The sequence below is a fragment of the Patescibacteria group bacterium genome (assembly GCA_028716665.1).
Lineage (GTDB): Bacteria > Patescibacteriota > Patescibacteriia > UBA2591 > JAQUPP01 > JAQUPP01.
Genome location: JAQUPP010000001.1, coordinates 346029 through 461371, shown reverse-complemented (window position 1 = coordinate 461371; position 115343 = coordinate 346029). Strand labels below are relative to the sequence as shown.

The 115343-nt window shown below is 34.1% G+C and carries 108 protein-coding genes and 3 tRNA genes (2 of these 111 cut by a window edge); 39 read left to right on the top strand and 72 right to left on the bottom strand.

Going from position 1 to position 115343, the window contains the following annotated elements; all coding sequences use genetic code 11:
- The 16 genes from PHF10_02350 to PHF10_02275 form a co-directional block, all read right to left on the bottom strand.
- A protein-coding gene (locus tag PHF10_02350; protein MDD5534570.1) for a GIY-YIG nuclease family protein crosses the window boundary here: on the bottom strand, window positions 1-119 show its 5' portion. The gene continues 136 nt to the left of window position 1, outside the view; the window shows 119 of its 255 coding nt (coding positions 1-119); it begins with the start codon at window positions 117-119; its stop codon lies off the left edge, out of view.
- Between the two features lie 115 nt (window positions 120-234).
- Window positions 235-1035 carry a glycosyltransferase family 2 protein gene (locus tag PHF10_02345; GenBank protein ID MDD5534569.1) on the bottom strand — a complete coding sequence of 267 codons (801 nt, stop codon included), beginning with the start codon at window positions 1033-1035 and terminating at the stop codon, window positions 235-237.
- A gap of 9 nt (window positions 1036-1044) precedes the next feature.
- Window positions 1045-2115 carry a glycosyltransferase family 2 protein gene (locus tag PHF10_02340; protein ID MDD5534568.1) on the bottom strand — a complete coding sequence of 357 codons (1071 nt, stop codon included), beginning with the start codon at window positions 2113-2115 and terminating at the stop codon, window positions 1045-1047.
- An 81-nt stretch (window positions 2116-2196) separates the two neighbouring features.
- Window positions 2197-3627 carry an O-antigen ligase family protein gene (locus PHF10_02335; GenBank protein MDD5534567.1) on the bottom strand — a complete coding sequence of 477 codons (1431 nt, stop codon included), beginning with the start codon at window positions 3625-3627 and terminating at the stop codon, window positions 2197-2199.
- Complete coding sequence (locus tag PHF10_02330) at window positions 3614-4486, bottom strand: glycosyltransferase family 2 protein (GenBank protein MDD5534566.1); 873 nt, start codon at window positions 4484-4486, stop codon at window positions 3614-3616. The genes PHF10_02335 and PHF10_02330 overlap by 14 nt, the downstream gene beginning before the upstream one ends.
- Before the next feature lie 23 nt (window positions 4487-4509).
- A complete protein-coding gene (locus PHF10_02325) occupies window positions 4510-5835 on the bottom strand; it encodes a glycosyltransferase (GenBank protein ID MDD5534565.1) in 1326 nt (441 codons plus the stop codon).
- Window positions 5836-5961: 126 nt separating this feature from the next.
- Window positions 5962-6342: a 30S ribosomal protein S9 gene (rpsI, locus tag PHF10_02320; protein MDD5534564.1), complete on the bottom strand. Its 381-nt coding sequence runs from the start codon at window positions 6340-6342 to the stop codon at window positions 5962-5964.
- A 339-nt stretch (window positions 6343-6681) separates the two neighbouring features.
- On the bottom strand, window positions 6682-7749 hold the full coding sequence (locus PHF10_02315) for a hypothetical protein (GenBank protein MDD5534563.1): 1068 nt from the start codon (window positions 7747-7749) through the stop codon (window positions 6682-6684).
- Between the two features lie 7 nt (window positions 7750-7756).
- Window positions 7757-8623, bottom strand: a complete 867-nt coding sequence (locus PHF10_02310; protein MDD5534562.1) for a hypothetical protein — start codon at window positions 8621-8623, stop codon at window positions 7757-7759.
- Between the two features lie 91 nt (window positions 8624-8714).
- A complete protein-coding gene (locus PHF10_02305; GenBank protein MDD5534561.1) occupies window positions 8715-8861 on the bottom strand; it encodes a hypothetical protein in 147 nt (48 codons plus the stop codon).
- 79 nt (window positions 8862-8940) lie between these two features.
- Window positions 8941-9618: a DNA alkylation repair protein gene (locus PHF10_02300; GenBank protein ID MDD5534560.1), complete on the bottom strand. Its 678-nt coding sequence runs from the start codon at window positions 9616-9618 to the stop codon at window positions 8941-8943.
- A gap of 594 nt (window positions 9619-10212) precedes the next feature.
- On the bottom strand, window positions 10213-10596 hold the full coding sequence (locus PHF10_02295; protein MDD5534559.1) for a hypothetical protein: 384 nt from the start codon (window positions 10594-10596) through the stop codon (window positions 10213-10215).
- A gap of 226 nt (window positions 10597-10822) precedes the next feature.
- Window positions 10823-11587, bottom strand: coding sequence for an SIMPL domain-containing protein (locus PHF10_02290; GenBank protein MDD5534558.1), 765 nt, complete (start codon window positions 11585-11587; stop codon window positions 10823-10825).
- Window positions 11588-11743: 156 nt separating this feature from the next.
- Window positions 11744-11917: a hypothetical protein gene (locus PHF10_02285; GenBank protein ID MDD5534557.1), complete on the bottom strand. Its 174-nt coding sequence runs from the start codon at window positions 11915-11917 to the stop codon at window positions 11744-11746.
- Window positions 11918-12010: 93 nt separating this feature from the next.
- Complete coding sequence (locus PHF10_02280) at window positions 12011-12499, bottom strand: hypothetical protein (protein ID MDD5534556.1); 489 nt, start codon at window positions 12497-12499, stop codon at window positions 12011-12013.
- A 35-nt stretch (window positions 12500-12534) separates the two neighbouring features.
- Window positions 12535-12870 (bottom strand): hypothetical protein, encoded by a 336-nt coding sequence (locus PHF10_02275; protein MDD5534555.1) that lies wholly within the window; start codon window positions 12868-12870, stop codon window positions 12535-12537.
- 95 nt (window positions 12871-12965) lie between these two features.
- On the opposite strand from PHF10_02275, the gene PHF10_02270 reads away from it, so the two are divergent.
- Window positions 12966-14183 (top strand): MFS transporter, encoded by a 1218-nt coding sequence (locus tag PHF10_02270; protein ID MDD5534554.1) that lies wholly within the window; start codon window positions 12966-12968, stop codon window positions 14181-14183.
- Between the two features lie 39 nt (window positions 14184-14222).
- Here PHF10_02270 and PHF10_02265 read toward each other — a convergent pair whose 3' ends face one another.
- The 21 genes from PHF10_02265 to PHF10_02165 all read right to left on the bottom strand — a co-directional run bounded on the left by PHF10_02265 (window position 14223) and on the right by PHF10_02165 (window position 29450).
- Window positions 14223-15023 (bottom strand): DUF1284 domain-containing protein, encoded by an 801-nt coding sequence (locus PHF10_02265; GenBank protein ID MDD5534553.1) that lies wholly within the window; start codon window positions 15021-15023, stop codon window positions 14223-14225.
- A 169-nt stretch (window positions 15024-15192) separates the two neighbouring features.
- The gene (locus tag PHF10_02260) at window positions 15193-16071 is read right to left on the bottom strand and encodes a hypothetical protein (GenBank protein MDD5534552.1); all 879 of its coding nucleotides are present in this window, start codon (window positions 16069-16071) and stop codon (window positions 15193-15195) included.
- A 293-nt stretch (window positions 16072-16364) separates the two neighbouring features.
- Complete coding sequence (locus tag PHF10_02255) at window positions 16365-16739, bottom strand: hypothetical protein (GenBank protein MDD5534551.1); 375 nt, start codon at window positions 16737-16739, stop codon at window positions 16365-16367.
- Window positions 16740-16861: 122 nt separating this feature from the next.
- A complete protein-coding gene (locus PHF10_02250) occupies window positions 16862-17218 on the bottom strand; it encodes a hypothetical protein (protein ID MDD5534550.1) in 357 nt (118 codons plus the stop codon).
- Between the two features lie 74 nt (window positions 17219-17292).
- Window positions 17293-17595, bottom strand: coding sequence for a helix-turn-helix transcriptional regulator (locus tag PHF10_02245; GenBank protein ID MDD5534549.1), 303 nt, complete (start codon window positions 17593-17595; stop codon window positions 17293-17295).
- The gene (locus PHF10_02240) at window positions 17588-17965 is read right to left on the bottom strand and encodes a type II toxin-antitoxin system RelE/ParE family toxin (protein MDD5534548.1); all 378 of its coding nucleotides are present in this window, start codon (window positions 17963-17965) and stop codon (window positions 17588-17590) included. The genes PHF10_02245 and PHF10_02240 overlap by 8 nt, the downstream gene beginning before the upstream one ends.
- Before the next feature lie 138 nt (window positions 17966-18103).
- Window positions 18104-18862, bottom strand: a complete 759-nt coding sequence (locus tag PHF10_02235; GenBank protein MDD5534547.1) for a nuclease-related domain-containing protein — start codon at window positions 18860-18862, stop codon at window positions 18104-18106.
- The gene (locus tag PHF10_02230) at window positions 18826-19446 is read right to left on the bottom strand and encodes a hypothetical protein (protein ID MDD5534546.1); all 621 of its coding nucleotides are present in this window, start codon (window positions 19444-19446) and stop codon (window positions 18826-18828) included. The genes PHF10_02235 and PHF10_02230 overlap by 37 nt, the downstream gene beginning before the upstream one ends.
- 71 nt (window positions 19447-19517) lie before the next feature.
- Complete coding sequence (dnaK, locus tag PHF10_02225) at window positions 19518-21458, bottom strand: molecular chaperone DnaK (protein MDD5534545.1); 1941 nt, start codon at window positions 21456-21458, stop codon at window positions 19518-19520.
- Window positions 21459-21489: 31 nt separating this feature from the next.
- Window positions 21490-22020 carry a nucleotide exchange factor GrpE gene (locus PHF10_02220; protein ID MDD5534544.1) on the bottom strand — a complete coding sequence of 177 codons (531 nt, stop codon included), beginning with the start codon at window positions 22018-22020 and terminating at the stop codon, window positions 21490-21492.
- Window positions 22021-22040: 20 nt separating this feature from the next.
- Window positions 22041-22334, bottom strand: coding sequence for a GIY-YIG nuclease family protein (locus tag PHF10_02215; GenBank protein MDD5534543.1), 294 nt, complete (start codon window positions 22332-22334; stop codon window positions 22041-22043).
- Window positions 22335-22351: 17 nt separating this feature from the next.
- Window positions 22352-23086 carry a hypothetical protein gene (locus PHF10_02210; protein ID MDD5534542.1) on the bottom strand — a complete coding sequence of 245 codons (735 nt, stop codon included), beginning with the start codon at window positions 23084-23086 and terminating at the stop codon, window positions 22352-22354.
- 218 nt (window positions 23087-23304) lie between these two features.
- Window positions 23305-24780, bottom strand: coding sequence for a UDP-N-acetylmuramate--L-alanine ligase (locus PHF10_02205; protein ID MDD5534541.1), 1476 nt, complete (start codon window positions 24778-24780; stop codon window positions 23305-23307).
- Window positions 24771-25040 carry a GIY-YIG nuclease family protein gene (locus PHF10_02200; GenBank protein ID MDD5534540.1) on the bottom strand — a complete coding sequence of 90 codons (270 nt, stop codon included), beginning with the start codon at window positions 25038-25040 and terminating at the stop codon, window positions 24771-24773. Before PHF10_02200 ends, PHF10_02205 begins: the two co-directional genes overlap by 10 nt.
- Window positions 25041-25116: 76 nt before the next feature.
- Window positions 25117-25773: a hypothetical protein gene (locus PHF10_02195; protein ID MDD5534539.1), complete on the bottom strand. Its 657-nt coding sequence runs from the start codon at window positions 25771-25773 to the stop codon at window positions 25117-25119.
- Window positions 25774-25935: 162 nt separating this feature from the next.
- Entirely contained in the window at window positions 25936-26574 is a 639-nt protein-coding gene (locus PHF10_02190; GenBank protein MDD5534538.1) for a hypothetical protein, read from the bottom strand.
- Window positions 26543-26716 (bottom strand): hypothetical protein, encoded by a 174-nt coding sequence (locus PHF10_02185; GenBank protein ID MDD5534537.1) that lies wholly within the window; start codon window positions 26714-26716, stop codon window positions 26543-26545. The genes PHF10_02190 and PHF10_02185 overlap by 32 nt, the downstream gene beginning before the upstream one ends.
- 67 nt (window positions 26717-26783) lie before the next feature.
- The gene (locus PHF10_02180; GenBank protein ID MDD5534536.1) at window positions 26784-27383 is read right to left on the bottom strand and encodes a hypothetical protein; all 600 of its coding nucleotides are present in this window, start codon (window positions 27381-27383) and stop codon (window positions 26784-26786) included.
- A gap of 74 nt (window positions 27384-27457) precedes the next feature.
- On the bottom strand, window positions 27458-28519 hold the full coding sequence (murG, locus tag PHF10_02175) for an undecaprenyldiphospho-muramoylpentapeptide beta-N-acetylglucosaminyltransferase (GenBank protein MDD5534535.1): 1062 nt from the start codon (window positions 28517-28519) through the stop codon (window positions 27458-27460).
- A 79-nt stretch (window positions 28520-28598) separates the two neighbouring features.
- A complete protein-coding gene (locus PHF10_02170) occupies window positions 28599-28925 on the bottom strand; it encodes a hypothetical protein (GenBank protein ID MDD5534534.1) in 327 nt (108 codons plus the stop codon).
- A 129-nt stretch (window positions 28926-29054) separates the two neighbouring features.
- On the bottom strand, window positions 29055-29450 hold the full coding sequence (locus PHF10_02165) for a hypothetical protein (protein MDD5534533.1): 396 nt from the start codon (window positions 29448-29450) through the stop codon (window positions 29055-29057).
- Between the two features lie 88 nt (window positions 29451-29538).
- Here PHF10_02165 and dprA point away from each other — a divergent pair, with 88 nt between their 5' ends.
- Together dprA and topA are read left to right on the top strand one after the other, a co-directional pair.
- Entirely contained in the window at window positions 29539-30402 is an 864-nt protein-coding gene (gene dprA, locus PHF10_02160) for a DNA-processing protein DprA (protein ID MDD5534532.1), read from the top strand.
- Entirely contained in the window at window positions 30389-32623 is a 2235-nt protein-coding gene (topA, locus tag PHF10_02155) for a type I DNA topoisomerase (protein MDD5534531.1), read from the top strand. Before dprA ends, topA begins: the two co-directional genes overlap by 14 nt.
- Before the next feature lie 132 nt (window positions 32624-32755).
- On the opposite strand, the gene PHF10_02150 is transcribed toward topA, so the two are convergent.
- The 3 genes from PHF10_02150 to PHF10_02140 all read right to left on the bottom strand — a co-directional run bounded on the left by PHF10_02150 (window position 32756) and on the right by PHF10_02140 (window position 35452).
- Window positions 32756-33649: a hypothetical protein gene (locus PHF10_02150; GenBank protein MDD5534530.1), complete on the bottom strand. Its 894-nt coding sequence runs from the start codon at window positions 33647-33649 to the stop codon at window positions 32756-32758.
- Between the two features lie 175 nt (window positions 33650-33824).
- Window positions 33825-34673, bottom strand: a complete 849-nt coding sequence (locus PHF10_02145) for a ParB/RepB/Spo0J family partition protein (protein ID MDD5534529.1) — start codon at window positions 34671-34673, stop codon at window positions 33825-33827.
- A gap of 20 nt (window positions 34674-34693) precedes the next feature.
- A complete protein-coding gene (locus tag PHF10_02140) occupies window positions 34694-35452 on the bottom strand; it encodes an AAA family ATPase (GenBank protein MDD5534528.1) in 759 nt (252 codons plus the stop codon).
- 64 nt (window positions 35453-35516) lie between these two features.
- On the opposite strand from PHF10_02140, the gene PHF10_02135 reads away from it, so the two are divergent.
- The 7 genes from PHF10_02135 to PHF10_02105 all read left to right on the top strand — a co-directional run bounded on the left by PHF10_02135 (window position 35517) and on the right by PHF10_02105 (window position 37434).
- Window positions 35517-35604 (top strand) — tRNA-Leu (locus tag PHF10_02135).
- An 11-nt stretch (window positions 35605-35615) separates the two neighbouring features.
- On the top strand, window positions 35616-36086 hold the full coding sequence (locus PHF10_02130; GenBank protein ID MDD5534527.1) for a nucleoside deaminase: 471 nt from the start codon (window positions 35616-35618) through the stop codon (window positions 36084-36086).
- Window positions 36087-36208: 122 nt separating this feature from the next.
- Entirely contained in the window at window positions 36209-36469 is a 261-nt protein-coding gene (locus tag PHF10_02125) for a GIY-YIG nuclease family protein (protein ID MDD5534526.1), read from the top strand.
- A gap of 62 nt (window positions 36470-36531) precedes the next feature.
- Entirely contained in the window at window positions 36532-36792 is a 261-nt protein-coding gene (locus tag PHF10_02120) for a GIY-YIG nuclease family protein (GenBank protein MDD5534525.1), read from the top strand.
- Window positions 36783-36854, top strand: a tRNA-Met gene (locus tag PHF10_02115). Before PHF10_02120 ends, PHF10_02115 begins: the two co-directional genes overlap by 10 nt.
- 32 nt (window positions 36855-36886) lie before the next feature.
- Window positions 36887-36958 (top strand) — tRNA-Met (locus PHF10_02110).
- A gap of 14 nt (window positions 36959-36972) precedes the next feature.
- A complete protein-coding gene (locus tag PHF10_02105) occupies window positions 36973-37434 on the top strand; it encodes a hypothetical protein (GenBank protein MDD5534524.1) in 462 nt (153 codons plus the stop codon).
- A 32-nt stretch (window positions 37435-37466) separates the two neighbouring features.
- On the opposite strand, the gene PHF10_02100 is transcribed toward PHF10_02105, so the two are convergent.
- The 3 genes from PHF10_02100 to PHF10_02090 all read right to left on the bottom strand — a co-directional run bounded on the left by PHF10_02100 (window position 37467) and on the right by PHF10_02090 (window position 40451).
- On the bottom strand, window positions 37467-38372 hold the full coding sequence (locus tag PHF10_02100; protein ID MDD5534523.1) for a thiamine pyrophosphate-dependent enzyme: 906 nt from the start codon (window positions 38370-38372) through the stop codon (window positions 37467-37469).
- Window positions 38360-38887: a phosphatase PAP2 family protein gene (locus tag PHF10_02095; GenBank protein ID MDD5534522.1), complete on the bottom strand. Its 528-nt coding sequence runs from the start codon at window positions 38885-38887 to the stop codon at window positions 38360-38362. The genes PHF10_02100 and PHF10_02095 overlap by 13 nt, the downstream gene beginning before the upstream one ends.
- Before the next feature lie 415 nt (window positions 38888-39302).
- Complete coding sequence (locus PHF10_02090; GenBank protein MDD5534521.1) at window positions 39303-40451, bottom strand: aminopeptidase; 1149 nt, start codon at window positions 40449-40451, stop codon at window positions 39303-39305.
- Window positions 40452-40735: 284 nt separating this feature from the next.
- On the opposite strand from PHF10_02090, the gene PHF10_02085 reads away from it, so the two are divergent.
- The gene (locus PHF10_02085; GenBank protein ID MDD5534520.1) at window positions 40736-42091 is read left to right on the top strand and encodes a phosphoribosylamine--glycine ligase; all 1356 of its coding nucleotides are present in this window, start codon (window positions 40736-40738) and stop codon (window positions 42089-42091) included.
- 211 nt (window positions 42092-42302) lie between these two features.
- On the opposite strand, the gene PHF10_02080 is transcribed toward PHF10_02085, so the two are convergent.
- The 6 genes from PHF10_02080 to secD are packed head-to-tail and all read right to left on the bottom strand — an operon-like array spanning window position 42303 to window position 49713.
- Window positions 42303-42707, bottom strand: coding sequence for a septum formation initiator family protein (locus PHF10_02080; protein MDD5534519.1), 405 nt, complete (start codon window positions 42705-42707; stop codon window positions 42303-42305).
- Window positions 42708-42711: 4 nt separating this feature from the next.
- Entirely contained in the window at window positions 42712-44529 is a 1818-nt protein-coding gene (gene lepA, locus PHF10_02075) for a translation elongation factor 4 (protein ID MDD5534518.1), read from the bottom strand.
- 1 nt (window position 44530) lies between these two features.
- Window positions 44531-46111: a murein biosynthesis integral membrane protein MurJ gene (murJ, locus tag PHF10_02070; GenBank protein ID MDD5534517.1), complete on the bottom strand. Its 1581-nt coding sequence runs from the start codon at window positions 46109-46111 to the stop codon at window positions 44531-44533.
- Complete coding sequence (locus tag PHF10_02065) at window positions 46104-47189, bottom strand: glycosyltransferase (GenBank protein ID MDD5534516.1); 1086 nt, start codon at window positions 47187-47189, stop codon at window positions 46104-46106. The genes murJ and PHF10_02065 overlap by 8 nt, the downstream gene beginning before the upstream one ends.
- 18 nt (window positions 47190-47207) lie before the next feature.
- Window positions 47208-48095, bottom strand: a complete 888-nt coding sequence (gene secF / locus PHF10_02060; GenBank protein MDD5534515.1) for a protein translocase subunit SecF — start codon at window positions 48093-48095, stop codon at window positions 47208-47210.
- A gap of 7 nt (window positions 48096-48102) precedes the next feature.
- A complete protein-coding gene (secD, locus tag PHF10_02055; protein MDD5534514.1) occupies window positions 48103-49713 on the bottom strand; it encodes a protein translocase subunit SecD in 1611 nt (536 codons plus the stop codon).
- A 194-nt stretch (window positions 49714-49907) separates the two neighbouring features.
- Here secD and PHF10_02050 point away from each other — a divergent pair, with 194 nt between their 5' ends.
- The gene (locus tag PHF10_02050; protein MDD5534513.1) at window positions 49908-50126 is read left to right on the top strand and encodes a hypothetical protein; all 219 of its coding nucleotides are present in this window, start codon (window positions 49908-49910) and stop codon (window positions 50124-50126) included.
- 72 nt (window positions 50127-50198) lie between these two features.
- On the opposite strand, the gene PHF10_02045 is transcribed toward PHF10_02050, so the two are convergent.
- The 13 genes from PHF10_02045 to PHF10_01985 all read right to left on the bottom strand — a co-directional run bounded on the left by PHF10_02045 (window position 50199) and on the right by PHF10_01985 (window position 65133).
- Window positions 50199-50672: an NUDIX domain-containing protein gene (locus tag PHF10_02045; protein ID MDD5534512.1), complete on the bottom strand. Its 474-nt coding sequence runs from the start codon at window positions 50670-50672 to the stop codon at window positions 50199-50201.
- A 3-nt stretch (window positions 50673-50675) separates the two neighbouring features.
- Window positions 50676-50897 carry a DUF1653 domain-containing protein gene (locus PHF10_02040; protein MDD5534511.1) on the bottom strand — a complete coding sequence of 74 codons (222 nt, stop codon included), beginning with the start codon at window positions 50895-50897 and terminating at the stop codon, window positions 50676-50678.
- Window positions 50894-51400 carry a hypothetical protein gene (locus PHF10_02035; GenBank protein ID MDD5534510.1) on the bottom strand — a complete coding sequence of 169 codons (507 nt, stop codon included), beginning with the start codon at window positions 51398-51400 and terminating at the stop codon, window positions 50894-50896. Before PHF10_02035 ends, PHF10_02040 begins: the two co-directional genes overlap by 4 nt.
- 25 nt (window positions 51401-51425) lie before the next feature.
- Complete coding sequence (locus PHF10_02030) at window positions 51426-51872, bottom strand: NUDIX domain-containing protein (protein ID MDD5534509.1); 447 nt, start codon at window positions 51870-51872, stop codon at window positions 51426-51428.
- 18 nt (window positions 51873-51890) lie between these two features.
- Window positions 51891-52193: a nucleoside triphosphate pyrophosphohydrolase gene (locus PHF10_02025; GenBank protein ID MDD5534508.1), complete on the bottom strand. Its 303-nt coding sequence runs from the start codon at window positions 52191-52193 to the stop codon at window positions 51891-51893.
- A gap of 78 nt (window positions 52194-52271) precedes the next feature.
- Window positions 52272-54992: a preprotein translocase subunit SecA gene (gene secA / locus PHF10_02020; protein MDD5534507.1), complete on the bottom strand. Its 2721-nt coding sequence runs from the start codon at window positions 54990-54992 to the stop codon at window positions 52272-52274.
- A 105-nt stretch (window positions 54993-55097) separates the two neighbouring features.
- Window positions 55098-55487, bottom strand: coding sequence for a ribosome-associated translation inhibitor RaiA (gene raiA / locus PHF10_02015; GenBank protein MDD5534506.1), 390 nt, complete (start codon window positions 55485-55487; stop codon window positions 55098-55100).
- 25 nt (window positions 55488-55512) lie between these two features.
- Window positions 55513-57093, bottom strand: a complete 1581-nt coding sequence (gene gpmI / locus PHF10_02010; protein ID MDD5534505.1) for a 2,3-bisphosphoglycerate-independent phosphoglycerate mutase — start codon at window positions 57091-57093, stop codon at window positions 55513-55515.
- Between the two features lie 23 nt (window positions 57094-57116).
- On the bottom strand, window positions 57117-58694 hold the full coding sequence (gpmI, locus tag PHF10_02005) for a 2,3-bisphosphoglycerate-independent phosphoglycerate mutase (GenBank protein MDD5534504.1): 1578 nt from the start codon (window positions 58692-58694) through the stop codon (window positions 57117-57119).
- A 106-nt stretch (window positions 58695-58800) separates the two neighbouring features.
- On the bottom strand, window positions 58801-60081 hold the full coding sequence (gene eno, locus PHF10_02000) for a phosphopyruvate hydratase (protein ID MDD5534503.1): 1281 nt from the start codon (window positions 60079-60081) through the stop codon (window positions 58801-58803).
- Between the two features lie 11 nt (window positions 60082-60092).
- A complete protein-coding gene (locus PHF10_01995) occupies window positions 60093-61280 on the bottom strand; it encodes a phosphoglycerate kinase (protein ID MDD5534502.1) in 1188 nt (395 codons plus the stop codon).
- A gap of 130 nt (window positions 61281-61410) precedes the next feature.
- Window positions 61411-63666 (bottom strand): O-antigen ligase family protein, encoded by a 2256-nt coding sequence (locus tag PHF10_01990; protein ID MDD5534501.1) that lies wholly within the window; start codon window positions 63664-63666, stop codon window positions 61411-61413.
- A 12-nt stretch (window positions 63667-63678) separates the two neighbouring features.
- Window positions 63679-65133 carry a flippase gene (locus PHF10_01985; protein MDD5534500.1) on the bottom strand — a complete coding sequence of 485 codons (1455 nt, stop codon included), beginning with the start codon at window positions 65131-65133 and terminating at the stop codon, window positions 63679-63681.
- A 137-nt stretch (window positions 65134-65270) separates the two neighbouring features.
- Between PHF10_01985 and PHF10_01980 the strand changes: the two genes are divergently transcribed.
- The 27 genes from PHF10_01980 (at window position 65271) to PHF10_01850 (ending at window position 99411) form a co-directional block, all read left to right on the top strand.
- On the top strand, window positions 65271-66569 hold the full coding sequence (locus PHF10_01980) for a nucleotide sugar dehydrogenase (GenBank protein MDD5534499.1): 1299 nt from the start codon (window positions 65271-65273) through the stop codon (window positions 66567-66569).
- Window positions 66560-67558: a Gfo/Idh/MocA family oxidoreductase gene (locus tag PHF10_01975; GenBank protein ID MDD5534498.1), complete on the top strand. Its 999-nt coding sequence runs from the start codon at window positions 66560-66562 to the stop codon at window positions 67556-67558. The genes PHF10_01980 and PHF10_01975 overlap by 10 nt, the downstream gene beginning before the upstream one ends.
- A 7-nt stretch (window positions 67559-67565) precedes the next feature.
- Window positions 67566-68153 carry an acyltransferase gene (locus PHF10_01970; protein MDD5534497.1) on the top strand — a complete coding sequence of 196 codons (588 nt, stop codon included), beginning with the start codon at window positions 67566-67568 and terminating at the stop codon, window positions 68151-68153.
- A 28-nt stretch (window positions 68154-68181) separates the two neighbouring features.
- Window positions 68182-69285: a DegT/DnrJ/EryC1/StrS family aminotransferase gene (locus PHF10_01965; protein ID MDD5534496.1), complete on the top strand. Its 1104-nt coding sequence runs from the start codon at window positions 68182-68184 to the stop codon at window positions 69283-69285.
- A gap of 4 nt (window positions 69286-69289) precedes the next feature.
- The gene (wecB, locus tag PHF10_01960; protein ID MDD5534495.1) at window positions 69290-70360 is read left to right on the top strand and encodes a UDP-N-acetylglucosamine 2-epimerase (non-hydrolyzing); all 1071 of its coding nucleotides are present in this window, start codon (window positions 69290-69292) and stop codon (window positions 70358-70360) included.
- Window positions 70361-71401, top strand: coding sequence for a methyltransferase domain-containing protein (locus tag PHF10_01955; protein MDD5534494.1), 1041 nt, complete (start codon window positions 70361-70363; stop codon window positions 71399-71401).
- On the top strand, window positions 71398-72726 hold the full coding sequence (locus PHF10_01950) for a flippase (protein MDD5534493.1): 1329 nt from the start codon (window positions 71398-71400) through the stop codon (window positions 72724-72726). The genes PHF10_01955 and PHF10_01950 overlap by 4 nt, the downstream gene beginning before the upstream one ends.
- Window positions 72727-73620: a DUF2334 domain-containing protein gene (locus PHF10_01945; GenBank protein ID MDD5534492.1), complete on the top strand. Its 894-nt coding sequence runs from the start codon at window positions 72727-72729 to the stop codon at window positions 73618-73620.
- A 7-nt stretch (window positions 73621-73627) separates the two neighbouring features.
- Window positions 73628-74485, top strand: coding sequence for a peptidoglycan bridge formation glycyltransferase FemA/FemB family protein (locus tag PHF10_01940; protein MDD5534491.1), 858 nt, complete (start codon window positions 73628-73630; stop codon window positions 74483-74485).
- A gap of 7 nt (window positions 74486-74492) precedes the next feature.
- Complete coding sequence (locus tag PHF10_01935) at window positions 74493-75581, top strand: glycosyltransferase family 4 protein (GenBank protein MDD5534490.1); 1089 nt, start codon at window positions 74493-74495, stop codon at window positions 75579-75581.
- Window positions 75582-75583: 2 nt separating this feature from the next.
- A complete protein-coding gene (locus PHF10_01930) occupies window positions 75584-76873 on the top strand; it encodes a hypothetical protein (protein ID MDD5534489.1) in 1290 nt (429 codons plus the stop codon).
- Window positions 76874-76881: 8 nt separating this feature from the next.
- The gene (locus tag PHF10_01925; protein ID MDD5534488.1) at window positions 76882-78057 is read left to right on the top strand and encodes a DUF2341 domain-containing protein; all 1176 of its coding nucleotides are present in this window, start codon (window positions 76882-76884) and stop codon (window positions 78055-78057) included.
- A 40-nt stretch (window positions 78058-78097) separates the two neighbouring features.
- Window positions 78098-79459, top strand: a complete 1362-nt coding sequence (locus tag PHF10_01920) for a hypothetical protein (GenBank protein MDD5534487.1) — start codon at window positions 78098-78100, stop codon at window positions 79457-79459.
- Window positions 79456-83640, top strand: coding sequence for a D-glucuronyl C5-epimerase family protein (locus PHF10_01915; protein ID MDD5534486.1), 4185 nt, complete (start codon window positions 79456-79458; stop codon window positions 83638-83640). Before PHF10_01920 ends, PHF10_01915 begins: the two co-directional genes overlap by 4 nt.
- Complete coding sequence (locus PHF10_01910; GenBank protein MDD5534485.1) at window positions 83637-84767, top strand: glycosyltransferase family 4 protein; 1131 nt, start codon at window positions 83637-83639, stop codon at window positions 84765-84767. The genes PHF10_01915 and PHF10_01910 overlap by 4 nt, the downstream gene beginning before the upstream one ends.
- Window positions 84757-86295, top strand: coding sequence for a hypothetical protein (locus PHF10_01905; protein MDD5534484.1), 1539 nt, complete (start codon window positions 84757-84759; stop codon window positions 86293-86295). The genes PHF10_01910 and PHF10_01905 overlap by 11 nt, the downstream gene beginning before the upstream one ends.
- A gap of 15 nt (window positions 86296-86310) precedes the next feature.
- Window positions 86311-88173, top strand: coding sequence for an asparagine synthase (glutamine-hydrolyzing) (gene asnB / locus PHF10_01900; protein MDD5534483.1), 1863 nt, complete (start codon window positions 86311-86313; stop codon window positions 88171-88173).
- Window positions 88170-89399: a glycosyltransferase family 4 protein gene (locus PHF10_01895; protein ID MDD5534482.1), complete on the top strand. Its 1230-nt coding sequence runs from the start codon at window positions 88170-88172 to the stop codon at window positions 89397-89399. Before asnB ends, PHF10_01895 begins: the two co-directional genes overlap by 4 nt.
- Window positions 89396-89986 carry a GNAT family N-acetyltransferase gene (locus PHF10_01890; GenBank protein MDD5534481.1) on the top strand — a complete coding sequence of 197 codons (591 nt, stop codon included), beginning with the start codon at window positions 89396-89398 and terminating at the stop codon, window positions 89984-89986. The genes PHF10_01895 and PHF10_01890 overlap by 4 nt, the downstream gene beginning before the upstream one ends.
- Window positions 89987-89998: 12 nt before the next feature.
- Complete coding sequence (locus tag PHF10_01885; protein ID MDD5534480.1) at window positions 89999-90928, top strand: MraY family glycosyltransferase; 930 nt, start codon at window positions 89999-90001, stop codon at window positions 90926-90928.
- A complete protein-coding gene (locus PHF10_01880; GenBank protein MDD5534479.1) occupies window positions 90925-92058 on the top strand; it encodes a DegT/DnrJ/EryC1/StrS family aminotransferase in 1134 nt (377 codons plus the stop codon). Before PHF10_01885 ends, PHF10_01880 begins: the two co-directional genes overlap by 4 nt.
- A 10-nt stretch (window positions 92059-92068) precedes the next feature.
- Window positions 92069-93331, top strand: a complete 1263-nt coding sequence (locus tag PHF10_01875) for a pyridoxal phosphate-dependent aminotransferase (GenBank protein ID MDD5534478.1) — start codon at window positions 92069-92071, stop codon at window positions 93329-93331.
- Between the two features lie 113 nt (window positions 93332-93444).
- Window positions 93445-94434: a thiamine pyrophosphate-dependent dehydrogenase E1 component subunit alpha gene (locus tag PHF10_01870; GenBank protein MDD5534477.1), complete on the top strand. Its 990-nt coding sequence runs from the start codon at window positions 93445-93447 to the stop codon at window positions 94432-94434.
- Entirely contained in the window at window positions 94418-95428 is a 1011-nt protein-coding gene (locus tag PHF10_01865) for a transketolase C-terminal domain-containing protein (protein MDD5534476.1), read from the top strand. Before PHF10_01870 ends, PHF10_01865 begins: the two co-directional genes overlap by 17 nt.
- Window positions 95421-96590, top strand: a complete 1170-nt coding sequence (locus tag PHF10_01860; GenBank protein ID MDD5534475.1) for a DegT/DnrJ/EryC1/StrS family aminotransferase — start codon at window positions 95421-95423, stop codon at window positions 96588-96590. The genes PHF10_01865 and PHF10_01860 overlap by 8 nt, the downstream gene beginning before the upstream one ends.
- A gap of 14 nt (window positions 96591-96604) precedes the next feature.
- The gene (locus tag PHF10_01855; protein ID MDD5534474.1) at window positions 96605-98464 is read left to right on the top strand and encodes a nucleoside-diphosphate sugar epimerase/dehydratase; all 1860 of its coding nucleotides are present in this window, start codon (window positions 96605-96607) and stop codon (window positions 98462-98464) included.
- A gap of 14 nt (window positions 98465-98478) precedes the next feature.
- On the top strand, window positions 98479-99411 hold the full coding sequence (locus tag PHF10_01850; GenBank protein MDD5534473.1) for a Wzz/FepE/Etk N-terminal domain-containing protein: 933 nt from the start codon (window positions 98479-98481) through the stop codon (window positions 99409-99411).
- Window positions 99412-99498: 87 nt separating this feature from the next.
- Here PHF10_01850 and recA read toward each other — a convergent pair whose 3' ends face one another.
- The 10 genes from recA to PHF10_01800 form a co-directional block, all read right to left on the bottom strand.
- Entirely contained in the window at window positions 99499-100524 is a 1026-nt protein-coding gene (gene recA, locus PHF10_01845; GenBank protein MDD5534472.1) for a recombinase RecA, read from the bottom strand.
- A 22-nt stretch (window positions 100525-100546) separates the two neighbouring features.
- The gene (gmd, locus tag PHF10_01840; GenBank protein MDD5534471.1) at window positions 100547-101545 is read right to left on the bottom strand and encodes a GDP-mannose 4,6-dehydratase; all 999 of its coding nucleotides are present in this window, start codon (window positions 101543-101545) and stop codon (window positions 100547-100549) included.
- Between the two features lie 5 nt (window positions 101546-101550).
- Complete coding sequence (locus PHF10_01835) at window positions 101551-102222, bottom strand: helix-turn-helix domain-containing protein (protein ID MDD5534470.1); 672 nt, start codon at window positions 102220-102222, stop codon at window positions 101551-101553.
- 57 nt (window positions 102223-102279) lie between these two features.
- Complete coding sequence (locus PHF10_01830; protein ID MDD5534469.1) at window positions 102280-102636, bottom strand: four helix bundle protein; 357 nt, start codon at window positions 102634-102636, stop codon at window positions 102280-102282.
- Between the two features lie 39 nt (window positions 102637-102675).
- Window positions 102676-104778, bottom strand: coding sequence for a DNA translocase FtsK (locus PHF10_01825; protein MDD5534468.1), 2103 nt, complete (start codon window positions 104776-104778; stop codon window positions 102676-102678).
- Window positions 104779-104856: 78 nt separating this feature from the next.
- Entirely contained in the window at window positions 104857-106368 is a 1512-nt protein-coding gene (locus PHF10_01820) for a glycosyltransferase family 39 protein (protein ID MDD5534467.1), read from the bottom strand.
- Between the two features lie 270 nt (window positions 106369-106638).
- The gene (locus tag PHF10_01815) at window positions 106639-112701 is read right to left on the bottom strand and encodes a DUF2341 domain-containing protein (GenBank protein MDD5534466.1); all 6063 of its coding nucleotides are present in this window, start codon (window positions 112699-112701) and stop codon (window positions 106639-106641) included.
- A gap of 44 nt (window positions 112702-112745) precedes the next feature.
- A complete protein-coding gene (locus PHF10_01810; protein MDD5534465.1) occupies window positions 112746-113525 on the bottom strand; it encodes a hypothetical protein in 780 nt (259 codons plus the stop codon).
- Window positions 113526-113813: 288 nt separating this feature from the next.
- The gene (locus tag PHF10_01805) at window positions 113814-114359 is read right to left on the bottom strand and encodes a hypothetical protein (GenBank protein MDD5534464.1); all 546 of its coding nucleotides are present in this window, start codon (window positions 114357-114359) and stop codon (window positions 113814-113816) included.
- 234 nt (window positions 114360-114593) lie between these two features.
- Window positions 114594-115343: the 3' portion of a glycosyltransferase family 1 protein gene (locus PHF10_01800; protein MDD5534463.1), read on the bottom strand. 345 nt of this gene lie beyond the right edge of the window; 750 of the gene's 1095 nt are visible here — the last part of the coding sequence; its start codon lies off the right edge, out of view — the gene reads right to left on this strand; its stop codon occupies window positions 114594-114596.

Genomic DNA, 115343 nt, shown 5'->3' with positions numbered 1-115343 from the left:
ACTTTTTTATTTCTATGTTCTCTTAATCTCTTCTGTAAATCAGAAGTACAGCCTATATATAAATTATCATCTTTCAGACTTCTTAAAACATAAATTGTATGCATTGTTTTATTTACCATTAGCCTCGCCCGTAGGCAGTAGCCTACTGGCTACGGCCGAGGGACGATCCCGCAATATTAAAATTATTATAACAAATTTTCAAAATTTGGCAAATTATTTTCTTCGCCCGTAAGGCTACAGCCGAGGGTTAAGCCATTTACAAAAATATTTGATTCCGCTGGCAATATGAATCCAGGTAATTCTGGACAATAAAGTCGGACTGGCGCTGCGTTCCGCCGAGAGCCGCTGATGAAAATGATACATTTGAGCTTCTGGCAAGTAATAAACTTTCTTGCCGAATTTCCAAATCCGTCTCGCTAAATCAGTGTCTTCGAAATAAAGAAAAAATCTTTCATCAAAATAATTGATTTTTTCCAAAACTTCTTTTTTAATCATCAAGGCCGCGCCCAAAAGCCAATCCACTTCTCTTGCTTCATTGTGTTTCCAATCTGACATTAAATATTTACCCAATTTATTTTTCAAAAAAGGAAGCTTCCCTAAAAAAGTTCGGCGGAGAATCGGCATATACCAGTAAGGAAATTTACAACAAGAATACTGAATCGTTCCGTTGGGATTTAAAAGCTTGGGACCAACCATTGCCGCTTCATTATTTTCTCCTAAAAATTTATAAAGTTTTTCCACTGAATCTTTTAAAACAATCACGTCCGGATTTAAAACTAAAACATATTTTCCTTGAGCCAATTTAATCCCCTGATTATTAGCCTTGGCAAAACCATAATTCTTATTATTTAAAATAACTCTGAATTTTAGAGACGGCATATTAAATTCTGACAAAAACTTTTTGCTTGTATCTTTTGAATTATTATCAATAATAATCACCTCAAAATCAAGATTGATATTGGCCTCAACAATATTTTTCAAACATTGCTTTAAATAATTTCGATGATTGTGATTAACAATGATTATGGATAACATATAATATAATTATTTTGTCCATTTTTTGATTTCTTCCGGCCCGACTTTCGCCATTTTAATAATATATTTTCTTTTTCTAAACATTTCCGATAATCCTCTAAAGAAAGACAGTTTGGATAAAAATAAATTCCTGGGTTGGCGAAAAAATAAATAAAATGTTTTTAAAAGCTGATACCACAAAATAAATAAAAATTGGGAGAAAAAATTTTTCCAATAAATATTTTTTAAAACCATCCACAAATGATTTCTGTATGAGAAAAAATTAACCGTTTGCGACTGGTAAAAACGCCTGTCTTTCGGCGCTCCTTGGCGAAAATGGTAAGCTTTTGCTTTTGGTTCGTAAATCGCCCCAAATCCGGCCAAGCGCAATCGCCAAGCCAGGTCCACATCTTCTTTATAAGCGAAAAATTGTTCGTCAAAATATTCATTTTCCGCCTTTGAAAAATCGGTTTTAATTTTAATTTCTTCCAAAGCGCTTTTTCTGTATAAAACACAAGCGCCGGAAATGCCAAAAACTTCTTCTTTTCTGTCATATTGTCCATTATCTTCTTCGTTTTCTCCCCTGTCAATTATACGGCTGTTTTTTAAAAATAAAAGTCCGGTGCTGTCTAAAATATTTGTTTTTATTTTTTCCGCCAGTTCCTCTTGATCAAATTTAATTTTAAGCATTTTTCCCCCGAAACTGGCCGTTGATTCATTTTCCTGAGCGGTTTTTATTATTTTTTCCAAAAAATCAGGTTCCAAAATTATATCCGGATTCATCACTAAAACAAAATCCGCTTGACCCAAAGTTAGTCCTAAATTATGAGCTCCGGAAAATCCCAAATTTTTAATATTTCTAAAAATAAAAATAGAAGGTCTGGAATTTAATATTTTTTTAGCTTTGGCCAATGAGCCGGTTGGGTTTGGATAATTTCTTTCCACAAATTCAACCGTGCTGTCGCAAGAAGCATTATCAATAATTAAAACGGAAAAATTCTTATAAGTTTGCGCCAGGACAGAATCAAGACATTCCTTGATATATCGCCTGCTGTTCCAAGTAACAATTTGAATGGAAATTTTAGGAATTTGTTCTTTCATCTTGATTTAAATTTATTGCCAAGCGAGCGAGGGAAAAGAAAATTTATTTTCTTTTCCGAGCGAGGGCAGGCAAAAAAGGGTTTAAATACCCTTTATTAAATAAGCGGCGGTAAAAGTAAAATAAAAAATACCCAAAGGATGAAAAATAAACGGACCGGTCAAACTGGCAACCATTAAAGCGGCCAGACCACCCATCAATCCTATGATAATCCTTTTTTTAAAAATATCTTGAGAAAAAATCTTTATCATTTTAAAACCCTGATAAAAAACAAATCCAAACAGTGATAAAAAAATCAAAAGTCCGATCAATCCAAGCTCAGACCAAATTTCCAAATATCCCCAATCCAGATGAAAAGTGCTTTGAATTTGTTTTGTAACCGGATCCAAATAAGAAACTACGCCGCCAAGTCCTGAACCGAAAATCGGATCAAGTTTTATTTTTTGAGTTAAAATCGGCAAAATCACCATTCGCGTCAGAGAGCTGGTTTCTTCTTCCGGTGAAATTATCGTGCCTAAACGATTTTTGAAAAAACCGAATCCATTCAACATCCCTTCGCCGCCAAAAAGAGTGTAAATGAAACAAAATTCAAAAATTAAAATTAAAATCATTGATAAAGAAAAAATCAGCCATTTTTTCTTGTTTAATTCTTTGGCCAAAAATATCAATCCGACAAAAAATCCCAACAAATAAGCGCGGGAGAAATTAATCAAAATCGCCAAACTGCTTAACGCCGCCAACCAGAAAAAAAAGAATTGTTTTTTTAATTTTAATTTTGTCTCAAACAACAAGCTTAAATAAACCAGGAATAAAGGCAAAATTATCAAATGGGCCGGCGTAACAATACGGAAAAAATTTCCACTCATAAAAGTCGCTTTGCCCACCACCACGTTCCGCCACCACCAATAAAAACTGTCATGGACTTGGACCAGTCCGGAACCGAATAAAATCAAAACAATAATGGTTGAAATCCCAATACCGATAGTCGCGCCTTGAGCCAAACTGAAAATTTTTTGATCGGATTTATCCTTTTTTAAAATATCTGTTAGAGGAAAAAATAAAAGAAAATAAGAATAATTGATAAAATCTTTAATGGCCAAGATACTGTCATTCCTGGCAATTCCCTGAATCAAGCCGAATAAAATTAAAATTATAAAAACTAAAAATAAAATACAAAATGGAGATTTTTTTTGAAAAAACAGATTTTCCCATTTTTCCGAAAAGAATTTTTTGATTACCCAAACGAGCATCACTACTATAAATAAGGCAAGCCGCAAAGAAATTCCTTTAAATTCAAATAAAAGTCCGCCATGGCCGGACAAAAATTCAAAAGCCAGAATAAAAAATCCGTATTCTATTTTATATACGGACAGAAAAATTGCCGACAAAACAATCAATAAAAAAATAATATTTGCCAAAATAGGCCATAAATAACCCAAAAATGACAAAATTTGAAAAAGAAAAAAACCCAAAACAACAAATAAAATTTTTTTATCTAAATTAACGACTTTCATGGCGAAAAGAAAAAATTTGAACTAAACAAGCTAAAAATAAGCTGATTGGATTTAAAATCAAAAGCGGCCAATATAAAACAAAGTGAGAATGTTTTTTAAAATAATAAATAGTGCTTCGATTATAAGTGCTCTGCTTTGGACAAGACAACATTTGGCGGAAACTTTGCGCGCCGTAATGGAATATCGCGGCATTGGGATAATAAATTATTTTATAACCCTCCTCTTTCACTCTTTTGCAAAAATCAACTTCCTCAAACCATAACCAAAATTTTTCGTCCAATAAACCGACTTTTTCCAAAACTTCTCTTTTAGTCATTAAAAAAGCACCCATTACCTGATCAACTTCGCTTATTTTTTCGTAATTGAAATCAGCTTGAAAATAATCTTTTAAAATTTTCGTTCCGGGGAAAAGACGATGAAGTTTTAAAAAAATCATTGCCTGCGAAATAATTGTCGGGAAACTTCTGACGGAATTTTGTATTTTATCGTCCGGACCGATTATTTTACTGCCCAAAATGCCGCACTCCTGATTATATTGCATGAATTGAATCGTTTTTTGCAAAGTATCACCGATAATTTCCGTATCCGGATTTAAAAGTAAAATAAATTCTCCACTAGCTTCTTTGAGAGCTTGATTATTTGCTTTGGCAAAACCGATATTTTGCTCATTGAAAATCACTTTTAAGTTTTGATTTTGACCGATCAAGCTTTTTAAATATTCCCTTGAACCGTCTGCCGAATTATTATCAATCACCCAAACTTCATAATCCAAACCGTCAACATTTTTAAAAATGGAATTCAAACATTTCTCCAATAATTTTTTAACATTCCAACTGACGATAATAATAGAAAGTATCATAAGCGCTTCACTAAAATTAAAAATTAAATCTTAGTTTTTAAAATATTCATCATTTCTAAAAGTTTATTGTCCCAATCCTCTTCTTTTATTCTTATTAATCTTTTCTCTTTTAATTCCGGCTGATTTTCGGCAAGAGCTGTCTCAATATTTTTATTAAAATCTTGGTAATCTGCGGCAATATAAAGAAGGTGAGAAAATTTTTCCACGCCCGAGGGCGGCGTAGTTACCACTGGCATACCGCAAGCCAAATATTCCAAAACCTTTAAAGAATCTGTGTATTTTATAAATTCATCGAGTTTATGAGGATTAATCGCCACGTCAAAAAATTTAATATAAGCCGGTGTCAAATCATATGGTCGGCGGCCCAATAAATGAATATTTTTGTATTTTTTCAATTTTTTTATTTCCGTAGTCGGTCGGCGCAATTTTCTCAAAAAGACCGGCCAAAGCGGACCAATCAAGACAAAAGATTTATCAGGATTTTGCTGAGCCAAATATTCCAAAAGATTAAAATCAACCCTGTTTTGAATTGTCCCGACATAACCGATAATCGGACGAGAAATCATTAAAATGGGATCATTTTTAAGCACAGACTGTTCCTTGGCAAAATGCTTGGGTTCAACGCCGTTGGCGATCCAATAGACATCTTTGTTCCTGCCTAAATTTTTAAAAAATTCCACCAAATTTTCCGCTACGGTGAAAATTAAATCGCTTTTTTGGGAAATTATTTTATAATTTTTCTCTAATAATTTTTTATAGCGCGCGAAAGAAGGATGTTCAATCCAATTGTCCACTGCGTCGAAAACCGTCAAATCAGCGGGTATGCCATTTCCGCCCGAGGCGGATCGGCCTTGGGCCGAGAAATAGTCAACAAACATCGGAAAATATGACCAAATAACTCTCTTGGTTTTTTCCGGCTGATTCTTGTTGATTTTAATCAATATCTTGTTTAATTTTTTTAAAACTATTTGATGAGAAGAAAAACCGCCTAAATTTTTCTTCAAAAAATTTGGGCGGGTAAATATTGAATCAATGGTTGAAAAAACATAAATTTCAGCCGGCGCCAATCCAACAATTTTCACGCATTTAGTGGTAAAATCCCGATAAATATTTGTAACTTTTATGTCTGCATTAGATTTGTAATTTGTGGTTTTCAAAATATTTTCCAAATAATTTCTCAAAGCTCTTCTGAAAGTAAAAGGCAAAAAATCAACGGCAATTATCCGTTTTACTTTTTCATCTTGCGATAATTTATTGAAAATATGATAATTGCGATTCACAATGCCGCCTTCCCATTCTGAAAAGCTCGACATATTGAACATTACAATTTCCAATGATTTTTTATCCATATTTTAATTCTTTAAAACAAATATGCCAGAACAAAACATACCGAAAAATTTATATTTTTCTCAAGGATAAGCTTTGCTCTGGCATATTTTTCGGACAAAATGAACTGTTATTTTTTTAATCAGAAACTATCTCTTGTTCCATTGTGGAGCGCGACGAGCTCTTTTCAAACCAGGTTTCTTTCTTTCTTTTACTCTGGAATCGCGAGTTAAAAATTTAACTGTTTTTAAAGCTTTACGGCATTCAGGGTCCAATTCAACCAAGGCCTGAGAAATTCCGAGTCTGACCGCTTCGGCTTGACTCTTGAATCCGCCTCCTTTGATCATTATTCTGAAATTAAAACTTTTTTCCTGATTCGTTAGACAGAGCGGAGACAAAACTATATTTTGCAATTCAAAATATGGGAAATAATCTTTAAATGTTTTGTTATTAACGGTTATTTCTCCATTACCATTTTTGAAAAGCTGTATTCTGGCAATAGCTGTTTTGCGTTTTCCGGTTGACCAAATACCTGCGTCTTTAACAGGTTTATGCTCTATTGCTTTGTGAATTTTAACCGGTTCTTTGATAATTTCAGGAGTTACTTCTTGAACTTCTTCTTTTTTATGAGATGGAGCGGTTTTTTTAATAACTTTCTTTTTTGGTTTTTCACCGATAACTTTTTCTTTTTTTGGCGTTGTTTTTGTTTTAGTTGGCATAAAAAAATTGATAAACACCCTCGATAGGAAGTAATATCTCTATCTCAGGGCTGAAATATAAAATTAATTAAGTAATGATTATTTTAACAAGTTTAAAAAATTTGTCAATCCGCCTAAATTTTTCTGCAAAAAACTTGGGCGGACAAATCCCTAAAACGCAACCTCTTGCCCTTCTTTCATCACCTTCTCAATACTGACAACTTTGCAAAGTTTGAGGATAAGAAAAATAATTTGAGACAAAATTACCGCCATAAAAGCAAGGATATATTCTATAAACCATAAAAAGAAAAATAAACTCGCAGCAATCGCGATGGAAATTTGTTCGACATAAGGACCGATAAATTGACTAAGCTTGGAATTTATTAATTTAACAAAAATTGTATCTAAGGTTTCGTCTCCTTTTAATTCAACCCCTCCGAATGTTTTAGCCATTGCCGTTCTTTGTTGAACAAGTAATTTCTGGTCAATTTTCTGACTGTTAAATATCTCTTTCATCAGAGAACTTGCATCTGGATCTTTAATTAAGGTGTTAATATCGGTTTTCCCATTTTTATCAATTTTTATTTTTGATTTTAAATTTGCCATTAAATCCTGCGGTAAATTTAATGATTTTAAAGACGGATCAGAAATCATTACTTGAACGGTTATAATTTGATCAATTGTCATCTCCGGACTGTAAAAAGGTATTGATTGAGCAAAAATGCCGGTTAATGGTTTTATTAAAGATTTGATTATTCCGGGGTCTATAATTGTTTCATTCTGACCGAATTTAAGCCACGGATTAAAATAATAAGTTATTGAGGTTATTAAAGCTATGCCAATGACGATAAAACACAAACCTCTGGATAAAATCATCCTGAGTGAAAGCTTGAGTCGATCTTCTTTTTCTCTCCGTATTCTTTCATAAGCGGAAATTAAGAATAAAATAAAAATTAAAATCCCGAATAAATAAATATAATTAAATTTGGGAAAGATAAAGAAAAATCCGGACGAAATAATTATTGTTAAATAAATAATTTTGCGATCTTTAATCAAAATGAAAAATAATAAAATAAAAGAAATGAAAATAACAGAAAATATTCCCAAACTGAGAAAATGACGGGGCTTAATATCATTATTGGAAAACAACGAAAATAATTGCTGCCAAAAAAGAATAGCGGTAATAAACACTAAAAAAGCGGAAGCCAAGATTTTGATCTGTTTTTTGTCAATTTTCATATAATAATTAATTTTTTGTTAATGAATTATTTTTAAACAAAAGTCCTGCCTCTTTGATTAAAGCTGAAATTTGATTTGGTTTTACGCCCGTGCATTCGGTAAATTTCGCTAAATCTAAATTTAAAATATCTTCCACCAGCATTAAACCTTTCGAAACAAAAATTTGCAGCAAATAATCTTTCATGGACGGCAAAATGGTGATGGGATATAATTTTTGATTTTCAATAAAATACTCGAGTCCTTTTTTTACCGGATAATGCCAACCCAATAAATCAACCCCGACGCATTCGGAATATTGAATGGCTTGGCTGGTAAATTTCGTGTTAGTCACTAAAATACTTTGAAGTTTAAAATTTTGATATTCTTTCTTCTTAAAAAAACTGCCGGCTGATAAATCCAAGAATCTGGCATAATTCGCCAAAGCCACTTTTAAATCAAGTGTCGTGCCCGGCAAATGATGATATTTGCATTCGCCGATAAAAACCGTTCCGTTTCTTTTTGCCAAAAAATCAATTTCGTAGTTTACGCATCGCCCGCCGACAATTTGATTAATTTTCACTTCGTAGCCGTTTCTCGTTAAAATGGAAGCAATATATTTTTCAAACGGAAAACCGCTTGGCCCTAATTTTCTTAAAGCTTCTTTTAAACTGAATTTTAAAGCAGCTTGCGGGTCATCTTGTTTAAGTAAAGTTTTGATCCGGCTGAAAATACGCTTGGTCGGCATATCAGGATAAACTTCCTTGGTGATAATTTTGGCTATTTTCTCGGCTAAAAGATTTGAAGCGCCTGATCGCTGGGCGCTGCGAAAAACTTTTTTAGGAGAGAATAACTCTTTCTCTCCGGTTAAATTAATGATATACAACGGTTCTGACATATATAGTAATTATAGACAATTTCCAATTAAAAGACAATATGGAAATAAACAGCTCCGGAAGACTTTGTCTCCCGGAGCTTAAAATTAAATCTTAAATAGACCAAACAGAAATTACTGCAAGAACCAGGCCCAAAAACATTAAAGAATCACCAATTTCTCTTTTTTTATTACAATGATAATAAAATCCTATCCACATTACTATTAGGCCAACCCCTATGCCCGGCCAAAATATTTCCATTTTTTCCTCCTTGTTTATAAAGATCTGATCTTATATAAAAATATATCGTATTTTCAATTTTTGTCAATAATCAGAAAAATTATTTCAATAATCTTTTTTGAATCTTTTTATCGGTTAATTCCCTGATTGCGTCAATCGCGATCCAATGCGCGACAGGAGAATTTATTTTTTTAATTTCTTTGGCAATGATAATCGCCTTTTTATTCAAATTCAAATTTCTTTTTCCAATTTGCCTTAACGCCCAATTAACCGCTTTTCTGACAAAATTTCTTTTATCAGTGGAATATTTTTTGATAAGCGGAAAAAATTTTTCAAAATCTTTGTTTTTGGCTTTTTTATCGTGGCAGGCCAAATACGCCATTAAAGCAAACCCTGCTCTTCTCACGAATTCTTCTTTTTTATCGGCCCACTTTTCTGCTTTTTTCCAAGCAACGGGTATTCTGCAAAATAAATTGGAACAGCACTGGTCGCACAAATCCCACGAATTAAATCCTCTCACCCATTGTTCCATTTGTTTCTCGGTTAATTTTTGCGGCTCGTCAATCATGGTGGCAAAGATTCTCGCTTCGTGAATCTTGGTTTTCCACAAATCAATGGCCAGTTTATGATTTTTACCGATTTTTCTCGCCAAACTTCTTAAAACCGGAATTCTCACTCCCAGAGCATATTGCGGATTAATGCCAAATCTCGCCATTCCCTCTTTATCGCGAAGGCAAGAATGTTTTTTAAAATAAGCGATGATTTCTTTAACAGTCATAAAATAAAAATTAAATTATAATTTATCATATCATATTATTTCAAATTTATAAATCTGTCCATGGGCGAATAAAATAAAAAGCCGAGAGATTTTTCTCTCGGCTGATTTTTAATTATTCTCTTCAAACTTTAATGCAACGAACAATGAAAAGAAAAAACTTATAATAAAACTGAATATGCCTATCGCTACCAGAAAGTTTTTAAAATTACTTTGATACAGAATCGTCAGATAATGATGTGTGGTAAAAAATTGATACCAGTGAAAAAGTACTCCTTTTAACCATGGGTTAAAAAATAAATCCAATTTGACACTACCCCAAATTAAAAAGAACCAAATTACCCACATTACTATCCATATGACAGAAAACTTTACCCAAAAACTTTTACCCATTTTTCCTCCTTTAAGGCAAAATCTTTCTTTAACTTATCATTTTTATAATCCCTACGAGGATGACAAATAGGCCAATCTTAATCAATCCTTTGCCGATTTTCTTGTGTGAGTGTGGCGGCCACCATATACACATTAGTCCGGAACAAATAATTACAGCGCCAACTACCCAAATTTTCCAAATTAAATCAGGAATCATTTTTCCCCCTAGGACGAAACAACATCCTTATCTTTTAGACAAAAAGTAAATTCTCCTTCAAGCGCCAGATCCAAATCCTTATCATTAATACGGCCCTCTATTGTAACTTTGCCATGAGTAAAACCTTTATTCATTTTTACAATGGCAATAAGAAAAATAGAATTGAACTGAGAAACAACTTTTCTGATTTTAAATTGAGAAGCCATGACAAGGAATTTTTTATCTACTGTTTCCGGAATGCTTCGACACATAAATTCTCCTAATTCATAACTGGCTTGTTGTAGCCAACTGGCCTTCACAATTTGTTTTTCCGGAAAATGAGTTGGATCTGTTGGGAAAATTGCTATACCTCTTCCGCCATAACCGGGTTTAAAACCAAGAATCTCAAACAAAAAATTCAACAAATGGAATAATTTCTATAAAATCCTCTCTCTCCAATGGAAATTTATCTTTTAATGGTAATTTCATTTTTCCTCCCTGCCTGCCAATGGACAGACTTTTTAACGAACTTTTATTATCTTTATAATATCAAATTTTTGATGAAATGTCAAGGGATGACAAAGAGGAGTATCTTTCAAAAAAAACACTCCTCTTTTGATGATTCAACTTTAATAATTTTTATCTGATTCTGAAAACCAAAGAAACTGTGGTTTGAATTTCTTGACTGCCGCTTTCAATAGCCGGAGCTGAAATCATAGCAGAATCCCCTGCGCCTAAACTTTTTTCCGCATACATTGGTTGCGGATAATATCTGTCTGTGCCTGATTCTGAAAAAGAAACAACTTTGCCGAGCTTAAAACCGGATGCCTTGGCGATTGCCGCGGCCTTGTCCTTGGCTTGTTGAATAGCCTTGTCTCTCGCTTCGGCTTGCAATATCTCAGGTTTATCAACTACAAATTGGATATCGCCGGCCTGATTTGCTCCTTGCATAATCGCGCCATCAATAATATCGCTGATTTTATCAAAATCTCTGATTTTAACAGATAAGGTAGAAGTCAATTCATAACCTTTAAAAATTCTTTGACCTCTTGGCCAATCATAAAGCGGAGCCAAATTATAGCCTGTTGTTTTTAAATCTTTACTTGCAACGCCTAAATCTTTAATAGATTTGATAACCGCGTTCATTTTTTGCGAATTGTCGCTCATTGCTTCTTTGGCAGTCATTTTATCGGAAATGACTGAAAAACTAATAGAAGCTACATCAGGAATACTAATGACCTTTCCTTCACCGCTGACAGTAATAGTATTTACCTCTAACCCATTTTTAATATCCACAATTTTATCGACTGACAAAACGACCCAAAAAAGAGCTAAAACGCCACACAATATAATGGCGAATTTAGGCGGCTGAGGAATAAATTTTACATTTGTTGTTGTTTCCATAAAAATAATATTTAAATTAATTATAAATAATTAAACCATTAAATTTTTTTGTCAGATTCTTAACTTGAATCATCATATGATTTATATAATTATACTCCGTCCCTCAATAAACGTCAATCAAATAAAAAAAGGGCGGCTTTAAAAGCCGCCCTTAAATTATTGACTATTTTTTTCTTCCAATTCTGCCTGCTTTTTATTAAACTCTCTGACTTTTTCCATCGCCTTCATCAGTACAGGCACCAAATACTTTTCCGAAACGTTTGTTTCTATTGTAATTCCGGAACGAATCAGCGGATGTTTTATTTTTATCTTATACTGATTGTTAAACATTTTCACCTCCTTTTCAATTATTTATAATTTATCACAAACTGAAATTTTGTCAAATAAAAAAAAGGGGCAATATTTTTTGCCCCTTTTATTTTTTTAAAATTTTTGAAGTTCTTGATAAACCTTTACTTCCTTTAGCCAAATCATCACGTTATCATAATCTCTGAATAAACTGTGCCCTCGACAATTAAACATGGTAATGGAAAATCTTGTCGGTCCTTCTCCTTGGTCATGTTCTCCGTGTTGGTGAATAAAGATGCAGGCGTTTTCGCTGCCGTCCAACAACGTTTGAGCGTTATTGTCAGACGCATCCGGAAGATGAAGATCTTTTCTCTGTTTGCGAATTTCTTCCCATGTAGCTTTTTTGTAAATCTTCCCGTCCTTTATCGTGTAAATCCAACCGGTATAATTGAACCCCTGCGCGCAAATCGTGCTTTCTTTAACTACTTCTTCACCCGGTTCAATCCAAATAAGATGGATTCGTTGACGAGAAATTTTAATCTCATCAACAATTTCTTTCATAAATGGAAAAATGTTCAAAACTGCGCCTATTTCATGCTGATCTTTAAATTCTTTTCTGCTCATGACATGCCCCCTTTTATTTTAAATATATCAAATTTTTACCAACAGTGATCGTCTATAGTACCATCCAAGAGCGCACAGAAAAAACCGAGAAAACAAATAAATGCAAATAACATCGTTACAGCTAAAATTACGGTTAATCCGCCGCAAACAAAATAGGCGGAAAAAGCGCAATAAAAATGTTTTTGACTCACCAGCTGATTAACGTCAATAAGGCCGAAATAATTTTCCAACCAGCCAACTCCCCAAAGAATAAAAAGAGCTATAAAAGACACTATTGCATTTCTCATTTCTCCTCCCTGTCTGCCGATAAGCAGGCTTTTTAAAAGAACTTTAATTATTTTAAATGTATCAAAAAAAATTATTTTTGTCAACCTTGCAAAAAAACTTAAAATAATCCTCTGCACTTCTTTCTATTTTTCTTCTGTGTTATAATTAATTCACTAACTGCCTTAAATTTTGCTTCGATATGTTTAAGAAAAATGAAATAAAATTACTTTTTCCGTTTTACGCCCATTCTCTGATTTTCAATTTATCTAAAGTCATAATGCCGTTTTATGTCTTGTATTTTTTGCATATCGGATTTAATTTTTTCCAAATCGCGTTAATAAGCAGTATCCGAAGCGTTGTTACGCTTATTTTTGAAATACCAACCGGAGTTATAGCCGACAAGTATGGACGAAAAAATAGCGTAATCCTGGGATATTTGTTAACCGCTATTTCTTTAGCGCTTATCCCTGTTTGGGATAAATTTTATATTGTGGCGATAATTTTTGCTTTTGACGCGCTCTTTGAAACACTTGTTAGTGGCGCTGATCGCGCTTGGGCAGTGGATCTCATGGAAAACACGGACAAGTCATTGGTTGATAAATATTTTTTAAAAACCAGAATGTTCAGAAATATCGGGATGGTCGCAGCTCCGTTAATTGGCGGCTATATCGTCGCGACCTCAAATATGAGAAATCTTTGGTTCGTTTTTGCCGCCGGAATTTTTGTTTCAACCTTAATTCTCTTTTTTGGAAAAGAAATAAGAAAACATGAGCAAGATAAACCAATTGCGCAAAAAAAATTCTGTAATATTTTTCAAGATTCAAAAACAGCCATAAAAACCGCCCTAAGCCACAAAATCATCATCTTGTTATTTTCAGGAATATTTGTTTTCTTTTTTGTTGATGAAATCACCTCTTTAATTTGGACGCCTCATCTTGAAAAAATAGGTTTAAGCCTTCCAATGATCGGCTATCTTTTTTCAATAATCGCGGGACTTGGAATAATTTTGCCTCTTGTCGCGGAATTTTTTCTTAAGAAAAAAAGTAAATTATTTATTTTATTTTTCTTGGCGCTCGGCTATGCAATTTTATTATTCGCGGCCGCAAAAACAAGTTTAATATTATTTACCGTTATATTATTCACTTTATTCAGTTCAATAGACGAAATATTTTTACCACTTGAAGAAGCCCTGACGAACGAATTTGTTAAAAGCGAAAATCGAGCTGCGATTTTATCAATCAAATCAATGTTTGAATCTCTTGCGTCAATAATCGGCGCGCCTGTTGCCGGTTTTATGCTTGGTTTTATAACGGCAAGGCAAGGTTTTCTGCTTGCCGGATTTTTAATTTTAGCCCTACCGTTAATTTATTTTTCGGTAAGATATAAAAGAAAAAAATTAGAAATAAAAATGGGGTAGGTTTTTGCCAATAACAAAAATTAAAAATTGAGGGGTTATTTAACCCCTCAATTTATTTTTATATTCCTTTAATTTTTCGACAATTTTATCAGCCGGATAAAATTTATTTCTCTTTAAACCCAACAATTGAGTCACATTTGAATCATCCGGTGGCTGGTAAGAAGAATATTCTAATAAAAAATTTTGATACCAGCAAACTCTCCAACCATCAATACAATCCGCATTCCTGTTAAAATTTACCCTTTCTTTACAATTTCGACAAATATCATCTATTTCCCAAATAATCTGAATGTAAACACCCTTCTTTTTAGCCATCTCTAAAATCTTAAGAGTCTCTTCAATATGTTTCTTGCCGAACTCTTTAAGAGTTTTAATTGTTTCAACTGCAGTTTTGGGATGGCGAATAAAAAAATCCAACAGTCTTAAATGAGTTCCTCTCAAGCGAATACCATTTCGAGCCATTGCTAAAGCATTTATAATTTCAGCAGCTGGATAAATTTTATCCATTTCTAATCCATAACGTCCAACTATTCGTCTATCCTCCGCGCTTCCCGCATAACAACAACTGCATTCCTTTGTTCTTTTTCTCTTGCATTTCTGACAGATATCATCTATTCCGTCGATGAGCTTAACCCTTGTTTGTCCTCGAAGAATTTCCTTTAGAACTTGAATTATTCTTTCGGCCAACACTATTCTTTGCTGTTTAAAACCATAATCTTTTTCAGATATAATGGCGTTTTTGATCATGCCTGCTCCGATTTTAGGTCGCTTAAATAAAGTCATTAAAAGATCTAAATGATGACCCCGTAAACGAATAATTTCTTTATTCTTTTTCGGCATCTTACCTCCTTGTTTGTTAATAAACAAGCTTTTTAAACGAACTCTAATTGTCTTTAAAATAGCATATTTTTGCCAAAATGTCAACCCCTAATGGTAAATTATGAAAGTGGGCCAAGAGTAAAAAAACTGGCGGGAAGATATTTATCTAACCGCCAGTATATTTATTTTACTAAGTTGTCGCCGCATTCAGGTGAAGAATTCTTTTTGAGATTATCTCGTAACTTATAATGCCGAATACTCCTCCCAAAAGTCCTCCAAAAATAATGAACATTATTTTGCTTCCAAATGGCATTGGCATGGAAATAAAATAAAAATAACTGATAAGTCCGCCAAGTGTTCCGTCAATTGCGCAAAGCACCCTCTTGTTTGAATGAATCAACCGAAAGAGATGCCAGGCAAAACGGCCCAAGAAACAAAGTATTGTCCAAACTATTTTAAGACAAAATTTGCATGGTGTCCAAATAAAAAATCCAGCACCTAATACCATCCAACGCAGAACGTTTAAATAAGTCAGCGGTTTTTGTTTAAGTTTGTATCTCCATATATCCGGATTATTCGCTTCCTTTAAATATGCATCTTCCCCTTTTGATATCCAATAACATTTATCAACAAATCTTGCGCCCCAAAAAGAAAAAAGGAATGGCGCGCCAAAAACAGCCAACGCCTGTATCGAAAAATACGTAATTAAAGCTCGCATATAGTGTGATATGTTCGGATATGTATCTGCGATAATCCAATCATAAGGAATAAGATAAAGACCGAATATCACAGCCAAAATTATATTGAGATAAGCAAATGGGTGGTTCTTAGAAAACCACTCTTTTGTTCTGACAATTTCACTTTGATAAATTTTACGGCTTTCTTTTGTGGCAATCCTCAAAGCAACTGGTGCTGCTTTGCAAACTCCGCGAAACTCATAACTGAGATAACCGCCGGCAAATCCCGCCAGAAGACCCAACCACCAATACATTGGTGCGGCAAATAACGCAACTGCGCAGCAAAGCGCTCCGCCGATAAAACAAGCAAGAGCAATTTTCCTCGTTTCCATATGAAACCCCCTTCCCTTTTAGGGACAACTTTATTTATGCGGCAATTTTACCGCATATATTTAAAGAACTATTTCTAAAATATTGCTATTATTTAAGCATATTTTTCGTGTTTTGTCAACCCCCTCACCTATAACGCTGATGAAAATAATTAATATCTGTATTTTTTAATTTTTACATAATAAAATAAATTTTAATAAAGACGGACTTATTATTAATAAATATCAACGTTTTGGTGAGGGGGTCAAGAGAAAAAAAATAGGGGTTAAATATTTTTTATTTAACCCCTATAAACTTAAATTTCTAAAATACAATTGCCCTTTTTATTGATTGTTAGGGTCTGATCTTTTGTATTGACAAATCGGACACTCTCTCCAATTCCCGCTACGTTAATATACGCAACGTACCAGATATCCCTGAAAAGAATATCTATGTCTGATTTATCAGAATCATTGTGATCTAATGCCTTTTTGACTCTAAAAAAACCAACTTTATCCGGAAACAATCTTACTTCTATTTTATTTCCATCGGCTTCAAATTTTACTCGTGCTCCTCCTTCCCAAGAACTATTTGGTATTTGTAGCCATTTTTCGGGTTTAGCTCCGAAAAATTCAGTGACATCTATTATTGTTTCTAAAAGCGAATATGGCCTCTTAACTCCTTTTCCCATTTTTCACCCCCTTTTTTTTAATTATTTATATTATAGCATTTTTTCAGAAAATGTCAAGAGTAAAAAAATTATGATTTGTCAATTAAAAAAGGGGCGGTTTTTAAACACCCCTTAATTTATATTCAATACGTTTTATAACTTCCAATCGGTGAAATTACAGAAAATCCTTGTTTACACAGACCGTCTGTAATTATATTGCTCCATTTTTGGTCAAGAATCCGAGTTCCTTTGTGAGGACGAAATTCCTGATCATTAAAATCGGGACTGGCTTTAAACTTCTCTATGATTAAACCGATTTTCGTTGCAAATACTTTCTGCGAAATTTTTTTCTGATGGCAAAGTATGACTTGACTTCGAATACTATCGTCATCAGTATTGCAAAAATTGATTGTATAGATATTTTGACCCTCCATTTCCCCCTCCTTTCTTTTTTTTAATTCCAAACCTAATCGCTCAGAATTATTAACATCATAGCGCAAAAATCACTTTTTGTCAAGAGATAATAAAAACCGAGCACTAGACTCGATTTTTTGTCGGACAATTAAATTTTATTTTATCTAATAAATACAATCTTAAAATCTCGATTTAATGCTTTGGCAACTTCTTGAAGCATGCTGATGGTTAAATTCTGTTGGCCGGTTTCCATTCTGGCAATATTGCTTTGCTTTGTCCCTATTTTTTTCGCTAACTCAGCCTGGGATATTCCTCTTTGTTTGCGCAATTGCAAAATTTGATAAGCAATTTCTAATTGTTTACCATATTCATCATAGTATTTTTTAAATTTGCGATTTTTTAATTGTTCGGCGAGATATTCTTGAAAATCTACCGCCTTTTGTGATTTTTTAATTTTATTCATATATTTCTTCATTATTTAAAACATCATTATAATTTTCTTCTGCCATTTTTATTTCTGATTGAGGAGTTTTGGCTGTTGTCTTTAAAAAAGCATGAAGCAAAATTATGGTCTTTTTTATAAATGTAAAGTAAAAAATTCTATGCCTTTGACGAGCGAAATCAACCCGCAATTCTCTAATTTTACTTTTAATGTGTTTAGAATAAGGTTCATCTAAAACCCCTTGATGTTCTCGCAAGAATTCAATATATTTAAAAACCTTTGTCCTTTCTTTTTCTGATAAATTATCAATATATTCTAACACTGGACTATCTCCGGTTCGACTATCTTTATAGAATTTAACTTTATATTCACTATTATTAGTATATATCATATATGATATGTGTCAATATTATATATTGTGGATAACTTTTTATTTATTAAAACTTATTAAGTATTAATTATAACAAATATATAAATTAAATCAAATAAAAAAACGAGTACAAGGCTCGTTAAAAATATAAATAATTTCTTAAATTTTTACCAAAGGTTTGAGATTTTCTACAAGAATTAAGATGGTTTGCGGATCAAGTCTTGGCGGTTGTTGGGTAATCAATTGAAGTAAAAATGCTTTTTGCACGACAAAAACATTGTCAACCGGATTGAAGCCAAAGCGCATTTTGGCTAAACGGTGAGAAAAAACCAGAGCAGCATTAACAAAAATATCTTTGCCGATTTTAAATTTAAGATAATCATGAAGTTGCATAGCGCCGGAAAAAGCTTGTTTTAAAATATTTTTTTCTTTAAAAATCCAATTATTAAGAGTTAATTCATCGTTATGATAACCAACAAATCCTATATGACTTTTAACTTCAAGGGCAAAAATACCGGTCGGGCCGATTAAAACAAAATCTATATTCCCTCTACTCTCAGGAAATTGAACGTCTTGAAAAATAGTGTATTCATTGGGCAATTTTTTAAGCTCATCCAAAACATCTTTTTCGCCCCATCGTCCGCGATAAAATTGATTAGAAATATGATTATGCTTAAGGGAAAAATCATCCAACTTATTGCCTAGATTTACTAAAATTATAAGCGGCACAGTCATTAGAATCAAACCAATAATTCCTCCCGTTTTAATTAAGACCGGATTAATTATTAACCCAAAACGTATAAACAAAATACCTACAATAATAATAACTATTGAAGGTATTATAACGCCATAACCCCACCCATGAATAAAATCTTTTTTAATTAAATATTTACTTTTTTGTCCAAAAACTTTTGCCATAGATATTTTATTTTAAGAATAAAATTAAAAAATGGAGATGGAAACGATAATTTCTGGTTTTTTAAAATTTTAATATATTCTTTACAACCATTAAATAATGGTTCAATAACTTTATCAATTGATAAACCAAAATCATTCTTTGATAATTTTAAATATTCTCCTATTTTTTTAATAATTTTTTGATATTTTTTGTCAAAATTACTTTCCGTAGTATGACAAAATATATTCCTTAATTGTCTTATAAAATTAATATCCTGCCAATTATTAATTTTGTGATCTATCTTCTGTCTATTAGAACAAATTTGATAGCAATCTAATATAGAACATAAACGAACAATAAAATTTTCATTTATCCAATTTGAAATTTTATTATTTTCTTTTTTGTCTTCTTGTGTTATTGGATTATCATAACAAATAGAAAATTTATTTCTATTAGAATAATATTCTCCTGGTTCTATACATTTTAATCCTATAACATTATCCTCCCTATAAGAATGATGAGATTTACATCTTTTATACATCTCCCATAATTCATCCATTTCTTTTTCAATTACATTAAAATCTATTTGATTATTTCCCTTCATATTTTTTATTAATTAACTCAAAATTTTAATGTCTAAACTTTTTGAGTTTAGACATTAAAATTTTTTAGATATTAGGATTTAGGTTTTTCTTCCGTATATTCCCCTTCAATCGGTCCTTCATCCTTCTTTTTTTCTTCTGTCGGACCGGCTTCTGGTTGAGCACCCGGGGCTTGTGGTGAGCCTGCTTGCTCTGAGCCTGTCGAAGAGGCCGAACCATCTTGTGGTGAGCCTGCTTGCTCTGAGCCTGTCGAAGAGGTCGAACCATACATCGCCGCGCCGATTTTTTGAACCGTGTCGCCCAAATCTTGAATCGCTTTTTTAATCACTTCAATATCATTCGCGTCTTTGACTTTTTTCAATTCAGCAACCTTGTCTTCAACTTGCTTTTTGACATCAGCCGGAATTTTATCGCCGCCGTCTTTTAAACTTTTTTCGCAAGTATAAATTAAAGTGTCGGATTGATTTCTCAATTCGATTATTTCTTTTTTATTTCTGTCTTCAGCGGCAAATTGCTCGGCTGCTTTTTTCATTTTTTCAATTTCTTCTTTGGAAAGCGCGGAAGTATCTTTAATGGTAATATGCTGAGATTTTGAAGTGGCCTTATCTTTTGCCGTGACGGTTAAAATACCGTTTGCGTCCAAATCAAAACCGACTTCAACTTGAGGAATGCCTCTTGGAGACGGCGGAATGCCGTCCAAAATAAATCTACCTAAAGTCCGGTTGTCGCCGGCCATCGGTCTTTCTCCCTGCAAAACATGAATTTCCACTGAAGTTTGATTGTCAGCTGCAGTAGAAAAAACCTGAGATTTTGAAGTTGGAATAGTCGCATTGCGGTCAATAATCGGCGTCATTACTCCGCCTAAAGTTTCAATGCCTAAAGTAAGCGGCGTGACGTCCAATAATAGAACGTCTTTGACTTCTGTTTCGCCGGCTAAAATCGCGCCTTGAATTGCCGCGCCCATGGCCACGCATTCCATCGGGTCAACGCCTCGAGCGATTTTCGGGCCGAAAATATTTTCAATAAATTTCTGGACAATCGGCATTCTGGTCGGACCGCCGACTAAAATAACTTTTTCAATATTAGCGGGGGTAAGTTTGGCGTCTGAAATCGCCTGTTCAATTGAAACACGACAGCGATCAACAATCGGTTTAACCAATTCTTCCAATTTCGCCCGGGTGATTTTCATCAATAAATGTTTCGGTCCTTCGTTGGTGGCGGTAATAAACGGCAAATTAATTTCCGTTTCCAGAGCTGAAGACAATTCAATTTTCGCTTTTTCAGCCGCTTCCTTGACTCTCTGGGTTACCATTTTGTCAGCTTTCAAATCAACGCCTTGCTCTTTTTTAAATTCATCAATTATATAATTTATCAAAGATTCATCCATATCCGTGCCGCCGAGTTTGGTGTCGCCGGAAGTGGAACGAACTTCAAAAACGCCTTGGCCGAAATTCATAATCGTCACATCCAATGTTCCGCCGCCGAGATCAAAAACCAAAACTTGCTGATCTTTTTCCTGAACTTTATCCAAACCGTAAGCCAAACTGGCCGCGGTCGGTTCATTAACCAAACGGACGATTTCAAGTCCGGCAATCGCTCCGGCATCTTTGGTTGCTTGTCTTTGCGCGTCATTAAAATAAGCCGGCACGGTCACAACCGCTTTTTCCACTTTATCGCCCAAATACATTTCCGCGTCTTTTTTTATTTTTTGCAAAATAAAAGCGGAAATTTGCTGAGGCGTGTATTCTTTGCCGAAAATATTATATTTGAAGTCAGTGCCCATTTTTCTTTTTGCGGCCAAAATTGTGCCTTCCGGATTAGCCACTGCTTGACGACGAGCCGGTTCACCGACTAAAAGTTCGCCTTCTTTTGTGAAAGCGACGTATGACGGAAAAGCTTTTCCGCCAACTAAAGTTGTCCCTTCGGCTGAGGGAATTATTTTTGATTTGCCCGCTTCCATGTAAGAAGCAGCTGAGTTAGATGTTCCTAAGTCAATTCCTATAATTTTTGACATATATTTATTATTTACAAATTAATTATTAAATTTACTTAATTATTACTTTCGCCGGTCTGATAACTCGGCCGTGCATCACGTATCCGCTTTGAATTTCTTCAACAATTTCATTCTCTTCCCCTTGTTTGCCAATTGCTTCGTGAAACATGGGGTCGAATTTTTCTCCCAAAGTTTTTATTTTTTCAACGCCCTGCGCTTTTAAAAAACTTTCAAATTGGTCTTTGATTTTTAAAACGCCATTTGCCCACTCGCCTTGTGGTGAGCTTGCTTGCCCTGAGCTTGTCGAAGAAGTCGAACCATCTCGTGGTGAGCTTGTCAAACCACTGTTTTCTATTTCCGTTAAATTTTTTACCGAGTGATCAAAGCTGTCCATAATCGGCAAAAAATTCAAAATTAATTCCAAATTGGCGAATTTTATCCATTCAATTTTTTCTTTATCAATTTCTTTTTCGCGATTAAGATAATCGGCCTTGGTTCTTTTCCAGCCGTTTAAATATTCTTCCGCTTGTTGCTTCATTAATTCGATTTCTTCTTGCAATTTTTTTATTTCTTCATCTGACATACCAGGTAGTAGAACTTTGATTATTTATTATTATAAAAATATTCTTTAAGCATGCGCTTTAATAATCTGGCTCCTTGAGAAGTTTTGAGATATTTCTCTCGACGTTGCGCATCGTCTTTATTAAGATAGGCTTCATAGTGAATAAGTTTCCATGGGATATTTGCTTTGGTAGAAAAATTTAATTTACGATTATGTTCTTGTAATCTTTTCTTTAAATCTAAAGTATAACCCACATAAAGGCCATTATTTTTTATACTTTGTAAAACATAGACATAATAAAACATAATCGTTATCAAAGTTTCACTACCTGGCATAATAAAATTTTTAATTTCTAAACTTTGTCCAATATCTCTTTGGCATATTCTATTAAAGCGATATTTCTGTTGTAATCCATTCTCATCGGTCCCAAAAGACCCAATACTACGCCCCTTTTTTGATTTGGTGTATGATATTTGATTAAAATTGTTCCGCAAAAATCACCAAACGGGTTGCTTCGTCCCAAAAAAACGCGGTGATTGCTTTCTATTTCGTCAAAAATTTTGGCAACGGTTTGATCCAAATGATCTATAATTTGCGAAACATTATAAACAACTTCCATTTGATTGAATTCTGGTTGGCTAAACAAGGAAGAAAGGCCGGTGTAATAAAAATTATCTTTATCAAAAGCCAAAATAACCAATCCGTTGGTCAACTCCGCTATTTTCTCGCCGATTCTCTTGGCTGAAATTTCCAAAGACTGATTTTCTTTTCTGGCGCTGTTTAATTTTCTTTTTTCAATTTGGCTGACTTCTTCTTGCTGTAAAAAATTTTTAATATAATAATGATAGGCCTTCTCAGTGGGAATACGGCCGGCCGAAGTATGCGGCTGGATTAAAAAATTTTCTTTGGTTAATTCCATCATCTCATTGCGAATAGTAGCCGGACTTATTTTTCCGCCCGAGGCGGATCGGCCTTGGGCCGACAATCTATATTTATCAGCCAATGACTCTGAACTAACCGGCTCCGCGGTTTTAATATATTGAGAGACAATGGTTTTAAGCAATTGATTTTGCCTTTGAGTTAACATACCAGGTAGTAGAAATTTGATATTTATTAAATTTTATATTTATTTTTAAAATATAAATTTATTTCTTTAAAAAGCCAGCTTGTAAAAATCTTGTCTTTATTGATTATTAACCAAATTTTCACTACCTGGCATACAAAAAAATATTGTAGACTAAAAATTAGCACTCGTCAAGTCCGAGTGCTAATAATCTGTGGAAAACTTTTTCAAATAAATCCCAATTATCTTTTTACCAAATCATTGGCAATTTGATAAATATCCCCTGCGCCCATGACAAGGATTACGTCACCTGGCTTTATGTTCTTTAATATTAGTTGTTTAACTTCTACTAAATTTTTAGCATATAAAACATTTTTAGAATTTGGAATTTGGAATTTGGAATTTGGAATTTTTTCATATCTGGCGCGGATTGCTTTAACCAAATCTTTTGAACTGACATCTTGATCTTTTTCTTCTTCTCGACCCGCTACATCGTAAATTTCCGAAATGATTGTCAGGTCAGCGCCTTTAAAACACTTGATAAACTCCTTAAATAATTTTTTAGTCCGATTGTGATGATGAGGCTGAAATATTGCCACGATTCTTTTTCCTGGGTAAAATTCTTTAGCCGCTTGAATAGTGCCGGAAACAGCAGTCGGATGATGAGCATAATCGGAAATAATAATCGCTTTTTTATATTCCCCTATTTTCTCAAATCTTCGCCAAATCCCGTAGAAATTTTCTACGGATTTTTTAATTATTTCGGGTTTAACGCCCAATGCCAAAGCGCCGGCTGTTGCCGCCAAAACATTATAAACATTAAAAATTCCCGGAACTTTCAACCGGAAATTGTAAGTTTTACCCTTAAAACATAAATCAAAAATTTGCTCGCCGTGTTTGGTAATAATATTTTTCGCCATTACTTCGGCGTGATTTTTAATGCCAAAAGTTATGGTCTTGTTTTTTGATTTAAGCTTGGTCAAATTAACATCGTCAACGTTTAAAATTATAACTCCGTCTTTGGGCAATTTTTTAATATATGTTTTAAAAGTTCTAATTAAATGATCGATGTCTTTATAATAATCAGTATGATCCAATTCCAAATTATTCAAAACAATCATTTTGGGCGATAAATTCAACATATGCGCCCGCCATTCGCAAGCTTCCACCACAAACACAGACTGACACTGACCTGACACTGACTTACGCTGACTGTCCGTGTTGGTCCGCGTTGAGTCCGTATTAGTCCGTGATATGCGTAAATTTCCATTCCATTGAGGCACCTTACTTCCGACAATCACTAACGGATCCAATTTGGCTTGTTCCAAAATCAAACCCAAAATCGCCGTAGTGGTTGATTTGCCATGCGTGCCGCTGACAGCAATAGTGAATTTTTCTTTGCTTAATTCTCCTAAAAATTCCGGATAAGAAAATTCGGGAATGGATAATTTTTTCGCTTTTATTCTTTCCGGATTATTTTTTTCCACGGCCGGCGAATAAATAACCAAATCAATATCAGCTGACAAATTTTCCGCTTTATGGCCTTGATAAAATTTAACTCCCATTTTTTCCAGTTTCTTGATTATTTCGGAAGAATTCAAATCAGAGCCAAAAACTTTTTTGCCCTGTTGAATCATCATTTTTGCCAGAGCGCTTACCCCGATTCCACCCAAGCCGATAAAATGTATTTTTTTCCCGCCTAAATTTTTTATTGACATAAATAACGTTTAAGTGATTTTTTAATATAATTTCTACCCCACCCAGATTTAAAAAATCTTTCTCGTTCTTTGGCATCTCCTGAATGAAGATATGCTTCATAATAAACCAAAGTAAATGGCGCTCTTGATTTAGTAGATGTAGACATTTTATTATTGTGTTCTTCTAGTCTTCTTCTTAAATCTTTTGTAAAGCCAATATAAAATTTACTATCTTTTAAACTGCGCAAAATGTATACGTAATAAAAAATTTGGGCGGGCATGATTAATATTCTACACTTTTTTTATAAATAAAAAAGACCTCCTGTCGAAACAGGAGGTCTGAATTTAATTTTCTAATCAATCACAGTCGCAGAAGCAGAGCAAGCAGCAGTCGTCGTCCCAGCCATGCTCAAAGTTGCCGAGGTAGAACTCGAAGTCGCCATCCGAGCGGCGGAAGACGCCCGGCACGCGGTGAACACCGCCAGATTCAATCCAAAGAGAATCTTTCTTATCAAATGAAATATACCAATGGCCCTTTGGCAACTTGTTTTTGGCAAGTTCATAAACCAATGACGCGCCCTGAGCTCCGGTTAAAACAGCTTTCTGCGTTTTGAGAAATTTCAAACAGTCCTCTGAATTTACTGTTTCCGTAATCTGAAAAACTTTTACTTTAAATTTCCGACCGGGTAAAAGTTTTGTCGTCGCTTTATCAAAATTCTTGTCAGTGATTTCAGGATTGTAATAATAAAACTCTTTACCGTGTGTTGCTTTGAAAACAGTCAAACGAGTGGCGTGGTCATACCCCTTTGGCACGACAATTTCAAACGCATTAGCCAATTTGAAGCGCGAATCCTTTTTGAAAGGTGCTAAGGCTTGTTGACGCTGTTCTGAAGTCAGGTTTAGAAAACATTCATATTCGTCTAAACCGAGTTGAAGATCTTTGATCTTCATATTGCAGTCCATATGCAGACCAGCCAATTTGGCCGTTTCTGCGCCGATAGATTTTTTATCCATCGTTTCCCCCATTTATACCGAGTTTTAAATCATTGGCTTTATGCCAAAAACTTTCTCAGTATTGATATTATTGTAGCATATTTTTTCAAAAATGTCAAGACCAATTTTTAAATTAATGCATTATTATAATATAAAAAAGCCCCCTATAATTCAGGAGGCTTTTTATTTTAATTTTTCTCTATATTTCTTCTCTAGAGTTTGAATGGCGTTAAACTTTTCGCATCCGAATGGCCAAAGAGGACAAACTTCATGTTGGGGAATACAATTCAAAGCAATTCGCCAATATTTTTTTTCATTAATTGGCACGCCCGCGGATCTGAGAGCATTATAACCATATATCCACCCCATCCACTCGTCCCAAAAACATCCGCAAGATTTGTCAGAATCTTTCTTTATCCAGGCTTCAAGTTTTTCTTTAAAACTGAGCGGAGGATCTTCAATTTTTTCCATCTCATCCCAACATTTTGGAGTAGGTTTATTTCTGTGAAATTCAATATGCCCTATTTCGTGCGCGAAAGAATAAACCCCCTCTTCTTGACGTTTAAATCTATAAACATCATTAACATTGTAAACTTTAACTGTACTGATTGAAGTACAAGCAGACCAATCACAGTTAGGATTGCGAGAACATCCCTTCTCCACTTTTATCCCATTTAATGTGGCATAAGCCAAAAGCTTGGAAAAAACCGGTGAATTTCTCAGATATTTTTTCAGTTTCCGATTTTGTCTGGGATAAAGTCGACGAGAAACCTGATTGTAATAAATCGGCCTAAAAACCCAATATTTCATGAATACTTCCATATACGCAAGAACCCAACTCATTCCCTCTAATATCTTTGGTATTGAAACAATAAATACTGCCAATATAAATGATTTTAAAAGATCCATTATTTCCTCCTGGTTTCCAAACTTTATTGTCTGGATTACTATTATTTAAGCACATTTTTCGGTTTTTGTCAAGATATTAAAATGCCCTCTGATTTCAGAGGGCATTTTTTAATTTCACGTTATCATGTTGTTTGAGGCTCTTTGGTATTATTCTTTTCGAAAAAGGGACAAGGAAAATCAGGGCATAAATTATTTAGACATTGACGTTCATAATATCGCCAATATTCGGGAATTAATAGTTCCAAACAATCCAAAATTTTACTTCCTGCCTCCCATGCCATTTTTTCTTCATAGTAACAGATGAAGTACGTATCGGAATTTTTTTCCCTTAATTTATTTCTGCATTCGGAAATTTGCGGATCAAACGATTCAATGTGTCCGATTTGATGAGCGAAAAATGCCATCCCCATTAACCGATATTTTTCCTTAAAAACAGTATCAATATCAATCGTAATAATTTTATTTTCCATATCCCAACTTCCATTTCTTCTTCCACCCATTTTCACGGTTATACCCTTTGATTCAGCATAATCAAGGAGAACTTTGAAACCATAGAATTGTCTCATGTACTTAATGAAAGCTGCGTCATCGGGAAAACGTTTTTTCAAAATTTTATTCCCAATAGACTGAATAAAACAAATTATCATGAAAATAATAAACAACGAAATCACTACTTTAACATACCAAAGACCTAAAAAACCTAAAAAATTTAAAAGAGCCATTTTATCCCCCTTGTCTGCCAATGAGCAAACTTTTTATTTTTCTATTGCTTATTATATTCTACTATTACTTTTTGTCAAATGTTCTTCAAAATAATTTCCGCAATTTTGGAAGCGGCATCAGGCTTGGCCAATTTGGAAATATTCAAACTCAAAACAGAACGTTCGCTGGCGGCAAAAATCAATTGATGAATTTTATCAAATAAAATTTTATGATTGATATTTTTTTCTTCCATTAAAACAATCGCCTTTTGTTCGGCAAAATATTGAGCATTAATTTCTTGGTGCGAATTCGGCATTGGAATTATAATCGCCGGTTTTCCCAAAATTGACAATTCGGTTAGAAATCCCATTCCGGCTCGGCTGATAATCAAATCGGCAATCGTTAAAGCATCTGGCATCGCTTCGTTTAAAAATTCGTATTGATGATAATGAGTTAGAGTTTGCGCAACTTGTATTTTTCTTTTCCCTGTTATGTGAATTATCTGACAAAATTTAACCAATTCGGGAATAATTTTATTAATCAATTTATTGATATTTTCCGCGCCTGTGCCGCCGCCGATAACCAATAATGTCGGCAAATTAGTTTCCAAATCAAATCTTTTAATCGCTCTTTCTCGAGAATAATTTTTTATGTCCGGGCGAACCGGATTACCGGTCAAAACGGTTTTTTCTTTCAGAAAATCATTCAACGATTTTTCCAAACTGACGGTGATAATTTTAGCAAAAGGAGCCATTAATTTATTGGCTAAACCCGGAATAACATCTTGTTGATGGATAAAAATCGGCGTTCTGAAAAACCAACCGGCCCAAACCAATGGCACGGCGACAAATCCCCCGGCCGAAACAATAGCTTTTGGCTTAAATTTTAAAATTAAAAAAACAGATTGTAAAAAACCTGCAATAATTAAAAATGGAGAAACAAAATTGCGCCAACAAAAATAACGGCTCAATTTACCGGAAAAAATCGGTTGATAAGGAATATTGTATGATTGAGCCAATTCCCTCTCCGGCAAACCTTGGCGAGTTCCGATAAATAAAAATTTTGCTTCCGGATTATGTTTCTTTATTTCTTGGCTGATGGCTAAAAGCGGACTGACCGAACCGCCTGTGCCGCCGCCGCTTAAAAATATTCTCATACCATTTATAATACTATTTTTAAAAAATTTGTCCAAAAAAATAGCGCCCGTTTTTTATAAACGGGCGCTAAAAATTTTTTTATTTTGGCACTTTAACCGCAAACAAATTAGTTTGCGACATCCTTTCTAAGAGGGCCACTTTTCTCACCGCTTCTCGACTAGTCTGAACCTCAATTGGTTTGCCTATTTTGACGTCTTTTTCTCTTACCATCCACTCTCCATTTCCTATATAAGTATAATCTGCGGGTTGAAAATCTTCGCCACCAGTTTTCTTTGCCTTTTTTCTAAGCACACACCTTGGTGTTTTTCTATCTCCACAAACGGTTACACTTCCGCCTTCTACCATCACTTGATATTTATTCATCTTTGCCTCCTTTAGGCTTTTCTGACTAATACTACTTTCCATATATAGTGTCCCATAAACCAAACGTCTTCTATCTTATATTCGTTGGGCGAAAATTTGCTCCAACAAATTTTATCGATGTTACTGTATCCCTTAACACGCAGGATTTTTTTGTCTCCCATCTTCCACCTCCTATAACTGTACAGCAATTAATTTTCTGCTCTCTATCGGTAATTTCATTCGTTTTGCATATTCTTTCACACTTTCTATTGCCTCTTCGGGACTGGTAGCACAAATTGGCGCACCCACATTAATATCGAACTCTTCTGTTCTTCCTTTTAATATTACCTGATACGAGTTCATTTTACTTTTTACAACTTTCTTCGAAACAGAATGAAAAATTGCCCAAACCTGCTGTTCAACTTTCTTCTTAATATCAGGAGGAATAACAAATGATTTTTCAATTTCAACCTCAGTAATTTTTCCGTCAATTTTTCTATATTTTTTAGTATGTCCTCCAACGATCATTACTACTTCAATTATTTCTCTATTTTCATCTTTTATAACTTTATCTACTTTTTTTTCCACTTTTCCCCCTTTTTAATTGACAATTAATTTGCTATTTGCTATTTTTGTTATAAATGAACTGATTAAATATTAGCATAAAAATTGAAAAATGTCAAGCCCTGTTTTAAAAATTAATCTCAAAGATAAAAACTATCCGAAACTGCTGAAAGAAATTTATGACCCGCCTCAAAATCTGTATGCCATCGGCAAAATCAAAGCGGAAGAAAATTATCCCTTGGCAATTGTCGGGACAAGAAAAGTTTCAAGTTATGGAAAGCAAATTACCGTTTCCTTAACCAAAGATTTGGTCAAGGCCGGATTAACCATTGTCAGCGGTTTGGCTTTGGGTGTGGACGGATTGGCTCATCAAACAACTTTGGATAATGGCGGCCGAACAATCGCGGTTTTGGGTTCAAGTCCTGATATTATTTATCCGCCGCTTCACAGAACCTTGGCAAAAAATATTATTAAAAATAACGGAGCAATAGTTTCTGAATATCAACCGACCACCTCCCCGACCAGATGGACTTTTCCAGCCAGAAACAGAATTATCGCCGGACTTTCTTTGGGAACTTTGGTGATAGAAGCACCGGAAAAATCCGGAGCATTGATTACCGCGCATTCAGCTTTGGATCAAGGACGGGAAGTTTTCGCCGTGCCAGGCAGCATTTACAATCCGAATTCAGCCGGCTGCAATCAACTGATTAAAATGGGCGCGAAAGCGGTTACCAAAGCCGAAGATATTTTAGACGCTTTTAATTTGGAACTGTCGGAAAAAATTTCCGAAACACCCGAACCGACTTTGCCGGAAGAAAAAATATTATGGAAATTTTTAAGTCACGAGCCCGTGCATATTGACCAATTAATTAAATCAAGTAAATTTAGCACCAGTCAGGCCATTGCCATCTTGACATTAATGGAAATAAACGGCAAAGTGAAAAACCTGGGAGGCGGAAATTATGTCAAAAACTAAAAATCAAAAAAAATTAATCATTGTTGAGTCGCCGACAAAATCAAAAACCATTTCTCATTTTTTGGGAGATGAATTTTTAATTGAATCTTCTTACGGACATATTCGCAATCTTCCGAAAAGCAATAAAAAAGCCATTGATATCAAAGCGGGATTTATTCCTCATTATGAAATCACCAAAGGAAAAGAAGATGTTGTTTCCAAAATTAAAAGTCTCGCCAAAAACTCAAGCGAAGTGCTGCTCGCGACAGATCCTGACCGCGAAGGAGAAGCGATTGCTTGGCATTTGAAAGAAACTTGCGGTTTGAAAAATCCAAAAAGAATTGTTTTTCATGAAATCACCGAAAACGCGATTAAAGAAGCGATAAATCATCCGCGCGAAATTGACGAAAATTTGCGGCAAGCTCAAGAAGCGCGCCGAGTTTTGGATCGTCTTGTCGGTTATGATTTGAGCGGCCTTATTTGGAAAAAAGTCCGTTATGGACTTTCGGCCGGACGCGTTCAATCACCTGCATTGCGCATTATTATGGAAAGAGAACGCGAAATCAGAGCGTTTATACCGGAAAATTATTGGGTTTTAACCGGAGAATTCCAGACAGAAAAAAAAGATGCTTCGACGCCTTCGACAAGCTCAGAACAGGCAAGCTCAGCACAAGATAAAATTATTTTAACTTGCGACAAAGAACCGGCTGATGAAAAAGAAACCAATAGAATTTTAGAAGCCGGCCGCGCCAATCCCTGGCATATAGCTGAAATAAAACAAACCGAAGCCAAACGTTCCCCTCGCGCGCCATTTACCACTTCAACGCTTCAACAAACAGCCAGTTCCCGACTCGGATTTTCCCCTTCGCGCACAATGATGGTGGCTCAAAAACTTTATGAACAAGGCTTGATTACATACATGAGAACCGACAGCGTGATTATCAGCAAAGAAGCCTTGCCTGTAATCCATCAAGAAATAGAAAAAACTTTCGGTAAAAAATATTTAGAACCGCGAATTTATAAAACAAAAAGCAAAAGCGCTCAAGAAGCGCACGAAGCCATCCGTCCGACAAACATCGGATTAAAAAGCGCCGGCATAAACGAAGAACAGGAAAGATTATACGGATTAATTTGGGCGAGAACGATTTCTTCTCAAATGACTGATGCCAAAATGCTCAGAACAAAAATTTCCGCCAATATAAATAAAGAAGGAATAATTCCTAATTTTTCCGTTGTCGGAAGCATCACTGTTTTTCCGGGATGGCTCGCGGCAGACGTGGAAGCTCAGGGCGAAGAAGTTCAAATACCAAAATTATCCAAAGATGAAAAATTAGAATTATTGAATCTTGAAAGCCAAGGGAAACAAACAGAACCGCCCGGCCGCTACACGGAAGCCGGATTGGTGAAAGAATTGGAAAAACGCGAAATCGGAAGACCGAGCACTTATGCTTACATTATTAAAACAATCAATGACCGCGGATATGTGACTAAAGACGGCAAAACGCTCCACCCCACCGACACCGGCGAAGTGGTCAGTGATTTTCTTGAAAATAATTTTCCAAAATATATCAGCGATTCCTTTACCGCGGAAATGGAAAACGAACTTGATGAAATAGCTGAAGGAAAAATAAAATATGAAAAAGTTTTAAAAGATTTTTACGGACCATTTTCCAAAGACGTTAAATCAAAAGAAAAAATAGACAAGGTAACCAATCTTGGAGATGCTGATGAAAAATTCAAATGCCCGGTTTGCAACGGCCCGATGGTCATAAAATTATCCAAAACCGGAAAATTTTTAAGCTGCGCGAAATTTCCGGAATGCGCCGGCGCCAGAAAAGCAGACGGCTCTATAATGGAAGGTCCGAAAGAAACCGGCGAAATGTGTCCTGAATGTTCAACGGGTAAACTTGTGGAACGCGAAGGCCGCTTTGGTAAATTTATTTTTTGCAGCAATTATCCAAAATGTAAATTTATTAAAAGAAGCGCTGAAGAAGAAGCCAAAGCAAAAACCGGAGTAAAATGCCCCAAATGCGAAGGGGAAATTGTGGAACGCCGCGGAAGATTCGGTCCGTTTTTTTCCTGCTCCAATTATCCTAAATGCAAATTTATAATAAAATCCAGACCAACGGGAAAAACCTGCGACCTTTGCGGATCTTTAATGATGCAAGGAACTAAAACCATACCCGAAAGATGCAGTAATAAAGCATGTTCCATGCATAATCCTCACAAATCACAAAAATAGTCCTTTGGTTTAAAAAAATTATATATCACAACATTCTGACATTCTTGAGAATGTCAGAATGTTTATTTAAATAAAAAAATAAAAGCAGGGCGTAACGATGTTACGCCCTGTAATTTTAAAAACTAAATTTCTTTACCCAATAAACAGCAGTCCACTTGAACCCCATGTATGCGCATCTCTTTGGCGACCAGAAATATCGAATTCAAGTCTGTCATCACGAGCTTTAAAGTAAAATGAACAACGATTGTCTTGCCAGAAAAGAGCAGATAAATCCAAACAGGGAGTATCTTTATCTCGAGCCAAAATATCCGGATACATAATCATTGCAATAATTGCATCCAGTCCAGAGAGGATAAATTCTTTCGGTAATTTCGCTACACACTCCTGACTAGCATCAATAGAAAATCCTTGTAAAGCGGTTGGAAAATAAATCCCGATTACTGCTTCTTGCTCCATCCTCTCAATAAGACAATTATGACGACTATTAGAAGCAATAAACACCTTATTTACAAAAGATTTTTCACAATTGCAAAATGTCCTCCCGGGAAAAGCTTTTTTATAGCTCTTACCAATTGCTTTGAGATACTGTTCTCCCAATACAGTGCCAAGGCCACGTGTACCTTCCCATTTGGGCAAAATAATTGGAAGCCAAGCTCCATTGACGATATTAGCTGTTCGTATGTTATTTCTAATCAAACGTAATAAACGTTCAGTCTCTTGCTTGAACTCAAAACACGTAACATTAGGATTGATTCCCAAATTGCTATGGAGACGCAAAATTCTATTAGCATAGTCAGTTTCCGTTGCTATTTCTGGCTGATTAAGTCGAAAATTGCGATCAAAATCGCAAACATCGCTTTTAAGACTGTGTGGAATATGACGACCATATTTATCAAAGAGCTTGACGCTAGCCTCTCTAACCTCCACTTCCAGCTGACCTCCTAGAATATCCAGGGCTATTCTCTGTCCGCCCAAGATATTGATCAGCGCCTCTGTCTCACCCATAGTCCAGTTCCCGTATTTCATTGTTCCTCCTTTTTCAGGCTGTTTGCCCGAAAATTTATTTCACCTCTGCCCGAGGTGATTGGGGACTTTTCCTTTACCCCGATTGGTATCAGAAAGACATTTTAAAAATTATCATAAAAAAATAAAAAAGTCAAGCTTTGTTATTCACAAAATTTTGACTTTTAAAACTAAACTTTTAGCACTTGAATAATTTTTGAATAATTTTTTCCAAATCTTCTTGGCTGAAAGTTTCAATTACGATTTTTCCGCCTTTTTTCTTTTTGATAATTTTTATTTTCGCGTCCAAAATTTTCGCCAGTTCCCTTTCGTTTTCCAAAAGCATGGAATCCAATTCAACGGTTTTCCTGACTCTTTTTCCGCCGACAATTTTTTCCGTTTCCCGTACGGTTAAATTTAATCCTAAAACTCTTTTCAATAAAATTTTTTGTTTTTCCTGATCTTCCGTGGAAAGCAAGGCCTTGGCATGGCCTTCGGTAATTTGTTCTTCTTCAATCGCCCTCTGAATCGGTTCGGCAAGAGTTAAAAGGCGCAAAGTATTTGCTACGCTTGTTCTGGCTTTTCCTAATTTTCTCGCAATATCTTCCTGAGTCAAATTGAATTCATCGGTCAATCGCTTGTAAGCTCGGGCTCTTTCCATGGGGTTTAAATCTTGTCTTTGAATATTTTCCAAAAGAGAAATTTCAAATTTTTCGCTGTCTTTGACTGATCTGATAATGGCCGGCACAGTTTTAAATTCCAAAACCTTAGCCGCTCTAAAACGACGTTCACCCGCAACTATTTGATATTTTCCCCAACCAATTGAAGTTAAAATCAAAGGTTGAATAATTCCGTATTCGCGAAGAGAATTGATTAATCCTTCCATTTCTTGATGAGGAAAATTTTTTCTCGGCTGATCCGGATTGGCTTCAATTTGTTCAAGCGGAATTTCCAAAACTCGCTCGCCTGTTTCGGCTAACGTTTCTTCGGTTATTTTTTGAATTGTTTTTGGAGGAATTAACGCCCCCAGTCCTCTTCCTAATGACATAGTAAAATTATTTAAAATTTTTATTTATTGTGAAAAACAAACTCTCTGGCTAAACGATGGTAGGCTTTTGCTCCGCGAGATCGAGGAGCATATTCTAAAATTGTTTTGCCATAACTCGGCGCTTCTGCCAAATAAACATTGCGAGGAATAACTGTTCTGTAAATTTTATGCGGAAAAAATTTATATAATTCTTCCCAGACATCAGCTGACAATTTACCGCGCGTGTCATACATTGTCAGGATTGCTCCTAAAACACTGAGATCCGGTCTTAAATTTTCTTTTATCAAATTAATGGTATTCAAGAGCTGTCCCAATCCTTCCAGGGCGAAATATTCAGCTTGAACTGGAATTAAAACGCTACTTGAAGCAACTAAACTGTTAATGGTCATTAATCCCAGTGAAGGCGGAGTGTCAAAAAATACAAAATCAAAATCATCTGCCAAAGGCTTAAGCGCTTTTGTTAAAAGGAATTCTCTGTCTTCCAAATTGACTATTTCAATATTCGCTCCGGCTAAATTTTCATTTGCCGGAATAAGCCAAAAATTTTTTCTAACTTCTATTAATCCTTCGGTCAAAGGAATCTTTCCGCTTAAAATTTCATAAATCCCTTTGTCTCTGTTTTCCGCGCTCACGCCCAATCCTGAACTCGCATTGGCTTGCGGATCCAAATCAATAATCAAAACTTTCTTGCCGAATCGGGCAAGATAAGCTGATAAATTTATTAAGGTGGTGGTTTTAGCCGTACCGCCTTTTTGATTGACAACACTGATAATTTTCACAAGTTTAGTTTATCACTTTTAAAACGTTTGACAAGATTTAAAAAAATGTTAAAATATTGTGAATGCCGCGGTGGTGGAACTGGTATACGCGTACGACTCAAAATCGTATGGGCTTTACGCCCATGAGGGTTCGACTCCCTCCCGCGGCACCATAAAAAAAATTATGGAGAAAAATAAATTTATGTGCATTGCCGTGCTTGAAGCATGGAAAGCGCTAAAAACAAAAGATGGTGGCCCTTTTGGAGTAGTGATAGTACGCAATAAAAAAATTATATCTCGGGGTCACAACAAGGTTATCAAGACTAATGATCCGACGGCTCATGCCGAAATTGTTGCTATCAGAAAAGCCACGAAAAAACTTAAAAGATTTGATCTCTCTGATTGTGAAATATATTCTTCATGTGAGCCTTGTCCAATGTGTTTTGCCGCTATTCATTGGGCAAAAATAAAAAAATTATATTATGGCTGCACTCAACAAGATGCGGCGAATATCGGCTTTGATGATAAATTTATTTATGACGCCATAAAAGGTACGGCAAAAAGAAAACAAGTTACAACAAAACAAGTTAATCGACAAGAATGTTTGGAACCTTTTAAAAAATGGAAGTCAATAAAAAATAAAACACGATATTAAAATTCAATTTGCTGAAATATTAAATTTAAGGTATCATTATAGATTAATGACGCGGGGTAGAGCAGTGGCAGGGCCAAGGGCCACCCTTCGGGTCTCGCCAGGCCCATAGATTAAAATCTATTGTGTATTACGTTTATATATTACAAAGTTTAAAAGATAATAAATTTTATATCGGTTGCACATCTAATTTGCAGAGAAGATTTAATGAACATCAACGTGGCAAAGATTGGGCGACAAAATTTCGCCGACCATGGAAGTTAGTCTATCATGAAGAATATTCAGATAAAAATGAAGCTTATAAAAGAGAATATTTTCTAAAATCGACAAAAGGATATTTGGAAAAGAAAAGAATAACTAATCGATTTCTTAATGACGCGGGGTAGAGCAGTGGCAGGGCCAAGGGCCACCCTTCGGGTCTCGCCAGGCCCATAAATTAAAATCTATTGTGTATTACGTTTATATATTACAAAGTTTAAAAGATAATAAATTTTATATCGGTTGCACATCTAACTTACAGAGAAGATTTAGTGAACATCAACGTGGCAAAGATTGGGCGACAAAATTTCGCCGACCATGGAAGTTAGTCTATCATGAAGAATATTCCGATAAAAACGAAGCTTATAAAAGAGAATATTTTCTAAAATCGACAAAAGGATATTTGGAAAAGAAAAGAATAACTAATCGATTTCTTAATGACGCGGGGTAGAGCAGTGGCAGCTCGCCAGGCCCATAACCTGGAGGTTGGGGGTTCGAATCCCCCCCCCGCAATTAAAACTTTAAGCAGGTCTTAACAAAATGATGGCAGGGTAGCTCAGCGGTAGAGCACACGCTTCATAAGCGTGCCGTCGCGGGTTCGATCCCCGCCCCTGCTATTTATATCATATTTATGACCTTAACTGTTCACACTGCTGTTGGCATCTTTATTGGCAAGTACGCGTCAAATCCGTTTCTTGCTTTTTTGTTTGGATTTTTATCACATTTTTTACTCGACGCAATTACTCATGTTGATGAAGGAATTTTTATCCAAAAATATCTTTACTATGCGGCATTGATAGATATTTTTATTTCAATTATTTTTATCTTTTGTTTCTTTCGTTTTACTCGGACTACTCATCCTCTAAAAATTTACTGGGCAATTTTAGGATCTGCCCTGCCGGACATACTTACTTTTTTTTATTATGGGTTAAATTTAAAATTTTTAAAAGGATTTTATAACTTACATCAAATTATTCATTGTCCGGAGAAAATAAATAACCCCGTCTTTTTGTGCGCCATTCAAATAATTTTTCTGATTTGTTTAATTTTAATTTTGTTCAAAAAAAAGACGAGTCAAAAACTCGCGAAGTAAAAAAATATCCGCCTTTTCGGCGGATATTTTTTTTACCTTGGACACTTCCCTGTCAGTTCCTGCCACCTTTTATCAATCTCCTGCTGAATCTTAATTAAATTATTTTTATCTTTGGAAGAAAATAAATTTTTAAATCTTCCTTGAAATTTTAGAAATTCTTCAACCGGAAGTTTTTCTCTTGGTTGATAATTTAATTTGTAAACGCCATTTTCTATTTCATAAAGCGGCCAAAAACAAGTTTCTGTGGCAAGTTGCGACATTTTCACAGTCAAATCGGAATTATATTTCCAATTCGCCACGCAAGGACATAAAATATTCAAAAAAGTCGGGCCATTGGTATTAAAGGCCTTTTTTGCTTTTTGGTGCAAATCAAACCAATTATGAATTGCGGCCTGAGCCAAATAAGGCAAATTATGAGCCGCGGCGATTTTCATAATATCTTTTCTGGATTCTATTTTTCCGGCCGGAGTAGTTGAAGTTGAAGCGCCGAGTGGCGTAGCAGAAGATCTTTGTCCTCCGGTATTGCTATAAACTTGATTGTCATAACAAACATATAAAAAATTATCTCCTCTTTCCCATGCTCCGGAAAGTGATTGAAGCCCGATATCATAAGTGGAACCGTCACCGCCAAAAACAACAAATTTAACATTTTCAGGAATTTTCTTTTTTTCTTTTAAATGCTGATAAACCGCCAAAATACCGCTCATGGTTGCCGGCGCGTTTTCAAAAGCATTATGCATATAAGGCATATTCCAGGAAGTTTGAGGATAAAGAGTGGTCGTAACTTCCATGCATCCCGTGGCATTAACCACCACCACTGGATTATCAGTTGCTCGCAAAACAGACCGAACAATAATCGGGATAGCGCATCCGCGGCAAGTTCGATGACCGGGCGCAAAATGTTCCGGTTTTTTTAATAAATCTTTTAGAGTTTCCATAATTTTTTAAAAATAGCTTGAGTGATAAATACGCTTAAAATTGCTGATATAATGCCTCCTAAAATATCAGTTGGCCAATGAACACCGACAAAAATTCTACTAATGCCAACCAATAAAGCTAAAACCAATAAAATTATGCCGAATTTTTTCCAATCTTTAAATACGGTCAGAGCCATGATAAAACTGATAGTCGTGTGATATGACGGGAAAGAATAATCTTCCGGGCTGGCTAAAAATTTAATCAACTGAAAAACCTCTCTATGGTCCACAAAAGGACGGAAACGATGCCAAAATAAACCAATAAAATTATTTATCAAGAGCCCGCAAGCGATAGTTCCGACTATTTTTAAAACCATTAAACTGATTTCTTTTCTTCTGGGTGATAAATAATAAACCAAAAGAATAATCAGGGGGATAAAGAAAATCAACCCATCAGCGCAAATAATGCCAAATTGATCAAATGCAATCCACTCGCCGGCCAAATGATTAATTTTTATCAATAAAAAATAGTCCATATCAATTAAAATTATTATATCAGATAATCAGTTTGTAGACAAGTTGATTATATAAAAAGTGCCCCGTTTTATACGGGGCACAATCACATTATTTTGAATATCCGTTTCTGCGTGAATAATTTTGCAATGTCCGTTTTACAGGTCTTGAGATATCAGTCTTTCGCAGATTAATATCGCCCTTAACCAGATTGCGGCGAAAATAATTCAACTCCTTTATCCTTTTGTCGCCCCCTGACGATCCTGCCTTTTTCTTACTCATTTCACCTCCTTTTTATTTAATTTTATAATAAAGGTTATTAAACCATTTGATATCTGCTCCGCCAACTGGCGGATCGGAAATGAAAATCTATTATTTTCATTTCTCTCACTCGCTTGATAATAACAAAAAAATAAAAATTTGTCAATACTTTTTATTTTAGAAAAAATTTAAACCGCCGTTTGAAATTATTTTTTTACCATTATTTTTCTTTTTCCAATCTTCTTCTCTGGTAAACATTTCAACCGTTAAACCATTTCTTGGAATAACAAAATCATAATGCGAAGTAGCCGTCTCAAATCCTTCAGTACCCTTCTCTCCATGCTTAGAATCACCAAAAGCAAGATGCATTGTTCCAAATCTTTTTTCCGCTTCAATTATTGAAACACCCGGAAAATCATAAGGTTGTTCGGGGTCAGAAACAGTGCTCCGAGCCTTACTGTTTGCTCCAAATGCAATTTCCGCCACTCTTAAAACATTTAACGGTTTACCGCTCTCTTTAACCTCATCTTGCATATCCTCTTTTAAATCAGACTTCAATTTTTCGGCTGATTTACCGCCTTCGATAGAAGCAATTAATCCATTTTTAATATTAATCTTAACAAACTCGTCAACTCCTTGATCCGAGGTAATAATTGATTCTAAAACAGGTAAAATTAAAATTCCATTCACTGTTCTCTCGTCGGGTGTAGTGAAAATTTCTCCACCCACAAAGTTACCCCATTGACCAGGTTTATCCAAAACTCCCCCGTCTTTAAACCACCGTCTTTCATGAGATGGACGCAATCCTACTTCTAAATTTGTCCCGTAATTTGAAGTAATCTTAAAACCTCTGGCATCTTTCAAAACCGCCTCCATTTTGTTAAGCCTATACTCTAAATCATCTAAATTTTCATCTAATGCTCCATCTTTTTTAAAAGCATCAACCCCCAGATCCAAAATGGTCAAAAGGCGGTTGCCATATTCTACAATGTCTTTGTCTGAAAGATTATCAATAGCCGGGTACATTTTCTCAGATACATCAATCACAACTTTGAATTTTTTAAGCAGTTCTTTTATCTCTTCTCTTCTGGTTTGTTTATCCAATAAAATTTCTTGAAATTCAGAACCTATCTCGCTAACTGCTTTTTCTAAGATTGAAGCTACTTCGAGATTGGTTTTCTCATCCTTGAGAAATAAAACTTTTTCTTCCGGTTTTAATTTTAAAGAATTTTCTAAAGATTTTTTAGCAACTTCAATTTTTCCCAAAAATAAAATTTCTGATTCTTTCTCTGTTTGATTTTCAGAAAATATTTTCTCTTTAAACATATGTTTAAATTATTTTTATCTTATATTTAAAGGTTAGCAAAAAAATTCAATTTGTCAACCCCATCACAAGGAAATTATTGTCTTTCTTGAAAATTACGATTTAAAAAGTAAAAATTAAAATAAATATCCAATTCAGATTAGAAATTAACATGTATATAAAAAACGAAAGACAGTAATTTTTATAATTTCCAATGTGATGGGGTCAAGTTAAATAAAATTTTTCATACTTATCCACATAAAAAATTTTGACGAATAGTTAAAAAAGATTTACAATTAAAAATATTATGACAGAAGAAATAAAAAAACAAAATAACAGTTCTGAAAAAATCTCCGAAACTAATGGAAGTCAAGAAAAGAAAAAATTAAAATTTCTTTTCATTTCATTGGAAAGTTTAAGCGGCGATTTGGCTTGGCAAATAAAAAAAGAAGGACATGAAGTTAAATGCTATATTAAAGCCAAATCAGATGCAGATGCTTATGACGGATTCGTAGAAAAAATTGATGATTGGAAAAAATATGTAGATTGGTGCGATGTTGTTATTTTCGACGACGTGGAATTCGGACCTGATGCGGAAAAATTGCGCCAAGCCGGAAAACCTGTTATCGGCGGCTCTGTTTACACTGATCAATTGGAAATAGATCGCGAATTCGGACAAACAGAATTAAAAAAATACGGAATTAACATTCTGCCTCATTATAATTTTTCAAATTATGACGAGGCAATTAATTTTATTAAAACCAATCCCGGCCTTTATGTTTTTAAACCTTCCGGTAATACTCCGTCCGGCGGCAAGGGATTGTTATTTTTAGGACAAGAGGATGATGGCCGCGACATTTTAGCTTTGCTTGAAAAAAATAAAGAAGTTTGGCAAAAAAAAGCACCGGTCTTCCAACTTCAAAAATGCGTCTCCGGTGTAGAAATTGCCGTAGGAGCATTTTTCAACGGTCAAGAATTCATTAAACCGGTTATTGTCAATTTTGAACACAAAAGATTATTCCCCGGAGACCTTGGTCCTTTTACCGGAGAAATGGGTACAGCTGTATTTTGGGCTAAAACCAATCCCATTTTTGAAGCAACTTTGGAAAAAATGAAACCCGCCTTGGCGCAATCCGGTTATCGCGGTTATATTGATTTAAATTGTATAGTTAATGGACGAGGTATTTATCCCCTTGAATTTACATCTCGCTTCGGTTATCCAATCCTTCAAATTCAATTGGAGGGAATAACCACTCCAACCGGCGAATGGCTGGAAAAACTGGCCAAAGGAGAAAATTTTGAATTAAAAACAAAAAAAGGATTTCAAATTGGAACAAGAATTATGCTTCCAACTTATTTTACCAGTGATAAATCAGTAATTGAAACTTATAAAGACTTACCGATACTTTTCAAAAAACCAGACAACTTGGACGGCATTCATATAGAAGATGTTAAAATGACAGAGGGCGCTTGGCGAGTTGCCGGTGATTCAGGATGCTTGTTGGTTGTTACCGGTTCCGGCACAACCATGGACGACGCCAGAGAACAAGTTTATTCAAGAATTAAAAATATTATGGTGCCCAATATGTTTTATCGGGTTGATATCGGATCAAAATGGTCTGAAGATTCGGACAAATTGCAAACCTGGGGATACCTTTACTAAAATCAGTAATTTAGAAAATAATAAAATCGGAAGTTTAACTTCCGATTTTATTATTTATAATACTTTTATTTAAACCCCGCACACCAAACTCATCGTTATATTATCCAAACTAATAAAGCCGTAGAGCGAAACGCCTACGGCTTTATTAGTTTAAAATAAAAAGTTTAATGTTAAGTTTGGTGTGAGGGTTCTCCAAATTCTAGTCCCGCTTTTAGCGGGAAGAATTTGGGAAAAAATAATTAAACCAGTTTTTCAAATTAGATATTTTTTCATTAAAACTTTTGTTGATTGATTTTGCTGTCTGGTCAGTTTGAGTATTTTGAGAAGTTATAACCACTACCTGCTCTCCCGGTTTTTGCAAGCCTAATTTTTCACGAGCGACTTTTTCTTGAAAATAATCAGTTTGCATTTTCTCTATTTTATCAATGGCTTCTTTATTCTCTTTTTCCAATAAAGAATTTTGGGCTTCCAATTTTGAAAGTTCTTTTTTCAATTTTATCTGCTGATTTATTTCTTGGATCGCCGTTATCAAACTGAAAATTAAAACTAATATCAATAAATAAAACAAACTTCTGGAAGCAATTATTTTTCTAAAATTTGATTTCTTCTTTATCATAAATCTATTTTTTTATGATAGCCAAGTATGCTTCTGGTGGAATATCAACTTTTCCCAAGCGCGCCATTTTTTGTTTTCCTTTTTTTTGCTTATCCAATAATTTATTTTTGCGGGTCACGTCGCCTCCGTATAATTTCGCCGTCACGTCTTTACGAAGAGGTGATATTTTTTCCGAGGCTAAAATTTTTCCGCCAACCGCGGCTTGAAGTTTAACTTCGAAAAGCTGACGCGGCAGAATTTCTTTCAAGGATCCGACAATTCTGCGGCCTGAACGAAGAGCCCAATCTCTATAAACAATGCTGGATAATTGCTCTATTACGTCGCCGGCAACCAATATGTCCAGTTTAACCACATCGGTCGGCCGATAGCCCATAAAATCATAACTGTAAGAAGTATAACCGCTGGTTATACTTTTAAGTTTGTCGTAAAAATCAACCAAAAGCAAAGCTAATGGCATTTCGTAATGAAGAACGGCCCTCTGAAATTTCCCATATTTTTCGCCGGAAATATATTCCAATGACAAGAAAATCCCCAAATATCCTCTTAACAATTCCATAATTGAACCGATATAGGTAATCGGCGTGACAATATCAATCTTAACCCATGGTTCTTCGATTTTATCAACCTGACTCGGATCTGGAAATTCCGTCGGTGAATAAATAAGTTTACTTTTTCCTGTTTTTAATTTTATATTATAAGATACGCTCGGCGAAGTGATAACCAAATCAAGTCCATATTCTCTTTTTAATCTTTCTTTTACAATATCCAAATGCAAAAGTCCGAGAAAACCGACCCTGAATCCCATTCCAAAGACAGATTGATCAGCCACTGAGCCGATCGGCTCAAAAGTCAAACTGGCATCATTTAATTTTAATTTGCTTAAAGCTTGGCGCAATAATTCTTTTTTGGTTCCTTCTTTTGGATAAATACTGGCAAAAACCATTGGTTGCGGTTCTTTATAACCTTCAAGCGCGGTTATCTGGGATGGAAAACAAGCGGCCGTATCACCGACCCGACATTTTTCAATTTCTTTAAGACCGGTCACTATGTAACCGATGTCGCCCGCTTCAAGTTTATCCTGTTTTTTTAGACTTGGACTGAAAATACCAACTTCCAGGGTCGGAAAAATCACTCCACTACCCAATAATTTAATTCTATTATCTATTTTAATAACTCCTTTAAACACTCTGACATGCAAAAGCACTCCCTTATATTCGTCAAAATGAGAATCAAAAATAAGAGCTTGAAAAGATTGTTTTGATTCATCTTTCGGCTCAGGAACTTTTTTTATCACCGCTTCCAAAACTTTTTCTATGCCGATTCCTTTTTTGGCGGAAATGCAAATAATTTCAGATTTATCAATATTTAAAAGATTCGCCAATTCTTCTTTCACAGCTTCCAAGTCAAAATTAGGCAAATCAATTTTATTAACAACCGGAATAATGGTTAATCCTTGTTTCTTGGCCAAATGAAGATTTGCCAAAGTTTGAGCTTGAATCCCCTGACTTATATCAACCAACAGAATCGCTCCTTCAACCGCGGCTAAAGAACGCGAAACTTCATAAGAAAAATCAACATGGCCGGGTGTATCAATCAAATTAAAAGTATAAACCTCTCCCTGATAAGAATATTTCATGGTTACGGGCTGAAGCTTAATGGTTATGCCTCGTTCTCTCTCCAGCGGCATCAAATCCAAATATTGGGGCTTCATTTTGTCTTTGGTGATTGTATTAGTAAATTCCAAAAAACGATCGGCTAAAGTTGATTTGCCGTGATCTACGTGACTGATAATGCAAAAATTGCGCACCCGTTTTGTTTCCATATTAATTTTTAGAACGAAACTTAAATTTTCTAACAACAAATTGATGAACAATTTCCACTTCCGGAAATTGCAAAATAAAAGTAATAATCAAATAAAATAAAATACCGCCGATCAAAGCGCAAGTACTTTGAATTAAAACGCCGGTAAAAGTTTGTAGATTTAGCAGTAATGCCATCTTATGACTTATAATCTGGACAAAACTCGCCATAGCCAGAGAAACAAAAATAATTCGTCCAAATGATAAAAATATTTCTTTTTTTCCGAAATCGCCGATTTTTTTATTAAGATAAAAATAAAGCAAGCCGATATTTATAACGGAAGAAATTGAAAAAGCCAATGCCAAACCGCTGATTTTCATCAAGTGTCCAAAAATAATGCAACCGATAATATTTATCACAAAACTGACTGCGGCAATAATGGTCGGAGTTTTCGTATCTTGAATGGCATAAAAAGCTCTGGCAAAAACCGGAATTAAACTTTCAGAAAATAAAGAAATTGAAAACCAAGCCAAAGCTTGAGCGGTTAAAATAATGTCTTGCTGAGAAAAAGCGCCTGTTCCTAAAATCAATCTGACTATTTGAGTTTTTAAAATAATAAACAAGGCCGTAGCGGGAATTATCAAATATAAAATTCTTCTTATTGTTTTAGAAATTTGATGGGTAAAAAGAGCTTTATCTCCGTCAATAAAACTTTGGCTTAAAACCGGAAAAACAGCCAAGGCCAAAGAAACGCCAAAAATACCGATTGGAAAACTGACCAAATTAAAAGCCAAATTGTAAACAGCCACCGCGCCAACGGCAATTGAAGAAGCAATAAAAGTGGTGGCAATCAAATTAAATTGCCTGATCCCCAAAGCAAAACAACGAGGCAACATTAAAACACTGATTTTTTTAACAGCCGGATGTCGCCAATTGAAAATAAATTGTGGCCGATAACCGGTTTTAAAAAGACTTGGAATTTGAATTAAAAGATGTAAAAACGCGCCCAGAACCACGCCCCAAGCCAAACCGACAAATCCCATTTTTTTCACCAAAAATACAATACCGAAAATAATTCCCAAATTATACATTATTGATGCCAAACTGTAAGCTAACCATTTTTTGAAAGAATTTAAAATACTGCCGGCGATATTGCTGATTGTAAAAAATAAAATACTAATCAGCATTATTCTTGTCAATTTAATGGTTAATAATCTGGTCTCCAAATCAAAACCCGGCACCATTAATTTAGTCAAAACGGGAGCAAAAATAAAAAAGACAACCACTAAAAATAAAATGGCTGTCAATAAAATATTTAATAAGGAATTGGCAACTTTAAAGGCCTCTTTTTTATCTTTGGCAAAATATTCCAAAAAAACCGGAATAAAAGCAACCGAGAGCGCTCCTAAAACCAAAGTATTAAAAACCAAATCCGGCAATCTGAAAGCGGCATAATAAGCGTCCAGAATTTTACCGGCGCCAAAATGAGCGCTTAATAAACGATCTCTCAAGAGCCCGAGCAAGCGGCTCAAAATAGAAAAAAGAGCAATAATTATTGCTCCGCCGGCAACGGTTGATTCCAATTTAAAAAATCTTTTAAACATGGGAATTGATAAATTCTAAAAATTCTTTTTTAAATCTTTCTTTGTTAAATTTCAAAGCATGAGAACGGATTTTTTCCGGATTATAATTTTCCGGTTTGAATTTAATAATGGTTTCGGCTAAATTTTCCCAATTCTGCTCGTCAAAAAATTCTCCGGTTTCTCCTTCAATCACGGTTTCAAGTGCGCCACCCGCTTTATAAGCGATTACGGGTCGACCGCTGGCCATTGCTTCAACAACCGTAATACCGAAATCTTCTTCTTGTGGATGAATAAACGCTTTGCAATGTGATAAATAATGAGCTTTTTCTTTCTCTGAAACAAAACCCAAAAATTCTATATTCGGACCGGCGATTTTTCTCATTGCTTTGTCTTCGCCAATACCGATAAGTTTTAAAGGTATTTTTAATTTATTAAAAGTCTGAATAACCAAATCAACTTTTTTATAAGGTCTGAATCGCGAAACCATTAAAAAGTAATCGCCTATTTCATTTGAGATATGAAATTTATCCGTATCAACCGGGGGGTAAATTATCGTTTCCGGTTGACGGCGATAATATTTTTGAATTCTCTGAGCGACAAATTTTGAAATAGCGATCATGAAATCCGGTCTTTGCGCGGCAATAAAATCCCATTTTCTCAAATCAGTCAATATTGAAGGCAAAAATTTTTTCACCAATCGCTCTGCTCCGGTCAAGCCTTCAAGATATTCATAAGTATCTGACCATAAATAACGAGTTGGAGTCAAACAATAACAGATAAAACGGGTATGAGGTTTGGTAATCACTCCCTTGGAATATGCCGAAGTATTGGAAATAACCAAATCAAAATTATTCAAATTAAATCTTTCAATCGCCGCCTGCATTAACGGAAGATACCATCTGTATTTTTTAACGCCGAAAGGCAAATTTTGAATGGGTGAAACTTTAATATCATAATCTTTGAAATGCTTGCCCATCGTATCTTTGTCATAGAGCAAAGTAAAAACCGGCGCTTCGGGCCAAATTTCATGGAACACTTCCAGAACTTTTTCCGCGCCTCCATATTGAGTTAAAAAATCATGAATCAAAGCTACGCGCATACCAAAATTCTTAAAAAATTATTTTGCGGATTTCCTAAATAAAAGTAAAAATGGGCTGGCAATGGCAATGGAGCTATAAGTTCCGACACTAATACCGATGATCATTGCAATGGCAAAATCCTGAAGAGAAACTCCACCGAATAAATAAATCGCAATCAAGGCTAAAATTACAGCCATGCCCGTATTTAAAGATCGAACGATTATTTCATTGATGCTCTTGTTGATTGTTTCTTCCATGCTGCGAGTGCCATAAAGCAAAACATTTTCTCTGATTCTGTCAAAAACCACAATTGTATCATTAATAGAATAACCCAAAACAGTTAAAATAGCGGTAATAAAATTAGCATTAATTTCCACTCCTTTAAAATGACTCCAAACAGCAAAAAAACCACACATTACTAAAACATTATGCAGCAAAGCAACTATAGCCCCACTACTATATCTCCAATATTCGCCCTGACGGGAGAAATTAGCCAACTTTCTAAAAGCCCAAGCAATATAAAGAAACATTGCCATTAAAGCTAAAATAATAGCCCATTGAGATTTTCTCACCAACTCTCCGCCAATAATCGGACCAATGGATTCAAATTTAGATTCTTCCGCGTTATTGCCTAATGCCCTTAAAACAGCCTGATGCGTGTCCTCATTAATTTCTTTAAATCTTAAAACAAAACTATTTTGTCCTATGGTTTGAATATTAATTTCTCCCAAATTAAGAGGAGATAATTGCTGAACAATTTCAGAATTTACCGGTTTGTTTGTTGAATATTTAATCTCCATTAATGAGCCGCCGGTAAAATCAATACCGGGCTTAAGACCCCAAAAAATCAAAGCTAAAATTGAACAACCGCAAATAACGCCAGAAATAATAAAGAAAATTTTACGATGACCAATAATGTTATACATATATAATTTATTTAGTTACTAATTTTAAGAATGTTCTGGTAACAGTAATGGCCGTGAACATACTGATTAAAATACCTATGCCCAAAGTTAAACCAAATCCTCTTACTGTGCCTGAACCTAATTGATAAAGAATAAAACAAATAATTAGGGTTGTAATATTACTATCACAAATAGCTGTCCAAGCATGAACAAAACCATCGGAAATAGCGCTGGTGGAAGATTTTCCCAATCTTTCCTCGTCCTTAATGCGTTCAAAAATTAAAACTTGAGCGTCAACCGCCATGCCAATAGATAAAATAAAACCAGCTACACCGGCTAAGGTTAAAGTAACCGGGATTAATTTGAATAAAGCCAAGTTGATTAAAGCGTAAATAATTAAAATAATACTAGCTAATAATCCCCGTCCGCGATAAAAAATAGTCATAAATAACATAACCATCAAAAGACCCAATAATCCGGCAAGTAAACTGTTTTGCACTGAAAGTTTACCTAAACTCGGTCCAATATTTTGCTGACTGATTAATGTTATTGGTACTGGTAAAGCACCGGCAGAAAGTCTTGTCGCCAACTCTTTGGCCTCTTTCATATCAAATTTTCCGGTAATCACAGCCTTGCCACTGGTAATCGGTTCGTTAACTGTCGGGATACTTAAAGGAACGCCATCTAAAAATATCGCCACAGGTTTGGAAACATTTCTGGTGGTAATTTCTCCGAAAAGTTTTGTTCCTTCTTCATTAAATTCCAAAGAAACTTCCGGTTCATTGGAATTGGGATCAAAAGTCATTGTTGCACTTTTCAATTGTTTGCCGGTTAAACCGGTATATTGCCAATCAGTATTTTGCGGAGCCGTCTGAGCTTGAGTTAAAATTAAAATATGGCTGGCTGTTACTTCCATTTCGCCCTTATCATTTGTTCGTTCATCAACTTTTTTAATAATATGATAACCAAAAGATGTCTGGACCAATGTTTTTGTCGTTTCTCCTTTTTTCAATTGATCAAAAACCGCTGTTTCAAATTCAGGAACCATCATCCCCTTGGCAAACCAACCTAAATCTCCGCCTTTATCTTTTGAACCCGGATCTTCAGAATATTGTTTGGCTAATTTACTAAAATCAGCATTAGGCTGAAGCGCTTGCTGTAAAATTGATTCCGCTTTTTGTTTGGCCATTTGATTATATTGCGCAATTGCCGCCGGATCACTTGCACCTGTTTGCGGAGCTTGTTCTTTAAATTCCAAGGTCGGCGTTTCGCCAATCATTTTAATGGCATCACTGACATTTTTAATACCCGGCAATTCTACGATCACGCGCCAATCTTCTCCCACTTTAGCAGTTTGGATTAAAGGTTCGGCAACGCCAAAAACATTTACCCGTCGCTCAATTACGTCGCGCGCTCCTTCAACCGCTGAAACTTTTTGATCATCGGGAATTTGCGAAGTATTGGCTTGATAAATTAATTGCGTGCCGCCTTGCAAATCAAGTCCCAAGTGAACTTTTTGCTTGGTGAACCATTGATGTCCCGGAACCCAAGATGGAAGACGCGGAATATCAACTAAAAGAGACAAAACGGTTAAAACAACGATGCTTAAAAAAATTGTCCAAAGTTTATTACGAGTCATAATGTCTTTTTTCTAACAATTTAATTTAAATAAATATATGATTATTCTAACATTAACAAAAAAATAGTCAACTATTTATACCCAGGATTAACCTACTGATCAAACCCTCCTAAATTTTATTCATTAGCTTGACGCTTTCACAAAATTATGATATTCTAAAATCAGATCTTTTCTAAATAAAAAGGAGGTGAAAAATGAAAGAACAACCCAAAAAAGAAGTTCACTATAACACAGAAGTTTGGGTTAACCCGACAACCGAATCTTTGCGGAATAAAGAATGTCTTTGTTTCAATTGCTGTAAATCTAACCCAGGAGAAAAAAATAATTGCCCTATTGCACAAATGCTTTATGAAATTTGTAAAAAAGAAAATGTTGCCCTAATCATAACTCGTTGCCCTCATTTTGAAGGATAAATCGTCCTAAAAGTTTTTTCTTAAATCAGCCCTTGAAAAGGGCTGATTTTATTATTCGCAGTTAAAATACTTTTATTTTTCTAACCAGGATAACAGCTTTTCCAAAACTTTGCCAAAACCCGGCAATAATTTTAACTTATTCGCTTCTTGTAAGTCAACCCATCTATAATTTCTCGCCTCCCAATCAAGTTTTATTTTATTTGTTTTAACTTTTACCAATACCGGATGAACAATCCAAGTTTTTTTATATTTTAATTCGTCTTGATCAAAAATTTCTCCGAGCCGAATTTGTAAAATATCTTTTTTGTTAATGCCTAATTCTTCCCTTAATTCTTCTTCTACTTTTTCCGCCAAGGTTTTGTGGTCATCCAGAAATCCGGAAATTCCATTCCAATATCCGGGATAAAAATTCAATTTCTCGCTTCGCTGAACCAAGAGAAACTTATCTTTATATTTAATCACGCAATTAATCACCGGTGCCCAACGCGCTTTTGTATAGTCAATCTGGCCCGGTTTTGGTTTAAATTCTATTATTTTATATTTCATAACTCATTTTCCAATATATTTAAACCTCGGCATTTTCTTTCCATTAACTTCAACATTTTCAATAAACATTTTTAATGGTCGCACCCATAAATCATGGTCTCCATAAAGTTTTTTATACACCACTAATTCTTCAAGTGTTTCACTGTGTTTGGCGATACCAATTACTTCATATTCTTTCTCTTTGTAATGTCTATATTTTCCTAATTTAAGCATATTATTTTTCATATTTTGTTTTTAATTTGTAAAAAAAATTCTTTATCCTTTTGATGAGTCAATAGATCTGCGACTTTTTCTTTTTCATAAAATTTTTTAATCATTTCAACTTTTTCTTTGCGGTCGATTTTTTCATACATATCCAATTCATTATTTAAGGGCATGCAGGGAAGTTTAATTTTATCAAACTCTATATAAATTTTATCTTTCAAACTATCCGGTTTTCTGGAAATATTATTTACATTTCCCAAAACCTCAATTTCCATGCCATCAATTTCATAGAAACTTCTGAACGAATTTCTCCCTTCGCTTTCATCAAAATAAATTTCTTTCGTCAGATATTCTTTTAAAATTTCATCTATTTCTTTTATTATTTCCGGGGTGGTTAAAATATCAATATCTCTTGGTTTAATTTTCAAACCTTGGATATATAAATTCACCGAACCAATAAAAGCGTAATCAACGCTTTTTAATTTTTCCGAAATTATTTCCAAAACTTTATTAATTTTTTTCATTTTATTTTTAAAATCAATAAAAATTTTATGGGATATAGAATAAATTTTTCTTGTAGTTTTCTAAAACTTTCTTACTTGGAAAATACATCGGCGCAGGCAGATTATTGACATCAAACCATTTCCATTCAACAATTTCATCCGGTTCCATAACTTTCGGTTCTCCGCTGAAATTATCAGAAAATAATCCAATAGTAATAAAATGGGCATGTTCATTTTTGTCGTTATTAATACAGATAACCTTCATTTCATTCAATTGAATTCCTGTTTCTTCCAAAACCTCACGTCTTGCTCCATCTTCAAATGATTCACCATATTCAAGTTTGCCTCCGGGCATTGTCCATGTTCCCTCTCCGTGTAATTCTGAGTCAGCCTTTTCAGGATCAACGTGTCTTTTTCCCAAAAGAATTTTTCCTTCTTTTATTAACATTACTCCAAATCCCACTCCCACTTTTTTCTTAACTTGTTGTTCCATAAATTTTATTATTATATACTATGATTCTTCTAAAATAATTTTCTTTTTAAACGCCCCTCTTTCTTTTACTTTTTTCTTTCTCACTGCTTCAAGTTTTTTCTTGTCAAATTTCTTAAAATCGCAAATCGCGTTGATTACCTCCAAAATATCCGCCATTTCTTCAATGGTTTCGCTCTCAGAAAATTCTTTTATCTCCTCCTGTAATTTTTCTTTCAATTTTTGCCAATACTCTTTATTGCCAGCAATATGGATAATCGGCACACCGTTTTTGCTTTTTATATATTCCGGAATTTTATCTCTGACTAATTTATTATATTTCATATTTATTTCCCACAACATTTCTTATACCCCGGTACTTGAACCTGCTGGTTCAGTACGGGGCTGCGCTTTGCTTGTTTTTTATTTCCCGTGACAATGTTTATATTTTATCGGAGTTCCATCTGGTTTTTTTGCTCCACAAGGACACGGATCATTGCGCCCGACTTTTTGCTTACTATCTATCGGCTCTGCATTATTTGTTGATTTTTCCGCCCCGCTTAATTTCATCTGTTTGGATTGCTGTATTGGCGCTCTTTCCACCAAGCCGACTTTATAAATGGAATAAACCACTTGTTTGTCAATCGCATCAAGAAGCTGATTAAATTTTTGGAAAGATTCTTTTTTGTATTCCACTAAAGGATCGTGCTGGCCATAAGCCCTTAATCCGATGCCGTCTTTAAGATTATTGATAATTTCCAAATGATAAATCCAATAACGATCAATACTTTGAAGTAAGATTGATTTTTCAATTTTTTCAAATAAATTCGGTTCCGGAATTGATAATGATTTGCCCGACGCTTCAACTGTCGCTTCCAATTTATTATAAGCTTCACGAGCTAATTCTTCCAAATATTTTATCAATCTGTCGCGAGTGTAAATATCTTGTGAACGATCACCGGCTTGATTATAAATATCATTTAAAGCTTCTTCCAAATTTTCCTGAACCGGAAAAATATTTTTAATTAAATTGGCAATACCCTTAACATCCCATTGATTTTCTGCGTCGCCGGCCGTATGAAAAGCGACTATTTTTTTAATTTCTTCTTCAATAACATTTAAAATTTTCGCTTTTAAACCTTCTTTGTCCATGGCCAAAATCTTTTTTCTTCGGCCATAAATCGTTTCGCGATGCTTGTTTAAAACATCATCATAATCAAGTAAATGTTTTCTCATGTCAAAATTAAATTCTTCAACTTTTCTTTGCGCTGATTCAATGGCTCGAGAAACCATTCTGTTTTCAATTGGAAAATCTTCCGGAATTTTTAAAGTTTGCATTAAACCTGAAATGCGATTACCGCCAAAAATTCTCATTAAATCATCTTCCAGGGAAATAAAAAATTCCGTTGAACCCGGATCGCCTTGACGTCCGCTTCTTCCTCTTAACTGATTGTCAATGCGGCGAGATTCGTGCCGTTCTGTGCCGATCACGCGCAAACCTCCGGCTTCAATAACTTTTTTTTGTTCTTCTGGATTCGGCGGATTGCCGCCTAAAATAATATCTACTCCCCGACCGGCCATATTGGTGGCTACGGTTATTGCTTTCATTCTGCCGGCTTGAGCGATAATTTGCCCTTCTCTCTCATGATTCTTGGCGTTTAAAACTTCGTGAGGAATTCCCTTGCGTTCCAATAATTGGGAAACTAATTCATTTTTATCCACTGAAATCGTACCGACCAAAACCGGTTGGCCTTTTTCATAACATTTTTTAATTTCTTCAGCCAAAGCATTATATTTTCCCTGTTCAGTGCGATAAATTTTATCCGAGAAATCTTCTCTGGTCACGGGTTTGTTGGTGGGAATAGCCACTACTTCCAAATGATAAATTTTATCAAATTCTTCCGCTTCGCTCAGGGCCGTACCGGTCATACCGGCTAATTTTTTATAAAGACGAAAATAATTTTGAAAACTGACCGTGGCCAAAGTGTTTGATTCCTGTTGAACCGCCACATTTTCTTTGGCTTCAATGGCTTGATGCAATCCTTCGGAATAACGGCGGCCGAACATCAATCTTCCGGTAAATTCATCAACAATTACTATTTCTCCGTCTTTAACAACATAATTGCGATCCAAAGTAAAAAGACTTTCAGCTTTTAATGCGGATTCAATGTGATGAACTAAAGTGAAATTACTGTTCGCCCACGGATCTTCGCCCAGCCAAGCTATTAATTTATTTTGTCCGCCTTCGGTTAAAATGACAGTTTGCATTTTTTCGTCAACAATATAATCTTCTTCTTTTTTAAAATTTTTAGCCAAGCGCGCCAATTTAAAATACAAGTCCGCCGATTCTTCAGCCGGCGAAGAAATAATCAAAGGTGTTCTAGCCTCATCAATTAAAATACTATCCACTTCATCAACAATGGCGTAATTAAATTCTCGCTGAGCCATGTCATCCAAACTGTAAACCAAATTATCTCTCAAATAATCAAAACCGAATTCATTATTCGTGCCATAAGTAATATCCGCCTGATACGCTTCTTTTCTTTTGACCGGTCTCAAATAGCTTTTAATAATTTTAAAAGCTTCCACTTCTTTATTTTCTTCATTTTTATTCGGCTCGGAATTTTCCTCAACTGGCGGCTGATAATTCGGATCATAAATAAAAGCCGCATCGTGAACAATGCAGCTGACACTCAATCCCAAGGCATAATAAATTTGACCCATCCAAACGGTGTCTCGGCGAGCCAAATAATCATTAACCGTAATAATGTGCACCCCCTTCCCGTCCAGAGCATTCAAATAAGCCGCTAAGGTGGCGGCTAAAGTTTTTCCTTCACCGGTTTTTAATTCAGCGATTTGTCCTTTATGAAGAATAATACCGGCCATTAATTGAACATCAAAATGCCTTTGTTTCAATGTCCTCTTGGCCGCTTCTCTTGTCAAAGCAAAAGCTCTTGGCAAAATTTGATCCTTTGATTTTCCATTTTTCAATTCATCTTTTAATTCATTTGTTTTTTCAATCAAACCATTGTCTGTTAATTTTTCGAATTCCGATTCCAAAGAATTTATTTTTTCCACGATTGGCAGAAGTTTTTGAACTTCTTTTTTATTGGGGTCGCCAAAAATTTTTTTAAAAAGTGACATAATAGTTTATGGTTTTTAGTTGATAGTTATGGTTATTCAGTTATTAGTTAAAAACAAAAAACCAATAAACTAAAACTAATAACCAGAAACTATATTAAACTGCTTCTATTCTTCGTCTTCATTCTCTTCTCCCTTTTTAAAAAATAAGGAAGAAATCGCTTTCGTGCCTCTGACAAATTTATTAATCAAACGTTTTTTAGATTCGCGAATACCCCGATAATGCTCTAATTGTTTTCTGATTTTTTCTTCAACTTTATCTATGGCTTCTTGAATATTAGCCGCGCGAACTGAAGCTTCCAATAATCTATCCGGCATTTTCAAAGCCAATTCCAATCTGAAAGCTTCCGACTTAGCGTGACTGTCATTAAAACTTAAATCAATTTTCGCCTCCCAAATTTTGTCGGAAAAACGATTTAATTTTTTAACTTTTTCTTCCAGATAATCTTTCAATTCTCCGGAGAGAGTAATATTTTGAAAAAAATACTTTATTTCCATAATTGTTATTATTAAATTATTTAAATTATATTAATGATATCCCTGTCATCTCGGCCGGTTTTTCTAATTTCATAATTTTTAAAATAGTCGGAGCGACATCGGCCAAAACTCCGCTTGGTGCCAATAAATTCAATTCTTTCGCTGTCTGGACAGTAGATTTATTTTCTGAATTTTTATCTATCACAATAAACGGAACCGGATTAGTGGAATGCTCTTTATCTATTTCACCGGTACGAAGATTGGCTAATTCTTCGCTATTGCCATGATCAGCGACAATAATACTAACCCAATTTTCTTTTAAAGCCAAGCTGATAATTTGACCTATTGCTTCGTCTAGAAATTCCAACGCCTTGATTGTGGCCGATAAATTTCCGGTATGACCGACCATATCAGCATTGGCGAAATTTACCACAATAAATTGATATTTATTGCTGTCAATCGCCCATAAAATTTGATGAGTTACCTCGGAAGCCGACATTTCAGGTTTTTGATCATAAGAAGAAATGCGCGGCGAAGGAATTAAAATGCGATCTTCTCCGGGAAACGGTTCTTCACGTCCGCCATTAAAGAAAAAAGTGACATGGGCGTATTTTTCCGTTTCGGCGACATGGAGTTGTTTTAAGCCCTGATCGCTGATAACTTTGGCTAATGAATTTTTAATTTCTTCCGGGGGAAAAGCTATTTCAACCGGCAAACCTTTTTCATATTCGGTCATGGTGACAAAAAATAAATTTTTTATTTTCTCTCTTTTAAAACCCTTAGAATCATCTGAAATGAAAGCTCTGGTCAACTCACGTCCGCGATCAGATCTGAAATTAAAAAATATCACTGCATCATTTTCTTGAATTCTACTCAAGGGTTGAGAATCTTTTGTTATTATAACCGGCTTAAATTCCTCATCATAAATTTGTTTTTTATATGAAGATTCAATCGCTTCCAACGGATCTGTAAATTCTTGTTCAGCCAAACCCTTTGCCATGGCCAAATAAGATTGTTCAATTCTTTCCCAATGATTATCGCGATCCATTGCCCAAAAACGACCGGTAAGCGTTGCAATTTGTCCAACTCCTATAATTTTAATTTTTTCCAACAATTGAATTAAAAAACTTTTTCCACTGTCTCTTGGCGTATCCCTTCCGTCTAAAATAGGATGAATGTAAACTTGTTTAAAATCATTTTTAGCGGCCAATTCCAGAAGCGCATATAAATGTTCATTTGACGAATGAACAGCTCCATTTGACAATAATCCAACCAAATGCAAATTGGATTGATTTTTTTTAACATGTTCTATTGCTTTCAAGAATGCTTGATTTTTAAAAAAACTTCCGTCGATAATCGATTTGTTTATTTTTGGCAAATTCTCCCAAATAATTTTTCCCGCTCCCAAACTCAAATGTCCGACTTCTGAATTACCGGGTTCTCCCCAAGAAAGACCAACTGCCTCACCCGATGATTGCAAGGTTGAAGTAGGATAAGAAGAAACCAATTTATTAAATATTGGTAAATTGGCCAAAGTGACAGCATTACCTTGACTTGGTGGAGCAATTCCCCAACCGTCCAAAATTATCAATATAACTGGCTGGATTTTTTTTATAGATTCTGCCATATTTTAAAATTTAATTTTATTCACTATTTTAGCAAGCTAACACCTGTCATTTCTTCTGATTTTTTAAGACCCATTAATTCTAAAATAGTTGGCGCCACATCGGCCAAAACGCCGTCTTTTCTTAATTTTTTACCTTTGTAAGCAGAGTTAATTAAAATAAACGGAACAGGATTAATGGAATGTTTTGTATCCACTTCTCCGGTTTTTAGATTAATCATTTCTTCAGCATTGCCGTGATCGGCTGTAACAATAATCGAATAACCGTGTTTTTTACCCGCCTTGATTATTTTCCCCAAACTTTCATCAACACATTCTATCCCTTTCACTGTTGCTTGTAAATTACCGGTATGACCAATCATATCGGGATTACAAAGATTCATCATAATAAAAGAAAATGTTTCATTTTTAATTTTTCCCAAAACTATTTTTGTTATTCTTCGCGCGCTCATTTCTGGTGTCAAATCGTAATGAGAAACATCCGGTGACGGGACAATTATTCTTTCTTCCCCTGATACGGAATGATCATAACCGCCATTGAAGAAAAAAGTGACATGAGCGAATTTTTCAGTTTCAGTGATATAAAGCTGCGGTGAACCATCTATAATTACCGGCAAACTATTCTTTACTATTCTACTGGGATAAGCGGTTCTAATATGATCCAAGTCAGGACCGAAATCGGCCAAAGCGACAAAAAACAAATTTTTCGGCCATTTTTGTCTTTTAAATGAACCTGGATTTTTTTGATTGAATTCTTTTTGAACAAAAGCTTTACTTAATTCACGGGCTCGGTCTGATCTCAGATTCATAAAAATAACCAAATCATTGTCGTCAATAGTGGCTGTTGGTTGATGATCTTTTTTGATAATGGTCGGCAAAATAAATTCATCTGTTTCTTGTCGATTGTAAGCCTGAACAATCGCTTCTTTGGGATTTGGGGCTTGAAATCCTTTACCCAAAACCAAAAGATTGTAAACCTTCTCAACCCTGTCCCATTGTTTAGTCCTGTCCATGGCATAAAATCTTCCTGAGATACTAGCGATATTAACTTTTAAATGATGATTATCATGATTTATTTTTTGTTCAAATCTTTCTACCAGACGAATAGCTGCATGCTGTGAAGAATCACGACCATCAGTAAAAAGATGCAAAAATACTTCTTCAACTTTTTGTTCTTCTAAAAGTTTTAACATTGCCAACCAATGTTCCGGTGAAGAATGAGCACTATTTTCCTCTGTCACCAAACCTATCAAATGAATCTTTGATTTATATTTTTTGAGATGCGAAATTCCTTCCAAAAAAGCCGGATTTTTAAAGAATGTTTCATCTTTAATGCTCTCGGAAATATAAACCGCGTCATCTTTGACAGCTCGTCCGGCGCCCAAATTCAAATGACCGGCCTCTGAATTTCCGGGTTGATTTTTGGGCAAACCAACACATTCTCCAAAAGCGCAAACTTCGGTATAGGGATATTTTTCTTTGTAATGATTAAAATTGGGCGTATTAGCCAGAGTAACGGCATTGCCTTTGCTTTCCGGCGCTACTCCCCAGCCATCGAGAACTATAAAAATAGCTGGATTAACTTTATCAATATTTTTTTTCATACAATATAATTCATTAATTTTTTCGTTATGTTTAAATCAAAATTTAAATATCAAAATTAAAAATTTTACATTTTAATTTGTCATTTTCCATTTTGATTTTTCAATTTTAAATTTGATATAATTCTTCTTCAATTTCCATTAATCGATTATATTTTACCACTCTTTCTCCTCTGTTTGGCGCGCCTGCTTTGATAAAATCGGCGTTAACGGCCACGGCCAAATCGGAAATAAAATCATCACTTGTTTCCCCTGAACGATGAGAAATAACAACCTTATAATTATTCGCCTGGGCAAATTTAATGCAATTTATCGTTTCGGTTAAAGTGCCAATTTGATTTGGTTTGATTAAAATAGAGTTTGCCGCTCTTTCTTCAATACCCTTTTTCAAATGATCAATGTTAGTAGTAAATAAATCATCACCAATAATCATGATTTTTTGCAAACGCGCGTGAAGATCTCTCCAGCCCGACCAGTCATCTTCTGATAAACCGTCTTCAATGGAAATAATCGGATATTTTTCAATCCAAGTTTGATATAAATCAATCATGTCTTGAGACGACAATTTTTTATTTTCAAAAATATATTTTTTTTCTTTAACATCATAAAATTCGGAAGCCGCCGCGTCTAAAGCAAAAACTATATCCTGACCGATTTTTAATTTTGCTTCTTGAGCCGCGGACATTAAAACTTTTAGAACTTCTTCGTTGTTTTTAAAACTTGGAGCAAAACCGCCCTCATCTCCCACGGCTATTGAAAAACCATAAGTGCTTTTAATAATATTTTTAAGAATTTGAAAAAATTCCGCGCTCAATCTTATTCTTTCTTTAAATAATTTATTGGGTTGATTTTTAAGACTATCAGCCAAGGGCACGATCATAAATTCTTGAATATCTAATTTATTATCAGCATGTCTTCCACCATTGATTACATTAAGCATTGGAATAGGAAGTTGATAAGTCAATAAGTTGGTAAGCTGATAAGTTTCGCGAATATATTTGTATAAAGGAATATTTTGCGATTTAGCGCCGGCCCGAGTACAAGCCAAAGAAACTCCCAAAATGGCATTAGCGCCCAACTTGCTTTTATTTGGCGTTCCGTCTAAATCTATCATTAATTTGTCAATTTCTTGAGGATTTAGTTCTAAACCGATTAAAGCCGGAGCGATTATTTTTTCCACATTTTCACAAGCCTTGAGTACGCCCTTACCGCCATAACGATTTGAATTATTATCTCTTAATTCAAGCGCTTCGTGAACGCCGGTTGAAGCCCCGGAAGGAACCGCTGCTTTGGATTCCAAACCATTTTCCAAAACAACCCTAACTTCAAGAGTCGGATTACCCCTTGAATCTAAAATTTCGCAAGCTCTGATTGATGTAATTTTTGACATAATTTTTTTTATTAATTAATCAATGGCTTAATTCCCGGCAATATTTTTCCTTCCAAAAATTCCAACATTGCTCCTCCGCCGGTTGAAATAAATATATTATTTTTGATTTTTATCCGCCAATTGGCGGATTGATTTTTGAACGCGGCAATGGTTTCTCCACCGCCAATAATAATTTTGGCCTTGCGATTATTTAAAATTATTCTAACCATTTCCCTTGTTCCCTGATCAAAGGGTTTTTCTTCAAAAAAACCCATTGGACCATTCCAAACAATTGTCTTGGCAGTTTTAAGATATTTTTGAAATAATGCAACGGTTTTAGGGCCCATATCAAAAATTCTAAAATTATCACCATTACCCTTAATCTTAGTGTCTAATGGTAAAATAATTTTTTTATTTTTCAATAATTTTCGAGTAACGCCCAACATCGCCGGTTCATAAAATGAAACCCCGATATTAATTCCTTTTATTTTTAAAAAATTATTAGCCAAAGCTCCTCCGATTAAAATCTGATCTGCTTTTTTTGCTAAATTTTTTATGGGTTTTATTTTGGTAGAAATTTTGATTCCGCCCATTAAAACTACGAATGGATGGGTCGGTTTTGTTAAAACCTGATTTAAATTTTCAATTTCTTTAATTAAAGAAAAACCGGCGCAAACTGGTAAATATCTGGAAATCGCTGAAACTGAAGCGTGTGCCCGATGGCAAACCGAAAAAGCGTCATTAATATATAAATCAGCCAATTCGGATAATTGCTTAGCAAATTTCAAATCATTTTTTTCTTCTCCCACATAAAAACGAAGATTCTCCAATAAAATAATTTCCCCTGGCCTCATTGTCGCAATCTCTTTTTTGACTTTTCCGCCAACGCAATCATTAATAAATTTCAAATTTTTAGCCTTTGATTTTCCGCTACAGCCCCTTTGGGATGAGCGGATCCGCTCGCAAAGCCGAGCGGATAAATTTTTATAAACCGGCTTCAAGCTATATTTCAAATTCTTTTTACCCTTGGGGTCTCCTAAATGGCTTATTAAAATAATAATGGCTTTTTGCTGAATTAAATATTTAATGGTTTCCAAACTGGCCTGAATGCGAGTATCATCAATAACCCGGCCGTTTTTTATCGGACAATTAAAATCAACCCTTACCAGCACCCTTTTTCCTTTTAAATTTTTGATTTCTTTAATTGTTTTTAACTTCATAATTTTATATATTATTATAACATAAAAACCAATCATCTACAAGCTTGAAATATAAAAAGGAGGTGAAATTATTTCCATCCCCTTTTTACATTTTTTACTTCTTTTTTTACTCTTATTTTTTGTCAATACTTTATTGTTCCAATAATTGCCTAACCTGCTGAACCGCTTGCGGATTTTTATTTTCTATTTCATCAAAAATTTTTTCAGCCATTCCTTGATTACCGCCTTTGGCGTAAATCAAAGCGCAACCCAATTGAGAAGTTAAATTATCCGATTGTTGATCGACAATCTTACCACAAAATATAAAAGCATTTTCAAAATCTTTAATTTCGGCATAAGCCCGAGCAATATTAAAATCCATGCCTTCTTTATAATAATGTAATTCTCCGTATGCTTTATTTATTGCCGCAGCAGCTTCCTGATTTTTCCCCCAAATTAAATAGGTTGTGGCTAAATTCCAATATGACTCCCCTATTTTATTGTCAAAATTAACCGCTTCTTGAATAGTGTTAGCTGATTTTTCGTATTCTTTTTTATAAAGATGAGTTCTGCCTAATTCAAAATAAACTTGCTGGCGTTTTGGTGAGAGCCCTGTCGCTTTTTTTAAAATTTCTTCCGCTCTATCAAGATATGTTTTATTATATTTTGAACCTAAATTATACAACTGACCTAAATATAAATAATTTCTCACATCGCGAGGATGTTCTTGAATACTTTTTTCAAATTCTTTAATTACAAAATCCGTACCATTTTGCAAAATCATCGGATCAAGATTTGATTGGCCCGGAAATTCAACAATAGTCTTGGCCAACTGCGTTCTGATTTCCGGATTGGTAAAAACCGATTTATCCAAAGATTTTTTATACCAATCAAGACCTGCTTTTAAATCAACCCTGGAAGCGGAAATACCGACTACCGCCGCCTTACTCTGAATAAAAGGCTCAAGATTAAATTTATAAATTGACCACGGCAAAAAAATAATAATTAGAAAAATAAAAATCGGGAGCGGAAGCTGATTTGATTTTGAATTTTGATTTTTGAGTTTTAAATTTGTTTCGAATTTTGAGTTTCGTGCTTCGGGTTTTTCTAAATTCTTATTCGTTGTTATAAAATAGACCAAAGCTAAACTAAAATAAAAGACAATAAGTGGTGCCGGCGTATCAAAAACAGTTAAATTCTGAATAAAATACGCAAAAAACATGCAAGCAAATAACACCCCACAAATCTTATATTTATTTGTATTGCGTTTCCGTAATAATAACCAAAAAATCACTCCAAACACCGCTAAATAAGCCATTATACCGACACCACCGGTTAAAGCCAACAAATCCACAACTTGATTATGCGAACGATCAAACCAGGTATTTCCCTGGCCTAAACTTAAATAATAAGGATTATAGTACTTGTTGAAAATTATATTATAATTTTCCCAACCCCAACCCAAAATCGGTTTTTCTTTAAAACTTTGCCAACCGGCATTCCAAGCAATAGTTCGTTCTTCGACACCGCCAGTCAAATAAACTATTCTATGGATAAAAACCGGGGCTTTAACAGTCCAAAGTTTTCCTTTTTGAGTTTGGCAAAAAAATACTCCGCCGACTAAAATTAAAATCAATAAAATAAAAATTGGAATGAAAATTAATTTTAATCTTTTGGTTCGCAGAGTAAATATTAGATAACTCAATAATAATAAAAATGACAAACCAAAAGCTCCTAAGACTCCGCGACTAGCAGCCCAAAGCATGATCCCAAAATTAAGGAGTAAAATCAAAAAAGAAAAAATTTTCCCCAATTTTACTTTTTCTAAAATTATTAGAGAACCGGCTAAAAAAATATGCAACATGGCATAAACTGCCAAAAAAATAGAATTACCCAAAGTTGCGGCCATGCGCGAAGCACCATCATTCTGTAATAAAAATTTTAACCCTATTTTTTGCCCCAATCCGTAGAGTCCGACCAAAAAAGAACAAATCAAACTTGCCCAAATTAATTTTCGCCAATCTTGCCACTTTTTAAAACAACTGGTTAAAGTTAAAAACCATGCCCAAAAATGAAGCAGGGTTAAAACACCAGTCATCCTTTCTTGGGTTGACCAAAAAGAACGCGAGATATCAATACCCGTAAACATTGTTAGAACCAAAACACCCATGAATGCGGTTAAGCTGAAAACCAAAGGATTTTTCCAATCAGGTCGATAATTTTTATTATAAATAGCCAAAAACAACCAAGCGGCAAAAATAATTTCCACTAAAATCCTGAAAAATATAATTTTGCCGAAAATATAAGGATATAAAGTATATTGATAAACTAAAAGCGGCAAAAATAAAATCAAATAAGATCCATAGTGGATAATGGTCAGACAAATTTTTTCTGATATTTTAGACATATTTTTAATCAATTATTCTAAATTTTGAGGAATATTTTTAGAAAAAATTAAATTTTTAATTTCTAAAATGTCCCCTCTTTTTATTACTCCCAAAAAATAAATAAATGCGCCATAAATTATTATTCCCAATAAAGTCGAGAAAACCACATTCAATCTTGTCTTAAAAATTAAAAGTCCGCCAGCCATTATCAGACCGGACAATAAAATTTTAGACATTTTTTTGAAAAAATATTTTTCTTTGAAATTAACCAATTTTAAAACCCAATAAATTTCTAAAATGAAAAGAATAATATAACTGAGTAAATAAGCTATCGCTGCTCCACGCTGAGAAAATAAAGGAATTAAAATAAAAGAAAAAATAATTAATAACACAAGTCCTATTCCCTGATTAATCATATTATTTTTTTGCCGATTGGAAGCATTAAGCAAGCTGATCACCAAATTATCAAAAAACATCAAGGGCATAGCCAAAATTAAAATTTGAAGAACTGCGACTGCATTCAAATAATCGTTTCCGTAAAGCAAACTGATTATTGGCCGCGCTAAAATTAATGTTCCTAAAAAAATCGGGCAAAGAATTAAAAAAAGATAAAAAATCGCTTCCTGAAAAACTCGGGAAAAATCTTGACGAGAAGAAATAAAATGACGACTGAGAGTCGGATAAATAGCCGCGCTCAAAGGAATGGGTATTAAAAATAAAAGGCTTAAAATCAACCTTTTGGCGGCATTATACCAGCCCATAGCTCGATCGTCAGCCAAGCGAGAGAGAAGGACTGTATCAATATTAATATATAGGACACCAATCAATCCGGCAATAAAAAATGGAAAACTGACTTTTAATAAATTTCTAATAAAACTTTGATCAAAAAATAATTTCAATTTAAAACCCGTACATCTTTTAAAAAGCACAAGAGCATTAATCAAATAAAACAAGCTGCCAAAAATATAAGGCATAAATATCAAAAGCAATCCGAATTTTAATTTCATAAAAATCAAACCGGCAGCAACAACAATTGTTTGATTGATGATAATGCCGACTGCTTCGTATTTAAAATTAAAATAACCGCGAAAAGCGAAATATAAAGTATCGGCGAATAAACATAAAATTATAAAGATGGTTCCCAAATATATTAAATTTTTGGTAATTATCGGATAGTGAAGCAAATTAATGACGATAAAAACAACGGCAAAAATTAAAATACTGAAAATAAATTTAATGCCCAAAATATTCCCCAAATAAATTTTGGTTTTTGATTTTTCTCTGGCTGTCTCGCGAGCTAAAAGAGCATTTAATCCAAAATCAATAAAAGCGGCAAAAATAGCAACAAAGGAAAGTGTAAAAGTAATTTTACCAAAATCCGCCACCCCTAAATATCTGGCTAATAAAAAATAATAAAATAAAGCGGTTAATTTTTGATAAATTCTGGCAAAAAAAAGATATAACGTGTTTTTGGCTGTTGAAGACATAAAAAAATATTCTTAATTATCTGAAAAAATTCAATAGATACGATAACACTATATCACATTTATAACAGTGGACAAGCCCTTGTCTGATTCTAAAAAGATGGTATAATTTCTTTCATAATATTTATAATATTAAAAATATGAAAAATTTAGAAACATTAATTAAAAACAAAAAAGCTAAAATTACAATCATCGGACTCGGTTATGTGGGACTTCCGCTGGCCGTGGTATTAGCCGAGCAAGGATTCAGAGTTTTTGGTTTTGATGTTCAAAAAAATAAAGTTAAGTTGGTCAATCAAGGTCATTCTTATATCGCCGATATTTCTTCGGCTGATTTGCAAGGGGTTCTTAAATCTAAAAAATTTTCAGCCACCACGGATAAAAAAATTCTAAAGCTTGCCGATGTGATTATTATCTGTGTTCCCACTCCTTTGGATAAATACAAACAGCCTGACATTACTTATATTCAATCCACGGTTAAAGAAATTGCCCGTTTTATCAGAAAAGGGCAATTAATAATTTTAGAAAGCACCACTTATCCCGGAACAACACGCGAAGTTATTTTGCCTGTTCTTCAAAAATCCGGTTTAAAAGTGGGAAAAGATTTTTTCTTGGCTTTTTCGCCGGAACGAATTGATCCGGGTAATCAAAAATTCAACGTCAGAAATGTTCCCAAGGTAGTTGGCGGTATTACTCCTAAATGCACCAAACTTACAAATTTAGTTTATAGATCATTCTTGGAAAAAGTTTTTAAAGTTTCTTCGCCTGAAGCCGCGGAAATGACAAAAATTCTTGAAAATACTTTCCGAATAGTCAATGTTTCAATGATTAACGAATTGGCTCTTTTATGCGGGAAAATGGGTATTGATATTTGGGAAGTGATTGAAGCGGCCAAAACAAAACCCTACGGATTTATGCCATTTTATCCCGGACCTGGAATCGGAGGACACTGCATTCCACTTGATCCGTTTTATCTTTCCTGGAAAGCCAAAGAATACGGGTTTTATACAAGATTTATAGAATTGGGCGGTGAAATAAATGATGGAATGCCCCATTTTGTCGTAACAAAAGTTATTTCCGGACTTAATCAGCATAAGAAATCTTTAAACGGAGCCAAGGTTTTAGTTTGGGGTGTTGCTTATAAAAAAGACGTGGCCGACCCAAGAGAGTCAGCTTCTTATCATGTCATTCGCGATCTTTGGAAAAAAGGAGCCAATGTGGAATATTTTGATCCATATATTCCGGAATTTAGAATTGACAATAAAAATTTAAAATCCATTGAATATCAACCAAAAAATCTTAAACATTATGATTGCGTTTTAATTTTAGCCGATCACTCTAATCTCAATTATGATGAAGTGGCTAAAAAATCGCTTTTAGTGGTTGACACGCGCAACGCTATTAAAAATAGAAAATTTAAAAATGTATTATGGTTATAGAATCATCAAAAAAAAATATCGCGGTAATCGGCAGTGGTTACTGGGGTAAAAATTTAGTTAGAAATTTTTATGAGTTAGGCGTTTTAAAAACCGTTAGTGATCTTAATCAAAACGCGCTTGATGCTCTGAAAAAAAATTATCCGGAAATTAATACTACGCAAAAATTTGAAGACGTGGCGCTTGATAAAAATATCAAAGGCGTGGTCATTGCCACGCCGGCCGCCACCCATTATCAAGTGGTTAAAAAATTTCTTCTGGCCGGCAAGGATGTTTTTGTCGAAAAACCTTTGGCTTTGAATATCAAGCATGGCGAGGAATTGGTGAAATTAGCCGAAAAACAAAAATGCATTTTAATGGTCGGGCATCTTCTTCTTTATCATCCGGCCGTGATTAAATTAAAAGAATTGATTGAACAGGGAGAACTGGGAAAAATCCGCTATATTCATTCCAATCGTCTTAACTTCGGCAAACTTCGCACTGAAGAAAATATTCTTTGGTCGTTTGCTCCGCATGATATCGCGGTCATTATTGATTTAATGGGAAAATTGCCTAAAAAAATTTGCAGCCATGGCATGGATTGGCTGAATAAAGACGTGGCAGACAGCACTTTAAGTTATTTTGAATTTGATAAAAATCAAGCCGCTCATATTTTTGTTTCTTGGCTTAATCCTTTTAAAGAACAAAAATTATCCGTAATCGGCGAGAAAAAAATGGCTGTTTTTGACGATCAAACAGAAAATAAATTGGTTGTTTATCCTCATAAAGTTGAATGGCTCGGCAAAATTCCGGAAGCGAAAAAAGCGGAAGGAGAAATAATTTCTCTGCCGCCATCTGAGCCGCTGCGTCAAGAATGCCAGCATTTCCTTGATTGCATCAATACTCGCAAAAATCCTAAAAGCGACGGAAAAGAAGCATTAAGTGTTTTAAAAATCTTAAATGCTTGCCAAGAATCTTTAGATAAAAAAGGTAAAATAATTAAATTATCATAAAAAAAATATGGAAAAAAAATTTTGGACACATTCATCAGCAGAAGTTTCACCGGGAGCAAAAATCGGTTCCGGGACAAAAATTTGGCAAAACAGCCAGGTTTTAGCCGGCGCGCAAATCGGCGAAAATTGCATGGTCGGACATAATTGTTTTGTCGGCGGCCAAGTAAAAATGGGCAATGGCGTTAAATTGGAATCCAATGTTGACGCTTGGGATTTAGTTACTTTGGAAGATTATGTTTTTGTCGGACCGTCGGCGGTTTTCACCAATGATCCTAATCCGCGCGCAAAATTTCCAAAGAAAAAATATCCGGAATACGGCAAATGGAAATCCACTTTGGTTAAAGAAGGCGCATCAATCGGCGCCAATGCCACAATTGTTTGCGGCGCCACCATCGGCAAAAGCGCTTTTATCGGTGCCGGTTCGGTTGTTACTAAAGATATCCCTGATTACGCTTTGGCTTACGGTGTACCGGCTGCTGTTCATGATTGGGTTTGCGATTGCGGCAACAAGTTGCAATTTAAAAACAATAAATCCGTTTGTAAAATTTGCGGCAAAAAATATTTAAAAGAAAAAAAGACAGTCAAGCAAATATAATTTATCAACTTAATAATTTAATTTTTATATGCAATTTTTAGATCTTACCGCTCAATATAAATCCATTAAAAAAGAAATTAACAAGGCTGTTAGCAAAGTATTAAACAATGCTCATTTTATTTTAGGTGAAGAAGTGACTGAATTGGAAAAAGAAGTTGCCGCGTATTGCAAAACGCAATATGCCATTGGCGTTAATTCCGGAACAGATGCTCTCCTTCTCGCATTAATGGCTCTTGATATTGGTCCTGGAGATGAAGTTATTACCACTCCTTTCACTTTTTTTGCCACAGCTGAAGTAATCGCTGTCCGCGGCGCCAAACCGATTTTTGTTGATATTGATCCTAAAACTTTTAATATTGATACTGATAAAATTGAAGAAAAAATTACCGCGAAAACCAAAGCCATAATTCCGGTTCATCTTTACGGCCAACCATGTGAAATGGACAAAATAATGGAAATCTCAAAAAAACATAAACTTTATGTTATTGAGGATTGCGCTCAAGCCATTGGCGCCAAATATAAAGGAAAAAATGTCGGATCCTTCGGCGAATTCGGTTGTCTTTCATTTTTCCCTTCAAAAAATCTCGGCGCTTACGGCGATGCCGGAATGGTCTTGACCAATAACGAAAAATTGGCTGAAAAAATAAAAATGCTTCGCCAGCATGGTTCAAGGAAAAAATATTATCACGAAACTCTCGGGGTCAACAGCCGCATAGATGCTCTTCAAGCGGCAATTCTGAGAGTTAAATTAAAATATCTGAATAAATGGGTAAAAGGACGCCAACAAAAAGCAAAAAAATATAATCAGAGTTTGGCGAAAATAAAAGGAATATCCGTCCCCTATCTCGCCAAAAATAACGAACATGTTTATCATCAATACACCATTCGGGCGCAAAAACGCGATGAACTCCAACAGTATTTAACCAAAAATAATATTCCTTCTGTGATATATTATCCGGTACCGCTTCATCTCCAGCCTGTTTTTAAAAATTTAGGTTATAAAGAAAACGATTTCATTCAAACTGAAAAAGCGACAACAGAAGTAATGTCACTGCCTATTTATCCGGAACTTTCTCAAAAAGAACAAAGTCATATCATCCAAAAAATCAAGGAATTTTATGCCTCAAAATAAAAAAATAAAAGTATTGTGCGTTGTCGGCGCGAGGCCTAATTTTATCAAGATTGCCCCCTTGTTTAAAGAATTTAAAAAATATCAGAAAATCAAGCCAATTCTTGTTCACACCGGACAGCATTATGATTATAAAATGTCCGGTGCATTTTTTAAAGAATTAAATATCCCTAAACCAAATTACAATTTGGGCATTAAGGCTGGTCTTCATGGCGAGCAAACCGGCAAAACGATGATTGAATTTGAAAAAGTTTGCTTGAAAGAAAAACCTGATTTAGTAATTGTGGTTGGCGATGTTAATGCTACCTTGGCCGGAGCTCTTGTGGCGGCAAAATTACACATTCCAGTCGCCCATATTGAAGCGGGACTGCGCTCCGGAGACATGAATATGCCGGAAGAAATCAATCGCATTTTAACCGATCATATTTCTGATATTCTTTTTTGCCCGACTCCAACCGCGATAAAAAATTTAAAGAAAGAGAATATCATTAAAAATGTTTATAACACGGGAGATTTGATGTATGACGTCTTCTTAAAAAATATTAAAATCGCGCAAAAAAAATCTAAAATTTTAAAAATCTTAGATTTAAAACCAAAAGCTTATTGTCTCTTAACCATTCATCGCGCTTCAAACGTGGATAACCCCGAAAATTTAAAAAAAATTCTTGAGGCAATTCAAGAAAGCAATGAAAAAGTTATTTTTCCAATCCACCCCCGCACGCAGAAACAATTAAAAAAACTCAAATTGAAAATTGAAAAATGCAAATTGAAAATTATAACTCCGGTGGGCTATTTGGATATGCTTTGGCTCGAAAAAAATGCAAAAAAAATTTTAACCGACTCCGGGGGAGTTCAAAAAGAAGCTTATTTTGCCAAAACTCCCTGTATCACCCTGAGAGATACTATTGAATGGATAGAAACACGCAAATATGGTTGGAATATTTTAGTCGGCAATAATAAGAAAAAAATTATCAAAGCAATTAAATTCTTTAACCCTAAAGAAAAACAAATTAATTGTTTCGGCGACGGTAGAACTGCAAAAAAAATTGTTAAAAATATATTGAATAAATTAAAATAAATGGCAAATTTATCAATTGAAAATTTATTATGTTGCCCGATTTGCAAAAACCGCTTAACTTTTGATTCGGAAGTCTTTTCTTGCACTTTTTGCGGGGAAAAATTCACAAAAAACAAAAATATTTATGATTTTCAAGTACAAGTTGATGACCAAGATAAAAATCATAAAGAAAAATTTGAGCAATTGATTCTGAATAATAAATCTTCTGAATGGTTTACTCAAGTATTCAATTGTCTGTCCCCTGTAGAATATTTTGAGGCGTTATTTGATCCACATTTGAAGGAAATTAATGAATACAATAAAAAATTCATCTCAGAAGGTATTAACATAGGAGAGAGATATGACAACCTTATTTTCCACCAAAGTAAAAATGATCTTCACATTATCAGCGCCATGAGATATATTTCCAAAATTAAAAATAAAAATATCGCGTTGGATATAGGTTGTGGAACATTAAGAGTAACTAAAGCATTATTGAAAATGGGGTTCGAACAAGTTATCGCAATTGATTTTCTTCCAGAATTAATGTCATACGGATATGAAAAATTAAGCGACGAAGACAAAAAAAGAGTATTTTTGGTTAAAGCTGATGTAAGATTTCTGCCATTTCAAGAATCATCTGTTGATCTTATTTTTGCCCTTGAATTATTTGAACATATTAACGCCCCCAAACTTATGCTTTTGGATCTTAAAAGAATTCTTAATAATAATGGCATGGGAATAATGAATACCTGGAATGCTTCAGAAATTAGGCATCGTAAAATTATCAGACAAGAAGGTAAGTCTTATTACAAAAACGGTTTCTTTTACAAACTCTATGAATTAAAAGAACTGAAAAAAATATTAAAGGAAGTAAATGTCGACTTCTCTGTAAGGCTTCATGGAATTTATTTCGGGGCATACCTTTCAAATCTTTTAGGCAATGGATTCGCCAAAATCATTGCCTTTTTAGATTATCTGTTCAGTTTTTTTCTGCCTAAATTTTTATTTCATTATTTGCTTTTCGTATTTAAAAAAGAAAATATTGTTTACAAAAAATGATTGGTAAATTTACAAAAGACAGTTTAATCACCTTTGTCGCCAGATTTTTAAATGTTATTTTGGGAATAGTGATTTCTGTTATTGTTGCTCGAACTCTTGGTCCGGAAAAAAAAGGAATTTATTCTCTGATAATTCTATTTCAAGTAATTTTGATAAATTTTACTGATTTTGGAATTGGATCATCTTCGGTTTTTTATATAGGGAAAAAGAAATATTCATTAAATAAAATTTTTGGCGCAAACATTTTATTTTCAATTTTAATTAGTATTTTTACAATTTTAATCGGGCTGATTATTATTTTCTTTTTTGGAAATAAAATTTTCCCTCATGTACCCCGTGAATATCTTTTGTCTGTTTTATTTTTGATTCCTTCTTGGTTTTTTTTAAAATATATAATTTGTATTTTTTCTGGAATTCAAAATTTCAAAAAATATAATTTAATTAATTTGATAGAACCGATTTTATTTCTGACCTTAATGGTCATTTTTCTATGGCAACACTGTATCACTGTCGGCACAATAATGATAGCCCTGATAGCTTCCTGGTTTGTTCCTTGCATTATTTTATTTTTTCAAATCAAAAAAGAAATAGGAAGGCCGATTTTTTCATTAAATAAAGATATTTTTAAAGACTTTTTTTTATACGGAATAAAAAATTATTCGAGCAATCTTTTTTCCGTCTGGCAGTCCAGAATAGATACTTTTTTGATTAATATTTTTTTAAACCCGATGGCAATTGGCCTTTATTCAATCGCTACCGGCATATCGGAACAGCTTTGGCTGATCCCCGATTCAATCAGTACGGTTCTTTTTCCGCGAGTGTCATCTGAAACAGACGAAAAAAAAATTAAAGAATTCACTCCTCTGGTCTGTCGAAATACCCTCTTTATTATGTTTTTATTAGCCGCTTTTCTTTTCTTGATTGGTCATTGGTTAATAACACTTCTCTATTCCAAACAATTTATCAATTCAGTTTTGCCGTTTCAAATATTACTGATAGGAATGGTAATGCTTAGCGGCAGAATAATATTGGCTCATGATTTTTTTGGACGCGGCAAGCCAATGTTAAATACTTACATTACGGCAAGCGCCCTTGTTATAAACACTGTTTTAAATATTATCTTGATTCCAAAATTCGGTATTATCGGAGCCGCCACTGCCACTTCAATTTCTTACACAATTAGTTTTTTTATAACCTCCGTAGTTTATATTAAAATTTCCGGCAACAATATTAAAGATCTTTTGTTTCTTAAAAAAGCTGATATAAAATTATATCAAAATCTGATTATTTTAATTAAGAATAAATATTTTAATTTTTCAAAATAAATGAAAAATAATCTCAAAAAATATCCATTTTTCTTGATCGTTGATGATGGCGGATTTGATTATCTTTTCCCAGAAAAAAAAGAAGGAAAAATAACAATGGAGGCGTATGTTAATATCTTAAAAATTGCCAAAAAATTTGATATTAAAATCCCTGTTTGTTTTACAATGAGATATTTAGACAAAGAAAATGTTTCCGGCGCCGGAACACCCTTGGAATATATTGACGAATTGATTGATTTTTTAAAACAAAACAGCAAATATATTGAAATAGGTTATCATGGTTTAACGCACGAAGATGACGGCCATATTGGTGAGTTTTACCATTTTGAAGAAAATAAGCCCGTGTCAGAAAAAACTCAAAGAGAACATATTGAAAAAAGTAAAAAAATTTTCAATTATTGGGGATTAAATTTTCCGGAATTGTTTGTCCCCCCTTATCATGCTTGGGAAGAAGGAGTTACTGATAAGATTCTTTCGGAATATAATATTAAATATCTGGTTTCTTGCAAAAAAATTACATTTGATAAATACAAATACCACTGGTCCGGATCAAAATATTTGGAATTTTTGCCCCGAACCAGTCTTGGTCTTTCGGGCAATGATTACAATTTGGATTTATCAATGAATCGCAAAATTAAATTTTTTCCCGAAAAATCACTTCTTGATTTTGTTGAATGCCACATTATTCCACAAAATTTTTTTACTAGATTAAGGATTGAAAAATCTTTTTTAAATTTACCCGTTCACAGTTATATGACTCATATCGGCAATTTTTCAAAAGGAACGCTTGATTTTTGGTTCAAAATTTTTGATTTTGCGGCAAACAACAAACATCTGTATCTTTGCAAATCTAATCGTGACGCGACTGATTTTTATAAAAAATTAATTTCTTAAATATAAAATGAATATTTGGCAAGGAACATTTAAAATATGGCAGAATAAGGACTTTGGCAAAATATACGCAAGGTTTAACAACCTAAAATTATACTTTCTTGATGATTTCCAGCTTTTTGTTTCCTTTCGGCCGCTAATTGGCAATACCACCTTATATTTATATTGTGCTCCGTCCAAGGAAAAATGGATAAATGAATTAAAATCTTTGGCTAAAAATTTAGGAGTGGCTAAAATTTTGATTTACAGCATCAATCCTTTGGAGGATTTAAATAATTTTTTTAAAGAAAAACTGTTCACTTCTGTGATAGATCTTACGGGTAATAAAGAATTGCTTTGGGAAAAAATCGGCAAAAAAACGAGAAATATGATTCGTAAGGGCGAAAAAATGGGTGTGGAAATAAAATTGGCAGAAACAGAGAAAGAATTCAATCAATGGTGGGGGGTATATTCTAGGGCAACTCAAATAAAGGGATTTGGAAGACAAAAATTACTGCTTGTGAAAAAACTTTTTAAAGATAAAAAAATATCCCGACTTTTTTTATCAATAAAGGATAATAAAATTATTGGAGGAACATTCTTTTTATTAGATGAATATCCAATGTATTGGCTGGGGGCATTTGATAAAAAATTTGGAGATTATGCGCCGGGCCATATTAATATTTGGGAAACAATGCTTTCTTTAAAGGAAAAGGGATTCCAATTATTGGATTTAGGTGGAATCAGTTTTGATGAAAAAGACGGCTCAAGCCGCTTTAAAAAAAGTTTTATGGGGGAGATTAAAACCGAATATATTTATGAAATCCCCATAAACTTAATTAAAACAAAATTTATAAATTTGGTTTCAAAAATAAAATCGAAAATATAATAAAAATATGAAAATATGTTTTTTGGCAACAGCAGACTCCATTCATTCAAAAAAATGGATTGAATACTTCGCCAAACAAGGTCATGAAGTCTATTGGTTATCCTTGGGAATCGGCAGCAACGATATACCTGAAGGTATTAAATTTTATCTAATTAGAAAAAGTCCCCTAAAACTATTAAGACCGCTCATTTATACCCTTGAAATTAAAAATATTTTAAACAAAATAAAACCGGATATTTTCCATATTCATCAAGTTTGGATGGCCGGAGCAATAGGAGCTTTAATAAATTTTCATCCCCTTGTTTTGACGGCATGGGGATCTGATATTTTATTGGCGCCTAAATCAAAATTAAAAAAACCTTTGATAAAATTAGCTTTAAAACGGGCTGACCTCATTACTTGCGACGCCTGGCATATTAGAGAAGCAATGATAAAATTAGGAGCAAATTCTTCTAAAATTATAAAGATATGTTTTGGAATAGATACTAAAAAATTCAGTCCGGGACCAAAGGATGAGAATTTAATCAGTGAATTAAAAATTCAAAATTGCCCGATCATAATAAGTTTAAGAAACTTTAAGCCTATCTATGATATTGAAACTTTAATTAAAGCAATACCCCTGGTTTTAAAAGAATTTTCCGAAACTAAATTTATTATTGCCGGAGAAGGATCGGAAGAAAATAAAATAAAAAATTTGGCCAAAGATTTAAAAATTTTGAATAACATTAGATTCGTCGGCTCGATTCAAAACAATGAATTGCCGAAGTATTTAAAAACATCCGATATTTATATCTCAACGGCTTTGTCTGACGCCGGAATCTCAGCTTCTACCGCTGAAGCAATGTCTTGTCAGCTTCCGGTAGTCATTACGAATACCGGCGAAAATGAAAAATGGATAGAAGAAGGAAAAAATGGGTTTTTGATTTCAATAAGAAACCCTGAAATTTTAGCGGAAAAAATTATCAATTTATTAAAAGATGAAAATAAAAGAAAAGAATTTGGAATCCTCGCCAGACAAAAAATTATAGAGGAAAATGATTATTACGAAGAAATGTCAAAAATGAATAATATTTATAAAAAATTAATAATAAAATAATTATGAAAAAAGTTTTAATCGTCGGTCATTTTTGGCCTTACGCGCCGGGAGGCAGTAAAAGAATATTGGGTCTTGCAAAATATCTCTCTGAATTTGGATGGGAACCGATTTGCCTTACCACTCCCCTCCAGAAAAATCCAGATTTCAAATTTAGAGTTATAGAAGCTCCAACTTCTAATATTATAATTTCTTTGAAAAGAAAATTTCATTTGAATCCTACCATAGGACTTCAAGAACAAATAGGAATTCCCACTAAAATCAGAGATAGAAAAAGTCTTACTACCAAAATAATAAAACTTTTTGAAGGTGTTATTGCCTACCCGGATGTTGAGAGGGGCTGGATACCGGTTGCCATTAAAGCGGCTAAAAACTTTTTAAAAAATGAAAAGGTAGATGCGATGATCAGTGTTTGGCCGATACCGGCTCATCTTATCGCGAAAAAATTAAAAAAAGAATATAAAATTCCATGGATTGCAGATTTTCCGGATCTTTGGTCAGAGACCTATGCTTACAGTTATGATTCTGTAAGAAAATTCTTTGACAGAAGATTGGAGAAAAAAACAATTAAATTGGCGGATTTTGTAACAACTTCTTGCTGGCCTCAAGCTGAAGTTCTTGAGAGGCTGCATAAAGAAAAAGAGGTCCAAACAGTTGTTTTCGGTTATGATCCAGATAAAATAAATGAGCCGCCGCAAAATCTGACAAAAGAATTTACTATTACCTATACCGCTCTTTGGCACGGCAGAGAACGGGACCCTCTGAAATTTTTTATGGCTTTAAGCCGCCTGATTTCTGAAGGACTGATTGATCCGGCTAAAACAAAAGTGAGGTTTTACGGTCCTCAACGAGATTGGATAGAGACAGAAATAAAAGAACAAAATTTATCAAAAGTGGTGGAACAAAAAGGAGTGATTCCCTGGGATGAATGCGTCAAGAAACAAACAGAATCTCAATTATTGCTTCAATTAAACTGGGAAAATAAAAAAGAAAAAGGAGCTTTTTCGGGAAAATTTTTTGATTATTTGGCCGCCAGAAGACCAATAATCGCGACTGGCGGCTCGGGGCAAGATCTGGTAATAAAAGAAATGCTTTCTGAAACAAATGCTGGATTTTATTGTCCGGAGGTTGAAGATATTAAAAAAGTTCTTCTTCAATTTTATTCAGAATATGAAGAAAAAGGAAGAGTTGACTTTAAGGGAAATATAGAGAAAATCAATAAATATAATTATAAGGAAATGGCAAAAAAATTTGCTGAAATTTTAAATTCAATAATTGCAACTCCTCAAAAATAAAAAATGTTATGATATTCGGTAAAAAATATTCGCCCCAACAAGATAAACCAAAAATTAAGCTGAAAAAAATACTTCTAAAAATTTTTCTTTTGGCCTTTGTATTAATTTGTATTATTATAATAATACAAATTGAAATTTTTTGTCATTGGCGCTATAGAGAATCAATAACAATTGACAATACTAATAATTCTTCTGATTTAATAAATTACCAAATCAAAATTCCTGTTGCTTATGATTTGGGCATGCAATCTGATTTTGATGGCATCAGATTCACTGATTCTGATGGAACCTCACTAATAGATTATTGGTTAGAATCAAAGATTGATTCAACTTTGGCGACTTTTTGGGTAGAAATACCTGATATTTCCGCATATTCAAAAAAAATAATCTATATGTATTATGGAAATTTAAAAGCAAAAAGCAGGAGTAGCGGACCTAAAACGTTTATCTTTTTTGACGATTTTGAATCAAAAAATTTCAGTAGATGGGGCGTGCCGGACGATGAATGGAGTATTGAAAATTCCATTGTTAAAAAAGGACTGCATTCAGGCAAATGCACTACCACTGAAGCGGATCAGCCGGGCGGGTATATGCTCACAGGTTATACCGGACAAAAACAAAATATTCGCATTCAAACTTGGGCCAGAACCGATAATGGATCGGTGGAATCGTGCTCAGCGGGATTTATAGTTTTTACCAGCCATGATTCTCATGATAATACCATAAACTATTCATGCAATTTATTTTTTGGCGGACCGAATGGTGATGGGCTTGGTTCATTCAGGCATCGCTGCCAACCAGCCGGTCCGATCGCCTTTCCCAATGACAAAAAATATTCCTATAATACTTGGTATGAAGCTGAAGTGATTTTAGATTTTAAAAACTCTGTTCAAAAAACTTATGTGGACGGAGATGATCTGGGAGATATTCCTCTTGAATATAACGATCAAACGCCAATTGCAACCTCTGATAATCTGAGATCGTTCGGACCAATAAGCGCGACTTCTTCGGGCACGATAAATTTTTATATTGATGATTATCGGATTTCTCAATACACTTCCCCGGAACCTACTGTGAATTTCGGTTCAAAAAATATAATTAAAAAATATCTTCTCAATCATCCAATTCCCGGTGTTTGGTTTTGGGGAATACCTAAAATAAAAAATATTATCTGGATTAAATAGCGAAAAAATTAATTTTAACATAAGTCATTTCTAATCTAATATGGTTTTGTTTTTAACAAGTTTAATTGGAATAATCGGATTTGTATTTTTAATAATCGCGGCTTTAAAACCAAATTATTTTTGGCCTCTGTTAATTATGGCTTCCATAGGAGCCAGCGGTATAGTTATTCAAAAAATCGGCCTGCCGGACGAATATCTTCTGGGTTGTATTTTAATCGGAATTTTTCTGGCCATTTCAATCCAAAAATTTCATCTCCATAAAGACAAAAAAGATATTTGGGATCAGCTTCATGAATTGTTTTTCTTCTCAATGATTATTTATATGGTTTTCCAAAGTTTCTATGGAATGGTGGAAATGGAGAGCTTAAGAAAATTCCGGTGGATGGTTTATTTCGGTATGTTGGGTATTTTTGCGTTTTGCCTTCCAAGAACGCCCTTTTTGCTTTCAAAAAGAAAATTATCATTAATAATCGCCAACAGTTCTTTGGTATATTTTGCAGCATATATTTTAGTTGGTGTATTCTATGATAGTATTGCCGGAAAAGGACTATTTTGGTTGCAAACAGGAAGATGGGCCATTCAAAATCTTTTTTGGGGAGGCACTACATATGCGGCATTTCCCCTGCTCATTGCCCTGCCTGCCATATTTTTTCTGATTAAAGACAAGAGTTCTCTTTATCGAAGAATCGGCTGGATAACTTTGATAGTAATATTATTTTCCGCTTTTTATTATAATTCTCGACTTACTCAACTTTGTATTATCGGTTTTTTAATTATGGCCTTGCCAATAATCGGTTTTCGCAAATTCTTTCTGTATTCCATTATTTTTCTGCTTGTTTTAATTATATTTATCACAATACTTTCACCATCAAGCTACACTTTTAAAGGTTTAGGCGAACTTTTATGGAAAACTTTTTATGTTATCTGGAAACCGCCCGCCGAGGCCTTTGATATGGGCGATGTAAGCCGTACATTTCATATTCAAGCAGCTTTTGAGGCTATGAAAAATTCAAATTGGGGAAATTTCTTTTTTGGCTATGGTTTTAGAAAGTCCGCCATCATAACCCATCCCTATTTCGTTAATTTATGGATTGAATATGGCAGACCGGATATAGCGAAATCGGTTTCAAATTATTTGTCCGAAATAGGATTTCCCGCAATTTATGTCGGAACCGGACTGACCGGACTCTTGCTCTTATTGATGAATTTTTTACTTACTGCTCGCAAAATTTTATTTACAAAAAGAGCCGTTGGAAAAGGAATTCTTTTGTTTGCTCTTTTTCTGAGTTTCGTGTGGCTATTTATTACTGATCCGATAGATATCGCTCTCTTTTATCTAATGATTATGCCCTCCGGTTTGCTTATAAAATTAAGCGAGCCTCAAGAAGAAAAAATTATATGAACGATTTTGATTTTAAAATAAAAAAAATTTGTGAAAAATTATCCCCTATAACCATTTTTGTTTTATTTTGTATTTTTTTATTTATACCTTCCATAACTTTCGCAAAAGATGGGCGCACGTATTACACTGAAGAAAAATTGGTTATTTTGAAAGAAAATATAAAAACATATGAGTGGGCCAAAGAAATGCGAGATAAAATTGTCAATGAAGCGGATTATTGGGCTCAATTTTCGGATGAAAAATTAAAAACATTAGTTCCCCTTCCCTCAGAACCGCGAGCTATAACAATCAGTGATTTTGGTTGCCCTGTTCACGGTCTGGAAATTAATAAAGAGGGTTCATATAAATGGATTATTGATTTCAACAATCCCGGAAAAATAAAATGCCCGGTGGGCGGCGAAGAGTATCCATCAAATAATTTCTCAGAGTTTTTAAAATCAGGAATGAATGACCGTTCTTTATTAACAGGCAATTATCCGGATGATGGCTGGGGCTGGACAAACCCGGAAACAGGAAAGAAATATTGGTTTGTCGGTTATTATAACCATTGGAGCGCCCGTAAATTTTTATTACCGGCCATTTGGAATTTAAGTCAGGCTGCTTTAATTACGGAAAATAATACATATGCTCACAAGGCGGCCTTATTATTATGGCAATTATCTCAATATTATCCCGATTATCGATATGAAGAACAGTCCCGAGAAGGAAAAGAAGTAGATAAAGAACTTTTAGGAAAACTTTTTTATCATACCTGGGAGGTCTCATCAATTTCACCGGACGAAAAGTTTCCCCCGCCAGCCGAGACATACGCCCTGGCTTATGATGCTATTTATCCTTTTATTCAAAAAGACAATGAGCTTGAAAAATTAACCGGACAAAATCCAACAAAAATAGATAGTCAAATTAGAGAAAAATTACTTTTAGAAATAGCTCGTTCCATAACCGACGGTTCTTATCGTATTTATGGAAATTACGGCAGCCACCAGAAAGCATTAATTCGTTTAGCCGTGGTTTTGGATGAAAAAGAAAAACATCCGACAAGTCAAGAAATGATAGATTGGGTGTTGAAAAGAGAGAATGTAAAAATTTTCCTTGATATGGGAGTAGAAGACGCCTTAATTAATATAGTATCTCGCGATGGCGTGCCGTTTGAATCACCCATTTACAATTATTCTGAATGGACCGCTTCTTTAGTTGAAGTGGCAGAAGCTCTTTTGGACAGAGGGATTAATCTTTTTGAAAATCCGAGATTTCAAAAACTCTTAACATGGCATTTTAATGTTTGTTTGGCCGAAAAATTTATGCCTTCAATGGGAGATTCCGGAGACATGTTCGCTGTTAATACTTTATGGAATTCTCAACCTGAAATATTGGCCACAGCTCTGAGACATTTTCCAGATCCCCGCTTAGCCCAAGCTCTTGGTTCTGTAAAAAATATTCCTCGCGACCTCTTTGAAAAACCAATTGAAGAAGTGTTAAAATCCATAAAGGCAAAACCCGTTCAATCTTTATGCACCCAATCAGTAAATCTTCCCGGTTATGGATTGGCTACTCTTCAAATAAATGATAAAAAAAATCCTACGGCCAGTTCCATATTTTACGGAGCATATTACGGCCATCATCACTATGACAAATTAAACATGGTTTTATTTTCTCAGGGAAACGGTCTCTTAACGGATTTTGGCTATCCCGAAACCTTAGATGCCTCTGATCCACGTTGGCCTGGTTTTTTTGCAAATTCCGTGGCTCACAATACCGTCGTAGTTAATGCATCCAAGCAAGAATATAACACGAATTGCAAATTACATAATTTTGACAGCAGCAGCTTTATTAAAATAGCGGATGTTTCTTGCGAAGACGCATACCCTGAAAAAGTCAGTCTTTACCGCCGAGTGAATATGTTGGTTGAAACAAGTCCCGGTCAAAGTTATCTTCTTGATATTTTTTATGTAAAAGGAGGAGAACAGCACGATTACATAATTCACGGAACTCAAGCTAATTTTTCTTGTGAAACTCCATTTGGTCCTGTTCAAAAAGAAGGAACTCTGGCCGGAGCCGACATACCATATGGTAAATTTTATGACGATCCTGAACTTAAAAATAAACCTTGGGGAGAAGCAAACTATACTTCATATAAAGGAAGCGGTTATCAATTTTTATTTAATGTTCAAAAAACCAAACCTAAAGATAATATGGTTTGCGGCTGGCAGCTTACCGGATCTGATAAAAATATTGGTTTAAGGGCTCATTTCTTAACCAATAATAATGAAGAAATTATTGCCTGCGACGGAAAACCTCAGACGAGAAAAGATTTGCCGGAAACAGTAAAATTTTTGATAAGACGCGAACAAGGAAAAAATTTAAACAGTATTTTTGTTTCTTTATTTGAGTCTTATAATAAAAAAACATGGGTAAAGAATGTTTCGGCTGTTTCTGTAAACCCTGTTGACGACGAGGCAATAGCCGTAAAAGTTGAATTAAATATCGGAGAAACCCATTATCTTTTTCACTCTCTTAATCCGGATAAAGAATATATTATTGACGGGAAAATTAAGGCAAAAGGACAAACAGCTTCTTTAATTTTAAACTCCAAAGGCCAAATCCAAAAAGCCACACTTTTAAACGGGAAGGGTCTTTCTTTCGGCAATTTTTCATTAGAAGGTAATGGCATTCAAAAAACAAAAATTGCATCAGTGGATTACGAAAAAGGAATTATAGAATTAGCTGATCCGATTCTTAATCAATCTTTGCAAAAAGGACAAGTTTTAATTTTAGAATCCAATGGACGCGGAGACAGCTTAGCCGTTGAAAAAATTATTGATAGTGCTCACCTCTCCATTGGCAATGAAGATTTAAAAATAGCCAGGGGTTTAGTAGAAGAAGTTGTACCTTCTGATAATAAAATAATTTCTCAAATGCCTTCCTATTTTGCTCAACCCGGTACAACTGTTCTTAACAGCCGTTTTGAAGCACAAGGATGGCTAAAAACCATAGACAAGGGCTGGTTTACCCTTGAACGGGCAGATTCTAAAAAATTAGAACTTTCTGATTTTCCGACCGATGAAAAAGGTTATCAGACATATACTATGGTTGTGGCAGGACCCGGAGACCAAATATCAATTCCTGATTCAGTAAAATTTGAAATTGAAAAAAAACCATGGTTTTTAAAAAAAGATTTTCTCTGCTTCCAATTAATTTTACTTATTTTGGCCATTCTGGGAGGAATAATTCTTTCAAATTTTACAGCGGATTTATTTTATAAACCGGCCGAGATGCTTATGAATCTCGTCTTGGGCTTTGGTTTTAAAGGAGACGTGGAAAGCGATGACAGGGGCATTCCGATAGCTATTATCCGCAGATCAGGTGGAAAATATTATAACCCCGTGACCGTAACTATGGCCGGATTTGATTATTATGATAAGTGGCAAAAAAAGAAAGAAGAAAAATATTTTAAATATTTTAAAAATTGCGCTGATTGGTTGGTGGATAATTTAAAAATGAGAAATTTTAAAGGATTGATTTTTGGGGTTTGGGAATATTATTATCCGTGGACATATAATCTAACTCCTCCGTGGATCTCGGCGCTAGCCCAAGGAGTGGGACTGCAATTTCTCAGTAGGGTTTATAAAATTACGGGCGAAGAAAAATATTTGGAAGCCGCAAAACTAGCCTTAAACGCTCTTTTTGTGGAAGTAAAAGATGGAGGAGTAACCTATAAAGACGAAGATGGCGGATGGTGGTACGAAGAATATGTTGGTGAAGGCGCCAAAAAAAGTTTGGTTTTGAATGGTATGATTTACGCTTTAATCGGTGTTAATGAATACTACAAAAATACAAAAGATATAAAAGCAAAAGAACTTCTTGAGAAAGGAGTAATAAACCTTAAACAGCATGTTTGGGATTTTGATACTGGCTGGTGGACTTATTACGATAAACTGGGCGTAATGGCCACCAAATCATATCATCTCCTGCATTCGGAACTTATGAAAGAGTTATATGATATCACCGGTGAAAAAATTTTCTTGGAGGCATGCGAAAAATGGGCTAAATATAAATCTAAATTTTTTGTTCGCGAATTTATTAAAAACAAACCGCACTGGCATGACATGGTGGTGCTCTGTCTTAATATCGGTCTGGTATTTATATTTCTGGAATTATTGTTATTTTTAATAAAAATATGAAAAAATGCTGCCAAATAACCGCCGTCCACTCCGTATTTGATGTTCGTATTTTTCACAAAGAAGCCAAAACTCTAGCTGGGGCTGGTTATGATGTTACTTTAATCGCCCGACATGACAAAAACGAAACAGTGGACGGAATTAAAATTATCGCTCTGCCAAAATTAAAAAATCGCCTTGAAAGATTTTTAAAGACAGATTTTTTAATTTTCAAAAAAGCGCTGGAACAAAGAGCGGACGTTTATCACTTTCATGATCCGGAACTAATATTAGTCGGCGTTTTATTAAAAATTTTTACAAAAGCCAAGATTATTTATGATGTGCACGAAGATGTACCAAAGGACATTTTGTACAAAGAATGGATTCCGGTGATTTTTAAGCATCCCCTATCTTCCACTGTTAATTTTATAGAAAAAAATATATCTAAATTTTTTGATTGTATAATCGTCGCCACTGAATATATCAAAGATCAATTTAAACCATACAATAATAACGTTATTGAGATAAAAAATTACCCGCTCTTAAAATTTAATTCCAAAACATCGAAAAATAATTTTTTCGCGAATAATGAATGCGTTTTAATCTATACCGGAACAATCGGAAAAAACAGAGGCATTGAAGAAATCATAAAAGCCATGGAATTAATAAATAGCCATTACAAAATTTCATTAAATTTGATGGGGAGATTTTCAAATGAAATTTTAAAACAGAAAATCGCATGTTCTGAAGAATATACAAAAGTAAATTTTTTGGGAGAACTTTCTTTAAATAAGGTTTTTGAAGAAATTGCCAAAGCGGATATTGGCATTGTTTGTCTTCACCCTAATAGATGCTTTTTAAGCAGTTTGCCGGTTAAAATGTTTGAATATATGACGGCCGGTTTGCCCGTCATTGCTTCAAATTTTCCTTTATGGAAAGAAATCATTGAGAAAAATAATTGTGGAATTTGTGTTAATCCTTTGGATCCGAAAGAGATTGGCGAAGCGATTGAATATTTAATAAAACATCCCGAAGAAGCAAAAAAAATGGGAGAAAACGGCAAAAAAGCAATTTTAGAAAAATACAACTGGGATTTGGAAGCCAAAAAATTATTAAAAATTTACGAAATAATTTTCGCCAATGAAAAATAAAAAAATAATTGTTATATTTATAATAATTTTACTTTTTGTTATCGGCTTTTGCGGATTTATTTTTCAAAAAGTAAGAGAAAAAATAAATTTTTCGGAAGATAATAAAAAAATTTTCAATCAGATAAATTATATTGAACAAAAAATATCGCCCTATTCGTTGCATAAAGAATTTTTTGAATCAGATTTCTACCCGTCTTATGATTCGGCGATTCTATCCTGGAAAGAAAGTTATATCCTTGATGCCTATTTGGATCTATATCAAATTACCAATAAAAAAATATATTTAGAAAAATTTGAAAATCGTACAAACGGGATATTAGAAGCAACTAAAAAATATACAAAAGAAAAATTACTTTCATCAAGATATTCTGAAAATTTAATAAAAAATGGCAGTTTTGAAAATACTGAAGATGTGATAGATAAAAATTTTAAAACTGTTCAACAAGTTGCTCCCCCAATTTTTACGGATTGCAATGACAATATCCTTATCGATTTCGGATCAAGGGCTTTAGAATTTTTAAATAAAAAAGGATTATCAATTTCATTCACTGATTCCGAAAGTCATCCTTTATATCTCATGAAGTTTTGGTTTAAAGCACCATCGGGCTCTAAAATTAAAGTGTCATTGGATAATACTCCCCTATCTGAGTTCCAAACGACCAATAATGAATGGACTATTTTTACTTCTGATTTCGAAATTAATCAATCTTATCAAAATCAGCATACAATTATAATTGAAGGATCGAAAGATATGTTGATTGACTTGGTCAGCGTACAAAGTTATTCAGAACACTCAGCCCATTATGGAATGATATTAAAAACTTTATTAAGAGGTATTACTCTTGGGGCAAAAATAGATAAAAATATAACTCAAAATTGGCTGGACGAAATGAATAAACTTTACGACCCCGATTTAAAATTTTATGTGTTTAGTAAAGAAGGGCCTAATGAAGAAAAAAAACGAACCATATTGAATGTTGCGGCAACATTGGGAACGGCTAATATTTATGCTTCACAAATTTTCAATAATCCGAATTATGAACAAATCGCCGTTGACATAGCTGCGGGATTTAAAAATACGATAACAATTAAAGATAATAATATAATCTGGCCATATTCTGGTTATTTTGAAAACAGTTCTGCGATAATAGTCGAGAAAGACAACATTGAAGATATTTCGCATGGCAATTTAGATATAGATTTTATAATAAGGGCTTATGAAAATAATATTATATTTACGAAAGATGATGTGATGAATTTGGCAAATATTTTTATTAAAAATTTATGGAATGGAGACATGGAAAATCCATTATTTCATAAATTAGTAAATGGAGAAGAAGAAATTTATAATCGTATTTTAACAATATGGCACTTAACAGAACTATCTCGTTTTAATCCTGAAATTAATGATATTGCCAAAAATTATTATTTTAGTCAGTGGGAAAGAAATAAGTGCCTTGTCGATAAATATGAGATGGATCAAAGAAATATAATAGCGCTTACAAAAATATTACTTAAAAGTCATTAAAAAAATTATAAACTTATGTGTGGAATAGTCGGAACCGTCAATTTGGACCAAAAATTGGTGGACAAAAAAGATATAGAAAAAATGGTCAAAATTATAAAACATCGCGGCCCGGATGATGAGGGGTATTTTATTGATAAAAATGTTGGCCTGGGACATTGTCGTTTATCTATAATTGATCTTTCCATGGCCGGACATCAACCAATGACAAACGAAAATGAAACTTTGTGGATTGTCTTTAACGGAGAGATTTATAACTACCTTGAATTGCGAAAAGAATTGGAGAAATGCGGTCATATTTTCGTATCAAATACCGACACGGAGGTTATTTTGCACGCTTATAAAGAATGGAGTGAAAAATGTCTTGAAAAATTCAACGGAATGTGGGCTTTCGCTATTTGGGATAAAAATAAAAAAGAATTATTTTGCAGCCGGGATAGATTTGGCATAAAACCGTTTTATTATTTTTTTGATGGTAAAATTTTTACTTTTGCTTCGGAAATAAAAGCCCTGTTAGAATTAGGTATCCCTCAAAAACCGACCGACGCATTAATTTATGATTTTTTAAAATTTGGAATGCTTGACCATACGAATGAAACATTTTTTAAAAATATTTATAAACTTCCGGCGTCCTCCTGGCTCAAACTTACGTCAGATGGTAAAATAATAATTGAAAAATATTGGGATTTCGAAGTTTCTGATAAAATAGAAGATAAAGTTCCTGACCAAAAATATACCGAACAATTTCGTGAATTATTCATTGATACCATAAAACTGCGCCTGAGAAGCGACGTTCCAATCGGTTCCTGTCTTTCCGGAGGTTTAGATTCCTCTTCCATTGTTTGCACGGTTAATAAACTCCTTAAAGAAAAAAATGTCCCGAGTATTGGAGAAATACAAAAAACTTTTTCTTCTTGTTTTGAAAATAAAAAATTTGACGAAAGAGAATATATTGAGGAAGTCATTAAACATACCGGAGCTGAAAAAAACTATATATTCCCGAAGCCCGAAGAATTCCTTAAAGAATTAGATAATTTAATTTGGCACCAAGAAGAACCATTTTCTGGAACGAGTATGTTTGCCCAACGAATGGTGTTCAAAAAAGCCAGAGAAAAAGTAAAAATATTGCTGGATGGCCAAGGGGGGGACGAATTATTGGCTGGCTATAGAAAATTTTATTTCTTTTATTTATTAAAGCTTTTTAGAAATAAAAAATTTATTAAGTGCCTTGAAACAGCTCTGCCTTTCTTTACCTCCATTGAAATATTAAAAACATTGTACATAAAAAGCGGATTAAAATATCTGTTTAAAATATCAAAAAACGACAGCATTGATAATCTTTTAAATCCTGTCTTTTCAAAAAATTTCACTGATAGAAAATTAAAATTCGGTTATCAAAATAATCTCGGCAAGCGTCTTAAAGAAGATTTAACCAAATGGAGCTTGCCGGTTCTTCTCCGATATGAAGATAAAAATAGCGGAACATTCGGCCTTGAGGCGAGATTGCCGTTTTTAGATTATAGATTGGTAGAACAAGCCGCCAAAATGCCTCTTGATCAAAAAATGCGGCTTGGTTGGACGAAATTCATATTAAGAGAAGCTATGAAAAATATCCTGCCGGAGAAAATAAGGCTCAGAAAAAGCAAACTCGGCTTTGTTACTCCCGAAGAAATGTGGTATAAAAAATATTTAACCGAAGATATTGAATTAAAATTTAAGAATCCTCTGTTTATTGCCGATTATGTCAACACGGAAAAATTACTTGATTCGTTCCAAAAATACAAAATGGGCCAGCGATTTTTTTACAACAAAACTATATTTTTGCGTTTTTATATTTTAGAATTGTGGGGAAGAAAGTTTATCTATAATTATCAAAAATGAAAATTTGGATATTAAATCATTATGCTGTTACTCCTGATATGCCCAGCGGCACCAGGCATTATGATTTTGCCAAAGAATTAGTAAAAAGAGGACACGAGGTGACCATATTCGCCTCTAGCTTTCATTTTAGTTTACGCCGGGAAATTAAATTAACTAAAAATGAAAAATATCTTATAGAGAACATTGATGGAATAAATTTTGTTTGGATAAAAACTTTTCCCTATCAAAAAAATGATTGGCAAAGAGTGATAAATATGTTTTCGTACATGTGTCGAACATATTGCCTCGGAAAAAAAATAACCAAAATAAACAAAAATATTGAACAACCGAATATTATTATCGGCTCTTCGGTTCATTTACTGGCCGTCCTCTCGGCATATTGGCTGACAAAATATTACAAAGCAAAATTCTTAATGGAGGTAAGGGATCTTTGGCCCCAAACACTGGTTGATATGGGAAATTTAAAAGAAAATAATTTAATTGTTAAAACCCTTAGAATTTTAGAAAAATTTTTATATAAAAAGGCCAAAAAAATAATTACCTTATTGCCTTTGGCCAAAAAATACATAACCGCCTTGGGCATAGATGAAAAAAAAATTGTTTGGATTCCTAACGGGGTTGATTTAACAAAATTCAAAAATATTTCCAAAAAAGAAACAACTGATGAAAAATTTAAAGTCATGTATTTTGGCGCTCACGGTTTGGCAAATGCCTTAAATTATGTTTTGGACGCAGCCAGAATCATTCAGGACACGGGATACGAAAAAATAAAATTTATATTTATCGGCGATGGATCGGAGAAAAAAAATCTTATAAAATATAAAAATGAACTTCAGCTTAAAAATACTGAATTTCGCGATTCCCTAAGCAAAGACGAAGTTTATACTTCTCTTAACGAAGCTGATACATTAATCTTTAATCTCAAAAAAACTGAAGTTTTTAAATATGGCATTAGTTCTAATAAACTATTTGATTATATGGCAGCTGTTAAACCGATAATTTTCTCAGTTAATGCCGCCAATAATCCAGTTAAAGAAGCTGATTGCGGTATTTCAATTTCACCGGAAAACCCTCAAATAATGGCTGATGCTATTGTCCATCTCTGCCAAACGTCACTTGAAGAGAGAGAAAAAATGGGCCAAAATGGTAAAGAATATGTGGAAAAATACCATAGTATTCCCGTTCTAGTGAATAAATTAGAAAAAATTATTCAAGAAATAATATGAATATTCGTCTAGCTAATTTAAAAGATGCGGCGCAAATAGCCAAGATCCATCAACAAGAGATAAACCAGGGATTCTTGGGTCAATTGGGACCAAAATTCCTTTTAAAATTATATGAATCCATGATAAATTCTGACTCTGCTTTTGTTACTGTGGCCGATAAAAATGATCAAATTATTGGTTTTGTCGGCGGTTGCACTGATGTGGGCAAATTTTATAAAAATTTTTATAAAAAATATGCAATCAGTGCTTTCTTTATTTTGTTGCCAAAAATATTTAATTTCTCTAATCTTAAAAAAATTTTTGAAACTCTAAAATATTCCAAACAAAAAGAAGAAAAAATACCCGAAGCGGAACTCTTAACTATTGCCGTCCTGAAAGAATTCCACGGTCAGGATATTGCTCCGAAAATATTTGAACATTTCCTCCAAGAAATGAAAAAACGAAAAATAAAAGAGTTTAAAGTGCTGGTCGGCGAAAATCTTTCGCGAGCAATTAGATTTTACGAAAAAATGGGGTTTAAATTTCATTCTTTAACTTCTGTCCATCAAGGCAAATCTTCAAAAATTTATTTATATAACATCAAATAAAAAAACAATAATATGATTTACTTTTTGCTCATTATTATATCATTCTTTATTTCTTTAATTGCTATTTTTTTTCTTAAAAAACTTGCTTTTAGATATCATCTTTATGATGAACCGTCGGTAGGTGATTTAAAAATTCACCAAAAACCTATCCCCCATTTAGGTGGAATAGGGATATTTCTCGGTTTAATTGCCAGTCTGATTTTTTCCCAATTATTCCATCAAATTTCTAAATTACAATCATTGGGAATAATTATTGGCAGTATAATTATAATTTTCCTTGGTTTTTGGGATGATTTAAAGTGGAAAAAAGTCGGCCGACCGATGATTAAATTTCTTTGTCAATTCATCGCTGGATTTTTAATTGTTTTTATTTTAATCAAAATCGGCGTTAATCTTCACTTTTCCATTAATTCTATAATTGCCAGTTTAATTGCCGGAATTTACATTGTCGGCGCCATGAATGCGATAAATATGGAAGACGGCCTCAACGGCCTGGCTGGCAGTATTACCATTATTTCTTTAATGGGGTTTATTTATTTGGCCGTAAAAGAAAATAATTTATTCACCTTAATTATTTCTTTAGGAACATTAAGTGGAATTTTAGGTTTTTTAATTTACAATTGGCATCCGGCCTCTATTTTTATGGGCGATAATGGCAGCCACTTCTTGGGTTTTATTTTAGCTATTTTAGCTATAATGTTCACCGGTCATAATTTAAAACAATTTATAGGACCTATCTTGATTATTGGCCTACCAATTATTGACACAACCCTAGTTATTATTCGTCGATTGATTAAAAGAAAACCGCTCTTTCTGGGCGACCGCAGTCATTTATATGATCTCATTCATCAAAAAGGTATTTCTATACCCAAAACCGTCTTTATTTATTCTATAATTCAGTTTATAATAGTAAGTATAGGTATCTTAATATATAATTTATGATCAATTTATCCAAACCAGATATTACAAAAAAAGAAATAAATAGTGTTTTAAAGGTTTTAAAAACTCCTTATTTAGCTTTAGGGCCAAAACTCAAAGAGTTTGAAAAAAAACTTGCCGCTTATATTGGCAGTAAATATGCCATAGCGGTTAATTCCGGCACCAGCGGCCTACACTTACTTGTTCGCGCCCTAGGAATTAAAAAGGGTGATGAAGTAATTACCACCCCTTTTAGTTTTATTGCTTCGGCAAATTGCATTTTGTATGAAGGCGCTAAACCGATTTTTGTTGATATTGATCCTCTAACCTTAAATATTGATCCGCAAAAAATAGAAAAAGCCATTACTAAACGGACAAAAGCTATAATAACCGTAGATATTTTTGGCCATCCGGCAGATTGGGATTCAATTTTAAAAATTGCTAAAAAATATAAACTAAAAATTATTGAAGATTCTTGCGAAGCTTTGGGGGCGGAATATAAAGGAAGAAAATGTGGAAATTTTGGGGATGCGGCTGTTTTTGCCTTTTACCCTAATAAACAAATAACTACTGGTGAAGGAGGCATAATTGTGACTGATAATAAAAAAATCTCCGAGATGTGCCAAAGTATGCATAATCAGGGTCGCAAAGTTAAAGATGGAAAATGGCTTGAACATATCAGACTGGGTTTTAATTATCGAATGAGTGATATACAAGCAGCAATTGGTATAACTCAACTCGAAAGAATTAAAGAAATTATAAAAAAGAGAGAAAAAGTGGCCAAAATGTATAATAAAAAACTTTCTAATTTAGAAAAAAAAGGACTAATTAAACTACCTTATGTTGCCACTTGGGCCAAAATTTCTTGGTTTGTTTATGTAATTCAACTTACAAAAAATTTCACTCGAAGAGACCGAGACCAAATTATGAAAAAATTACAAAAAACTGGTATTCAATGTAATAATTATTTCCAATGTATCCACCTACAGCCATTTTATCGTCGCTTATTTAATCATAAAAGCGGTGATTTTCCAATCGCCGAATCAGTATCTGGCAAAACAATCGCCTTGCCATTTTACAATAATTTAACTGAAAAAGAAATAAAATATATTGTTAAAAATTTAGAGATGATATTATTAAAAAAGGGTAATTAATTTTAATTCTATGAAATATCGTTCAGTTATCGCTGCCGCCGGAAAAAAATTTCGGACAAAAAATATTTCTCAAAGAGTCAAAAAAATTGTCATTTCCCCAATTAAGGAAATGTCAATTCTGGCCGACCAATTGGAAGAAAAAATTGGTCTTAATAAAATCATTTCTTTTGGGCAAGGAATCCCCTATTTAGACACGCCTCAATATATTAAAAAAGGAATTATTCAATCAATTAAAAAAGTAGATACTTCAAAATACACCCTTGAGCCCGGCATTACGGAATTAAGAAAATTAATCGCTAAAAATTTAGAGTCCTCAAAAAAAATAAAAAATATAAAACCAAAGAAAGAAATTATGGTGACTGTCGGTTGCCAAGAAGCCATGGCTTGCGCCTTGGCTTCAACTATTGACGAAGGTGACGAAATTTTGTTGCCTTCACCAACCTATGCCTCTGAAATAGAACAAATTTTACAATTTGGCGGCGTTCCAAAATTTGTTCCATTAATTGAAAAAAACGGCTGGCATCTGAATATTAAAAATTTTGAAAAAGCCCGCACCTCCAAAACCAAAGTTGTAATTTTATGCAATCCTTCTAACCCGACTGGCGCGGTTTTTAACCGACAAGAAATACAAGAATTGGCTAATTTTGTCAAAAAATATGATTTGATTTTAATTGCTGATGAAACTTACGATTTTCTTCTCTATGATGACGCAAAATTATTTTCGCCGGCATCCGTTAAAAATATTCGCGACCGCGTCATTCTCTGCGGAAGTTTTTCTAAAAAATATCGTATGACCGGTTATCGCGTCGGTTATGCTTTCGCGGACGAAGGAATTATTGATCATATGCTCAAAGTTCACGATGCTTTGGCGATTTGTTCGCCGGCTATTTCTCAAAAGGCGGTAATTTATGCCCTGAAAAATCAAAAAGAATCAAAAAAATCAACAGTTGAATTAGTCAAACAGATGGATAAAAATCGCAATTTAATGTGTCAAGAATTAGATAAATTAAAAGAATTTTTTGAATATCAAAAACCGGCAGGAGCTTATTATATTATGGCTAAGGTCAAAGGAGCTAAAATTAATTCATTTGATATGGCTTTAAAAATTTTAAATGAAGCCAAGGTTATTGTTATACCCGGTGCTGCTTTTGGTCCACAAGGCGAAGGATATCTTAGATTTTCTTTTGCTGGTAATCCTAAAAATATTAAAACAGGATTTAAACGACTTAATAAATGGCTAAATTATTGGAAAAAAAATAATTTTAAATTATAATGAATAAATTCATATAACCAAACAAACTTGACAAATCGCTATAATTCTCTAATATTATTAAAGAATAAACTGAATACATTAAGGGAAAATAATTTTTATTTAACTAAAACAAAATGACAAAATCAAAATATTCAAAATCATTTTTACTTAAACTTTATCAGCAAATGTTGGAAATTCGTTTATTTGAAGAGAGTTTAATTGAGCCAATTTTAAGTGGTGAAATTAAAACACCCTGCCATCTTTATACCGGAGAAGAAGCCGTTGCAGTCGGGGTTTGTGCGGCTTTAAATAAAAAAGACTATGCTTTTGGCAATCATCGTTCACACGGTCATTATTTAGCTAAAGGTGGAGACCTAAAAGCTTTAATGTCCGAAATTTTTGGTAAATCAACTGGCTGCTCGCGAGGCAGAGGAGGATCAATGCATATTATTGACAAAAAGGCTGGTTTTTTAGGAGCCACCCCAATTATTGCAGGTACTGTTCCCCTTGCTGTTGGTACGGCCTTGGCTTTAAAAATTAAAAAAAAGAATCGTTTAACTGTTACTTTTTTTGGTGATGGGGCAACGGCCGAAGGAGTAATTTCGGAAGCATTTAATTTTTCCGCTTTACATAAATTACCAATTTTATTTATTTGCGAAAATAATTTATATGCTACCCATATGCCGATTACAGAATCATTGGCTAATCCAAAAATTTATCTTCAGCCAAAAACTTATGGCATTAAATCAGTACGTGCTGATGGAAATGATGTAATTAAAGTTTTTGAAACCGCCAAAAAAATGATTACTCAAATTAAAAAACATAAGGGGCCGGCTTTTATCGAATTTTTAACCTACCGTATGCGTGGTCATGTTGGACCAGACGACAATATTCAAGGAACGCACACTGATATAAGGAAATCAAGAGAAATTGAAGTATGGAAAAAAAGGGATCCTATAAAAAAAATGGAAAAATTTTTGATCAAAAATAAATTTTTAGATCAATCTAAAATTAAAAAAAATTATCAAAAAATAAATAAAAAAATTGAGCAAGCTAAAACCTTTTCTCGTCACAGTCCTTATCCTAAAAAAAATGAACTATTAAAATATGTTTTTAAAAAATAAAAAACAAATAAATAAAAGATTTCTCTCATATAGCTTGGCTATTAATGAAGCAGTTTATCAAATGATGTCAAAAAATAAATCTGTTTTTGTTATTGGTCAGGGGGTAAAAAGTCCTTGGTATGTCGGTAATACTTGCCGTGATCTATTAAAAAAATTCGGTCCCAAAATGGTTATGGACACACCAATCTCTGAAAATGTAACAACGGGTGTAGGAATAGGAGCTGGAATGGTTAACATGAAACCTATTGTTATTTTTCCTCGAATGGATTTTATGATGTATGCTCTTGATCCGATTATAAATGAAGCAGCAAATTGGCACTATATGTTTGGAGGAAAAGCTAATGCAGATGTAGTTATTCGTGCTATTATTAATCGTGGCGGTGAACAAGGTGCTCAACATTCTCAGGCCCTTCAATCTCTATTCACTCATATTCCCGGATTAAAAGTAGTAATGCCGGCAACTGCCTATGACGCCAAAGGATTAATGATTTCTGCTATTCGTGACCCTAATCCTGTCATTTATATTGACGATCGCTGGCTTTATGATGTCAAAGATCATGTACCGCAAAAAATATACTCAGTACCCATCGGTAAGGGCGCAATCAGAAAAATCGGGAAAGATATCACTATTGTAGCCATTTCTTATATGGTCAAAGAAGCGCTAATAGCGGCAGCAGAATTAAGAAAACAAAAAATCGATGCTGAAATAATTGATTTAAGAAGCGCTTGGCCCATAGATATTCCTCTAATTATTAAATCGGTTAAAAAAACGGGCCGTTTGCTTATCACCGAAGCTGCTTGGTCTAGCGGTAGTATTAGTAGTGAAATTAATAGTCAGATAGCAAGGCAATCTTTTAAATATCTTAAAGCACCAATTGAAAGACTTTGCCTGCCTGATTGTCCTGCACCGGTCAGTAAAATATTAGAACAAGCTTATTATTTAACATCTAAAGATGTAATTAAAAAGGTAAAAAATATTTTAAACTATGTATAAAGTTCGTTTCGCCAATCCACAAAAACAATATCAAGACCATCGCAAAGAATTTATTCAAACTTTTGACGATGTTCTTTCGCGTGGTGATATTGTAATGCGCAAAGATTTGGAAAAATTTGAAAAAGATTTTGCTGAATTTGTCGGCACTAAATATGCGATTGGCGTTAATTCTGGAACTTCAGCCGTTTATCTTGGGCTAAAAGCAGCTGGTATTAAAAAAAATGACGAAGTAATAACCGTCGCCCACACTTTCATTGCCAGCCTTTCTTGTGTCTATTTGACCGGAGCCAAACCGGTTCTTATTGATGTCGGCAACGACTTTAATATGAACCCAAAATTAATTGAAAAAGCTTTAACGCCAAAAACAAAAGCTATTGAGCCCGTCCATTTGAACGGCCGTTTATGCGATATGGAAGTAATCATGGATATTGCCAAACGAAAAGGACTTATGGTTATTGAAGATGCCGCACAAGCTCTGGGTGCCACTTTAAAAATGTCGGATGGTACTAATAAAAAAGCCGGTTCTTTCGGTACAGCCGGTTGTTTTAGTCTTTATTGGGCCAAAACCTTGGGTGGCTGGGGCAATAACGGTATGTTGGTTACCAATGATTCCAAAATCGCCGAAGCAGTAAAATTAATGCGCTATAATGGCGAAGATCGGAGAAAACGCCATTTTTATTATCACAGCCACAATCTTTTAATGGATAACTTGCACGCTGCACTTTTAAATGTAAAATTCAAATATTTTCCGACATGGCTTAAACGGCGCAAGGAAATCGCTAAAAAATATCAACAAGGATTGGCTAATATTCCGCAAATCAAACTCCCTCATTTTGACGATAATCGTTTTTCCGACATTTATACCAATTATGTAATTCGAGCCGAACGCCGCGATGAACTTAAAAAATATTTAGAAAAACAAAGCATTGAAACGCTTATTTCTTGGCCCTCGCCAACTTATAAAGAACCTGTATTTGCTAGTTCTAAATTTAATCAAGAATTCGGAATGCCTAAATTAGTATCAACCAAAGGTATTGCCGTAGAACTTCCGGAAACGAAAAAAATCTGCCATGAAGTTATCTCTTTGCCAATGTATCCTGAGTTAACCAATACTCAAATAGATTGGGTGGTTGAAAATATTAAAAAATTTTATCAGAAATAATAAAACAATTTAAAATGGTTCTAGAAAAACTTAAACAAAAAATTTTTGCGCGTACAACAGCCAAAAGAACGTTTTTCTTTTTGCTTGGCGATGTTGCTTTTATAATACTAGCCTGTTGGCTAAGTTTTTTACTGCGTTTTGACGGCAAGATTCCGGTTCAATATATTCCAATGATAAAAGGATTTATTGAACTGACTATTCCGTTAATTATTTTCTTTTTTTGGCTGGAAAAACTTTATGCCATTAGTTGGTCTTTTGTTAGTATTTCAGAACTTTTTAAACTTGGACGAGCCGTAATAATCAGCTTCCTTTTAATTGGAACAACTATTTATATTTTAAAAATTTTTCCTCTTTTTGAAGGATTCCCCCGTTCTATTATTTTTATTACCGCCTTTTTAACATTTTTCTTAACCGGCGGATTACGTTTTTCTAAGAGAATTTATCTTCAAGAATTTCAACGCAGCGCTCCGCGTCTCAGGCCTGTTTTAATTGTTGGATCCGATGACGCTGCTGAACAATTAGTGCGACATATTATTACCTCCAAAGACAGCCCTTATGCTATTGTCGGCTTAATTGATGATAATCTTATGAAGCAAGGAGTGTTGATTCATGGGAAAAAAGTTTTAGGCAAAAGAATTGATATTCCGAAAATCGTTAAAAAACACGAAATTAAAGAATTAATTATTGCTTCGCCATCAGCTCCGCAAGAAATTATCAGAGAAACCGTAAAATTAGCCCGCGAAGCCGGTATTCAAAAAATTAAAATTTTACCCGGTACAAGAGAAATTTTAGCTGAAAAAGTAAGCTTAAATCAGTTGCGCGATGTCTCAATTGAAGATTTACTGGGCAGAGAAGCGATTAAAATTGACACCCAAGCTATTCAAAATTTTATTAGTGGAAAAACAATATTGGTTACCGGCGCTGCCGGTTCTATCGGCTCGCATCTTTGTCAAGAAATTTTAAAATTTAATCCTGCCCGCCTTATCGCCTTTGATCAAAATGAAACCGGACTTTTTCATCTTGGAAGAAACCTTAATAAAGAATTTCCGAATATTGCAAAAAGTTTTGAAATTGGCGATATTTGCGATGAAAAAAAAATAAATTGGCTATTTGAAACAGAAAAACCAAATGTTATTTTTCACGCTGCGGCTTATAAACATGTACCGGTAATGGAATCACATCCATTAGAAGCTATTAAAAATAACGTTTTTGGCACGTTAACATTGGCTCAAGCAGCGACAAAACATGGAGTAGATAAATTTGTTCTCATTTCTACCGATAAAGCTGTTAATCCTACCTCTGTTATGGGCGCAACTAAACAAGTCGGAGAAATGATTTGTCTTTGGTTAAATAAAAAAAATCTGACTAAATTCTGCGCTGTTCGCTTTGGTAATGTTCTGGATAGTCAAGGCAATGTGGTTGGAATTTTTGAAGAACAAATTAAAAAAGGCGGTCCAGTTGAAGTCACACATCCGGAGATGAAAAGATATTTTATGGTCACTTCCGAGGCTTGTTTATTGGTAATGCAAGCCGGCGCGCTGGGTCAAGGTGGTGAAGTTTTTGTCTTAGACATGGGTCAACCGATTAAAATAGTGGATCTGGCAAAAGAAATGATCCGTTTAGCAGGTTATGAATCTGATGTTGATATTCCTATTGTTTTTACTCAAATGCGTCCGGGTGAAAAATTATTTGAAGAAATTTTAACAAATTCCGAAATACCGACCAAACATGAAAAAATATTCATGGCCAAACTTTCTAATTTTGATGAACAAAAAATAATCCGGGGATTAGAAAAATTTAAACAAGCCCTTGATAAAATGGATAAAAATAGTATAATTAAAATATTAAAAGAAATTATTCCGACGTATAAATAACAAAAATTAAAAATATGGAAAATCAAGAAAAAAATTACAATAATGAAGAAAAAATTGATTTAAGAGATTATATTAATGTTGTCCTAAAAAGAAAATGGGCAATTATTACTATTTTCCTCGTTATAGCCATTGTTTCGGTAATAATCAACCTGCGGCTCCCCCAAACTTTTGAGGCGGTGACCTTGGTTAAATTGGGACAGATAAAAAATCAAGATGCATTGGTTAATTTAGAAAATGTAGCTGATATTAAAGATATTTTTTCTCGCAAAACTATTTTAGAAACAATTGCCACAAAATTAAATTTTCCATCTACGATTTCGCAAGCAAAAGTGGCTAAAATGTTTTCCATAGAACAGGGAGACGGATCATCTTTTTTAAAAATAAAAGGATTTGGACAAACACCGCAAAAAGCGGCGGAGGTGTCCAATCTAATCGCGGAATTATTGATTCAACGACATCAAAACTTATTTTTAGAAGCCGAAAAAACTTTTAATCTGGAAATAAAAACTATTGCCGCTAATCAAGAAAAAATTAAAAAAGATATTGAACAAACAAAAACAGAAATAATCCGCCTTAATAATGATGTAAAATTTTATACCAAAGAAATCAGCGAGCGAGCCGAAGCGCAATCTGAGGGTCAAGGCCGAATAACTGAGGCCTATATTCAACTTTTAGCAAATACTAAAAACCAAAAAGATCAAAAAGAACAGCAAATTTCTGATCTTGAACAGCAATTAATCAGTCTTAATCAAAATCTTCAACAAAAAGAATACGAAAAAACTTATCAAGTAAAGTCAACAACCATTGAAGTGCCTGCCACCCCGCCCGATATAAGAATCGCACCCAAAAGAACGCAAAACGTGGCGATTGCCGGAATTCTTGGATTATTTATTAGCCTTCTCTGGGCATTTGGCGCTGAATATTTCAGTAAAAGCAAACAAGCATAAATAAAAAATAGACAAAATAAATAAAAATATCCGGTTAATCCCGGATATTTTTATTTATTTAACTTATTTCTTGGTAAGCTTATTTGCTTACTTCTTTTCTTTAGCCGCCTGAATAATATTCTTTTTCAGCTCTTGAGCGATTTTTGGATTTTCTTTCAAAAATAATTTAGGAGCTTCTTGGCCAACGCCAAGTTTGATATCGCCATAACTCAAAGTATTACCTGTCTTTTTAACCAAATTATATTTCAAACCGAGATTTATCAAATCTCCTGTTCGCGAAATTCCTTCATTGTACATAATTTCAAATTCACAGGTCGTAAACGGCGGAGCAACTTTATTTTTAACTATTTTAACCCTGACCTTATTTCCTATCACATCTTCGCCTCTTTTAAGTTGGGCTAAACGACGCAATTCAATTCGCACTGAAGAATAAAATTTAAGAGCCATTCCACCGGTAGTGGTTTCCGGATTGCCGAAAAATACGCCAATTTTCATTCTGATTTGATTGATAAAAATAACGCAAGTGTGAGTTTTACTGACAATGGCTGTCAATTTTCTTAAAGCCTGACTCATTAACCGCGCTTGCAAGCCCATTTGCGAATCGCCCATTTCCCCCTCAATCTCCTTTTGCGGCGTCAGAGCAGCCACAGAATCAATCACAATCACATCTACGCCATTAGAGCGAACTAAGGTCTCAACAATCTCTAAGGCCTGTTCTCCGGTGTCTGGTTGAGAAATTAAAAGATCATCAATTTTAACTCCTATTTTTTTGGCATATTCCGGGTCTAAAGCGTGCTCAGCATCAACATAAGCGGCAACTCCGCCCATTTTTTGAGCTTCAGCCACCACATAAAGTGCTAGAGTGCTTTTACCTGACATTTCCGGACCAAAAATTTCAATTATTCTTCCTTTTGGCACTCCGCCCGCGCCCAAAGCCAAGTCCAAAGATAAACATCCGGTAGGAATAACTTCTACGTCCATTTTTCTGGCCTCACCCAATTTCATAATTGATCCTTCGCCGAATCTGGATTGTATTTGTTCAATCGCCGATTGAGCGGCTTTTTGACGATCAGTTGTTTTGTCTTCTTTTTTTTCTTCTTCTTTTTTAACCATATATTATTTTAAATTATTAATTTTATTTTTTAAGTTCTTTTTTTGCTAATTCAATGTCTGACTCAACCATTATTTTCACCAATTCTTTAAATTTAATTTTGGGCTGCCAATTTAAAACTTTTTTTGCTTTGGCAATATTGCCGCACAAAATATCAACTTCAGCCGGACGCAAATATTTTTTATCTTGCTTAACATATTTTTTCCAATCTAACCCCGCGGATTTGAATGCTGCTTCAATAAATTCCTTAACCGAATGTGTCTCGCCTGTCGCGATCACAAAATCATCCGCTTTTTTCTGTTGCAGCATTAAATACATCGCTTTGACATATTCCGGCGCATAACCCCAATCGCGTTGAGCATCCAAATTTCCCATTATTAAATCTTTTTGCAATCCCAATTTGATTCTGGCCACGGCCTTAGTTATTTTCCGCGTAACAAAATTATCTCCCCTGCGCTCAGATTCATGATTGAATAAAATGCCATTGCAAGCAAAAATACCATAACTTTCGCGATAATTTTTTGTTATCCAATAACCGTAAAGTTTCGCCACGCCGTAAGGGCTGCGCGGATGAAATTCGGTTTTTTCGCTTTGAGGAAATTCTTTAATTTTACCGAATATTTCGCTTGAACTGGCTTGATAAAATTTAATTTTTTTATCTATTTTTCTGATAGCTTCCAAAATTCTTAAAACTCCGACCGCTGTTACGTCGGCTGTATAAGCCGGCATGTCAAAACTGATTCTAACATCGCTTTGAGCGGCCAAATTATAAATTTCAGTCGGTCTGATATCTTGAATTAAATGAAAAAGACGGCTGGCATCAGATAAATCACCCCAATGAAGAAAAATTCTTTTTTGATAAATAGGATTATCCAATAAATATTGAATTCTTTCCAAATTGGAATTACTGCTTCGACGAACCAATCCATGCACTTCATATCCTTTGTCTAAAAGCAATTCCGCCAAATAAGAGCCGTCTTGGCCCGTTATACCGGTAATAAAAGCTATTTTTTTATTTTTCATATATTTTATTCTACAATAATTTGGCGCTTAATGATTCGTTCTCTTGAATATTTCTTTTTGGCCGAAATTTCAATATTATTTATGCCTCTCTCAAGTTCCAATTTCACCTTAAAATAATTATCTGTCATATCTTCAATCTTTTGCTTGTTAATAAATACATCCACTCCTTCGCCCACCTTCCCTTCAATCACCAAGGCAGTTTCTTGAGTAACCAAATTTGTTCTGGGCGAAAAAAGCTGAATCTCCGGCGGAAACATTAATTTTTTTATACCGAAAAAAAGATAAAGAAGAACTCCCAACGAAACCAAACCTATAAAAAAATATCTTGAATTGAAAATATCAAAAAATTTTTCTTTGCCGAATTCAACCAAGGGCAACTTTCTGACTCTCTTGTTTTTTGTTTCTTTTATAGCCGAATAAGAATATTCTTTTTTCCACAAATTAACAACTTCCTCCGGATTAAATCTCAATAATTCGGCATATTGCAATAAAAATCCTCTGGTGTAAGTCGGACTGGGCAATTTATAAAATTCGTCTTCTTCTATGCATTGTAAATATTTAGCCGGCACGCCTATTTTTTTTTCAACATCTTCCAAGCTCCAACTTTCTGATATTCTTTTATCGCGCAAAATGGTGCCCAAACTTTCAAATTTAATGGATTGAGTTCTAAAAGCCATAAAAAAAATATCTAATTTCTAATTGACCTAATTTCTAATCAATGTCTAATAACCAAATCATTTATTGTTTATTGAATGAACAATGGCATTAAAAATCAAATTTAATTCTTTTGCTTCTTGCCATAAAATTCTTGCCTCTTCCTTTAGTTCGGGCGCAGCAATAACTATTATTCTCAACCAATGTTTGGTTTCTCTTGATTCTTTTTTGCAAATTCCAATTTTGTGTTTAAAATCCTTTTTAGATTCAGCATTATCAGCTTCACAATAATTTGCTCCTACGCTAGTTCCTGCTCTAACTAATTGCGGTATTAAAGGTTTATTAACCGCATTTTCTGGAATTTTCTTAGCAAACTTAATGATTTCTTCGCCAAATTTTGCTGTTCTTTCTTCTAAATCGTATTTGTTTTTAGCCATTTGAACATTAGTTATTGGGATTTGATTAGAAATTAGAAATTAGTCATTAGGCATTTTCTTGTAAACATCTCTCGGCTTGGCTCCTTCACCGGGTCCGATTGTTTCTTCTTCTTCCAATAAATCCAATAATCTCGCCGCTCTGGCATAACCGATTCTCAATCTTCTTTGTAAAAGCGAAGCAGAGGCCTTGCCGGCTTGAATAACCACTTCTCTGGCGTCTGACAGCATTTCATCTTCCACTAAATCGCTTAAATTATTTCCCGATTCGTTTTGCGGAGGCGCAACAATTTCATCTTGATATTCCGGTTTGGCGACATTTCTTAAATATTCAACAATTCTTTTGATTTCTTCATCTGAGACATAAGCACCTTGCAATCTTTTTGGTTTGGATAATTCCGATGAAATAAACAACATGTCGCCGCGGCCCAATAATTTTTCCGCGCCTGAGAAATCCAAAATTGTTCTTGAATCAGTCATTGAGGCCACTGAGAAAGCTATTCTGGAAGTAATATTGGCCTTGATCAAACCGGTGATAATATCCACTGACGGACGCTGGGTGGCCATTATTAAGTGAATTCCGGTCGCCCTGGCCATCTGAGACAGCCTGATAATGCAAGCTTCGACTTCCTGTGGCGAAGTGATCATTAAATCAGCCAATTCGTCAATCACCACCACGATAAACGGCATTTTTGTTTTGGCATCTTTATTGTAAGCAAAGATATCTCTTTTTTGAGCCTGACTCATCACTTCAAAACGTCGCTCCATTTCTTTGATTGACCATTTTAAAGCGTTAATGGTTTTATTAACATCGGTGATAACCGGCGTCAACAAATGAGGCAAGTCATTATATAAAGTAAGTTCCACTCTTTTTGGATCAATGAAAATAAATTTCAAATCTTCGGGAGTATTTTGATAAATCAAATTTACGATAACCGAATTAAGCATTACGGTTTTTCCGCTTCCGGTTGAACCGGCCACCAACAAGTGCGGCATTTTTCCCAAGTCTCCAAACCATATATCGCCCGCCACATCTTTGCCTATGGCTAACGATAAATTCGTTTTATTTTTTCTAAACTCAGCGCTCTCAAAAACTTCTCTTAATCTGACAACTGCTTTTTGCTTGTTCGGTATTTCAATTCCAACCAAAGATTGACCCGGAATCGGCGCTTCAATTCTAATCGGATGAGCGGCTAGGGCCAAAGCCAAATCATTCTGCAAGCCCGTAATTTGCGAAATTTTTACGCCATCAGCCGGTTTTAAAGTATATTGAGTGACCGTCGGACCGGTTTTCACTTCTCCCATTTCCACCGGAATGCCAAAACTTTCCAAAGTTTTTTGAATAATCAATTTATTATTTTTTATATCCCCTGAATTGGGTTTCTCAGAACTGGAATCCAATAAATCCAAAGGCAGTTCAATCTTGGGACGAATTTTTGTTGAACCAAAACCGGCAATTCCTTTGGACAATTTTAAATTGTCTTCAGTTTTTTCTAAAATTTTATTTTTTTCATTATCAGGTTTTAAAACCAATTTATCTTTTTTGGCCAGAATCGCCTTCAAACTTTGAAAACCCGCCTGAGCAAGATTTTCTTTCTTTTTTTCCGCTTCCGCTTCCAATTCTTCTTTTGATAATTTTTTCTTTAAATTTGAAAAAGCGATAATTCCGCCAATTGCGAAAGCGCAGACGAAAATCACCCAGCTCGCCCAAATTCCAAATGTGTTAACAATCACATAACCTATTCCATAACCGATATATCCGCCTCCTTTGTAGGCCGCAAGGGCTAATTTATTATCCACAAAATGAATATGAAAAATGGCCGCCAACATAATAACTGAGAAAAATAATCCGGCCAATCTTATCCCAAAAGGTCTTTTAGGATAAATCTCCTGAATTTTTTCATGATTAAGGCACATTATTCCGACAATCGCCAAAGCAATTGGAATTGTCCAACTCGCCCAGCCCAAGATAATTTTAAGGCCGACAGACAAGAGTTCGCCCGCCACTCCGGCTAAACCGCATAATCCCAATAATAAAATAATGGCCAAAGTAAACAAAACTATGGCCAAAACCAGCCGACGCGTCGGCGATAAAGATGAAAAATTAAGTTTTTCTTTTGATTTCTTCAGTTCTTTTTTCTTCATATTACTCATTATTATACCACAAAAGCTATTAAATTGCCAGTTGTTTATCCTACACTTTCAAAAACCATAAATTATTTTTCAATCAATGAAACAAAGTGTGTAGTGACTAATATTATTCGGTTGGTAAAATTTTTTTTGATTTTGACAGATATCGCTTTTTTCAAATTCTCTATCTTCTGGCCGCCGATCAGGATTTAATAAAATAAAAATCGGTTTAACAGATTCTGTTTTTCGGGCAATTTCTACATATTCGGCCAAATTAAAATTTATTTGAGCCAACTTTAAATGGGGCAATTTTTCTTCGTATAAATATAAATAAGCAAATGGATAACCCAAAGATGTGTCCAAAAAAATAAGTTGATCGTTTGTACTATTTTTGACCAAATAATCGCCCACATTGGTTATGGCATAGCCCGAGCTCCACTGATTAACAAAGTCATCATCAATTTTAGCCCAATTAAATTTTAACGGATTTTTTAAAAGTTGATAATCTTGATAAAAAGACGGCAAAAGAATTAATAGAAAAAGCAATAAACAAACAGTTGTCTTGAAATATCTAAATCTTGCCAAATCTTGTCCGAGGTTGGCGATGAAAAAAGCGATTAAAATAATTAAAAATGGCGCAATAAAAAGAAAATAACGCGGATAAAAAATATTGGATATTAAAATAAAAATTATCAAAGGCAAAAAAATTAAAAATATCAGCCATTGAATTTTCAATTCTCGCCAAAATTTATTTCTAAAACAGCCGATTATAAAAACTGCTAAAATCGGCCATGTAAAATATTTGATAAAAACTTCTCCTATTATTCTCAAGTTTTTAAACCAACCGTCTAAAAATGATCCTGAGAATTCTTTAAAATTAAAAATAAAAAAACTGGTAAGAAAATTACTTCCGGCTAAAAGTTTAGTCGGAATAATTAAACGGCAAATCAGTTCACTTAACGCATAAGCCAAAATAAATTCTAAAGCAAGAAAAAAAGTTTTTTTAAATTGAAATTTATTTTTTAAAATACTCCAAAGCAAGATTAATCCCATGACTAAAATAAAAATAAAAATCGTTTGTTTAAACAAACGGCCTAGAGTAAAAAGAAGCCCCAAAATTATTACCAGCCAAATCCATTGCAAATTTTGGGGTCTTTTATTTTTTTCTATTTCTAAAAGAATCAGCCAACTGAAATAAAAAATATAAATCACAATCATGGAAATAAAAACATCCGCCAGAGCCATCCTTTCATAAAGCAAAACAAACGGACAAAAAGTGTAAAGACTGAGAGCGATTAGGGTGGTTAATTTTGAATGAAAAATCTTCTGTGTCAGCAAAAATACGCCCCAAAAACTCAAAATAGCCGCAAGAATGGAGATAAATCGACCGGAATAAAGCGGATCCCTAAACCAATGATAACCCATGGCTAAAATCCAATAGTGCAGTGGTGGCTTTCCGCCAATACTCACAAGAGAAGTAAATTTATTTTCCGACCAATTAGAATGAATGTCTTTGGCCCAATTTAAATAAATCGCCTCGTCATTAAAAATGGGCAGAGCCAATAAATTATAAAATCTTAAAAACAGAAAAATGGCAAAAATCAAAATAATGCCGGCTAAAAATATTTTTTTATAATCGAAGCGAGTAAGGAAATCAAAAATGAAATTTTTGAATTTCCGAGCGAGTAAGATTATATAGTGGGAGAGACCTAACTCTCTCCCCGCTCTATTCCTTAACATGTTTTCATTTAATAATAAACAGAGAATAATCTAAAATAATCACTAATTCATTCTAGACAGCCGTCTAGAATGAATGATATTTACTCTATCTCAATTTTACAGCATTCCGCCTTTTTGAACAAGATGTGGTAAAATTTATTCTTCAAAACTTACTGTTGGCATTACTGACGCATTTTGGCGGATATAAAAATAATCCGCATAAGCATCCGGGCATCCTCCTGGAATTAATTTTCCAAACCAAATCATTACCCTGCCCGCCACATTCTGATAAGTATCAATATCTGACCAATTTTCATTTATAGTTTCCCCTAACCATTCTATGTGATGATTAATATCTAAAAGAGTTATTTTTAAATTATGCCATTGTGATTGTGAGAACCACTGACTAATATCTGAATTTTTTATAGTATAGCTCCCACTTATTACCCTTTTCCAATATATTCCTTTTTCTGGTGGATTATAATTTCTCGGACCTTCACCATAAATTCTCCAAAAATTATTATCATCTGTATAACGATATTGAAGCCCTATTTGTCTATCTTCAAATTGACCCCCGCCACCTAATTGATAATACGTTTTAATAATTGCGTCTTTAATGTTTAAATTTTTAGGATATATTGAATTAGCCCAACCATAATGAGAAACAATTTGTGAATTAGAAGTATTCCAAAGCATATTAAAAACCTCATATTCACTACTTCTATCAGTCTTAAAATGATCAAACCAAGTAAGAGTGGTTTCTAAATTGGCGACAGTCGACGCAGATTTATTTCCATAATACATATAAATTTTTGTTTCAGAAGAAGCAGGTATTAAAGGAATTTTAACTACTGCCGTAGCGGAATATTCATTTTGTTTTTGGTCAGTGCCGTCGTCATTAATATCCCAACCGTAATTCAAAAGAGTTGTCTTATCAGAATCGGTAAAACGGATGTCAGAAAAATCAGGATTCATTACAGAATCATGAGAAATATTTACGTTGACTTCAAAATTAACTAAATCTTTAGTATTATTATTAGTAATAATTATTTCTTTTCTTTTTTCCCAACCCGGAATTTCTAAATATGGAGTATTCCCTAAAATAATCGGCTGATAATTTTCTGCGACCTCAAAAACAGTTGGCCAAGATTTTGTATTTTGGCGAATATAAAAATAATCGGCTTTTGGAGTTGGACAACCACCAGGATTATATTTCCAAAACCAAATACCAATATTACCGGCTACATTTTGTTGATTTTCAATATCAGACCAACTTAAATCCCAATTAGCACTTTTCCATTGAATATTATGTTCACCTTCATAAGAAGATATTGTAATGTTTTGCCATTCTTTCCTAATAACGTCGGCGTTGTCATCTAATTTTTTTAAAGTTTTAGTTCCATTTATTATTTTCTCCCACCTAATTCCCTTGCTCAGCGGATCATCATAATTAATTTCTGACCTACCACTTATCCTAAATAAATTATTATCATCTATATATCTATATTCAAGCCCCATATATCTATCCTCAAAATAACCACCGTCATTTTGATAAAATTTTGTTTTAATTAAAGCATTTTTGATATTTAAATCTTTCGGATATATTTTTGCCGCCCAGCCATAATGAGCATAAATTGCTGAATCGGTTGTATCCCATTCAATATTAAAATTTTCATATTCACTGCTTCTATCGGTTGTAAAATGATCAAACCAAGTAAGAGTCGTTTCTAAATTGGCGACTGGTAAGGCTGAAGGATTATCATAATAAAGATAAATAATTTTTTGAGCGCGTTTTGGGATAAAAGGAATTTTAACTACTGCCGTAGCGGAATATTCATTTTGTTTTTGGTCAGTGCCGTCGTCATTAATATCCCAACCGTAATTCAAAAGAGTTGTCTTATCAGAATCGGTAAAACGGATATCAGAAAAGTCATGATTCATTTCGGACTCATAGTCAATCCCTATATTAATCTCGAAATCAATTAAATCATTATTATTTTGAGTATTGTCAATCACTAATAATTTTCTTTTTTGCCAACCGTTTAACCATAGTCCTTTTGAGCTTATTGGACTTGGAATCGCCTGAACAATAAAATCATTAAAATTATTATCTGTATCTTGAAAATTATTTCTTTCAATTGATTGACTAGCTACTATTGGCTCTGACGCTGCAACGGTTTCAAAATCTATTGCTTGCCCCCAACCAACCTTATCAATAATTTTTTCTTCTGGATTATAAAGAATTAAAGTATTAGCTGGGGCTAAAGAATAACTTTTAGGCCAACGAATATCTGGTGTTACTGATCCTAAATAATTTTCTTCTGGCACCAACAATAGGAAACCTTTAGGCTGAATAATTTTATCTACGAATCGACTATTAACTATCAAGTTACTTTCGCTACCACCACTAGTTTTCTTTTTTAAAATATAACCAGTTAAATCAATTGGGGCTTCTGTTGGATTATAAAGTTCAATAAATTCATCGTTAACTGTCTGACCGGTAATTTGAACTTCACTAATTACCACTGAAGGCAATTTAATAAAATATGAAATCGGTTCTGACCAATCTCCTGAATTACCTGCTCTATCTATTACTCTAACTTGGAAATTACATTCTTCCCCGTCCTCAACATTTAATTCAAGATGATTAGCAATCGTAGATATAATATTGTGCCCCCAATTGACTTCATAATGATCTATTCCCGATAAATTATCAATAGCCTTATCCCAAGAAAGTTTTAAATTTAGTCCGCCTAAATTCTCTGTTTTTAAATTATTAATTTTTTCCGGTGAAATAGAATCAAAAATAAATTCAGTCGTGGAAGTTGTATTTTGAATATTACCAACCAAATCAGTAGCTTGAGAAGAAATAGAATATAAACCATCTGGTAATTCGGTCAATAAAGAAACCGGCAAATCAAAATGCCAGTTATTTTCATTTAAAACTGTTTCCAGCCAGGTCGGTTCATCAATCCAACCTATAGTAGAAGTAGTATAACCTAAATATTTATTTTCTGATTTATTTTGAATTTTAACTTCTACCAACAACAAATCAGTAGAGCTGACATTTGACGAGGCGATTCCATTGATTTGATTAGGCCAAGTTGAAAAATTAAAAATACCAGAAGTAGTTGGAGAAGAAATTAATCCGGTTAAATCAATAGTCCAAGAATAAGTTATTTCTGAAAAATTATCTGCCTGATCAACCGCTTTAATATAAAAAATGTGATTTCCTTCGGCGAGATTTGAATAAATTTTCGGTGACGAACAAGATTCTAAATTTTGATCGTCAATTTTACAAAGAAAATTTCCCTCTTCGTTAATAGAAAACTCAAAATTAGCTATAGTCAAATTAGTTGATGTTGCCGGTTTTTGAGTTAACTTAATTTCCGGCGGAATTGTATCTTTAGTATTCCCTTCTGGCTTTCCCGTGTTTTTATTTTTAGGACTGCCAAAAATTAAATTATTTTTTGTATCTTGAGCGGTTTGATCCTGAAAATAAGCGGTTTGCCAATTATCTTTTAAGCTACCAGAAACTAAAGAATCTATCCTTTCCATTGTCGCTTTAGTGGTATTATCGCCAAAAAACCAACCATCAGTACAATCAACTTCGTCAATTAAATTATTATTTTTATCTCTCAATTCCAAATCTTCCCCTGAATTTCCCAGAACTCCGCTGTAAATTTGATCAGCAGTGACATTTTTAATTGCTTCATCATCTGTTCTTTCTAAAATAAAAAAATCCCTCCCCGCTATTTTACCCGAGAGAACAATATCAGGCGAACCATCTTCGGCTTTTAATGTCCAACCGGATAAATCAATTTCTTGATCCAAATTATTATAAAGTTCGATCCATTCGTCATTGGTGTCCGCCTTGGTTCCCGTCCAATCAATCTCATTAATCACCACGTCTAGCGCCTTATATGATAAATAAGATTTGTCATGTTGGTCTTGTGCTTTAACAACTTGTTGGCTATTTTTATATTTAGGCGTACCTAAAATTTGATTATATTTGGCGTCAAACCATAAAAAATTTTGTCCATTATTGGTTTGCCAATTATTAGTATCAACACCTGTTAGGGTAGAATTAATTCTTTCCATTGAAGCTTTTGTCTCGTTGCCGCCGCCCAACCAACCATTTTCTTGATTGATAAAATCAATACGATTACCATTTCCATCAATTAATTCCAAGGTTTCACCGGAATCTTCTAATACTCCGCTGTAAATTTGATCGGCGGAAATATTTTTAATTACCTCATCATCTGTTCTCTCCAACAACCAATAACCGTGAGCCGAAATTTCACCTGTTAATAATATATTCGGAGAGCCATCAGCCGCTTTTAATCGCCAACCGGCCAAACTAATCGGTTTGTCCAAATTATTATAAAATTCGATCCATTCATCAGTGGAGTCGGCTTTAGTGCCCGCCCAAGCAATTTCATTAATTACCACGTCTTGAGATTGGAAAGACTGATAAGAAATATTATTAATCGTCTTATCAGGGTTTAGTGTTTTAGAAATTAGAACCACCTGTTCAGTAAAAAGATTAGCCAAACCGGGAGTTGGAGTCGCGGTGATTAAAAAATCCTGATCGTCTTGATTTTTATCTTGACCGTCAGGATAACGAATTAAAGATTCTCCTTTTGAGGGTGTATCAGGGTTATCATGGATATTGCCATCATTAAAATCACCATAACCAATCTGATCAATTAAATTTCCGTTATATTTTAAAATAGTTGTATCCCCTGAATTATTTAATTGAAAAGAAAAATCATTGCCTCCATTAAGCGCCAACCAACTATGGCTGGAAATAATTTTTCCTTTTAAATTTTTAGGATGAGCAGTATTATCTTCAATTGTCCAGTTAGTTAAATCTATGGATTTATCAGTACGATTATATAATTCAATTAATTCGTTCTGATCATCTGCTGGATTAGGTATTAATTCATTAATCACCACGTCGCTGGCAAAGTATTGTGACTCGGGTATTTTTTCTTCTTCCAGTTCTTTATCTTTTTCTATTTCTTCTTGAGGTTTTTCCAATTCTTGATTTTGTTCAATATCTTCTTGGTTTAATGATTCTGATTGTTCTTCTGAATTAATCGGTTCAGTAATTAAATTTTTTGAATTTTGCAATTCATTTAAAGCATCTTCGAGCTGTTGAGATTGTTGTTCTGATAATTCTTGAAGCGATGATGGAGAATCTCCATCTTGTCTATTAAATAATTGGCCAATTCCGCCAATCAACGCTTGAAAATTATGAATATTGGCGACGGTTTTTTTCTGAAAAAGATTAAAAATCGGATCTAAAACAACCGCCACGCCGGTAGATAAAACATTGCCGGCAAAAGCAACACCATTGTATGTAACAACACCTGCTTTTACAATGCCATTGCTTACAGGATCGGCAACTAAATAAATTAATTTCTGTGTTTTATAAGAAAAATTTTGATCCGGTAAATTAAAACAACCGGAGTCAGAAGTGTTGGTTACTTGTTGTGTATTATCCAAATTTTTTAGAACATTATTGATTTCTGATATTATTCTTTTAGGAGCACTGTTAAGATAAACACTGCTAAATGAATGACCCTTGGGATCATTTTGTTCGTTTAAAGGAATGTTAATGTTTTGGGGAAGTGGTTGTTTTGCCTTAACGTTTTTGGCGACATTACGAACATTATTAACAACCTTATCGTTTTGAGAGGTAAGATACAGACCATTACCCGCAACGAAATCAGCCGGTGTGGCTACATTGTACACGGCGATTGATTCTTTAGGAATGCCATTGTTTATCAGATAATTATATAACTCATTGGTGTAAAATGTGCCCTGTGAATGACCAACTAATAATATTTTTTTAGTATTGATTTGGGGATGAATTCGTTGGAGAATTGTTTTGAGATCAAAATCGCTAATTGGATTTTCTAATATTTGCGAAGCTGCTTGAACCAAATCCCCTAAACCGGCTAAATGAGATGGGTTATAACCAGTGATAAAATTTATGTTTGAGATGTCAAAATATTCTTTATATTTATCGCTTAATTTATTCCTGTCTGCGTCTGCTAATTTTTCAGTTGGTGTAAATATTCCATTAACATAAACAATAGTATAACCCTTGCCATTGCACTGCGCCTGAACATTTAATGGAAATAAAAAACAAAAAAATAAAAATATACCAATTAAATATTTTTGATAAATTTTATTAAAATTAATTTTCATAAATCCTAAATCTTAAATTTGTGGTGGGCTTGTCGAATCCATCTTTAATTTGGTAGTGTTGATGGATCAATATCACATTCTGAACCATCTAAGTCGAGATAAGTGATAGAATATTTTGTATAATTTTCATCTTCTTTTTGTTTTCGTCGGTCAGTATTAAAAACTAAATTCTGTATTTCTTTATTACGAGCATCAAAAAAATCATCTTCTTCTGAACTTATTTTTTGAATTGCTACCACTTCAGGATCTCCCCAAACTTCATTGCTATATTCCAATGAATTTTTATCAAACTTACTGGCTTTTTTTCTCATTTCTATAATTTCATCAACTCTTTTATTCATTTCTTTAGTAATTTTAGAAGGAAATGCCTGAGAAAAACAATAATAACCCCTGCTTTTTTCTTGTAAAATTGCAATAAAGATATCATCATTGGTGATATCTTTTCTTAAATGCATTTGTAGGCCTTTTGCATATTGCAAAGCGCCTGAACGAATTTTGGCTGAATCGGGATAGAGTTTAAAAATGGCCAATTCCGCGTCATCGCGAATGCCATTGCGATTAGCATCAATACCTTCTAATGTTGAGTTGTTTAATTTTGAATCTGGTTCAGAAGGCAAATGTGCCCCCATCACATCATCCATTGTCAGTTTTTGGCTATGAATCTGAGGCACGATTTTCTCCGCTCTTTGACGCTCAATAGCCGCCGGAATTCTATAAATCACCACGCCTATATAAAGAATAAGGATAATTAAAAAAAATATCGTAATCGTTTTTACAATATTTTTTAACCACTTATTTTTTATTTTATTTATGTTATTTAGCATATTATATTTAGTTAATTTATTAGATATACCCCATTTTATGAAAAATTTTCTAGCCTTTAATAATATTAAATTATTTTTAAAGGATTTAATATTAATATAATATCAAATTCTTTAAAAGCGGTCAATTTATTTTATTTACCAAGGGTGTGGATAACAGCAGCAACAACTAAAAACAATCCAAAATATTTACTAAACGTTTTTTAGCGGCCGCTAAAAAACGTTTAGTAAATAAAAAATACTTTTAATAACCATATATATCCATTAGATGAATCAATTTAAAAAACAGACCTAAAATTCCCCAAGTTCTTTAACTTTTAAAATTTTAATATATTTGCGAATTTTTAAATTATTTACCACCGCCCTTAGTTCATCATAAACGTCATAGGGTGAGGCCCAGACGCTTTGCTGAATTTTTTTAAATTCTAAAGTATATAAAAATCCTCTTAACATATTTCTACTCCTTTTCATTGTTTCGGGAATGTCAAAAATAACCATTAGCCATTCATCTCTGGGATTCTTCTTTTTTTTCATATCGCGAATTTTAATTGTTAAAATTTTCTTCTCACCTTTTGGGGTTAAAAAATACCCATCTCCAGACTGTCCATTTTTTATCTTTAAATAACCTTCTTTTCTTAATCGATAAATCGTTGAATAAAAATTTTGCTTTTTCTTTTCTTTAAAATATTTTTCTAACCAAACCCGTGTTGACTGGGCGCGCGGGTCACCGTCCAATAAAGCCTGAATATGCCTGATTGTTACAGGTTGGCGACTGATATCTATAAAATCAGCAAATAATAAAAGTAATTTTTCAGTAATAGATTGTTTTTGTTTCATATAAATAAATATAACAAATTTTAAAAAAATAACGACAATATTTACTAAACGTTTTTCAGCGGCCGCTGAAAAACGTTTAGTAAAATCAATATTAAATTGATTTTGATATTAATGTCTATATCAACATCAAAATTAATTTTTTGTGAATAAAGTAAAAATTTTATACAGCCAACGGATGAGACGCATTAGGGTTGACCCTAAAAATCCGTAATGTTTTTACCAAAAATAAAGGGATTATTTAATATCTTGAAGTGCTTTCAAAACTTCTTGAGCAGTTTTTTGCCAAGAAAATTTTTGAGCTTGTTTAAGGCCTTTTTCTCGTAAATCTTGACGCAAATTTTCATCAGTCAAAATTTTACTCAAATCCCTTGTTATATCGTCTATATTGCAAGGATCAACCAAAATTGCCGCTTCACCGGCTGCTTCAGGCAAGGATGATATATTCGAGGTGACAGTGGGTGTTCCGCAAGCCATTGCTTCTAAAATCGGCAGCCCAAAACCCTCATAAAGCGAGGGATAGACGAAGCAAACGGCGCCATTATATAGATATGGCAAATCTTCATTGGAAACATAATTTAAGAAAATAACCTTCTCCCCCAAATTCAGCTCTTTGATTTTGTCAAATATCTCTTGATAATCCCATCCCTTTTTGCCGACAATCACCAACGGGCAACCATCTGTCAATTTATGATAAGCTGAAATTAATCTTACTAAATTTTTTCTCGGCTCCAATGTTCCGACAAAAAGGATAAATTTTTCCGGCAAACTGAATTTATCCAAGACAGATTTACGTTTTTGACGGTCATCGATAAACCTGAAACTATCGGCAACGGCCGGATAAATCACCGATATATTTTCCGGCGCAATCGGAAAATATTTTATAATATCTTTTTTTGTGCTCTCTGAAATAGTTATAATTTTTTTTGCATTTCGCATAGCAAACCGCAAAAACATTTTTTCAATAAACTTAGTTTTAAAACTCGA

Coding starts and splice junctions, on each gene's coding strand:
- PHF10_02305 (MDD5534561.1), bottom strand. CDS start 8,861: ATGGAAATATTTTGGCCGGGCATAGGGGTTGGCCTAATAGTAATGTGG.
- PHF10_02195 (MDD5534539.1), bottom strand. CDS start 25,773: ATGGATAAAAAATCTATCGGCGCAGAAACGGCCAAATTGGCTGGTCTG.
- PHF10_02255 (MDD5534551.1), bottom strand. CDS start 16,739: ATGGGAAAAGGAGTTAAGAGGCCATATTCGCTTTTAGAAACAATAATA.
- PHF10_02090 (MDD5534521.1), bottom strand. CDS start 40,451: ATGTTTAAAGAGAAAATATTTTCTGAAAATCAAACAGAGAAAGAATCA.
- PHF10_01805 (MDD5534464.1), bottom strand. CDS start 114,359: ATGAAACAAAAACAATCTATTACTGAAAAATTACTTTTATTATTTGCT.
- PHF10_02285 (MDD5534557.1), bottom strand. CDS start 11,917: ATGTTTAACAATCAGTATAAGATAAAAATAAAACATCCGCTGATTCGT.
- PHF10_02230 (MDD5534546.1), bottom strand. CDS start 19,446: ATGAAGGGAAATAATCAAATAGATTTTAATGTAATTGAAAAAGAAATG.
- PHF10_02150 (MDD5534530.1), bottom strand. CDS start 33,649: ATGAAATACGGGAACTGGACTATGGGTGAGACAGAGGCGCTGATCAAT.
- PHF10_02095 (MDD5534522.1), bottom strand. CDS start 38,887: ATGGACTATTTTTTATTGATAAAAATTAATCATTTGGCCGGCGAGTGG.
- lepA (MDD5534518.1), bottom strand. CDS start 44,529: ATGGAAACAAAACGGGTGCGCAATTTTTGCATTATCAGTCACGTAGAT.
- PHF10_02105 (MDD5534524.1), top strand. CDS start 36,973: ATGACCTTAACTGTTCACACTGCTGTTGGCATCTTTATTGGCAAGTAC.
- murJ (MDD5534517.1), bottom strand. CDS start 46,111: ATGTTTAAAAGATTTTTTAAATTGGAATCAACCGTTGCCGGCGGAGCA.
- PHF10_01895 (MDD5534482.1), top strand. CDS start 88,170: ATGAAAATTTGGATATTAAATCATTATGCTGTTACTCCTGATATGCCC.
- PHF10_02190 (MDD5534538.1), bottom strand. CDS start 26,574: ATGGAAGTATTCATGAAATATTGGGTTTTTAGGCCGATTTATTACAAT.
- eno (MDD5534503.1), bottom strand. CDS start 60,081: ATGTCAAAAATTACATCAATCAGAGCTTGCGAAATTTTAGATTCAAGG.
- PHF10_01945 (MDD5534492.1), top strand. CDS start 72,727: ATGAAAAATAATCTCAAAAAATATCCATTTTTCTTGATCGTTGATGAT.
- PHF10_01920 (MDD5534487.1), top strand. CDS start 78,098: ATGGTTTTGTTTTTAACAAGTTTAATTGGAATAATCGGATTTGTATTT.
- PHF10_01855 (MDD5534474.1), top strand. CDS start 96,605: ATGGTTCTAGAAAAACTTAAACAAAAAATTTTTGCGCGTACAACAGCC.
- PHF10_01870 (MDD5534477.1), top strand. CDS start 93,445: ATGACAAAATCAAAATATTCAAAATCATTTTTACTTAAACTTTATCAG.
- PHF10_01940 (MDD5534491.1), top strand. CDS start 73,628: ATGAATATTTGGCAAGGAACATTTAAAATATGGCAGAATAAGGACTTT.
- PHF10_02040 (MDD5534511.1), bottom strand. CDS start 50,897: ATGAAAAATAATATGCTTAAATTAGGAAAATATAGACATTACAAAGAG.
- PHF10_01905 (MDD5534484.1), top strand. CDS start 84,757: ATGAAAAATAAAAAAATAATTGTTATATTTATAATAATTTTACTTTTT.
- PHF10_02310 (MDD5534562.1), bottom strand. CDS start 8,623: ATGTCAGAACCGTTGTATATCATTAATTTAACCGGAGAGAAAGAGTTA.
- PHF10_02280 (MDD5534556.1), bottom strand. CDS start 12,499: ATGAGCAGAAAAGAATTTAAAGATCAGCATGAAATAGGCGCAGTTTTG.
- PHF10_01955 (MDD5534494.1), top strand. CDS start 70,361: ATGGCAAATTTATCAATTGAAAATTTATTATGTTGCCCGATTTGCAAA.
- PHF10_02100 (MDD5534523.1), bottom strand. CDS start 38,372: ATGGAAACTCTAAAAGATTTATTAAAAAAACCGGAACATTTTGCGCCC.
- PHF10_02215 (MDD5534543.1), bottom strand. CDS start 22,334: ATGCCAGGTAGTGAAACTTTGATAACGATTATGTTTTATTATGTCTAT.
- PHF10_02130 (MDD5534527.1), top strand. CDS start 35,616: ATGGAGAAAAATAAATTTATGTGCATTGCCGTGCTTGAAGCATGGAAA.
- PHF10_01995 (MDD5534502.1), bottom strand. CDS start 61,280: ATGAAGTTAAAAACAATTAAAGAAATCAAAAATTTAAAAGGAAAAAGG.
- gpmI (MDD5534504.1), bottom strand. CDS start 58,694: ATGAAAAAAAATATTGATAAAGTTAATCCAGCTATTTTTATAGTTCTC.
- PHF10_02340 (MDD5534568.1), bottom strand. CDS start 2,115: ATGAAAGAACAAATTCCTAAAATTTCCATTCAAATTGTTACTTGGAAC.
- PHF10_02045 (MDD5534512.1), bottom strand. CDS start 50,672: ATGAAATATAAAATAATAGAATTTAAACCAAAACCGGGCCAGATTGAC.
- PHF10_01985 (MDD5534500.1), bottom strand. CDS start 65,133: ATGTCTTCAACAGCCAAAAACACGTTATATCTTTTTTTTGCCAGAATT.
- PHF10_01825 (MDD5534468.1), bottom strand. CDS start 104,778: ATGAAGAAAAAAGAACTGAAGAAATCAAAAGAAAAACTTAATTTTTCA.
- PHF10_01935 (MDD5534490.1), top strand. CDS start 74,493: ATGAAAATATGTTTTTTGGCAACAGCAGACTCCATTCATTCAAAAAAA.
- dprA (MDD5534532.1), top strand. CDS start 29,539: ATGTCAAGCCCTGTTTTAAAAATTAATCTCAAAGATAAAAACTATCCG.
- PHF10_01965 (MDD5534496.1), top strand. CDS start 68,182: ATGCAATTTTTAGATCTTACCGCTCAATATAAATCCATTAAAAAAGAA.
- secD (MDD5534514.1), bottom strand. CDS start 49,713: ATGACTCGTAATAAACTTTGGACAATTTTTTTAAGCATCGTTGTTTTA.
- PHF10_01930 (MDD5534489.1), top strand. CDS start 75,584: ATGAAAAAAGTTTTAATCGTCGGTCATTTTTGGCCTTACGCGCCGGGA.
- PHF10_01990 (MDD5534501.1), bottom strand. CDS start 63,666: ATGTCTAAAATATCAGAAAAAATTTGTCTGACCATTATCCACTATGGA.
- PHF10_02200 (MDD5534540.1), bottom strand. CDS start 25,040: ATGCCCGCCCAAATTTTTTATTACGTATACATTTTGCGCAGTTTAAAA.
- PHF10_01890 (MDD5534481.1), top strand. CDS start 89,396: ATGAATATTCGTCTAGCTAATTTAAAAGATGCGGCGCAAATAGCCAAG.
- PHF10_02030 (MDD5534509.1), bottom strand. CDS start 51,872: ATGGAACAACAAGTTAAGAAAAAAGTGGGAGTGGGATTTGGAGTAATG.
- gpmI (MDD5534505.1), bottom strand. CDS start 57,093: ATGGCAGAATCTATAAAAAAAATCCAGCCAGTTATATTGATAATTTTG.
- PHF10_02315 (MDD5534563.1), bottom strand. CDS start 7,749: ATGAAAATTGACAAAAAACAGATCAAAATCTTGGCTTCCGCTTTTTTA.
- PHF10_01970 (MDD5534497.1), top strand. CDS start 67,566: ATGGAAAAAAAATTTTGGACACATTCATCAGCAGAAGTTTCACCGGGA.
- PHF10_01975 (MDD5534498.1), top strand. CDS start 66,560: ATGGTTATAGAATCATCAAAAAAAAATATCGCGGTAATCGGCAGTGGT.
- PHF10_02050 (MDD5534513.1), top strand. CDS start 49,908: ATGAAAGAACAACCCAAAAAAGAAGTTCACTATAACACAGAAGTTTGG.
- murG (MDD5534535.1), bottom strand. CDS start 28,519: ATGAGAATATTTTTAAGCGGCGGCGGCACAGGCGGTTCGGTCAGTCCG.
- PHF10_01810 (MDD5534465.1), bottom strand. CDS start 113,525: ATGCTAAATAACATAAATAAAATAAAAAATAAGTGGTTAAAAAATATT.
- PHF10_02080 (MDD5534519.1), bottom strand. CDS start 42,707: ATGATAAAGAAGAAATCAAATTTTAGAAAAATAATTGCTTCCAGAAGT.
- gmd (MDD5534471.1), bottom strand. CDS start 101,545: ATGAAAAATAAAAAAATAGCTTTTATTACCGGTATAACGGGCCAAGAC.
- secF (MDD5534515.1), bottom strand. CDS start 48,095: ATGTATAACATTATTGGTCATCGTAAAATTTTCTTTATTATTTCTGGC.
- PHF10_02180 (MDD5534536.1), bottom strand. CDS start 27,383: ATGGCTCTTTTAAATTTTTTAGGTTTTTTAGGTCTTTGGTATGTTAAA.
- PHF10_02300 (MDD5534560.1), bottom strand. CDS start 9,618: ATGACTGTTAAAGAAATCATCGCTTATTTTAAAAAACATTCTTGCCTT.
- PHF10_02220 (MDD5534544.1), bottom strand. CDS start 22,020: ATGTCAGATGAAGAAATAAAAAAATTGCAAGAAGAAATCGAATTAATG.
- PHF10_01885 (MDD5534480.1), top strand. CDS start 89,999: ATGATTTACTTTTTGCTCATTATTATATCATTCTTTATTTCTTTAATT.
- PHF10_01915 (MDD5534486.1), top strand. CDS start 79,456: ATGAACGATTTTGATTTTAAAATAAAAAAAATTTGTGAAAAATTATCC.
- PHF10_02185 (MDD5534537.1), bottom strand. CDS start 26,716: ATGTGCTTAAATAATAGTAATCCAGACAATAAAGTTTGGAAACCAGGA.
- PHF10_01830 (MDD5534469.1), bottom strand. CDS start 102,636: ATGGCTAAAAACAAATACGATTTAGAAGAAAGAACAGCAAAATTTGGC.
- PHF10_02345 (MDD5534569.1), bottom strand. CDS start 1,035: ATGTTATCCATAATCATTGTTAATCACAATCATCGAAATTATTTAAAG.
- raiA (MDD5534506.1), bottom strand. CDS start 55,487: ATGGAAATAAAGTATTTTTTTCAAAATATTACTCTCTCCGGAGAATTG.
- PHF10_01860 (MDD5534475.1), top strand. CDS start 95,421: ATGTATAAAGTTCGTTTCGCCAATCCACAAAAACAATATCAAGACCAT.
- PHF10_02035 (MDD5534510.1), bottom strand. CDS start 51,400: ATGAAAAAAATTAATAAAGTTTTGGAAATAATTTCGGAAAAATTAAAA.
- PHF10_02210 (MDD5534542.1), bottom strand. CDS start 23,086: ATGTTAACTCAAAGGCAAAATCAATTGCTTAAAACCATTGTCTCTCAA.
- PHF10_01850 (MDD5534473.1), top strand. CDS start 98,479: ATGGAAAATCAAGAAAAAAATTACAATAATGAAGAAAAAATTGATTTA.
- PHF10_02235 (MDD5534547.1), bottom strand. CDS start 18,862: ATGGCAAAAGTTTTTGGACAAAAAAGTAAATATTTAATTAAAAAAGAT.
- PHF10_02325 (MDD5534565.1), bottom strand. CDS start 5,835: ATGGATAAAAAATCATTGGAAATTGTAATGTTCAATATGTCGAGCTTT.
- PHF10_01925 (MDD5534488.1), top strand. CDS start 76,882: ATGATATTCGGTAAAAAATATTCGCCCCAACAAGATAAACCAAAAATT.
- secA (MDD5534507.1), bottom strand. CDS start 54,992: ATGTCACTTTTTAAAAAAATTTTTGGCGACCCCAATAAAAAAGAAGTT.
- PHF10_02265 (MDD5534553.1), bottom strand. CDS start 15,023: ATGCCGAAAAAGAATAAAGAAATTATTCGTTTACGGGGTCATCATTTA.
- PHF10_02330 (MDD5534566.1), bottom strand. CDS start 4,486: ATGATACTTTCTATTATTATCGTCAGTTGGAATGTTAAAAAATTATTG.
- PHF10_01835 (MDD5534470.1), bottom strand. CDS start 102,222: ATGGCTTTTAGAACTCAATCCATTAAATTTGAAAGTTTGGGCACCATT.
- asnB (MDD5534483.1), top strand. CDS start 86,311: ATGTGTGGAATAGTCGGAACCGTCAATTTGGACCAAAAATTGGTGGAC.
- PHF10_02290 (MDD5534558.1), bottom strand. CDS start 11,587: ATGGAAACAACAACAAATGTAAAATTTATTCCTCAGCCGCCTAAATTC.
- PHF10_02260 (MDD5534552.1), bottom strand. CDS start 16,071: ATGGAAACGAGGAAAATTGCTCTTGCTTGTTTTATCGGCGGAGCGCTT.
- PHF10_01815 (MDD5534466.1), bottom strand. CDS start 112,701: ATGAAAATTAATTTTAATAAAATTTATCAAAAATATTTAATTGGTATA.
- PHF10_02270 (MDD5534554.1), top strand. CDS start 12,966: ATGTTTAAGAAAAATGAAATAAAATTACTTTTTCCGTTTTACGCCCAT.
- PHF10_02145 (MDD5534529.1), bottom strand. CDS start 34,673: ATGTCATTAGGAAGAGGACTGGGGGCGTTAATTCCTCCAAAAACAATT.
- topA (MDD5534531.1), top strand. CDS start 30,389: ATGTCAAAAACTAAAAATCAAAAAAAATTAATCATTGTTGAGTCGCCG.
- PHF10_02245 (MDD5534549.1), bottom strand. CDS start 17,595: ATGAATAAAATTAAAAAATCACAAAAGGCGGTAGATTTTCAAGAATAT.
- PHF10_02025 (MDD5534508.1), bottom strand. CDS start 52,193: ATGAAATATAATAAATTAGTCAGAGATAAAATTCCGGAATATATAAAA.
- PHF10_02240 (MDD5534548.1), bottom strand. CDS start 17,965: ATGATATATACTAATAATAGTGAATATAAAGTTAAATTCTATAAAGAT.
- PHF10_02335 (MDD5534567.1), bottom strand. CDS start 3,627: ATGAAAGTCGTTAATTTAGATAAAAAAATTTTATTTGTTGTTTTGGGT.
- PHF10_01910 (MDD5534485.1), top strand. CDS start 83,637: ATGAAAAAATGCTGCCAAATAACCGCCGTCCACTCCGTATTTGATGTT.
- PHF10_01865 (MDD5534476.1), top strand. CDS start 94,418: ATGTTTTTAAAAAATAAAAAACAAATAAATAAAAGATTTCTCTCATAT.
- PHF10_02065 (MDD5534516.1), bottom strand. CDS start 47,189: ATGCGCGTAGCTTTGATTCATGATTTTTTAACTCAATATGGAGGCGCG.
- PHF10_02085 (MDD5534520.1), top strand. CDS start 40,736: ATGACAGAAGAAATAAAAAAACAAAATAACAGTTCTGAAAAAATCTCC.
- recA (MDD5534472.1), bottom strand. CDS start 100,524: ATGGTTAAAAAAGAAGAAGAAAAAAAAGAAGACAAAACAACTGATCGT.
- PHF10_01875 (MDD5534478.1), top strand. CDS start 92,069: ATGAAATATCGTTCAGTTATCGCTGCCGCCGGAAAAAAATTTCGGACA.
- PHF10_02170 (MDD5534534.1), bottom strand. CDS start 28,925: ATGGAAAGTAGTATTAGTCAGAAAAGCCTAAAGGAGGCAAAGATGAAT.
- PHF10_02205 (MDD5534541.1), bottom strand. CDS start 24,780: ATGTCAATAAAAAATTTAGGCGGGAAAAAAATACATTTTATCGGCTTG.
- dnaK (MDD5534545.1), bottom strand. CDS start 21,458: ATGTCAAAAATTATAGGAATTGACTTAGGAACATCTAACTCAGCTGCT.
- PHF10_01880 (MDD5534479.1), top strand. CDS start 90,925: ATGATCAATTTATCCAAACCAGATATTACAAAAAAAGAAATAAATAGT.
- PHF10_01950 (MDD5534493.1), top strand. CDS start 71,398: ATGATTGGTAAATTTACAAAAGACAGTTTAATCACCTTTGTCGCCAGA.
- PHF10_01980 (MDD5534499.1), top strand. CDS start 65,271: ATGAAAAATTTAGAAACATTAATTAAAAACAAAAAAGCTAAAATTACA.